Source organism: Mycobacterium vicinigordonae (assembly GCF_013466425.1).
Lineage (GTDB): Bacteria > Actinomycetota > Actinomycetes > Mycobacteriales > Mycobacteriaceae > Mycobacterium > Mycobacterium vicinigordonae.
Map to the genome: position 1 here is coordinate 1783981 of NZ_CP059165.1, position 113188 is coordinate 1897168.

Genomic DNA, 113188 nt, shown 5'->3' on the forward strand with positions numbered 1-113188 from the left:
CGCGAGGTTGCTGGGAGTGACGCTGCCGTATTGGCCGAGCTGCTCGGTGGCCAGCCCACGGCGTAAAGCTATTGGCGCTGAACGGCCCATTGCTGCTGCGCGCCTTGGCCAATGGTGTTGAACCGCTACGTTTCGACCGCTTGGTCGATTGCTGCGGGGCTGCGCCGTTCAGTAATCGTACTCGGCCAGCGGCGTCTCGGGTTTGTGTTCGGGTCCGTTTACGGTCATGGCGGCCGGCACCATCTCGCTGGTCACCAGTCCGTGGTGGCCGGTGAGTTCGTCGATTATGTCGAAGCTGCGGGCGATGGCCTGGGGTGTGTCGACGACGATCGTCGTCACCGGCACCTGGCGGGCAAGCTGGAAAAGCTTGTCTCCTTGCGGTTTATGGTTGCCGTAGAAGCCCCAGATGCCACGCAGCACGGTTGCACCGCGAGCCGCCTGAGACTGCATCAGTTGCTGGACGATGGCGCGGTGGATCGGCTGGGTTTCGTCGTGGCCCACCGCCGCGGTGTGCACCATGAGCTTTTGCCACAGCGTGCGGCCCTGGCTGTCGGTCGGCGGCAATTCCTGTGGGCGGGATAGTAATTCACCGTCTCGCTTGCACAGTCGCACCCGCTCGATGGTCAGCAACGGTTCGGCCAACACCGTGGCCAGTTCGGTTGCCGCGGCCGATACCTGGGTGGGTGACCCGACTGCGATGATCATCTGCGGCACATTGACGTTACGGCCGAAGAACTTCGCCCGTCGGCGTTGGCCGTGTGCGGTTCCGTCAACACCGAGAAGCACCGTGGCGCCGGCGAATCCATGCTGGTGCAGAAGTTCGCAAATGGCGTAGTGGGCGTAGGCTCCCAGGACGCGCACCTGCCGGCCGACGTAGATGGTCAGCTTGGCGGCATCGTCGCTGTCGATAGTGCTGAGCGCGTCGGTGCCGCTGTCTTTGGTGACCAGGTGCGCGCGCTCCAGTGTCACCATCCCGCGGCCGGTCATTGCCGTCACATCGTTGACCACCGCGCGGATCTTCGACTCGATGTCGACGGCGGCGATCGTGACCGGCGGATCCTCGGACAGGCTCAGCGAGCTGTCGCTGCGCAGGTCACCTTTGGGACCGAAACTTGCGATACCGCGCAGCATCACGCTGGTGGCGATGTCGTGGGAGCCGAACAGATCCAGCATGCCGTCGGCCAGGAATCGCTGGGGTTCGGCGACGACCCGCTGGCGCTCGCCGAAGTAGGCGGTCAGTTTGAGGCTCTGCTCGCTCATATCAGCCCCGCAATCCGCTGGCCCAGAACGACCGCGGCCAAACCGAGGACCACGCTGACCGCGAGATTGGCGAACGCTGGGAGCAATTGGCGTTCTTCGCTCAGCCGCTGGGTTTCCAGCATCCAGGTGGAAAAGGTGGTGTAGGCGCCGACGAATGCGGTACCGGCCAGCAGCGCCATGTCTTTGGGTAGGGCCAGGTCCCCGAGGAAGCCCAGCAGCGCGGCACCAGTGATGTTGACGGTCAGCGTGCCGTACGGAAAGGGGCGGGCCATGCGGTGGGCGACCGTGCGATCCACCAGGAATCGCAATACCGACCCGAGACCACCGATGAGCATGACGCCGAGCCATACCAGGAGCGTCGTCATCGGATCCGCGCCCGGCGTACCAGTGCGGTGGCCAAGTACACCGACAGCAGACCGAGCGCGATGCTGACCACCGTGTAGGTGGCGGCCAGCATGTAGTGGCCGTGCTCGATCATCGTCACCGTCTCGACCTGCATCGTTGAGAAGGTGGTCAGTCCGCCGCAGAATCCGGTGCCGAGCAGTGGGCGTCGGTAACTGGACAGTGGTAGTCGTTCCAGGAGGCGGGTGGTGAAGTAACCCACCAGGAACGCGCCCACGATGTTGACCACAAATGTCGGCCACGGCCATCGCGCCGGGTCAGGAACGGCAAGGGTGGCTAGCCCCGCCCGGGCCAGCGACCCCAAGGCTCCACCGGCGAAGATCGCGGTCAGCTCCCGATAGTCGTGGCGTGCCACTGGCTGTTTCCCTTCGGTATGCGGAGTGTGCGCATATGCAGCCTATGGCGGGATATGGACCATGGGCAGAATTGGTAGGCATGGCCCACCCGCGCGCCGGTCAGCCGGCACAACCCGAAGACCTCGTCGACCTGCCGCACCTGGTGACGGCGTATTACTCGGTGACGCCCGATCCCGACGACGTCGCTCAGCAGGTGGTATTCGGCACGTCGGGGCACCGCGGTTCGGCGCTCAACGGCGCGTTCAACGAGGCTCACATCCTGGCCATTACGCAGGCGATCGTCGAGTATCGCACCGCGCAGGGGACAACGGGGCCGTTGTTCATCGGCCGCGACACCCACGGACTCTCCGAGCCCGCCTGGGTGTCGGCGCTGGAGGTACTGGCCGGCAACGATCTGCTGGTGATGGTTGATTCGCGTGACCGGTACACCCCGACGCCCGCGGTGAGCCATGCCATCTTGACGTACAACCGCGGCCGAACTGAGGCGTTGGCCGACGGAATTGTGGTCACACCATCGCACAATCCGCCATCGGACGGAGGATTCAAATACAACCCACCCAACGGCGGTCCGGCAGACTCCGCGGCAACCGGTAAGATTGCCAAGCGCGCCAACGAGATTCTGCGCGACGGCTTGTCGGCGGTGCGTCGGGTTCCGTTGGCTCGGGCGTTGGGTGCGGCGCAGCGGCACGACTATCTGGGTTTGTATGTCGACGACCTGCCGAACGTGGTCGACATCGACGCAGTGCGTTCGGCGGGGGTGCGGATCGGCGCCGATCCGTTGGGTGGGGCAAGCGTCGATTACTGGGGCGAGATCGCTTCCCGGCACCGGCTGGACTTGACGGTGGTCAATCCGCTGGTGGATGCGACCTGGCGGTTCATGACCCTGGATCACGACGGCAAGATCCGGATGGACTGCAGCTCGCCCGATGCGATGGCGTCATTGATTGCCAACCGTGATCGCTATCAGATCGCCACCGGCAACGACGCCGACTCCGACCGGCACGGCATCGTTACCCCGGATGGGGGACTGCTGAACCCGAATCACTATCTGGCTGTGGCGATCGATTACCTGTTTGCGCATCGGCCCGCATGGCCTGCGGACCTCGGGGTGGGCAAGACGGCGGTGAGTTCGTCGATCATCGACAAGGTGGTAGCCGGTCTGCGGAAGCCCTTGGTGGAGGTGCCGGTCGGGTTCAAGTGGTTCGTTGACGGATTGGCCAGTGGCACAATAGGTTTCGGTGGCGAGGAGTCGGCGGGGGCGTCGTTCCTGCGCCGGGATGGGTCGGTGTGGACGACGGATAAGGACGGCATCATCCTCGCTTTGCTGGCTTCGGAGATTCTGGCGGTGACCGGTGTGAGTCCGTCGCAGCGGTATGCGGAGTTGACTTCGTCGTACGGCGCGCCGGTGTACGCGCGAGTGGATGCGCCCGCCTCGCGCGAGCAGAAGGCGCGGTTGTCCCGGTTGTCGGCCGAGGAGATTTCTGCGACCGAGCTGGCGGGGGAGCCGATTCTGGCGAAGCTGACGAAGGCGCCGGGTAACGGAGCTGCACTGGGTGGACTGAAGGTGACCACCAAGAATGCGTGGTTCGCGGCGCGGCCGTCGGGCACCGAGGATGTCTACAAGATCTACGCCGAGTCGTTTCTGGGACCCGCGCACCTGGCTGAGGTGCAGGAGGTGGCCCGGCAGGTGGTCAACCAGGCCATCGGGTAAACCTAGGTTAGCCCACGGGGCCGTTATTGTTTCCTGAAAGCGATCGCTCTGGCCAGCGGTTTTGAACGCGTGTGGCCGGTGGTGTAGCTTCGATGAGCACGACTTCTCGGGGCTATGGCGCAGCTGGTAGCGCACCACACTGGCAGTGTGGGGGTCAGGGGTTCGAGTCCCCTTAGCTCCACCGGAAAAACCCGCTCTGACCTGCATCGGAGCGGGTTTAGTCGTTAGCTGAGCGGGTGCGGCACGAGGCCGAATGTCCTAACTCTGTCCTACCGCTGCCGAGAACACCGCCGACGCGGCGGTCAGCCGGTCGTCGGTCACGCGCCCGTAGACCGCCTGAGTCATGCGCTCGGTGTGGCCGTGCCAGGCGGCGACGACATCGGCGGCGATACCCGCCGCGCGCATCCGCGAGATGTTCGAGTGCCGTAGCTTCCCGAGGGTGATCGCCTTGAGTCCTGCCGCCTCGCGCTGCGTGGTGAACTCGCGGCTGTAATCGCGCACGGGCAGCGGTGTGCCATCGGCCCGCGAGAGCAGCAGATCGGCGACGGCCAACGGTCGGCCCACGGCCAGCCGCTCGCGCAGATGAGTCGCGCGCATGGCCTTGAGCATCGCCAGCTCGCGCGGTGGCACCGGCAGGTCGCGAGCGCTGCGGTCGGTCTTGGTCGGCACGATGTGGTCGCGTCCGTTGACGTCGACTCGCGCCTGACGGACACGCAGCGCACCTGTTTCGAGGTCGACGTCCGACCAGCGCAGCCCGCCGACCTCCTCGCGGCGCAGCCCGAGCAGGGTCAGGGCGAAGCACCCGCCGAGACGGTGGGCGGCGACGTGATCGAGGAACGCGCTCATCTGCGTCGGTGTCCAAATGTCATCTGCGGCGGTGGCGGTGATCGCCTTCTGCTCAGGTGATTCGAGGTCAGCCGAGGGGTCATAGGTCAGCCAGCGCATTTTGCGTGCGTGCGCCATCACCGATTTGAGTCGGACTATCGCGCGGCGCTTGGTGGCCGGCGCGAGTGGCTTTCTGCCCTTGCCGGTCAGGGATGCGGACCAGTCGGCGAAAGTGGCGGGGGTGAGCTTCTGGACCGGGACCGCGCCGAAGGCGCGACGTGCGTAGGCCAGCGATTCACGGTCGGCACGAACGGTATTCGGGCCGATTGAGGGGTCGGCCGCGCGCAGCTTGAGCCAATGGTCGGCAACCTCGTCGAACGTGCGCGTCGACTTCGGCGCCCACGTCGCCGTGCTCCACTGCTGGCGCTGCTCGGTGACCCAATCTTGAGCGGGTTTCTTGGTCTTGAACACCTTCGTTGGACGGACCTGCCGCCCCGTAACCGGGTCGGTACCGAGTGTCGGGCGTGCTCTGTAACCAATCACTTTGCCGTTGCGCTTGATTGGCTTGATCGAGCTGTCAGTGCGTTCGGCACGCTTCTGTGGCTGTGTCTCGTCGGTGCTCATCAGTTGTTCTCCTCGGTTGTGGTGTCGCGTTGGCGTGGCGGTGGTCGACGGGACAGCTCGATACCGTCGAGAAAGTCGAATGCCTTGGCCTTGGCGATGAGCCGGTCAAGGGTGGCGGTGCTGATGTTCATCTGCTGGGCCACCGTGCGACGAACGGGCTCGCCGTTCATGATTGCGGCTTCGATTCGCCAGCTGACCTCGTAAAGTCGCGGGTCCGCGTTCTCTGGCCGGCTGTCGTTCTCTTCGTAGTCGCCAGGCAGAGCAAAGGCGCCTCCGCCGCGCTCGATCCACTGGGCCGCACTGTGAGCCAGCCGGCGTACGGGAACCGACCGCACGGCCGCGGAGTCGACCACCTGGCCCTTGTCGGCGATCACGGTCAGTTCGGCAAGCCGCGGTTCTGACCCTCTACTGACGGCAACCTTCACGACATAGCGGTACGGGTGGCCGTGCAGCCGAATCGCGACGCGATCGTCACGATTAGGTGCGGCGAAGGGTCCGGTGCGGCCCTTTTCGCGAGGGTCGGCAAAGCCCACCGATACGACGTCACCGTGTTGTGGCTCCACGTGATCCGGTTCCTTCCGGGAATGTTGGGTTCTATCCCTGCGTGCCCGTGGGGCGGGCGCTCCGTTTCTGCTAGCGCGCTTCAGCGGTGAGATCGCGCAACAGCGCAGCGGTGATAACTCGGACCCGCCGCGGGCCCACGGACAGTGTCGACAGTCGTCCGTCGCGGGCCATTTGATACGCGAATGCCCTTGAGAGGCCAAGGTATTGAGAGGCACGCTCGACGCTGATCGTTGCGGGCTCATTTCGTAATTCGTCCACGGTGAACCGTGTCTGTGTCGTTGCGCCAGTTGTCATGCATCTGAGAATGGCATATTGCGTGATGAATGTCTACACAGTACATTCATCATCACTTGGCAACTCAACGGGAAGGACACCTAATGACCACCGCGGAAGCCATCGAAGTGAGGAGGCGAGCCAATGAGCGCCCCCGCCGCTAAGGTCGCAAAGTGCTGCAGGTGCCGCAAACGCTATCGCGGTCAGGGCGATTGGAACGCCGACTTCATCGCCGGGCTCATGGTCGGAATCATCTGCCCGGGGTGCCAAACCGCAGCGGAACACCTTGGCGCTGCGGTCAACGAAGCGACCGTTGACTACTCCGGCAACACCGAGGTCCATCTAACCGATGACGAAGGCTTAAACAAGATCATTGACGGTCTGATCGGCACTAATCGCACTCCGCCGGTCCTGCGAGAGCAGGCCTCGCGGTTGGAGAAGGCGTTGCCCAACGACGAAACAGCACGGGCCATGGTCCAGTTGATGTGAGCAATCGCAGCCGATATGGACGACGGCGCCGAGTAACACACCCGCACAACATATTTCAATTGCGACATTGTCCACGCCCAAGTACTTCATCCCCCTGTCGACGACGACGAACTACGTGCCGCCGCAATGGCCGCCACCCTCGATCCGGTGCCGTTTGGGCCATGAGCGCACCGCCCCAGACCGGCGACGACCCGCCCCGTAATGCCTCTGGGGGCGGGTCGTCGTGCGCCGAGCAGCCAGTGTTTGCACCCGTTTTTTATACGGTTCCGCACACCCCGAATGACCCCTAAGTGAGGACGCGACCAACATGCCTGACGCTCCCTACGTCGTTGATCCGCCGGCCGCCGGGCGGCGACTCGGCGTCAACGTCGACACACTCAAACGCTGGCGGCGCCTTGGCATTGGGCCGACGTACATCCGGATCGCGCACAATCGCGTGCGCTATCGCGTGGCCGATCTGGATGCCTGGTTAGATGCCCGCGCCGTAATACCGGAATCACCAGCGGCACAGTCGGTCTGACCCAAAAAGGATGCACCGCGCCGGGAGATTGGCCTCTTCCTCGGCGCGGTGCGACTACCCCAAACATCCCCTTGTCGAAAGGATGACGTGAGCAAGACTACCGACCAACCGGGCACCGGCGCAGTTTCACCAGAGGCCGCCACGGGTGCCACCCCACTTTGTCGACGTGCCCACCCACGCAGTAGCCCGATTTGGGCAAGGTGGGAGGCGGTGAACCCTTCCGCACCCGCCCCCGGTTGTCAAGTAATGTGAACGCATTGTGAAGGTGACATCGGTCACCGTCGAAATTCATTGCAGCACAACGACTTTCGCGCGCGGCTCGCGACCGAATCTCGTTGTGTAGCACCGTGTTTCGACGTCATCACCGCAGGTCAGCGACCACGTTGCACCCGCCGTCGCCACAATGTGAACATGGCCCCGACCATGAGCCGCCAAGACAGCCGCGCCAGGACCGAGGAAGCCTGGCGGCTGCGGGCGACCGGGCGCACCTGGTCAGAGATCGCGGCCGAACTCGGGTACGGATCACCCTCAGCCGCCTACATGGCGGTGACTCGGTTGACCAAGCGCACCCCGGCCGCCGCGCCCGAAGCTGTTCGGCGTTCGGCATCCGAGGGGCTGCGCATCATGCGGGCCGTGCTGTACGAGCAGTTCGCCGACGCCAAGGTCCGCAACGACAACGACGACCTGACCCTGTTGGCCAAGGAACTTCGCAACAACATCGTCGAAGACGCCAAGCTGCACGGTGCTCACTCGCCGGTCAAGGTACAGACCGAGGTCCACGTGTCTCAGTCCGCCGTCGCGATCCTGGACCGCGCAGAGTCCGAGCTATTGGCCCTCGCGCAACGGCAACCCCGCAAATCGGCCAGCAACATCATTGAAGCGGAGGTGGTTCCCGCGCCATGAGCACAGACGCAACACCGGCCGACGACGTGATCAAGGCAGCGATGTCGATTGCCAAGGATGCGGCCGAAGGCCGGCTTGATCCCGCCGACCTGGACGCCGAATTGGCCGAGCAGTGTCGCCAGCTCGTCGGCCAGGTGGTCGGCGAGGGAGATCCGCTATTCGCCCTGCAATGCCAGATCGCACGCGGCGTGCTCGCAGTCGGCGGCATCCCTGCCGACGAACTCGGCGAGTTTCTTGCCCTGGCTCGCCGACGAAAGGGACGCGCGTGACACTCCCGACTAGCACAACTGATGAACAGCTCGACGAGGCGATCCTGGTCGCATTACGCGAGTTTCCCGGCGAGACAGCGCCCTGGTCGATCCTCCGCGAGAAGCTGCCTGCGGCGTCCAACTGGCGCAATATGGCGGCGTTGGTTGGGTTGCACACTGCCGGCCAGGTCCACGCGATCAAGATTGGCGGGTCCACCTGGATCGCCTTGTCGATTGTCATGGCCGCGTGAGACCCCTGGTGGGCACTCGATGCCTGTCGGCTCGACGACAGCAACGACGCCCAGCCAGCCCGGCCGAGCTGGCCGAGCGGACCATTCCGGGCTATCGGCGAACGCCCGCGGTCGAAATGATCAGTGACGCCCTGGCCGACGCGATCACTCAGCCCGATCGCCGCACCATCATCACGTGTCCCCCGCGGGAATCGAAATCGACCACGGTCGCCGTGATCGGCACGCTGTTCGCGTTGTCCCGCAACCCCGATGAGCGGGTGATACTGGCCTCGTACGCCGATTCTTTGGCTTGGGAGCATTCGCGCACCACGCGCGCGCTCGTCGAGGAGCACTCGGACCTGTTGGGTTTCCGGCTCTCCGCAGACAAGACGAGCGCGGCCCGCTGGGCGGTCGACGGCCGTCGCGGTGGCCTTCTGGCGGTCGGCATTACCTCCGGTGTGACGGGTTTCGGCGCGGGGTTATTGCTTATTGACGATGCCACCAAAAACGCGGCCGAAGCCGACAGCGAAGCCAGCCGTGCTCGCGTACTCGCGGAATTTCGAGCCACGCTGATGACGCGTGTTCACCCTGGCGGCAGCGTGGTCATCATCGGGACCCGCTGGCACGAAAGAGATCTGATCGGTTCGCTACTCCGGGAGGAACCGGAGCGGTGGACCCATGTCAACATCCCGGCCGTGGCCGAAGGTGGGATACCCGACGCGCTGGATCGGCCGCCCGGCGTGGCGATGACCTCGGCGCTGGGCCGTACCCGTGAGCAGTTCGACGACTTGCGTAGCTCGGTCGGCGAGCGCGCCTGGTACGCCCTGTTTGAGGGCGTGCCGAGCAGTCCCGAGGGCGGCCTGATCAAACGGGAATGGCTCGACGACTGGCGCCTACCGGCAGCGCCGCCGAATCCGGTGAGAACGGTCGTGGCGGTGGACCCGGCCGACAGCGGCGAGCGAGACGCGGCCGGTGTCGTTGCGGCCTCGCTAACCGCAGACGGCCAGGTCGCACTGATTGCAGACGTATCTGCCCATATGACGAGCGATGAATGGGCCAGGGCTGCGGTCGATTTGGCGGTAAGCGTGGGAGCGGTGGAGATCGCGGTAGAAGCCTTCGCCGCTGGGACCACCTATACGCGCGTGGTTCGCGAAGCACTCGCGCGCACCGACGTGGGCCGGTTCATCAAGGTCAGCGCCTGGCCGCCCAAAGGCCGGCCCCGCGGCGGCAACGCGGAATCACGCGCTGCGCCGCTGCTTCAGGCACTCGAAACCGGGAGATGCCGCCTGGCCGGCCATTTCCCCGAACTCGAAACCGCTGCAGTCCAATGGCAAGGCGGTGCCCAACACTGCCCAGACCAGGTATCCGCGTTGGTCATCGCCCACGACCGCCTGGCGCCCGTGGCCGGCCACCGTATTGAGTTCTCACCGCTGGACCTCACGCGCCGGATAACTGACCGGCCCGGCCCTAACGAACTTGCGAAGCTCGGCCAGCTCGGCCGCACGGTCGGCCAGCCGCAGGTGAGCGCACCTGCGCACCTGACCAGGAGCCTGCGCCACGGTGGCCGCAGCGGGTATGACCGGTTGCGCGGTCTGTTGCGCGGAGCCACAGGCCGCACCTGATCAGGCCATCTCAGCGCGCACACGCTCGGCGTCCTGGCCTTCGAGCACGCGCTTGATGGTGGCAGCTTCCCACTTGCCACCGCGTGCACTGGGCACACCTTCGGCAGTCAGCTCGGCCGCGATCGCGCGCAGTGATGCACCGGCTGCCTTGGCCTGCACGATGCGCACCACGACCTCACGCGGCAGTGTCGACGGCCGGCCAAGCCGAACACCTTGAGCCTTACGCACGGCAAGCGCGGCCTTGGTGCGGTCACTGATCAGCGCACGTTCCAGCTCGGCCACCGAGCCCATGATCTGAGTCTGGAACCGGCCAGCGGCAGTGCTGGTGTCGATGGTGCTATCGACGGCGACCACCGCACCATCAGCACGCTCAACCCGGTCGATCACATCGAGCAACGTACGCAGCCCGCGAGCAACGCGGTCTGTCTTGGCGACCATGAGCACCGCGGCTTTGCCATCCTCAATGGCCGCGATCGCTGCGGACAAACGGGCCGCTGCTCGACTCGCTTGGACCCGCTGATTCCGGTATCCGCGTGCCATCCCACGATGGTCCACCCACGACGCGCCGCCTCGGCTTCGATGGCTGCGCGCTGCGCTTCGAGTCCGGCACCCGAGGCTGCCTGCTCGTCAGTCGAAACCCGGACGTAGGCGATGACGCGGCCAGCGGCAGCAAAGGTGTTAACGAATCGACCGTTTTGTTTACACATACCCTGAGTAAAGCCGTCCGGTATCGGGAGATCCAAGCGAAAAGGGTTGCAGGCCAACCACTCCCGTACTCAACAAATTTTCAGCATTTTGAATTTCAGATTTTCCACTTTGGTCGGTACAGGCAAACTCATGCGGACATGCCGGGCTGCCCTGCACCCTTGCAACCTACGGTGGCCCGCATGATCGATCCGGCCTCTTTGTCACCCGTCCGCTGGCAGGCGCGCCACGCCGCCCTCAAGGCGCACGGTGTGCCCGACACGGACCCGCGAATTCGTGAATGCCACGCTGCGTTGGCGTGGTGGCGGTGCCGAAGGGTCATCGATACCGAGCGTGAACAGCTCGCGCCCGAACACATCCCCGCCCTGGCCGACATGCTGCGCCACGCACACCAGGCGGTGTCGGCATGATCGCCGCGAAGTCCTACATCCGGCCGCGACCGCAGCCCTCGGCCCCGGTGCCCGAGCCGGTCTACAGCCAAGCCGAGCAGCGTCAGCGCCGTCGCCAGTGGTTGCCCGTCCGGTACGGCGGTGCGTTCCGGCTCGACGACGAGATCGCCGCGATTGTGCACCCACTGGCCGCGCAAGTCGCACAGCTCCCCCGGCCGCTGGCAGTGCGACAGCGCATCGAACAGATCAGCGGGGCTACGCACGAAGTGGTCAACACGGTGGTCGAGTTGCTCGCGGAATGGTCCAGCCACGCCGACCAGGGCGCCCGCAAGCGCATTGAGCGGCACGTTCGGCAGCTGGCCGCGAATCCCGAGGCGCCCGCGATCAGCGACGAGCAGATTCTTGCGGGTAGCTGGGCGGTGGTACTGGTCGACTACACCGTGCCCCTGGCCGCCGATCTGGCCCGACTGTTGGACCGCACCGCACCGCGAGGGCAGTCCACCCGGCGCCCCTCGGCGTCCGAAACCCTCGAAGATGCCTTGCGACTGGTCGACACGGCCGCATCCGACCTGGCGCGCATGATCCCGAAAGTCGATCGCTACCAACATCTTCCGAGCATCGAGGAGTTCAACGCCGCCACCCGAGCCCGCCAGGACCGCGAACGCACGCAACGCGCCCTCTCCAAGCTCAGGACCAACACCACCTCCACGACGGGAGCCACCGCACCATGACCGCAGACACAGCCCTACTGCCAATCCAATTCGAGGTACCGCTACTCCCGGAACCCCCGCACGGCCTCTATCAGGTCGTCACCTGGGCGCAGGACGGTACCGAGCCGCTGCGCTGTCTGGGCTCAGGCATTGAGATGCGGCCGTTCAACTTCCCCGGCGACAGTGGTTTCGGCCAGTGGAACGCGCCGTGGTGCGCCTCGATTGACGACCTGACGAACGACGACCTCAAGACCGGCGAGCGCCCCGATATCGACGACCTCGAAGCCTTCGAGGCAATGACTGTCTACGGGTTCGATCACAACTACTGCGGCGACCTGTCCGCGGCCGAACTGCAAGACGTGCGCGACCGCGCCGCACGCAACCTGGCCCGCCTCGAACAGCGAGCGGTGGAAACGAGTGTCGCCGCACGGCTGCTCGACGACGCCGGCACCGCCTTGACGGCCAACGACATCGTTGAGGCACTCGGCGCACTCGAGGCGCACCTGGCCAAGACGCAGACCCTCGGCGTGATCCATGCCAGCGCGCAGTGGGCCAGCCCGGCCATCAGTCGCCAGGTGCTCACCGCGGACGGCAGTGGGACATTCCGCACCGCCCTGGGTCACCAGGTGGTGTTCGGCGGTGGGTACGTCGACACGCTCGGTTCGACGCTGGTCGCGAGCTCGCCGGTGTTCGGGTGGCGCGGGCCGGTGTCGCCCTACGAGGCCATCACGCCCACCACGAATCAGTTCGTCGCGCTGGCCGAGCGCAGCGTCTTGGTCGGCTACGAATCCGCCATCGCGGCCGTCGAAATCACCTAGGAGACAGGGAAACACAGAAATGCCAAACACCAAGGCGCTCAAAGCGATTCCGGGAGTCAGCGTTCTCGTCAGGAACGGGTTTGCCACTATCAGCGCGCCTGACTCGCACGCGCGAGGCCAGGTGCTGAACCGCTTGCTCGAACGCACACCGGCCCCGCTCATCGAAAAGCTCACCCGCTCCGGGCCGCATCCGCTGTATCGGGTGCCCGAGGACAGCGCCCGCGAGGCACGGCTCATCACCAAGGCCAACACTGTGGACGTGCTGCCCGATCGCGTCGATTCACGCTTCGCCGACGACTTCGCCCGCACCGTCGATCCCGCGCTCAAAGGTCCGCGACCGGCACAGCCCCGGCCGGCACCATGACCGCAACCACCGCACGCGGCACAGAGACAGCGTCGATGTCGACGCCGGGGCAATGTTGGGATTGCAGCGGTCCCTGTCTCGCGTATTCGGGCTCTGTACATGGTTGGCGTTGTCGCTCGTGTCTGACCGCCTACGTCGAAGCCGGTCTCGTGGCCGGTGAGAAAGCCGAGGGCAAGGAACGCGCCAAACGGCTGGCCAAGTACCGCAAAGCCGCGCAGTTCATGGAACGTCAGCGAACGGAGTAGGTGGCCGGTTGGGGGCGGTGGATCTGGCTTCGGGCCGCGGCGCCCCCGACCGGCCGCAACGGCGAGCACGAGAGGACAAACACCCCTACTGGAACGCTGCTGGACCGCGGTCGAGGCGGTGGCGGGTCAGCTATTCGTGGACGGCCGGGTGGACCACGTTGACGTCTGCACGGCCCTTGGGCTGCCCGACCAGGGTGGCCCCGGCAGCTTCGAGCTGGCGTGTTTGAGGTCGAAGCTGCGGACTGTGCCTTGCTAAGACCGAACGCTTAATGTCGCTGGCGCGGGTTCCGGGTCGAGCGCTGCCCCGTCGAGAACAGAGGTACAACGTCGCCGGTGGGTCCTCGCTTCGCTGCTCGATTTGGTATCCAGAGTTCGAGTAGCTCCGGAGCGATACCGAAATCGTGTGAGGCAGCCATGTACGGTGCGTCACCATACTTCGAAGAAAGCAAGCGCCAGAGCAAGATCGGATGCTCTACGCCGACTTCGACAGGCTCATTTTTTCGCCATCCCCGGGAAGACACTTGGATCATCAGCGATCTATGACGGTCGGTCGAGATCAGTCGCAAGTCGCGACCGCGTTGAATCAGTGCCTGAATCGCGATGCCCCATCGCGCCTTGATACGTGCATAACCGTTGAGGCTCAGAGATTCCGAAATGTCGCGCTTAGCAACGTGTCGCGGGTATAAAAGTGCGCCGGCAAATCGGTGTGCTTCCTTCTCTCGAGTGCGCTCGTCATCGACCGTTCGGGCGAAATGCAATTTCAAATGACCGAGTTCGTGTGCAACAGTAAAGCGTTGACGATCACCGGCGGTGCTGGGAGCGAACATAACCAACGCTGATTCCGACCTAGCGCGGGACATCCCGGAATGTCCGTCAAACGCCGGGTGGTCCATACCTAGACGCACCAGCGGCGCGACAGCGATCCCCGACCGTTCGACCGCTCGCATCACGTGCTTTACGGGTTGATCCTGCGATATCCCCAACTCGTCACGAACCTCGACAGCGATCTCCTCAATGTCTGCTCCATCAATATGGCCCGTGACTGGCTTCAGCTCCGTACGCTTTCCGCTCCACTCCTCCATGAGCAAATTCGTAATGCGCTGCAGCTCTTCGAAATAGCGCAGAGCCGACTTAGTGGATTTCACTCCCGCGCTTGACATCTTCCTGAAATGCACTGCGGCCGGATCAACACGCACCGCGGGGAAATCGAAGAATGTCAACGGTACGCGCACGCCCGCACACACCGCGTTCACCATCGCTGGCGTTAGCTCCCTGTCACCTTTCTCGACAGCTGAAATCGTTGATTGCGGAACATCGGCCGCCTGCGCAAGTTCGTTTTGAGTGAGCTGCAAGAGCTCGCGAAGATCAGTCAATCGGGCACCGCGGTTAAGCGCTGCCGCCACTGCTGTCCTCCTGCTCGTCGATGTCGACCGTCTCGTCCAACGCTTCGTCCAGAACCTCGAACCGCAGCTTCTCGAAATCGGTCCGCAACCGAGGTAAATCCACCGACAAGTCGATAGGCACTCCACGCAGTGACGTACCAGTTCCGATCGGGCGAACCATCCGCAGCGACACACCCTCGTCGCACTCGTCCCACAACACCAACAAATTGTGCGAGACGTTTTTCGGCTCACCCCAGAGGCCCAACTGGGCACAGGGACGGTTGAGGTAGTACGCGCGTCGCTGGCGATTAGAACCGGCGCAGGGAACACCGCCGGGCGTCGGCGCTTCACGCAAAATCCGCAGGCCCAAGTCGCCGTCTGAGTGCGCCAAGTGAATCGCCCCGTTCTGGCGGTGATACTTCTTGTCGATTCGCCAGTGGTCGACCGGGTGTCCCGCCAGGTAGTCAAAGGCCTCGCTACGGAAGAGCGCGGTGCGGAGCCACTGCTTATCCTTGCCGGCAGCAATGCCCAGACCTTCAACACGGCGGCGAGCATGACCGAAAGCGTCGTGCATCGGTTCGACCAGCGGCGCGATGCGCTGAACAAGGTGATCAATGTTTGTCACGGCTGAATATTATCGCAAATCCGCGATAATATCGCATCCAATGCAACATTAATGTGGGGCGTGTCGGGAGACCCGCGCCCCCAATTTGTCGGCCTTGGTCGCACGAGGTCGACTGCGAGGGCAGAGGCGGCCGTGGGGTGGGTCATCGCTTCGGAACGGCACGTAAGTCTCCGGAGACGCTTCCGCTCTTGCCGCATCTAGGCTGTGCGAGGGAGGTTGCTCGTCGTCATGTATCGCATTTGGGAATCGGGTTTCGCCGCCGTCTCTCCGCCCGGGCCGTCTGAACTCAACCCAGCAGATTGGATCGCGTGGCACTTCACACACTTGGGCAACGTCTCCTCCATCGCGGGGCGAGCCGCGCTAGTTTGCCACTCGATGGGCTTCCCACATGTGGATATCGCTGACCACGGGATTAAGAACGACCGACTGAGCCGCCGAATTGATCTCCCACACCCCTACCCGGAATCGGTTGTAGGCGACCACGTACCGTTCTACCTCGCTCCCCGATCGCCGATGCTTTACCGTATCGCGAACGAGCGCCACGATCAGAAGTCACTCGTCTACTTCGGTGTTCGCTTAGGCGACCTAATCCCTGAGGTCACGTGGTGTGTTAGCGACGGCAACGCCAGGTCGGAATTCACCGAGTTCTGCGCATCACTCGACCGCGTTGGATCGTTTGTCGACTTCAGTACGTTGAAGCTCAAGTACTGGAAAAGCGCCGAAGACTCTGACCGGACGCGTCGACGGCAGGCCGAACTACTAGTTCACGGCCGCCTGCCGGTCTCGCTCGTTCGGTACGTGGTTTGTAAAGCCGACGAGACATTGGCCGCCGCCAGGCAGGCTCTGGGTGTTGTCGGTGGCATGATGCAGTATCAGGTCGAACCAAGGAACTACTTCATGGAGATTCCAGATGATCGTTGAGACCTCGGGTGATCTCCTCACGGCCGACGTGGATGCGATCGTCAACACCGTCAACTGCGTCGGAGTGATGGGCAAGGGGATCGCCCTCCAAGTGAAACGTCGTTATCCAGCAGTTTTCGACGCGTACGCCCGTGAGTGCAAACGTGGCAATGTCCAGATCGGCAGGATGTTGCCAGTGCCGACCAACGAGCTGACTGGACCCGCGTGGGTCATTAACTTTCCTACCAAGACCCATTGGCGCGCTCCGTCAAGGCTCAGTTACATCTCTGAGGGGTTGTTCGACCTGCTGCGCGTGGTGAAGGAGCTCGATCTGCACGCAATCGCCGTTCCGCCACTCGGAGCGGGCAACGGGGGATTGGACTGGGCAGACGTAGCGCCGATGATTCGGGAAGCTTTTGAACAGCTTGAGGGTGTCACGGTATATCTCTTCGCGCCTACGCGCACGCGTCAGCAAATCGTGTCGTCAGGCCGGATAAAGATGACACGAGGACGCGCTACTGTTCTCGCCCTCATGGATCAGTACGCCGAAGCGCGTGCCGAAGTCGAGCCGTTGTCGGGCAAAGGCCTCTCGCACTTGGAGATCCAGAAGTTGCTCTATTTCGCCGACTGCGTTGATCCATCTCTCAAACTTGCCTATTCGCAGGGTAGATACGGGCCATACAGCGATCGAGCGCGCCACTTGGTGCTGGACATGGAGGGTAACTTTGTCTCCGGATTTGGTGACGGTGCGGATAGAGTCCTGGACTTGAGGCCAATTGTTCCCACGGAACGTGGGCGATCAGAGTTAGTGCACCTTCTCGAATCTGCCCCGGATGCGGTGACCCACTTGGTTGACCGGGTTATGAGCATCGTCCATGGTTACGAGGAGCCGTACGGCCTTGAGCTGTTGGCCAGCACCCACTGGGTTGTTACGCACGAACAAGCCGGATGCCCCCGAAAAGCGGCCGAAGCGGTTCGGAACTGGACAGAGCGCAAGGGACGAATCTTCACCGATCGTCATGTTGAGCGTGCATTTCGACAGCTAGAGGCAGCGGGCGTCATCCCGGCGGTGAGCTAATTCCCCTCGTCTCGGCTCAGAGACGTACGAGCTGACGGGACCACCTTTCGAATTCCGGCTGGTTGGGCACTCGGTGCCGATCCCGAAGCCAACGACCTACGAACACCCGTTCGGCGTGTCCTAACCGTGTCCTATAACTCTCGGTCACAGGCAAACACGCCCTAGACGCATCAGTACGAAATTAGCGAGTCGAAGTGCGCAGATCGCCACGCAATAGACATCAGGCCACGGACCAGCACACCTGGTTTCACACTGGCAGTGTGGGGGTGTGAATGGCCATGAGAAGGTCCCCATCTGTGGCCAGTAGGAAGTCCCCACTGGTGGCCAGGTAGAAGTCCCCGCTCCTTTGCGGGCTCGTCGTGTCTTTTCCGGGAGCTGAGGGCCTGGGCGGTGACGGTGATAGCGCCAACTGTCACCTGATCACCGCCCAGGGAGCTCTATTGAAGTCTGCAAGGGAGCGTATGAACATCATTTCGGCGTATCACCAGGTCGGGTCGTATCGCGGCGCGGCCGAGCTGTGCGGCACCACCCACAAGACGGTCAAACGGGTCGTTGAGCGGGCTCAGACCGGCGGGCCGCCGCCTCGGGAGCCGCGGCCCCGCAACGTCGATCCGTTCACCGAACTGGTGGCTGAGCGGGTCGACAAGTCCAAGGGCAAGATGTCGGCCAAGCGGATGCTGGCGATCGCCCGTGCCGCCGGATATCAAGGCTCGGCACGGAACTTCCGCCGGTTGGTGGCCGAGCAGAAAGTGTTGTGGCGCAAACAGAATAGACATCAGCGCCGCCCGGCGGTGTGGTCACCAGGTGAGTATCTGGTGATGGACTGGGCCCAGGCCGCGCCCGGATTGATGGTGTTTTGCGCGGTCCTGGCGTATTCGCGGTGGCGGTTCGTGCGCTTCGCTGCTGATGAGAAGGCATCGACCACGCTGGCGATGATCGTGGCAGCCCTCGAGGCGATCGGTGGGGTTCCGGCCAAGATCCTGGCCGACCGGATGGGCTGCCTCAAAGGCGGTGTGGTCGCCAATGTCGTTGTGCCCACGCCAGATTACGTGCGATTCGCCTCGCATTATGGGTTTGTTCCGGACTTCTGCCATGGTGCGGATCCGCAGTCGAAGGGCATCGTGGAGAACCTGTGTGGTTATGCCCAGGACGACCTTGCGGTTCCATTGCTGACCGAAGCCGCGATCACCGGTGAGCAGGTTGACCTGCGTGCTCTCAACGCCCACGCCCAAGCCTGGTGCGCCGAGGTCAACGCTGCGGTGCATTCGGAGATCTGCGCTGTGCCCAACGATCGATTGGTCGATGAACGCACCGTCCTTACGGCGCTGCCGTCGCTGCGGCCGACGATCGGTTCGGGGGCGCTGCGCCGTAAGGTCGACACTCTGTCGTGCATCCGCTATGGCTCGGCCCGCTACTCGGTGCCCCAGCGGCTCGTGGGTGCCACTGTCGCCGTGGTCGTCGATCACGGCGCCCTGATTCTGCTCGAACCGGCCACCGGGGCTATCGTGGCCGAACATGAGTTGGTGGGCCCGGGTGAGACCTCGATCCTCGATGAGCATTACGACGGTCCCCGCCGGGCGCCCTCACGCGGTCCACGCCCGAAAACCTCAGCGGAGGAACAGTTCTGCGCTCTAGGCGCCGAAGCGGAGCAATTCCTGGTCGGTGCTGCTGCCATCGGTAACACCCGACTGAAGTCCGAACTCGACACCCTGATCGGGTTGGGCGCCGCTCATGGCGAGCAGGCGTTGATCGACGCGCTGCGCCGGGCGGTGGCGTTTCGACGGTTCCGCGCCGCCGACGTGCGCTCGATCCTGGCCGCCGGCACCGGCACCCCACAACCCCGTCCGGCCGGCGACGCTCTGGTCTTAGACCTCCCCACCGCCGAGACCCGGTCCTTGGAGGCCTACAAGATCAGCACCACCGACGGGACGGCATCATGACCGCCACCGGCACCGGCACCGTCAAACCAGCCGCACCGGCGTCGGTGGCGCCACTGGCTGCTGACCTCGACGCCGCGCTGCGGCGGCTGAAGTTGGCCACGGTGCGCCGCAACGCCGCCGAAGTGCTGCAGGTGGCCAAGACCCAACGCTGGACCCCCGAGGAGCTCCTGCGAACGTTGGTCGCCGCCGAGATCGCCGCCCGCGACGCCTCCAACACCGCCAACCGCCTCAAGGCCGCAGCGTTTCCCGTCACCAAGACCCTCGACGGGTTCGACGTGTCGGGGTCCTCGGTCACCCAAGCCACGTTCGACTACCTGTCAAGCCTGGAATGGATTCGGGCGCAACAGAATCTGGCAGTCATCGGTCCGCCGGGCACAGGCAAGAGCCACCTGCTCATCACCTGCGGAAACGCCGCCGTGCACGCCGGATTCAAAGTCCGCTACTTCACCGCCGCCGACCTCATCGAGGTGCTCTACCGCGGTCTGGCCGACAACACCGTCGGCAAGATCATCGACACACTGCTACGCGCAGACCTCGTCATCTTGGATGAGATCGGCTTCGCCCCACTCGACGACACCGGAACCCAACTGCTGTTCCGGCTCGTCGCGGCCGGCTACGAGCGCCGCTCGTTGGCCATCGCCTCACACTGGCCCTTCGAACAATGGGGCCGCTTCCTGCCCGAACACACCACCGCGGCCAGCATCCTCGACCGGCTCCTGCACCACGCAAGAAAGGGGCCGCCAAGAGTTAGCCAATCACCCGCAACGGGGCGGGGACTCTTCCTGGCCAAAAACGGGGACTTCCAGATGGCCATTGACAGGGGGTCAGGGGTTCGAGTCCCCTTAGCTCCACCGTTGTGGGCGCTTCGGATCTTGCCTGGGTGTGGTGTTCATCGCACGACGATGGATGGGACGACGCCGCCGCTGGGTTTGCCGGCTTAGACCAGTGCTCGGATGCGGTAGTTGTTTACGTTGGTGATCCCTAGCCGAAGCGTTTAACCAGCCTATTTGGGTGGGTGGGTCCGTTGCTGAGGCCCGACATCATCGTGCGGGCGGTGTGGGGTGTAGATGTTGCCGTAGTACCCGTCTAGGCGTTCTGTGACGCCGCAGGCGCGACATCGGAAGCGGCGCGACCTGCCTCGCCGTGCATTGTCGCCCACTTCACGCGCCGGGCCGACAGTAGGAGTTCTTCGCCGCGCTGCGATGGTCTGCAGCTGTCCAGCCGGCGCCCGGGCAGGCGTGCGGTGAAACCCGTTCTTCCGACCGGCCTTGGGCATCAGCAATACGGTGTGTCCAAGATCCACAAATCGTTCAAGGGAGCCTGGCAGGGCCGGGACCTGGAGAAGACATCGCACCCTGGATGCGCAATTAGCCCTGACCCGATAGCGAGAACCAACGTTTCGCTGGCGCGGGCCTGCGATGGGAATTGGATGCTATCCGAGGCGTGCTGGCTTCGCCGCTGAACCGCGGGCCGGACATCCAAGTTACTCACTCGAAGACTATGACGCCGCGAATGTTGTTGCCCGCGCGAAGGTCTCGCATCGCCTCGTTTATGTCGTCGAGCTTGTATTTCTGCGTGACCAGCTCGTCGAGCTTGATCTGGCCCGCCTCATACATCGACAGAAGTTTTGGCATCGCCTCGCGCGGGTTCATCTCGCCATAGAGCACGCCTTTGAAGGTCTTGCATGAGCTGACGAAATCAGTGAGAACCATCGGCACCATCAGGTCGGTAATTTTAGGCATCCCGGTCATAACGCACGTTCCGCCCTTGCGGAGCAACATCATTCCCATCAGGACCATGTCTGTGGGTACGACGCCAGGGGTGAGAATGACCCTGTCGGCCATCACGCCCCAGGTGATCTCCTTGACCAGCTCGAGGGCGGCGCCGATGTCGGCAGCGGTGTGGGTAGCGCCAAACATAGGTGCGACCTCACGTTTGAACTCGTTGGGGTCGACGGCCACGATTTGCTTGGCGCCAGCCACCTTCGCGCCCTGGACGGCGTTCATGCCTATCCCTCCGACACCGACAACGACGACGGTGTCGCCGGCTTCGGTGCCGGCAGCGACCGATCCCGATCCGAATCCCGTTGTCACACCGCAGGACACCAGCGACGCCGCCTCCAGGGGTATCCAGTCATGGACTTTGACCAGCGACCTCTCGGCGGCCACGACGTACTCGGAGAAGGTGCCGACCTGCATCATCGCCATGAGATCTTCGCCGTCTAGATGACGGCGTCGGGTGCCGTCGGTGGTCATGGCCTTGTCGTAGATGTCGGCACCGATGTCGCATAGGTAGGTGTGGCCGGTGGCGCACCACCGGCAGCTACCGCAGGCAGGCAGAAACGAGATTGCCACGTGGTCCCCGGGTTCGAGGGTCCTTACGTTGGGGCCGACTGCCTCGACTACTCCGGAGCCTTCGTGACCACCCAACATGGGGAACCATTCCGGCACCGGACGGCCGGCGGCCCGCATCATCTCTTCCATCTCTGAGTTGGGCACGCTGTCGCCGGTGTAGAAGTGTTCGTCGGAGTGACAGACCCCCGCGTAGGCCATCTTGACGAGAACTTCGCCGGCGTGCGGCGGATCGAGCTCTACCTCGGTGACTTCCCAGTCGATACCGACACCGCGCAACACTGCTGCTTTGGACTTCATTGTTGCTTCTTTCGTTGGGGGAGTTGGCTCAGGATGCCGGGCAGCCGAGGGTCCTTCTCCGGCCCGCGACGGACTTGGCGGGCTCGCGGGCGTTCGCGAAGACCACGGCTGAAAGGCCGCGAATCGACCGGTTGGCGATCCGCACGGCGTCGTCGTAGCCGTCGAATCCGACAACTAGCATTAGGGACCCGAGATCGGAACGCGTGGGTTCGCATTCGGCCTCCAACGCCGCCGACAATTGGCGCCGTTCGCTGGTGCGCATCGCCATTGCCGGAGCGGTCGGTGTTGTCACGGTCACTCCGCGCGGTGGCGATCGCCAGCATTGCATCGTTCGCCGGATCGACGTTGTGGAACGGGCGTCCGGTCGCGGACGCTACGAGTTTGCCGTCGATGAGCATTCGCGATTCGTGGTTCACCATTGCCGGCGTTCCTTCACTGCGTCCGAGGCACGCGGCGCCAATGTGAGATAGGGAATAAAACTGCTACTACCACAGCGGATGACGGCGTTGACGATTTCGGTCAGATGCTCGACATCAATCAGACCGCCAAGCATGTATTTGTTCTCCATCCAGTACCGGATGGCCTTATCCAGCACGCCGGGATCCCAGCTCTTGTTGAACTCGGTCTGCGCGTCACCGCGGCCTCCGAGGCTGTCTCCTACCGCGAGCCGAGTGAACCCGATCTCCGGGTGTTCAACGCGCCAGGCCTCGACGAGTTTGTCCAACGCGCTCTTGGTTACCGCATAGGCACCGAGCATCGGCCATGGCGTCGTGTAGGACGCACTAAGGGAGGACAGATAGACGGCCGAGCCCGCGGCCTCGGCCAGGTGAGGTGCGGCGGCCGCGGTGATGAGCGACGCCCCGGTGACGTTCGTGGCGAACAACTGTGCCCATTGTTCCGCGCTGACTTCGCGCAGAGGGGCTAGCACCCCCATTCCGGTGGTGTACACCAGGGCGTCTAAACCGCCGAGTGAGCCGACAACCTCAGAGAGCGCGTGCTGGCAACTGTCGGCGTCGGTCACATCACAGGCGATGGCCACCGCGCCATTGCCGGCTTCTTTGGCCGCGACGACCAACCTGTCGTAGCGACGCGCCAGCAGCGCGACGTGTGCGCCTCGTTGGGCGAGCCCAGTACCGATACATCGGCCGAGGCCCGAGGAGGAGCCAACGAGCGCGACCCGCATTGATCGTTGTCCTTCTATGACGCTGTCAGACATTGTCAGACATCGAGTTTCGCGCTGCCGGAACCGACAGTCGCCCCCGCGACGCTGCGGTCAAACAATTGGGTGGTTCTCCCACGGATGATCGCCGGCGCTCACCAGAATCAGGTAGTCGGGGGCGCATACTTCTCCTTGATGCGAGGTTGAGAGTGAGGCTATCAGCTGAGAAAAGGGACGTATTCGCTGGATGGAAATATGCATTTACGACTCGGCAATATGGTTCGGGGGTTCCAGTTTCGGTGCCAGCATCATCGTTCATCTCGTCATGGCCGGCGGCCCCGGTGGAGACGCTACACCACCGGAAGGTTGATATGCGATATCTGTAAATCAGCATTTCCTGTTGTGGGGATGTCCGACGGACACCGAGAACCTTGACAAACTATGTTGCGCACGCCGGTTTGCCTACGCTCGACGCTAGACATCAATCAGATGGTCCAGGTAGCGCTTTCGCGAATGTTTCGGGTTCTGGTCGCTAACACCTACATCATGTAGGTTAGCAACCGACAGGCTGTAGGTTGAGGACGGCACGGGAGGTGACGCATGGCGGAGCCGACGGTTACCGACGACATCGATCAGCGCATTCGTGAGGCCCAGGCAAAGTTCAATGCCGGAATGGGCGCCGACGGCGACGCGACGCCCTACCCGCTACTACACGAGCTCCGCGCGAAGGCACCCGTCCACCCCGGTTGGCCTGAGATGGGCATTCCCGAGGACGGGCCCAACGGGACAAAGACTTTCACCGCGTACTCATTCGATGCGGTTAAGGCCGTGTTCACCGACAACATCACGTTCAGCACGCGGATCTACGAGGACATGGTGCGCCCGCTGCAGGGACCGACGATCCTCGAGATGCAGGAACCAGAGCACGCGACCTACCGCAGGTTGCACGAATTCGCTTTCGCAAGGTCATCGATGAAGCGCTGGGACAGCGAACTCGTCGGGCCCCTCGTCGATCGCACGATAGCGAAGTTCCGCGAGAACAACTGCGCCGATTTGGTCGATGCGGTGTTCATGCCCATTCCCGTGCGGATCATCGCAGCCCTGCTCGGTCTGCCGGAGTCCGATATCGGGCAGTTCCATCGACTGGCCATCGACTTGCTGGGCTTTAGAGCCGACATGGAAACAGCGTTGAGAGCGTCGGCGGAAATGAAGGAGTACTTCGTCGGCGTGCTTGCCGGCCGACGCAAGTCGCCGAAGGACGACATGGTGACCATTCTGTCGCAGGCCGAGATCGACGGCGTCAAAATGTCAGACGAGCAGATCTACGGCTTCATGCGCAACCTGCTACCAGCCGGAGCGGAGACCACCTCACGGTCGACTGCGAGCCTCGCGATGGGTCTGTTGACTCACACCGATCAACTCGATGCGGTGCGCGCGGACCGGGGCCTGTTGCCACAGGCGATCGAGGAGGGGATTCGATGGGAGACACCGTTGCTGAACTTCATTCGGGAGGTGAGTGCCGACACCGAGTTCTTCGGTTTGGAAATCCCGAAGGGTTCGACGATGATGGTGAACCTTGGCAGCGCGAACCACGACGAGACCCGCTGGAATGATGCCGAATCCTTCGATATCTTCCGGGACCGCAAGCCGCACATAGGTTTCGGGCACGGTGCGCACGTCTGCCTTGGCATGCACCTGGCACGGCTGGAGAGCACCAAGATCTTTAATGCGCTTTTCGACCAACTGCCAGGATTGCGGTTGAACCCCGACGCGCCGCCGCCGTATGTGAGTGGCACGCTGTTCCGTTCGCCGCCACGCCTCGACGTGGTGTGGGATTAAGGCGGTCGTCGGACGTGACTCGCGTGATCCAGTGGGCGACCGGAGTGACCGGAATGATGTCGTTGCGGCACGTCCTGAGTCGGCCTGACTTGGAACTGGTCGGCGTGCGCGTGTATGACCCCGCGAAGGCCGGACTAGACGCGGGCACCCTGTGCGGCCGGCCCGAGTCGGGGGTGCGGACGTCGGCCGATCGCGAAGACCTCGTCGGCACCGACGCCGACGTGGTGCTCTACATGGGCAAAGTCGAGACCGACACTCCCGGCTGTTTCGCGGATGTCTGTGACCTGCTCGCCTCGGGTAAGAACGTGGTAGCCACCGGTAGCCGCTTCATCCATCCCCGGTCGTTGCACGTGTCGCTCGCGGATGGGATCGAAAAGGCCTGCCGTGTCGGTGGTTCGTCGTTCCTCGGTCTCGGTCTGTATCCCGGCTTCATCGGCGAGTCGTTGGCACCGATCTTGTCCCGGCTCACCGAGCGGGCGGACCGCATCAGCGTGCGTGAGGTGTTGAATTACTCGACCTATGCCAGCCACGACCTGATCTTCAACGCGATGGGCTTCGGTCACGAACCCGATGACACGACCCCTCTGCTGACCAACACCGACTACGCGGCGAGCGCGTGGATCGGCAGCGCGACGGTGCTCGCGCAGGCACTCGGCCTCCAGATTCAGGCCGTTGAGGGGTTTCGTGAGGTCGCAACGACGCCGAAGGCGCTCACCGTGGCTGCCGGAAATATTCCGGCGGGGACCGTGGGGGCGATGCGCTTCGGTGTCGAAGTCGACTGCGGTGAAACCGCGCTGGCCGTCGAACATCTAACCCGGATGGCGGACGACCTGGCCCCCCAGTGGCCCGCCGAGATCGGCTACGCGGTGACCTTCGAGGGCAAGCCTAACCTCAGCTTCCATCTGGTGATCGGCTCCCACGACGAGGATCACGCCGCGCAGGGCTGCCTGGCTACGGCCATGCATGCCATCAACGCCATCCCGACGGTGATGGCCGCCGCACCGGGCCTCTACGACCTGTCAAAGATCGCTCCGTTCGTCGCGCACTGGACCGAGCGTGGCGCCGTGCCAGCCACGTAGTCTCCTGCGGTCACCTCCTTATTTGTCTCCCTGTCTCGATCAGATGAAGTCTGATCCGCCGTCGACGTTGACGGTGGCTCCCGTCACGTAGCTGTTGCGCTGCGACACGAGATAGGTTGTGGCGGAGGCGATCTCCTCAGGTAGTCCAGCACGACCTATGTCGCAGGGATGGCCATAGGTCTTTTCGACCCACGTCATCACGTCCGTGGGATCCGACGAATCCAGCCCGTCTGCGGCTAGCACATCGCGCAAGACCTCAGTGAAGCTGGCCGTCACGATGGTGCCGGGGCAGACGCAGTTCACCAGGATGCCTTCGGCCCCCAGGCTCTTGGACAGGTTCTTGGTCAGACTCGACAGCGCCGACTTGGCCGCCGTATAGGCGACCAGCCGAGCGCTCTGCCGTTGGATCGAATGCGCCGAGAGCGTGACGATGCGAGCCCAGTCGGCCGATCGCAACAACGGCAGGGCAGCCCGGACCGAGCGCACGGCGGACAGCGTGCCAAGATCGAATGCGGCGTGCCAGTCGTCGTCTGTGAGCTCATCGAACGCGCCAGCGCTCGGACCGATGGTGTGCACCAGCACATTCAGGCTGTTCCAGGAATCGGCGACCGATGCGAACGCCGCCGAGATGGACTCAGCGTCGGCCATATCAACCCTGACCGCCAGCACCTCGGGGGCGCCTGCACGGCGGACACGCTCAGCGGCGATGTCCAGCGCAACTCGACCACGCGCCATGATCGCCACCGAGGCCCCCTCGGCCCCAAGGCTTTCGGCGATCGCGAGCCCCATTCCCTTGCTGCCGCCGGTCACGACAGCCGTGGCGCCCGTCAAGCCAAGTTCCATTGTTTCGTCCTTCCCCGAGGAGCCCTAGGGGCTCTTAATGATTCGTGGCGCCAAATGCACGATCTCGCTCACGACCGTGGGGTTCGCGCGTGAAACCGCGATCAGGGAGAGCATCGCGTTAGCCACATCCTCGACCGCGGACATCTCAGCTGGAATCTGACCCGCCTGCGCCCAGGCCCGGTACAGATCGGCCAGCAGATCGCGGTCGGCGCCGCGTAGGATCTCGGTGTCCCCGGTTGGGCCGACGCTCACCCGGATCAGGGCGAGTTCAGGGTGCTCCGCCCGCCAGGAGCGCAGGATCTCGTCGAGCGCGGCCTTGCTCGCGTGGTAGGCGGCCACGCCGGCGCGCGGGCGACCGACGTCGTGGCTTGAGGCGACGACAACCGTGGCGTTTTCGGCAAGGTGGGGCAGGACCATCCGCAGCACGTGAGTGACACCGACGGCGTTGACAGCATAAGCATGCAGCCAGGTCGCCACATCTGTGTCTTCGATCAGCGCGAAGGGCACTACAGCACTGGTGAATACCACCGCATCGAGACTGCCGAACCTGGCAGCGACGTCGCCGACCACTGTTTGGACGGCGCGCGGATTCGACACATCGAGTTCGTACGCCGAACCGCTTAACCGATCGGCCAGTTCGGACAAGACGTCCAACCGGCGTGCAGCAAGTGCTACCTGGGCCCCTCTGGAGTGGGCGGCAAGGGCCAACGCATGCCCGATTCCGGATGAAGCTCCAACGATCAGTATCCGCGTCCCCGCGAGGTTGGAGTGCCGGTCTGTCATAACCCGTTTCCTTCGCGCCAGAGTTGGGCTGATTCTCACACGCGAGAATTGGTATTCTCACCCAGGGGCCGTTCAGATTGCCCGTCCACCCAGTAGGAGCCGCGTGATCGATCGTTTCGAGTGCCCCAATTTTCAGGCGCCGGGTGGCGCCTGTGCCTGTCCGGGGTGCCTGCATCGAACGGGGCAGGGCCGCAGCATTCGCCTACCTGGGTGGCGTCGGTCATCGCACTCCATGTCGATCCGCCGTTCGCGGTGCAAGGCGAGGTGCGCACTGCCGGCTTGTCCGAACCCGCTTGCGAGCGGACCCCGTATCCGAACGTCAACCTGTACGGGCAATCCAGTCACATTGAGGAATCGGGCAAGCCGATCCCTTCTGCAAGAAAACCGAAGGGAGCGTTGATGAGTGATCAGTCCACCGCCCGCTATCGCGTCGTCCACATTGGGACCGGTCTCACGGGCCGAGAAGCGCTGCGGGCCACGATTCTTGACCCCGCGTTGGAGCTCGTCGGTGTGAAAGTCTCCACGCCTGGCAAGATCGGGACCGATGCCGGCCGGCTATGCGGTTTGACGGATGTCGGCGTGACGGCAACGGGGGAGATCGCGGAAATCGTTGCGCTGAAACCCGACTGCGTGTCTTACTGTGCGACTGCGGTCCGTCGGGAGGACGACGCGGTCGCGGACATTGCCGCGTTGCTTGCATCGGGTATTAATGTCGTGACGATTTCGACTATCCCTCTGGTGTATCCGCCCGCTGCACCACCCCGCTGGCGTACCGCGCTCGATCAAGCTACCCGCGAGGGCAAATCAACGTTTTATGCCACCGGTAGCGAACCCGGCTTCATCAGCCTCAACGTGCCCACCGCACTGCTTTCCGGCGCGGGCCGAGTGGATTCGTACCGGATGGATGAATACGCGCTCGACCTGGACAGGTCGTATCCAATATGGGATGTACTGCACGAGTCAATGGGTTTCGGCAAGCCCAACGGCCACGTGCCCGCCCGGATAGCCTCGGGCAAGGTGAACCATGACTGGGAGACGGTCGTGCGCTATCTGGCGGGTGTACTTGGCATCGAGCTCGACCGCGTGGAGTTGGACTGGGAGACTCTGCTCGCTCCAGCCGACCTTTCAACCGCTATCGGCGTGGTGCCGTTGGGAACGATCTGCGGTCACCGCTGGCAGCTGTCGGGCATAGTCGACGACCGGAAGATAGTGGCGGTCCAATATTTTGCGACGGTGAGTTCGACGCCGTGGCCCGAGCGTTGGCCGAAGCCCTCACGCGAAGGACAGGGCGGGATGGTATTCCGCATTGCGGGCGACCCCGGCATGACCCTGGAGCTCTACCTGGAGCAGTCCGAGGACAGTCGGGTCAATCCCGGGATCACGGCCACCGCGATGGCCGCGGTGAACGCCATTCCTCGCGTGGTGGACGCGGCACCCGGCGTCATCGAATTGCCGCTGGCCGGACCCGAGATCGTCAGCCGACTTTCACGAGCCACACCGTGACCATCTTCGCCTTGCTGCACGGTGGGATGCATTTCGGTTCCTGCTGGGACGCGGTTGCGGCGGAACTCGTGGCGAAAGGTCACCGCGTGGTCGCTCCAGATCTTCCTGTCGACGACGACTCGGCTGGTGCCGTGCAGTGGGCACGGGTGGCGATCGACGCGATCGAGCGAGCCGGGGCGAGCTCTGAACGCCAAGACCGCCCCGGCGACATTGTGGTGGTGGCGCATTCGATTGCGGGTCTTTGCGCGCCCGTGATCGCTACGCTTCGCCCAGTGCGCCAGCTGGCGTTTGTCGGCGGCCTGCTGCCGGTTCCCGGTCAGTCGTTCGTCCACCACCTCTCCGCCAACCCCGATGCGATTTCATTCCCGGAGCCGCAAGAGCACGGAGCTGGGCCGTTCGGGCTCACTTGGGATTCGGTGCGGGACGGCTTCTACCACGACTGCCCGGAAGCGCTGGCGCGTCGGGCTTTTGACGGGTTGCGCCACCAATCGTTCACCGTGTTCACCGAACGCTGCCCGATCGATCGATGGCCCGATGCACCGTCGACCTACGTGCTGCTGCGCGACGACCGCGCAGTGGGGCAGTCTTGGGCTCGGCGCAATGCGGTCGAGCGAATCGGAGCGTCGATCGTCGAGTTGGACGGTGGACATTCGCCGTTCTTCTCGCGTCCGGCAGAGCTAGCCGCCATCCTGCTACGCCTGGGCGACCCCGACGTCAACGGATACGGCTGAGGCGCGCGCCGGTCTGGTTCTGCGACGGCGTTGTTGATCACCCCACAGAGGGCATTGTTATCCTATGTGCCAGGGCGCGTTAACAATCCGCTGATTTGCCGCGACAGCTCTGACTTCTTCACCTTGCCGCTCGCGGTGAACGGGAGTTCCTGCTTCCCGGTGACCCAGATGAACTTCGGCACCTTATAGGTAGACAACCGTTCGCGCAGTTGAGCCCGCAAGGATTCGCCATCGAGCGTCGATGCACTGCGGGGTACCACTGCGGCGGCGACGACCGTTCCGTCGTGACCACTTTCGGCGCCGACCACATAGGCCTCTAGTACCCCATCACAGGCAGCCAGTGCCGCCTCAACTTCGCTGGGGGTGACGTTGGTTCCGCCGCTCGTCTTGATGAGGTCGCCCAACCGCCCGGTGAACCTGATCCAGCCGTCTTCATACCCGACGCCACAGTCACCGGTCCGGTAGTAGCCGTCGGTGGTGAAGACCTCCTCGCGTTCACGCTTGTGCAGGCGTTGCATCAGCGAGTAGCCACGAACCCAGACTTCGCCCGCAGTGCCGACCGGCACCGGTTGGCTCGTATCGGGGTCCGCGATGACATGTTGCAGCCCTTCGATGGAGACACCGCCTGTTTCGGACCGTTCCGGCGGTTGTGGAACGTAGGGGTCGACGCCGATGTGGTTGCCGCACAGTTCCGTCATCCCCAAGGCGTTGGGGCCCTTGGGCCGGCGCTCGGGCGGCACCATTGCAGGCATGCTGGTGCGCTGCACCGAACTGAGGTCACGTGCGGTGAACTCAGGATGTTCGGCCAATGTCTTGCCTTGCTGCGGCCAGCCCAGCGTGATCGTTGCGCGGTGGCGCTCGATGAGCTCCAGGGCTTCGGCGGCGTCGAAAGCGGGCTGGGTGACTAGGGTCGCGCCGTGGTGGATCACCGCGTGCAACCCGGTGATCAGCCCACCCACCCAAAAGAATGGCATGGATGTGAACATCACGGTGTCGTGAGTGACCCCGTAGCTGAACGTGAGGTTGTAGGTATGGCGCACCAGCGTGCCCTGGGTATGCACGGGGCCTTTCGGATCGCCGGTGCTGCCAGAGGTGTAGATGATCATCACTTCGTCGGCCGCCGTTACGCAGGATTCCACCTCGACGAGGAAGGCGGCGTCATCGGCCGAAACCGCGCTTTCGGGGTCTAGCGTTGTCGCCCAGGCACGATCGGATGGCCCCGATATCGCAACGGTTCGCAGGAATGGCGCTTCCCGTACTGCGATGCGGCTTGAATCGTGTTGATCCGCCAAGCTGGGCAACGCCTCCTGAAGGCGCGCCAGGAAGTTGTGATTGCGGAACCGCGACCACGTCAATATGGCTCGCAGGTCGGCATGGCGGACAGTCCAAGCCAGTTCGGACCCCTTGTAGAAGGTGTTTAGTGGGACAGCGACTGCGCCGATGCGGGTGGCGGCGAACCAGGCCAGCGCCCAGTCGATGCTGTTGGGCATCAAGATTCCGACGTGATCGCCCTTACCGATGCCGATAGCCAGCAGCTCAGTCGCCAGAGCCGCCGAGCGACGATCAAGGTCGATGTAGGTCAGTTCCTGGTCGTCGGCGACAAGAAACGGCTTGTCCCCATACAACGCAGAGGACGACCTCACCAAGGTGGGAATCGTTGGCGAAATCTCCGGAAAGGGCATAACACGCACGATAGTAGTATTTCCGAAAAGCGAGAACAATTGTTCTCGATGGCCTCCGAGGGCCTACCCTGTCGCCAGGGCGGACAAGTGACCGGCTTGGCCGGGTTGGAGTCGAGTCCTGGGGATGGTGGAGATCCGGCGTTGCCCGAGCGCCTTTCGGCTCGCCCCTAGCGGTTTACAAATCAATCCGAAACTGCCATTCTCGCAGAAGGCAAATAGGCGTTTTCGTCGTTGCTGACCTGTGGGTGCGTTCGCACCGTGGATACCAAGATCAAGGGAGAACGTCATTTCTGTCGACAATGTGCTCAGCGGTGTCCGCGTGCTAGAGGTCGCCGCATGGACCTTCGTGCCCTCGGCGGGTGCGGTGTTGGCTGAATGGGGAGCCGAGGTCATCAAGGTCGAGCCGCGGGAAGGTGGTGACCCGCAGCGGGGCCTGGTCACGATGGGCATAGTGGAATCCGGTGGTGGCACGGTCAACTACATGATCGAGATACCGAATCGCGGCAAGAAGTCGATCGGGGTCGACTTGAGCACTGCCGGCGGCCAGGAAGTGATCCGCAAACTCGCTGCGACGTGCGACGTGTTCCTCACCAGCTATCTGCCAAGTCGCCGCAAGAAGATGGGCATTGACGTCGATGACATCAGGGCCGCGAACCCCAACATCGTCTACGTACGCGGGTCGGGCCATGGACCAAAGGGGCCCGATTCGGACAAACCGGGTTATGACGGCGTCTCATACTGGGCGCGTGGAGGCATCGCCGCCATGCTCACCGAGGACGCTGATGAGCTGGTTCGCTCGCGACCTGCGTTCGGGGATCTGCTCGGAGGCATGACGATCGCGGGCGGGATCGCAGCCGCCTTGTATCGGAAAGTCACCACCGGCCAGGGCTCGGTGGTCGACGTGTCCCTGCTCGGCCTGGCGGCCTGGAACCTCAGTCCCGACGTCGCCGTGAGCCAAATCCACGGCGGCACTGCGATTCCAAAGTACAGCCACGCCGACGCCCCAAACCCGTTGGTTGGTACCTACCGCACCAAGGACGACCGGTATGTCCAATTGATGATGCTGCAACTGGACAAGTTCTACCCGGAGGCGATGCGTGCCATCGGCCTACCCGAATTGGTCGGCGACGGTCGATTCGCCGATCCGGCTGCGCGGTTCGCCAACCGCGCAGAGCTCATCTCGCTAATGGACGGCGTGTTTGCCCAACGCACGCTTGCCCAATGGCGCGCACAATTGGCAGGTATCTCTGGCGCCTGGGGCGTGGTGCAGACACCGGGCGAGCTGTGCCAGGACCCGGCGGTGACCGCGAACGGCTACGTCGCGAACACGACGACAATGAATGGCGCACCGTATGCGTTGCCCACCAATCCCGTTCAGTTCGACGAGCAGGCGGTTGTACCCCCGGGGGCGCCGGAACACGGTCAGCATACCGAGGAAGTACTGATGGATGCTGGCTTTGATTGGGACACCATCATGGGCTATAAGGAAACTGGCGCAGTCCTATGAATTCGACTGCACCACAAAATATTTCCAGTGATCCTGTCGAATTCGACCCTTTCTCGGAGGACTTCTTCAACGGAGCCTTCGACACTTACCGGATCCTGCGCGAGAAGGCTCCGCTCTATTACAGCGGGAAGTGGGATTTCTGGGCTCTGACCCGCTACGAAGACGTGGCGCCCGCCACCAAGGACCACGAGACTTTTTCGTCGGCCAAGGGCGCCACCTTGGACATGGTGCAAGCGCATGACGACGCTATCCCGGTGCCCAAGGTAATCATCTCGATGGACCCGCCCGAGCACCAGAAGATGCGCAGGCTGGTGAGCAACGTGTTCACGCCGCGCGCCATTGCTGCGTTGGAACACATGGTGCGTGAAAAGGTCTACGAGCGCGTCGATGCGCTCAACCCAGCCTCTTTCGACGTGGTGGCCGACTTCTCGGCACTGTTTCCGAACGAGGTCATCACGACCATGCTGGGCGTGCCGAAACAGGACCGTGATCAGATTCGAGTCTGGCTCGATTTGCTGCTCGAGCGCCATCCCGGTGAGATCGCAACTACCCCAGAAGGTTTCCAGGCGTCGGTAAACACCGGTCTCTACTACTACGACCTGGTTAGACAGCGCCGCGCCAAACCCCGTGACGACATGATCAGCCGGCTCATCGAAACCGAGATCGAACGCGACGGAAAGGTAGAGAAGCTCACCGACGTGGATATCACCGGCTTCGCGACCATGCTCGGGGGTGCGGGCGCCGAGACCGTGACCAAGCTCGTCGGCAACGCCATGGTCGCCTTCGCCGACTTTCCGGACGAGTGGCAAAAGCTGCGTGAGGACCGCAGCAAGGTTCCCGCTGCGATCGAAGAGTTACTGCGGTATGAGGCGCCATCGCAATACCAGATCCGCACGGCCACACGCGATGTGCGCTATCACGGCAGGACGATCCCGGAAGGCAGCGCTGTCCTGCTCGTCACCGGCTCGGCGACTCGCGATGAGCGGATGTTTCCGGATCCCGATCGAGTGGACATCGACCGGGAACGCAAGATGGGCTTCAATCTGGCATTTGGATACGGCGTACACAGCTGCCTAGGGGCGGCGCTGGCGAGGATGGAGAGTCGCATCGCGCTCGAGGCTCTGCTCGATCTCATCCCCGATTATGAAGTCGATCGCAGCGGGCTGCGGCGGGTAGCCATGTCCAACGTCTGCGGGTGGTCTAACGTGCCCGTGCTCAGGAAGGCGACGACGTGACATCGGATAGAGTGGCTCGGCACCACAGGGTCGCCCATGCAAAGTGGGAGACTTACGCGACGGCTCCGGAGACGAAGAAAATCAGCTACGGCGACGAGTGGATCTACGCGCCAGACGCGGTGATGATGTGCCCCCTCTTCAACGATGGTGCGGACAGCCCGATGGCCGACCTCGCCTCTCAAGAGGTGCTGGCGGCTATGCAAGACTTTGCGCCGGACGGTGACATGCTCACTTGCGAGTTCCGCATGTGGTGGAAGCACATGCCCGACTTTCGGATCATCACGCCGTTTGATTGCAGGGCCGCCGATTGGGGGTTCGCGGTTCGCGATACCTATGCGGGCACGCTGGCTGACGGGACGATGCTCGAGCTCCACGAATGGGATTATGTCTGGACCAACGAGCAGGGCCATATAACCCGTTGGGACTGGTTCGTCGATTCGCGGGAGTGGTACCAATTCCTCGATCTCATTGGCCTCGACGGCAATAGCCTGACGTACGAGGGCTATACCCTCAACTTCTTGCGTGAAGGCAGCATTGCGGGCTGATCGGCGTCGACATGAATCCACTGATGGGTCTCCGGTGGCCTCGGCGAACAGACCGATTTACCGATTGACCGTCAGCCACGGGATGTAGGCGCCTGGGTCACGCCGGGACCTTGAGGCGCAGCTGCTCAATCGCGTTGCCGCCCATGATCTTTACCTTCGCGGCTTCCGAGACGCCGTCGAGCCGATCGATGAAGCTCAACGGGTCGCCCATGCCTTCCGGGTGTGGGAAATCTGAGCCGAACATCACGTGGTCCTCGCCCATGATATCGATGATTCCCTTGACGTCGTCTTCGAGGAACGGGTGGATGTAGATGTTGCGCTTGAACACCTCGACAGGGTGTTCGTCAAATTCCTTGGGCATAATCTTGTAGGCAGTGTTGAGCTGCTCGAGCAGGTTGCGCACCCAGCCGCTGCCGTTTTCGACGCAGAAGATCTTTAAATCCGGAAATCGTGACAGCGCGCCGTGGCAGATCATCGCGGCCAGGGTGTCCTCGATCGCGCGATGGCCCATCACGACCTCGCGGAGTGCGCTGGGCTTGAAGGACAGGTACTCGTCGCCGCCCTCCCATTCCATGAGGTGCTTCTGGTAACCGCTGTCCGAGGCGTGCATGGTAACTGGCATGCCCGCCTTGACGACCTCTTCCCAGAACGGGTCGAACTCGGGCAGCCCCATTGACCGCGAACCACCGAAGCGGCTGGGAACTGGTGCAGGTCTCACGAGAAATGTCTTCATGCCACGCTCGAGTCCCCAGTGGAACTCCCTGATGGCTTCGTCTACTAACGGTAGGCAGATGACCGGGGTCGCGAAGATCCTGTCGTGATAGTTGAACTTCCAGTGCTCGTGCATCCACTCGTTGAGTGCGTGGATGATGGCGTGGGTGAGGACGACGTCGTCGGTGGTGCGTTCCTCGATGAGGCTGGCGAGGGTCGGGTACATCACGCATTGGTCGATGCCTAGCTCGTCCATCAGCTCGAGACGGGGTGCTGGCTCCTGATATGCCGGGATGACATCCATTGCCTCACCGATGAACTCGCGGAAGTTGAGGCCTTCGGGATTTTTGCCGAGGAAGTAGTCCTCGGCGCTGCCCGGTCTGGCGACACGCGCGAACGTCGGGTTGGGGATCATGTGGCTGATGTGGTCCTTGACGACGAGTTTGGGTCGGCCATTAACCTCGACATAGCCGACCTTTCCGCGGTGCTGCTTCGGCAAGTACTTGGTCAATGCGTCTTTCGTTTCGTACATGTGGTTGTCGATATCGAAAACCGGGTACGGCAAGGACCGGGAAGGCACGGGACTTTCCTCCTGAGCAGCGAATATGATCATTTACGCTTTCTGAGAACGAAGTTATCACCTTCGCGGTACAACATCTAGGTCGGGGTCACGGTGCGCGAAGCTCGTTCCAGGCACCAACCACTGCATCCGTGGTTGTCAGGGTAGTGAGTAGTGCCAGCGTGTTGTCGATTATGGACTCGGCGTACTCCCGCGGATACCCGCTCACCGCGTCGCGCGGCAACACGAACTGATAGCTGCGATTCACCGCGTCCATCACGAAGTTCTGAATTGCGATGTTGACCGAAACGCCAACCCCGACAATTGTTTTGATGCCCATGTTGCGCAGCACCGAGTCAAGGTCCGTGCCCGTCATCGGCCCCACGCCATGTGTCCTGGTAAGCACCAGGTCGCTAGGTACCGGACCGAATTCGGGCAGAACCGATGCACCGGGGCTGCCGGGAGTCAGGTCGGCGGCGAATGATTTCCCCGCCATGAACAGCCGGGCATTGGTGTTAGACCCACGGTTGTCGGGGCGCTTCTCCATGAGGCAGTGGACGACGGCCACGCCGGATGACCTAGCGGCATCGAGCAGTCGGGCGATGTTGGGAATGGCTTCTCGGCGCGCCTCTTCGGCCAGGAATGGCAGGCCGGCCTGGTGTCCAATCACGCCGCCTTGGCACTCCTGGGTCACCAAGGCGGTGGTCGCGGGATCGAGCAGGTCATGCAGGCTGGGTTGTGGCATGAGAATACACGTTATCGTGTGCTGCTAAGAGTGTTCGATTCAGTGGACGTCTCGATGCAAACGTGGCCATACCTGCATTGCGAACGCGGCGTCAGCTGACTCGTGTCCGGCCCCGCGTGAGCAGTCTAAGTGCGCAGCGGAGGCTCAGGACGAAGTAAAGGTCGCCCGATAGCCGTCCGAGGCGTCAGGCGACGATGAATTCCTTGGCGAAGGCGCGGGAATGTTCGATTACTTCGGCGCGGTCGGCGCCCGGCGGCACAAACGTGAGCCAAGTGACCCCCGCGGCCCCGAGTCTCGCAATCGTCGCATGACGTTCGTCGGCCGATTTGTTGTCATCTAATAGGTTTCCGGCGGAGAAGCAGATGTCCAGCGGCGCCGTCCGGCCGATCTCTGCCGCATATTGCTTGGCCCAGTCGATGGCGACCTCCAACTCGTCGACCGTCGAAATCTCCGCGGTCCGCGACGCCGCGGCATATCCGAACGTGTTGAATGGAGCCCAACCCTGCGCACGAGATACCGCCCGCCGGATAGCAGGCTTGCTATTGCCACCCACCCAGACCTTTAGTGGGGTCGTAGGCAGCGGGCGGAACCGAACACCGCGCCCAGCGAACGACGTTCCTTCGTAGGCGATGTCAGCGCCGGTCAACACCTTCTCCAAAACATCCAATGCCTCGTCGAGCAACGCGCCACGACTGTCGAAATCGATTCCTAGTGCCTTGAATTCGGGCTTCAGATAGCCAGCGGCGGTGCCCAGGATGAGGCGCCCGTTGGAAAGGGTGGCGAGACTTTGAATCGACTTGGCGCCCAGAAACGGGTTGCGGTAGGCGGCAATGTAGACATTGGTGAGTAGCTTGACTTCTGTGGTTGCGGCAGCGGCGAACGCCAGCGCAACGAACGGGTCTAGGGCGTGGTGCCCCCCGTGGTCGAGCCATTTCGCGTCGGGCGCCGGATGGTCGGTGACGTGGACCGCGGCGAACCCGCTTGCCTCGGCCGTTTTCGCGATCTCGGCGATAGCTTCCGCGGTTACGAATTCCTCGACCGCCTCGACGCGGTGCGTGGGCAGTTCGAGGGAGAAGGAAACGGTCACGGAAGTCCTTTCAGGGGAAGACGAGTGTGGCCAGGCGCTGGGCGTGGTAGTCGGGATCGCCAAAGATCAGTTGGGTTGCCTTGGCGCGCCGGACGAACAAGTGCGCATCGTGTTCCCAGGTGAAGCCGATGCCACCGTGGATGCGCATGTTGTCGAGCGCGATCTGTAAGAAGGCATCTGAGCAGACCATTTTCGCTACTGATGCGGCGGTCGACAGTTCATCTGTGCCGGCCACGTCGGCCGCGTGCGAGGCGGCCGAACGTGATCCTTCCAAATGGACCAGCATGTCCGCACACCGGTGTTTGATCGCTTGGAAGCTGCCGATCGGCCGGCCGAACTGGATTCGAGCCTTCGCGTAGTCGACGGCCATGTCGAGGCAGCGCTGGGCGGCGCCAACCTGCTCGGCCGCCAGCGCGATGATGGCGTGATCCGATGTTCGTGCCAAGAAGCTCGCGGCGCCGCCGTCCATGCCGATCAATGTGGCCGCAGCGCCGTCGAACTCCACGCTGGCGACTTTCCGCGTGCGGTCGAGCACGGCCAGCGGTGTGCGACGGACTCCCGGTGAGCCGGCCGGTACCGCGAGCAGTGAAATGCCGGCAGCGGTGCGGGCGGCGGCCAGGATGACGTCCGCCGTGGCGCCATCGATCACGAGCGGCGCTACACCGAAGACCCGGTGCGCGGACCCGTCAGGGTCGGCCCGCAATGTGACCGTTGCGGGATTCCAAGCGTCGAGCTGCCCGTTGAGGATCAGCGTTGCGGTGGTAGAGCCGTCGACGAACCCCGGAAGGAACCGCTCGGCGGCTGTTTCGTCGCCGCTGGCGAGGATGGCCCGCGTCGCCAGCGCCACGGTGGCGAAGAATGGGGAACACAGCAGCGCGCGTCCCATTTCCTCGAACACCACCGCCAATTCGGGCAACCCCGCGCCCGCACCGCCCCACCGCTCGGGCACGCCAATGCCATGCAGACCCAACTCGGTGGCCATCTGGCGCCAGGACGAATCGTCGTACCCGGCGTCCGTCATCATCAGCTTGCGAACTATCTCGCTCGGCGAAGTCGCCGCAAGGTAGTCGCGAACGACCCCACGGAGTTCGTCGACCTCAGTCATCAGTCCGCCGAACACGTTGTCCGTCAGTGGCTTTGATGGAGATGGACCTTCCGCTATGCGTCTGAGGCCACCCCGGGCATGACGTCTTCGGGCGGCCCGGATAGCCACCGTTAATACAGGATAGTATGTTTCTTGAAAGTAGAGAATAATCATTCTCGCCTGAAGGAGCGACGTGGTGACGAAACTCGACTACGGCATCTTTGACTGCGACACCCACTGCTACGAGACGCGGGACGCATTCACCCGTTATCTGCCGGAGAAGTTTCGGGACCGGGCCATCACCACGGTGCGCGGGGCCGACGGTGTCGAGGTGATTCTCGCGGGACACCGCGTCGCCACTTTCAATAGCGAAGGTGGGCTGGGGCTGGACGTGGCTTACCGGCCGGGTTCGCTCAAGGAGATGCTCAGGCAAATGGGATCGGGCAACCCCGAGGAGTCCTACGAGCCGCAACCCATGCAAGCGGAATTCATCGAGCGCGCCGCGCGCCTGGCCGTCATGGCGGGCCAGAACGTCGAACGCATGGTCATCTATCCCAGTGGCATGGCTCTGGCAGCCGAACACTATGTCGACGACACGGCGGCGCTCTATGCCAATTTGCGCTCGTTCAATCGCTGGTTTGACGAGGAGTGGGGTTTCAACCATAACGACAAGATTTTTGCAACAGCACTGCTGTCGTTGCGCGACTTGGATTCTGCAGTCACGGAGACGGAGGCGATCATCGCTCAAGGGGCAAAGTTTGTGCTGCTGCCAACCGGTCCCGCATACGGTCGCTCACCCGGCGACCCGTACTTCGACCCTGTCTACGCGCGTTTGCAAGAGGCGGGTTGCATCCTGGTGTTCCATATCATGCCGTTTTGGTACTTCGACGCCATTTCGCCTGCCTGGGGACAAAACGCCGACCCTGCCTCCTGGCACATGTCGGCGTGGCAGTGGATGAATGTCTACGGGCAGCGGCCGATTGAGGAGACGTTGTCCGCGCTCATCTTCGACAACCTCTTCGGTCGCTTCCCGGGTCTGAACGTTCTTGTCGCCGAGCACGGGGCGGAATGGGTGCCGTTCTTCACCAGACACATGGACAAGAGTCGGGGGATGGGCCGCAACGGTCCTTGGATCGGCGGGAAGCTGACAGAGCGGCCGTCGACGATCTTCCGCCGCCACGTCCGTGTGGTGCCGTACCCGGAGGATGACATTCCGGCGATCGTCGCGAGTATGGGTTACGACGACTGCCTGGTGATGGGTTCGGACTACCCGCACGCCGAAGGCATGGCCGAGCCGGCGGACTTTGTGAAGCTGCTGGATCCCTTGGATGACGCGAGTAAGCGGCGGATCATGCGTGACAACGCCGAACAGCTGCTTTTCCGGAGCTGATGGCGGGATGGCCGGCGAGAACTCACCTGATGTCGACCTCGATCTGCTCAGGGTGTCGGCCCGGGAGTTTCTTGCTGAACGGGAGGAGACGGGCTCCGTCGAGGATCTCGCGGCGATGGATTGGACTGGGCTGCTCGTTGACGAGGATCTGGGTGGTGCCGGATGGCGTCCGGTCGAGACATGTGTCCTGGCCGAGGAGCTCGGGCGAGCGCGGGACGCGTCGGCGTGGTTGGGAACCACGGTGGCCGCGGCCGCCCTTGCCTCGGCCCGTGACGACGTCCGGAAAGACTGGCTAGCCGATCTGCTTGCCGGCACAGCGACAGCGGGTCTCGCGGTGGAATCCGACTGTGCCCGGGTGATCCTCGGCGATTCAGTCGACATCGTTGTCCTTCTAGGTTGCAGCGGGATTCAGTTGTTCCGCGACCTGGACTCGGCGCGGCCCTATCCGGACGGCGACCTGCTGGACGTCACAAGACCGGTGTGGCGCGTTGATCTGGCGAGCATCTCGGGTGTCTCGATCGGCTCGTCCGACCGCGCGGAAAAGCTGCTAGCCGTGGCTCGGCTGCTGGTTTCTGCCGACTCCGTCGGCGCCGTATCCATGACCCTGGAACGGCTCACGGCCTACCTCAGAAAGCGGGTGGCTTTCGGGGTGCCTATCGCAAGTTTCCAGGCAATCCAGCACCGGCTGGTCGATCTGTTGGTTTTCGAGGTGAAAGCGCGCGCCGTGATCATGAGGGCGGCTCGCGCAATCGTCGCCGGCGACAAAAGGGCTACTGCACTTACAGCCGCGGCGCACGCGTTCGTAGCAGCGAAAGCCACGGCAGCAGTGGACGAGTGCATGCAACTGTCCGGCGGTATCGGATTCACCTGGGAGTATCCGCTGCACTACGAACTGCGTCGGGTCTATACCAACGCCCAGCTGTTGGGAACCGCGCGATCAAGTCGAGGGTTGCTGGCGGAGGTGTCGGGTTGGTGAACGCCGTCCGACTTCGGCCCGCGCGGGGGCAGCTGACCGACTTCAGAAACCGGGTTCGGGCGCACATCGCGGAACACGCACCGCCGCTGGAAGCGCGCGAAGGGCACCGCGCGCCGGAGACCACTGAACAGGAAGTCTTGCTGCGCAAGTGGTTTGCCAGCCTGTACGACGCCGGCCTGGTCGGGGCGGACTGGCCAGTCGAGTACGGCGGCCGCAGCGACCACCATCCACTGCACGACCGGATCGTTAGCGAGGAGATCCTGCGCGCCCGAGCACCGCGGCCCGTCGACCAAGTCAACCTGGCCGCACACGTCTTGTTACACTTCGGTTCCGAGCAACAAAAGCAAGCGCTGCTGCCACCGATCCGTCGAAGCGAGCACATCTGGTGCCAACTGCTCAGCGAACCCGACGCTGGTAGCGATATTGCGGGGGTGCGCAGCCGTGGGACCCAACAAGAGGGCGGTGCCTGGGTTATCGACGGGCAGAAGACTTGGATTACCGACGCGCACTGGGCTGACATGGGGCTTGCTCTGATCCGCACCGACCCGGCGTCATCGCGCCATGACGGCCTATCGGTATTCGTCATCCCGCTTTCGGCGGACGGTGTCGAGATCCGGCCCATTCGGACTATTGGCGATGCGGTTGAGGTCAACGAGGTCTTCCTGGACGCTGTCACGCTGTCTCCGGAGAGTCTGGTCGGGGAAGCGGGCCAGGGCTGGTCGATCATCATGGCCGGGCTCGACTTCGAGCGATTCGGCATAGGTGCCAATGTGATATTGCTGGAATTGCTGCTCGAGGATTTGGTGACCCTGGCCCGCGCCGGCCGGATCGACGGAACGGTTGCCGTCGACCACGACGATGTCCGCCAGAGCGTTGCGGAGCTGGCTGTGGAAGTTGAAGTGGCCAAGGCATTTATCGACGATCACGTGGAGCGGATGATTTCCGGTGCCGATCAGATCGGCGATGGGTCGATTGCCAAGCTGAGTTTTTCCGAGACTTACCATAGAGTTTCGGCATACGGCACCGACTTGGCTGCTGCCGTCATCATCGGCAGCGAGGATTCCGCGGTGCGGGAGGCCAAAGAACGATTGCGTGAAAGTTGGCTGTGGTCGCGCGCCTACACCATATCGGGTGGCAGCTCGGAGATGATGCGCAACATTCTCGCCAAGCGACGGCTGCGCCTGCCGAGCCGATGACAGCACCGCACCCCCCTCGGACCTACTGGTCTCTCGTAGAGTCCGCAGCCCAAACACGCCCCGACTCGGTAGTACTCAGCGACGACTACGGGCGGAACCTGACTTGCGCGCAACTGCGTCAGTCCGCGCTTACTTGCGCGGCAGCACTGGCTGAGCGGGGAATCGGCGCCGGCTCCACGGTCTCCTGGCAACTGCCGACCAGGCTGGAGACGATGGTCGTCATGGTGGCGCTGACGCGCTTGGGCGCGGTGCAAAACCCGGTGTTGCCGATCTGGAGAGAGAGTGAACTGCGCTTTGTTACAGCACAACTCGCGACCGAATTCCTGATCGTGCCGGGTATGTGGCGCAACTTCGACCACTCGGCGCTTGCGCACCGGCTCGCGAATCAGCGGCCGATGTCGGTCATTGTGATCGACCACTCCACTCCGATTGCCGACGAACTTCAACTGCCGGCTGGCGATCCTGTGAGGCTGCCGGCACCACCGAGCGCCGGCGAGGACCCGCGCTGGATTTACTACTCGTCAGGCACCACGGCCGCGCCGAAAGGAGCGCGACACTGCGACCGTTCGGTGATTGCAGGCTCGGCCGGTGTCGTCGGGATCGTGGGTGCGTCGAGCAACGACGTCAACCCGATCGCGTTTCCTGTCTCGCACATCGGGGGGGCCGCGATGCTCGCCGCGGCCCTACTCACTGGCATGAGGCTGGTGCTGTTCGACACCTTCGATCCCGCTGAGACCCCCTTCGCCATCGCCGCACACCGTCCCACGCTGTTGGGTAGTGCCACTCCATTCTTCGTCGCCTTCCTGGCGGCACAGCGCAAACATGGTCAGCAACCCCTCTACCCTGATCTGCGGGGCTGCGTCGGAGGTGGTGCGCCCATCACCGCCGAGCTCGGGCGACAACTGCGCGAGACATTTTCGGTCAACGGCGCTGCCAATTCCTGGGGCTTGACCGAGTTTCCGGTAGCGACATCCCAGACGCCTGAAGCTTCTCCCGAACTTGCCGACCGAACCGTCGGACCACCGGTGACAGGGGTGTCTGTCCGAGTCGTCGACGAGGCGGGACGCGAGGTGGGTGTCGGTGTGGAGGGGGAGCTTCGGCTCAAGGGACCGCAGTGCTTCCTCGGCTATGTCGATGCGTCGCTGGATGCCGACGCCTTCGACGTGGATGGCTGGTTTCGCACCGGTGACTGCGGGCTGGTCGAGTCCAATGGGCACGTGATCGTCACCGGACGCATCAAGGACGCCATCATCCGAAATGCGGAGAACATCTCCGCACTGGAGATCGAGGGTGTGTTGGCCACCCACCCCGCCGTCGCTGATGTCGCGGTCATCGGCGTGCCGGATCCCCTTACCGGGGAACGTGTTTGTGCCGTCGTGGTTGCGCGTCCGGCCGCGGCAGTGACATTGCCGTCGGTGCTCGAACACTGTCAAGCTCAAGGGCTGAGTAAACACAAGATTCCGGAGCGACTCGAAGTCGTGGATGCGCTGCCGCGCAACCTCACTGGCAAGGTCCTCAAGACTGAACTACGAGCCCGGTTTGGGACAGTGAACACCTAACGCAATTAACGCATTGTGCGAATCACTATTCGCAGGCCAACAGTTACTGTAATCGCTGACCTACGCAAGATTGACGTGCAACCGGTGGCGTCGAGCCCATTCGCCGGTTCACTCGGGTGCCGAGGCCGTAACGTCACGCAAGCGGTCAATCATTGTCAATGGCACGCTATTGGCATCGTTTCTACGACAGGAGCGGGCTAGGAATGCGGGGCGGGAATTGCTTTGGCCTGCCGCGCGATTCGCGCATCGTGGATCTTGACCAGTTGGCGAAAGCCGATTCGGTCGTAGCGCGGATGAGGCTGGATTCCCCAGTCGTCTCGTGCGGTGTGCTGTCCTGCCGCCTCGGGAGCACCGCCAAACGGCGGGCCGCCGATCGGGTAGGGCTGCCTGCACTCAAGGGTGTCGTTAGAGTACCGGACTTTGAGGAGCTCGCTGCAGATCTCGGTTAGGGACAGCGTGGGCCATCCATACCACACGGCAATTGCCGGTACCGTGAGGGAACCCTCGATAACTAGACCGAAGAGGCAGATGAACAGTCCTCGCTTGAGCCACTTGTGCATTCGCGCCCAGGCTGGGGCAGTGCCAAGAGGCAGTGACTCGGTTGTTTCGCCGGCATCAACCGTTGACTCGGACACGGTGATCCTTCCTGGGTCTGCTAGTCGGAAAAGATTTCGCGGTTGACGGTGTGCAAGTACGGGATCGACAAGAAAGGTGTGATGTAGAAGACGTTGTAGGCCCACCAGGCGATTACCGGGAGTCCCACCGCCGCATACCGGACGTCGGCATACAACGTCATGTTGAAGATGTAGCCGGTCCACACCACTACGCCGAACCAGCAAGTGACGATCATCCACTGGTGCCCCCAGCGTTTCATTTGCAGGAAGCCGATTGCTGCGGCCATGCGCATGGGAAACGCGATCAGCACGCAAACGAGCACCCAAGCCTTCTCGCCTGGAGCGGATGCACCGCCGATCCAGAGTTCGTTGTAGTGCCAGAAATATCCGGCGTCCATTAGGTTGCCCCACGCTGTGAATACGGTGCGCGTTATCAGCGCGTGGTTCGCGAACAGGTCGAGCGCCCAGCCAATGCTGTTCAGGGCGGCGTCCAAGATGATGACATAGCCGATCAGCGTGACCATCAGCGGTCGGACTGACAAGCCCGCGCGTTGCGCGTTGCGCAACAGATACAAGCCGCGCAGGAACAAGGGTAGTCCAATGGCCCCCAGCACTAGAGTGCCCATCAGACCTGTCCCAGCGATTAGCCAGCGATCGGCTTTCCACTGCGCCATCCGGCTCTGATCTTCGTGTTCGTCCAAACGCGATGCCGCGGAGGATGATTTACCGCTCCGGCGGTTCGTCGCGACGGAGGGCAGTCGCATCGGCCTACCAATCCCTGGTCAGCAGCATCGAGAGTTGGATGAGAAACATCGTCAGCAGCAGGCCGTATATCCAGACCTGGAACACGATGAGCGCGCGTCTACGCCGGCGGTCCTGTTCGTCCATGACACGGTGTCCTCAATTTCTCGATATCGGTAGGGCCTCGGAGTGCGGCAGTCGTTATGTGATTCGCGCAGAACGACTGTGGGTGAAGTGCGCGAGCTTGGACGGCGCGCGCCAACCGCAGGCGTGCCATGGGAGGCTCTTGTGCGAGCTGTCCCGATGGGGGTATCGCGCATTCCTCATTCAGAAGGTTCCGATGTTCGACAGCATCCAGTAGAAAAATGCGACCAAACCGCACATCACACCCCAGGTCACGGCCAGCCGAATCAATTCCTGCAGCACGTCGGCACGATAACACTAATTATCGGAAAATGAGAACTATGATTATCGCGATGGCGATCAAGCATCCGCCAAAGCGGCCAGTTCGCGTTTAACCACCTTGCCGACGTCGTTGCGCGGCAACTGCTCAACGAACACCACACGGACAGGCACGCGATAGGGTGTCAGGCGCTCGCGGCACCACGCGATCAATCCGTCCTCGGATGGCCCGCTGTCGGTGCACGCTACAAAGGCCCATGGGACTTCGCCCAGGCGTTCGTCGGGAATGCCGACAACCGCCGCCTCGCGGACGCCGTCGGCGCTGAGCAGGACGTCTTCGACCGTTCCCGGGAAGACCTTGAGCCCGCCGCGGTTGATCATGTCCGACACCCGGCCGTCGAGCCACAGGAAGCCGTCGTCGTCGAACCATCCGAGGTCGCCAGTATGAAACCAGCCGTCATCGGTTAGCCGGTCTAGAAAGGCCGGATCGACCTTGCGTGCGGCGGTAGTCGGCGTGCGAACGACCACCTCGTCGTCGGCGATGGCGACGTCGATGCCGGGGAGGGGACGTCCGACTGATCCGAGTTTGGCTTCACCCCATTCCCGGGCATCGGCGGCTGACCAGCCCACCACCTCGCCGCCGAGTTCGGTCTGACCATAGGAGTTCAGCACAATTACCCCAAACTTTTCCCGGAAGCGGAATGCGTGAACGGGAGACAGGGGAGCGGTGATCGACCGCACGATCTTAAGCGGAGTCAGGTCCGTGACCGCGTCGTCGTGCAGGACCATGGTTAGCGCCGCGGGCGGCAGCACGGTGGAGCGCAGTTGGTGCCGGTCGACCAGTGCGGCGAAGTCGGTCGGGGAAAAGTGATCCATCAGCACGACACCTGAGCCCGCCCGGAACGCGAACAGGACCTGGTAGATGCCTGCCCACAAGGACAGTGACAGCGGCACCAAATTCGGCATCGGCAATCGTTTCGGTCTGTCGCTGGCGGGATTCGAGCCGCGAAGCTTGTCCAGCAACCGGTCGATCAGATCAAGCACCGTGGTGTGCCGAAGCGGCACTGGCTTGGGTGGGCCGGTGGTACCGGACGTGAACTGCAGCAGCGCGACATCCTCGTCGTAGGCGGCGTCGTAACGCCGCGCGTCGGGGTCGTGTGCCGCCAAAGTAGCCGTTGTCCACCGCAGACTGTCGCCGGTTATCACCGGCAGGCCGAACGACGAGAACCGTTCTGCAAGTGCGGGAGTAGTGACAATAGCTACCGGTTGTAGAATCCCGATCTGGCTCACGAGTTCGGCATCGGCGGCCCTGGGATTCAGGGGTGTGTACACGCCGGCAGCGCGCCAGGTACCGAACAGCCCGGCGACAGTCGTTGCGTCGTTGGGCAGCATTGCCGCGACGACTTGTCCGGTCGCGACTCCACTCTCGGCGAGCAGCATGCCCAGTTGGTTAGCACTGGCCACAAGTTCGTCGCGCGACACCTCAGCGCATAGCATGTGTACCGCAATGTCGGGCAGGCCATGCAGCAGACCCGCGAGGCTCACGGTTTGGGCTCCAGCGGGGCCCAGTTCGGAGTCCGCTTGTCGGCGAAGGCAAGCGGGCCCTCGTTCTGATCCGGATGGCCCCACATCGACGTCAGGTGCTTGGCGCCTTCGCGGCACGCATCGGTCAGGCCATATTCGAGTGCGCCCCACAGCGCTCGCTTGGTAGCGCGCATCGCCGCAGGAGAGTTCCTGGCGATCTTCTCGGCGAGCTGCTGAGCGACCTCGCGCAGTTTCTCGGGTGGGTCGACAACTTGGCTGATCATGCCGAGTTCGTATGCCCGCTGGGCGCTGAGCCGCTCATGACTGCCCACCAGTGCCATTCGCATTACCGCCTCGGCAGGCATCTTGCGCATAAGCGCGATCGTCTCCAGAGCGCTGACCTGACCGATCGACACGTGCGGATCGACAAAGCTGGCATCCGACGATGCGATGACGACATCAGCGTCGGCCACCCAGTGCAATCCGCCGCCAGCGCAGACCCCGTTTACCGCGGTGATGACGGGCTTGTCCACGTCGCAGTGCCACGCGGTCAGCTTCAGGTCCAGCGTGCGCATCGTCTCCTGGAATTGCAGTACGGTCTCGCCATCGAGTTCCGCCACATCCGCGCCTACCTGAAAGGCCCGTCCGTTCCCCGTGTGCACAATCACCCGCACGTCGGGGTCAGCGTTCAATTCCGACCAGGCTCTGGGAAATTCGTCGCGCATAATGACGTCGTAGGCATTCAGGTGGTCCGGTCGGTCATTGATGATCCACCCGACCGGTCCGCGCCGCTCGACGAGCAGCCGCTGATACGTCACGAAACCTCCACTGAAATTGGCGGTTGCCATTGCGGCGTGCGCTTCTGGCGCCATGCGCGCGCGCCCTCGCTGTGATCGGGGTGATTGCGCAGTCGCCATATTTCCTCGGCGGCATCGTTGCGCGCCTGTGTCAATCCGACTTCCAGTGAATGCCACAGCGCCTGCTTGGTGGCGCGCATCGCGGTCGGTGAGTTCGCTGCTATCGCGCCCGCAAGCCGGTCGGCTGCTGCGCGCAGCTGGTCGGCCGGAACCACCTGAGACAGAATTCCCAACTCATACGCGCGACGCGCCGATATCCTTTCGCCCTTGCCGCTCAATGCCATTCGGGTAATGGCTTCCATGGGTGACTTGCGCAGTAGGGTGATTGCCTCGTATGCGACGGCTTGGCCTACCGACACATGCGGGTCGACGAACGACGCCTCTTCGGCCGCGATCACGATGTCGGCGTCGGCTACCAGGTGCAATCCACCGCCCGCGCAAACCCCGTTTACCGCCGCGATCACCGGCTTCCCTACCTCGCAATGCCACGACGAAATCTTCAACTCCGCGTCCCGGGTCCGCCGAGAATGCCGGCGCATCGCCTCCTTGTCGCGTGCCACTTGCACCACATCCATTCCGGTGCAGAACGCCCTCCCATTGGCGGTATTGACGATCACGCGAACGCTTGGATCGGTGTCGAGATCGGCCCAGGCGGATTCGAGTTCGTCGAGCATCAACGAGTCAAACGCGTTGCCCGCGTCCGGCCGGTTCAGAATGAGCCAGCCGATGCCGTTGGACTTTTCTACTGCCAGGCGTTGATAGCTGCTCACGAGCGTGGAATGTCCTTCCAGGGCTTGCCTTTCCACGGGTCGGGTTCCTTGGGTAAGCCGAGCACACGCTCGCCAAGAATGTTTTTGTTGATGTCGGTGGTGCCGCCCTCGGTGCCGTTGGCGAGGCTGCGCATCATGCCCTGCACATCGCGGGGCATGGCGTCCGGGTCGTCGGCCGCGGGCCAGGCGATCGCGTCCGTTCCGAGCAGATCCACCATGAGGTCCTGGATTTGTTGGTTCAGCGTGGCCTGGTGGACCTTGCCGATCGACGATGCGGCTCCCGGAGACTGGCCGGCTGACAGCGCCGCGCGCACACGGGCGTTCGTCCAGCCGCGAATCTGCTCTTGCGCCCACAGGCGCATCACCTTGTTGCGGACTACGGGGTCGGCCCACTTCCCGGTTTCTCGCGCCAGTGAGATCAGCCGGCCGGCGCCCGAGCCGCCAAGCCGTGCCATGCCCCCCGACCCGGACCCCGATACCATCTGCCGCTCACTGGACAGAGTCGACGCGCTGACGCGCCATCCGTTATTGACGTCCCCCACGCGGTGGGCATCGGGGACCCGCGCGCAGTCGAGGAACACCTCGTTGAACTCTGCCTCACCGGTGATCTGACGCAGTGGCCGCACCTCGACTCCGGGTTGATGCATGTCAAGCAGGAAATAGGTAATGCCCTTGTGTTTGGGCGCGGCAGGATCGGTACGCGCCAGCAGGATCGCGAAGTCTGCCTCATCGGCCCAGGTGGTCCAGACCTTCTGCCCTGAAATCACCCACGAATCGCCGTCCCGCACCGCACGAGTGGCCAGCGATGCAAGATCCGAGCCCGCGCCGGGTTCGCTGAATAACTGACACCACTTCTCCTCGTTGCGCACGATCGGCGGCAGAAAGCGCAGTCGCTGTTCCTCGGTGCCGTGGCTGAACAGTGCCGCGGCAGCGTTGTTCAGCCCCAACGGATTCAGCCGGGATAGCCGCAACGGACTCAGTACCGCATCAATTGCGCGGGCGACTTCGTTACCGACGCCGAGCCCGCCGTAGTCTCGTGCCCACGTCGGTGCAACTAGACCCGACGCAGCAAAAGCCGGATACCACCGTCGATAATCAGCAGGACTGCGCACCGCCCGCAATTCGCTGGGGCTCTGCGCAGCGGCTGTTCGCCAGGAGATAGGAACCACTGCCTCGACCCAGCGCTCGACAGCTTCGACGGCCTCGCTGGCGCTAGAGGATTCGGAAATGGGCAGCGCTGTCATGGTCTTTCTCAACGTCCCTGGAATTTTGCGTCACGCTTGTCACGAAATGCTGCCAGACCTTCTTTGAAATCATCACTGCGGCTGGATAGTTCGAGTGCTAGTGCTTCGTTTTGCAGGTGCCGGTCAAGATCCAGTCCGTTGCCGGTCTGCAACAACCACTTGGTGAGCCCCAGCGATACCGTGGGTGCTTCGCTGAGCCGCGTGATGAGTTGCCCTGCGACCGAAGTCAAGTCCTCGGACGCACAGCAGCCGTGGATGATGCCCCAATCAGCGGCGGTGGCTCCGGTTATCTCGTCTCCGAGCAACAGCAGCTGTCTGGCACGGACCAATCCGATGAGTCGCGGCAGTAACCAGGTAGCTCCGCTGTCCGGCGTGAAGCCACGGGCCATGAAGGGTTCCCAGAACCGGGTGTCGTCGGCGGCGACGCAGAAGTCCGATGCGATGGCGATGTGGAAGCCCAGGCCCGCCGCCCAGCCTCGGACCACGGCAACGATCGGCAACTGCGTTTCGAGCATCAACGGGATGAGTCGGTTGGCTTTGTTCGGTAGCCGACGCTGTGTGCTGCCTACCCTCGGCTTGCGTTCCGAGCGGGTGTTATTGGCGATCAAGTCGGATCCGGCGCAGAAGTCCGGTCCTTCGGCGTCGATAGCGATGACTCGCACCGACTCGTCGGTGCCCGAAGCCACCAGATGAGCGATCATCGCGTCAAGCACTACGTCGTTGATCGCGTTCCGACGGTCCGCACGATCCAACGTCAGGCGCAGCACGGGTCCCCGCTGTTCAGCCCGAAGCCCGGGTACGCCGTCGTAGCTCATGGCCCGGTGAACTGTTCCGATACGGCGGTGAGTAGATCGGTGAGATTGCTCGCCCCACCTGGCGGGTCGGGTAGCCGCACGGGACCCCGTTGGCGGCTGGGCAGCAGAATCGTGGCGTGCCCGGGCGCCGTGATCTCGCCGCGGTGGTTGGTCGCCGACAGTTCCAAGTCGACTGCGGGTCGGTCCGCTTCGGCGAAGTACTTACGCACGACCTTTCCGGAGATGGTGTGCAAGTCGCCAACATAGTTGAACAGTCGGAACTCGCAGTCGAGCTTCCATAACCAGCCGTCGTCACCCATCCAGTCCGTGCACAGGTGGATGAGCCACGTTTCGCGCATGCGGCCGTAGTCGAAGGTGGTCGGGTTTCCTGCGTTGCGGGCCGCGGCCGGTTCCCAGTGCACGCGTTGCTGCACATCCGGGACGCCCTGTTCATTGGGTGTGTAGAAACGGGGAATGCGCTGCCTGTTGCGCCACGCCAGCCGCAGAGGCCGTACGCCGTACATCCCGGTCCCCATGCCGACGTGCCAACAGACGATGTCGGTAACGGTCAATGGACCTTTGGTCAACGGGCCAACGTCGTCGCCCTCGCCGACGTCCTCCCACCAGCGCGGCTCAGCGCCGCGCGGCGCCTCCTGGGCGTATCTCTGGTCGATTTCTGCGATCTCATCTGGCGTCCATGACTTGGCCTCGACCGTCTCATATTTCTTGCGACCGCGCGCCTTGCTGCGCTCGGTGCGGATCATGTTCCGGTACTGGCCGCCCAGGATGACGCCTTCGTCGTCACGAAACACCTGAGCGGACCATTCGTGGATCGCGCGGCCGGCGAACTCGCTGCTCTTGTCCAGTGCCGCTACCAAGGCGTTGCGCCGAAAGACTCGATGGTTGGCACGCAGTGGCGCCCACCACTCGCGCGCCGACGAGGCGTAGAAGGCATGGACGCCGCGCAACGGGTCGCCCTTGGTCAGCGCGCGATCATCGTCGGAGAGCGTGGTCACCTCGTCCTCGCCGATCAATGTATCTCCGCCAACGAGAGCGGGCGGTGCGATCGCCTCTCCCCATACGGATTTGGATGCGTACTCGGGGTCGGCCCACAGCGGGTTGGCGTCGCCGTAGCTTTCGGCTACGTGGCGAAAGCAGTCTTCGTTCGGGCGAAAGTAGTGCGGCGGTTGAGTATGCGGGACAGCGATCCCGATAGTGGCGCGGAGGCGGGCCAGTCCTTCGTCGGTAATCTGGCCGGTCTCGGACATGGAAATTAAGATACCCGAAAAGCGGAAACGACGTTAACGCAGGGATGAGCAGATGACCGAAGAGGCACCCGGCATTGTTGTGACTGTCGGTAATGACGGAATTCAGCGGATCACGATTGACCGCCCTCGCGTAGGAAACTCGTTGTCCCCCTTGGCGCGTGACATGCTCATCGCCGCCTTCACCCAGGCCAACGATGACCCCGCAGTGCGTGCCGTGCTGTTGGGGGCGACGGGCGATCGACACTTCTGTGCGGGAGCTGGGCTTGCACCGCCGCAGTCGCCCACCGACGCACCGCCGAAACCCCGAACCGGCAAACGGCCCGGTGACATCGCTCGCATGCTGCAGCAGGGCTGGCAGCGCTTGGTTGCATCGATACTGGATTGCGACAAACCGGTAGTCGCCTCGGTCAAAGGCACTGCTGCTGGCGCTGGCGCCAGCCTGGTGCTCGCGTGCGATCTGGTCGTCATGTCCGCGGACGCAAGGCTTGTCCAGGCATTTGTGCATCGCGGGATCCTGCCGGATTCCGGTGCAATTCATCTCCTGACGCGCATGGTCGGGCTACGTAGAGCCACCGAACTGCTGATGCTCGGCGAACCTGTCGATGCTGCGACGTGTGAGCGCCTCGGACTCGTCAACCGGGTGGTTGCGCCGGGGGACGCTGATGACACTGCGGAAGAGATCGCCGGACGCCTTGCGGCCGGCCCGACCGTAATGTTGGCGTTGACCAAACGGTTGTTGTCGGTGTCGTCGGAGTCCGGGCGCGATCGCGCGTTCGAGCAGGAGGCGTGGGCGCAGGAGGTGGTGTCACGAACCGCTGATATGCAGGAGGGTTTGCGGTCGTTTGCCGAACGGCGCACGCCGAGGTTCCAGGGGTTTTAGGCTCATGCCTGCGGTGGGCCGCCGCGGATGATGAAGGCCGAGCTGTCGTCGATTCGGTCGATGGAGGTGGCCACCGTTTCTGCGGTTAGAGCGGCATCCTCGATGCCCTTGGTGACGCCGATGAATACTCGCGAGACTTTCCCACCGCCAACCGAGTAGATATGCGCGGTGCGGTTGCAGCTGCGGTGGGACAGGTAGATCACTACCGGGGTGACCAGTTCGGGGTCCATCGCTTTGCCGGCTTCGCCCATGATGCCTTCGGTCATCCGCGTTCGGGCGATGGGTGCGATGGCGTTGACCGCGATACCGTTACGCTGCCCCTCGATCGCCAGTACATGCATCATCCCAACCATGCCCATCTTCGCCGCGCCGTAGTTCGCCTGGCCAAAATTGCCGAAAAGCCCAGTCCCAGAAGTTGTCTGGACTATGCGCCCGTAGTTCTGTTCCCGCATAAGCGGCCACACCGCGCGGGTGACATTGAAGGTGCCAGCGAGGTGGACCGTGATTACCGCGTCAACCTGCTCTGCCGTCATGTTCTTGAATGCGGCATCGCGCAGGATCCCCGCATTGTTGACCAGGATGTCCACTCGCCCGAAGGCGTCCATTGCGGCGGCAACGATTGACGCGCCGCCCGCGTCGGTGGCGACCGAGTCGCCGTTGGCGATCGCGATACCGCCGGCGGCGACGATCTCGTCGACCACGCTTTGTGCCGCAGATTTCGAGGTGCCGCTGCCGTCTAGCGCGCTGCCTAGGTCGTTGACCACTACGCGGGCACCGCGGCGTGCGAGCTCCAGCGCGTGGCAGCGGCCGAGCCCGCGTCCCGCGCCTGTGACGATGGCTACCTGATCTTCGAAAGTCATTGGACTCATGGGTGAGAGGTTACATTTACTAATGAAGAGAACGGACGTTTGCATCGGAGGAACCCATGGGTGGCCCCACTGGCGTGCTGGGACATGCGCCACAGCGGACCAAGGCGTTGCGACACCGGTATCGTTCCGCAGGCTTCTGGTCGGCGGAACCGGTCGATGTCGTGCGTTCGGCGGCTGCGCGTCACCCCGACCGCGTTGCATTGCTGGACAGGCGCGGCGAGATCACCTACGTCGTCTTGGATGAAAGCGTTGACGCAGCGTGCCGCGCGATGATCGCCGCCGGCGTCACGGTGTCGACGCCGGTGGTAGTGGTGGTGGGCAACGACGTGGACTCGGTGGTAGCCGTTCATGCCGCCTTGCGCGTCGGTGCGGTGGTCCTACTAGTGCCGCGCAGTGCGGGCGCGACCCAGGTCGGCGACATCCTGTCGCGCACCGCAGCGGCCCATGGGATGGCGCCCAACTGGCCTGCTGTATCGGGGCCTGGACTCTCGAGCCGATGCATATGGATCAATCCACGCCATTCTGGCGATGGCGGTGCCGTCGAAGGATCCCAGCGACCCGCCGATGAGCCCTGCCTCGTGCTCTACACCTCCGGGACCACGTCCAAACCCAAAGGCGTCGTTCATTCCCAGAGCACGTTGATCAAGTCCTCGTCCAACTACATCGCCGCGGCGGGCCTAAGCGAGAGGGACCGCATCTTTCTCATCAGCCCGTTGGCCTCGGTCACCGGTGTGCTTCAGGCGGTCTTCATCGCTCCTATGCTTTCTGCGCCGGTGGTCCTCGAAGATCGCTGGGACCCGGCGGCGACGTGCGATCTGCTGGTCTCATCCCGAGCCACCTGGTATGGCGGCCCGGACCGCCTACTGGATCGGATTCTCGACGAAGCGGTGGCACGGCGTATGCAAATCCCGCTGCACGCAGTGTATCTCGGTGGGACCATGTTGGACCGGCACATCCTCAGGCGTATCGAGAACGAGTTCGGCGTCATCGTCATGCGCGCCTATGGGTCTTCAGAGGTGCCGGTGAGCACTTCGGCGCTACGTCACGAGGCCGCAGATGTGCGTCATGCCGATGACGGAGTTCCGCTCGACGACGTCGAAGTGCGGGTCGGTTCTGCGGGTGAGCCGACCGAGTGCTGCATTCGCGGGCCGCACGCATTTCTGGGCTACAGCGACCAATCCGACGACATCGCTGCCTTCGACGGAGACTGGATCCGCACCGGCGACATGGCCGACTTGACGGGTGGTCGGGTACGGATCATCGGCCGCATCAAAGAGATCGTGATTCGCAACGGTATGAAGATTGCGGTAGCCGAAGTGGAGGAGGCCATCGCACGAATCGACGGAGTTCGTGAATGCGCGGCCTATCCCGCCGCTGACGCGACGACGGGGGAGCGGCTTGCGATCGCCGTGGTCCTCGAAAAGGGCGTCGAGATGTCGCTTTCTGATGTGGCTGATGCGTTGGTGTTGTCGGGTCTGCCGAAATACAAGCTGCCCGAGGAGTTGGTTATCTGGAAGGAACCGCTGCCGGTCAATGCCAACGGCAAGGTCGAGCGCAACAAACTGGACGCGCGGTCCGTTGGAAAGCCGCGTGTGCTGGCCGATCGGCTGGTCGCCGCTAGCCTTGATCGGCAGGCCGAAAGACCGGCACAATGAAACCGTCTTCCTCGCCACGAAATACGATCTCCAGCTCCAGATCGGCGTCCAGTTCGTCGACCGAGCAGTCCTCGAGAACCGTCATCAGGCGCGGGCCTTCGGCCAGATCGACCATCGCCAGTACGTAAGGTGTTTGCGCGTCGAACGGTGCAGCGTTCTGGTGGACCACGCTCCACGTGTACAGACGTGCGCGTCCCGAGGCTGGGGTTAGCCCGACGTCTTCGCTCCAACAGTATGGGCAAAACGGCCGGACATACAATGAATTTTGCCCACATGAGCCGCAGGCATTGACCAACAGACGGCCGTCTTGCACTGCCGCCCACCAGGATTCACTGTCGGTGTCGCAGTTGGGGCGGTGCTGGCCTGTCGGGATCTCCATCACTGCCTGCCCAGGATCAGCGTTGCGCTATGGGTGAAGAAGCCGCCCATCGCGTGAACGCACGCCAGCCGAGCCTTGTCGACCTGTCGCGGCCCGCACTCGCCGCGGAGCTGTCGGACCGCCTCGACCATAAGGAACATGCCGCGCATGCCCGGGTGGCAGCTGGCCAGCCCGCCTCCATCGGTATTTGTGGGTAACGCGCCGCCCGGACGCAACACCCCCGATGCGATAAACGGCCCGCCCTCACCCTTGCCGCAGAATCCCAGATCCTCGACCGTCAGTAGCACTGTCGAGGTAAACGAATCATAGAGTTGACAGACGTCGATATCGGCCGGGCGCACTCCCGCGTCCGCGAAGGCGGCCGGACCGGACCGGGCCGCCGGTGAAGTGGTGAAATCCTTCCACTCACTCATGCTGACGTGCGATGTCGCGTCGGCGGACCCGAGCAACCAAATTGGTTCCTTGGCGCAATCCCGGGAAACTCGTTCGCTGGCCAGGACGATCGCGCCGCCACCATCGGTACGCAAGCAGACATGTCTGGAGGTGAACGGGTCGGCCAGCATCGGCGCCGCGGCCACGTCCTCAACCGTGATCCGGTCACGATCAAAAGCGTTCTGGTTCATCGCTGCCCACTCATGAGCAGCTACGGCGACCTCGGCAAGCTGCTCGACTGTGGTGCCGTACTCGAGCATGTGCCGCCGGGCGACCATCGCATACTTGGCGATCAAAGTTGGGCCAAACGGAACCTCGTACTGGAGAACGCCGCCCGTTCCCATCGCGACCGCGGAAGGGCGGACCCGGCGCTTGACGTCGGAGCGGGCGGTCGATCCATACGTCAGCAGAGCGACATCGAGCTCTCCCGCGCTAATGGCCGTCGCGGCGTGCCGTGCCATGACCTCCCACGACGACCCGCCGACGTTGGTCGCGTCCACCCATTTCGGACGCAGGCCCAGATACTCGCTGACCTCGACCGGCGGCAGCAGCGCGCCATGCCCGCCGAATCCCTCGATGTCGGCCTTGGTCAGACCCGCATCGGCAACCGCACGGCGTGCGGCCTGTCCCATCAATGCCATCGCAGTTTTATCCGGCACCCGTCCGCAATCCGAGACCGCCGCACCCACGATGGCGACCTGTTTTGATGGCATAAGTAATGGTTATCACATCGAAAACGTCGTTAGCGAATAGATGGAACGCTGGTTCTCATTCGGCTACCGTGGGCATGTGCAGGGATCTCTTCGGGACGCACTCAGAGGTGAGGGCCTGGTGCTGTGCCTGGCCTTGCTCAACTCGCGGACACCTGATGTCCCGGCTCTAGCGGCGGCATGTGGCTACGACGCCGTCTACGTTGACCTCGAACACACCTCGACATCGCTGGAAACGGCGGCAATGTTGTGCGCGAGCGCCATCGGCGCGGGTATCGCCGGGCTGGTGCGGGTGCCGTCGCACGATCCCAGCGTGATTGCCCGGGTTTTGGACAACGGTGCCGTAGGAATCATTGTCCCCCATGTTGATTCAAAGGACGAGGCGCAGGCGGTAGTGGATGCGGCTCGGTTTCCACCCATCGGGCATCGGTCGATTTCCGGGCCGAACATGGTGAGCGGTTATCACCCCAGACCGGCGACCGAGCTGACCGAGGTGCTAGAGCGACGCACCATTGTCACGGTAATGATCGAAACACCCCAAGCAGTCGAGGCGTGCGACTCCATCGCGGCGGTGGACGGCATCGACATGATTCTCCTCGGGCCGAGCGATCTGACCGCAGAGATGGGCATCCACGGACAGTATGAGAATCAGCATTTCCACCGTGCAGTAGAATCTGTCGCAGCGGCTTGTCGTGAGCACGGCGTGGCGCTGGGCGTGGCGGGGATCAAATCCCTTGACCTGCTGAATCGCTTCGTAGGCTTAGGTCTGCGATTCATCTCGGCGGGTACCGACGTCGGCATGATGACGGAGGCGGCCACGGCTCGTGCGCGGGCCTTGCGTGCGCTCGAGACATAGTGCTCGAGGCATCAACAGGGCCGCGCAACGACAACAGGAGGACCGATGCCTACTGCGATCTACACCGACCAGGTCATCGACCCGATGGCATGGACCGGCGCCGACTTCACCAGCAAGGAGGACTTTGCCTTCGACCTGTCGACCCGCAATGTTGCTGCGCTGGAATCAATCCTGGCCAAGACCGCGAAAAAGGAGCGGGATGATATTTCTCCAGAGGACGCTCGGCACCCGGATCTAGACGGCGATCTGGCTCGGCTCTACTCCGACTTGATGTTCGGGAAGGGGCTGGCCTGCGTTCGTGGGTTTCCCGTCGAACAACACTCAATCGAGGATCTCGAACGCATTTACTGGGCGTTCTGCACACACCTCGGCTATCTGGTGTCGAACAACTCATTCGGGCACCGGATGGTGCGGGTTCAAGAGGAAATCCTGCCCGGGGGCATTCAACCCGCGCGCGGCACCAAATCCCGCGCCGAGTTGGCCATGCACAACGACGCCGCCGACATCCTGTCCCTGCTGTGCGTGTATCCGGCGGCGAAGGGCGGCGAGAGCCAATTCGCAAGTGGCCCCGCCGCGCACAATCGGATCCTGGCCGAGCGTCCAGACCTGCTCGGAGTTCTCTACCAAGGGTTTCCACACCACAGGCGCAGTGAGCAGCCCGATGACCAGCCCGACGTCACGCCCTACGACGTGCCCGTTTTCTCCCAGATCGACGGCCGAATCTGCATCAACTTCACCTACAGCAGCATCCTGCCCGCCATGCACACGCTGGGCCGCGAGTTCACCCCCGAGCAGGAGGAGGCAATCGGGCTGCTGCGCAATATCCTGGTGCAGCAGCAGGTGGAATTCCGCCTCGAATCAGGGGAAGCCGCGGTAGCCAACAACTTTGCAATGTGCCATTCGCGATCGGACTTCGTCAGCAGCAACGACCCCAAGAAGGCGCGCTGTTTCCTGCGGGCTTGGATGGAGGTGCCGCTAAAGGACCGCCGGCTTCCCATCGGTCGCGAGTACTTTCACATGGAAAACAAGGACCTGCGGCTCGGCTACGACGTCGTCGAGGGCCGCGACGGCGCGATTGCGCGCAACGATTACAAGAACGTCAACGCCGAACTCGCGGACATGTTCAAGGCGGCGCAAGCCAAACCTAGAGTCACCAACACGTGAGCACCCGTCCGCGACTGGTCTACGAGCGCTGGACCGATCCCGTGGCCGGCGACATCCTCGACGTCGGCGATGTCTGTGACATCGAAGTTGTCAAATTGGATCTGTCCGCCGCCGACGAGAAGACTTGGGCAGCACTGGAAGCCGCTCACGGATATCAGGTTGCGACCCGAACCGATGTGGCCGGATACGACGGCGGCGCGCAATGGCTGGCCGGGTCTGCCCTCATAGGGCGCTGTCAGCGATTGCTCGCGGTGTGCTCGGCTGGTGCCGGCTACGACGTCATCGATGTGGATGCGTGTACGCGGGCCGGAATCGCGGTGTGCAACAACTCTGGCCCTGGCGCGGAGGCGGTCGCGGAGCACGCACTTGGCTTTATGCTCGACCTTGCCAAGAGGATCTCCGCCGCAGACCGGGCATTACGTGCCGGGACGCTGGGTGATCGGTTGGGTTTGCGGGGGAGCCAGCTGCTCGGCAAGACGCTCGGCGTCATCGGACTGGGGGCCATTGGAAGTCGCCTCGTTGAGCTGTGCGCTCCGTTCGGCATGGAAGTACTGGTCTTCGATCCCTATCTTGACGAAGTCAGCGCCGAGGCCCGTGGCGTGCAATTGGTGACACTTGGCGAGCTCGTCGAGCGTTCGGACTTCGTCCAGGTGACTTGTCCGCTGACTGACGAAACCGAAGGGCTCATTGGTAGAGGCCAGTTCCGGGCGATGAAGCCGACTGCCTTTTTTATCACTACCGCGCGTGGACGTGTGCACGACGAGGCGGCATTGCTCGATGCACTTGTCAGCGGAACCATCGCGGGCGCGGGCATCGATGTGTTCCATGAGGAGCCGCCCCGGCAGGATAATCCATTGCTAGGCCTGGAAAATGTGGTTGCGACTCCACATACCGCCGGTGTTACCGCGGAGGCCGCGCGTGATATCGCTGTCGCCACCGCCACGCAGTGGCAGACGATCTTCGGCGGAGGGATGCCACCGCGTCTGCTGAATCCAGATGTATGGCCCCGCTACTGCGAAAGATTCACCAACACCTTCGGGTTTCGTCCCAGCGCTATCACCGTTTACCAGAAGGGAAGCCGGTGACGGATTACGACACGATCGAAGTAGAAGTCAAGGGTCACACCGCATGTGTGAGGCTGAACCGACCGCAGGTTCTCAATGCGATTAACGACGAGATGATTGCCGAACTGGCCGTGGCGTACGCAGAAATTGAATACTCACAAGATATCTGGACGGTCATCATCACCGGTGCCGGCCGGGCACTGTGTGTCGGAGCTGACGTCAATAAGGCCGCGGAGCACGACATGGAGAACGCCGCCGGCATCGACAATCAGGGCGATCCCATCCTCAGCTCCCTTCGGCAGTGGGACGCACCCCAGGAGGCCACCCCACCGTGGCTGCAGATGACCAAGCCAATCATCTGTGCGGTCAACGGTATCGCTTGCGGGGCAGGGATGGACCTAGTGACCACCGCAGACATCACGATCGCGTCCGAGCGAGCAACATTGATGGACCCGCACGTCAGCATCGGAGTTACGTCCGGGCGCGAGGGCGTCAGGTTGGCTCGGCTCCTTCCGCTGCCTGTGGCGATGCGGCTGATCTTGATGGGAAAACACGAAACCCTCGACGCGCAGCGCGCCTACGACCTGGGGCTTTTCACCGAAGTGGTCGCCCACGACACGCTCATGGACCGAGCGTGGGAGATCGCTGAGATTGTGAATTCCAATGCGCCGCTGGCGGTTCGGGGATCCCGCATGGCAGTCCGGAAGGGGCTGACGTTGCCCATCTACGAGGCGGAATTGCTGGCTGAGAACTACCGCATGAAAGTCGCCCTGACGAAGGATGCTATCGAGGGGCCGCGGGCCTTCCTGGAAAAGCGTAAGCCGGAGTGGAAGGCGCTCTGACCCCGGCGCGGCTCGCTGGCTAGACGAGGCCGAAGAATCGTTTCGCGTTGGTGGACAACACCTTGCGCTTGGTCTCTTCATCCAAGCCCTCCGTTGCCTGGTTGGCGACTTCGAGGCTTTTGGGCCAGTTCGTGTCGTTGTGCGGATAGTCCGTCTCGAACATGAGCTGGTCCGGCCCGACCAGGTCGAGGATGCGGAAGGCCACCGGGTCGCCGAACGTAGAGAAGTAAACCCGGCCATGCACCTGGCTGCTCGGCGGCTCAGTCAGCAGCGGATGAATCCCGCCCCACGCGCGGCGGTCCTGCCAAACCTCGTCGACCCGCTGCAGGTAATAGGGAATCCAACCCGCCTGGGCCTCGGCGAATGCAATCTTGAGCTTGGGAAACTGAATGAGCTTGGCGGAGAACAGCCAGTCGACTAAGGCAATAGTGCAGTTGACCGCCATCAGCGCGCTGGTCACGACGTGCGGTGAGTCGGGGGAGGACTTCGTAAGAGAAGAACTCGAGCCGATGTGCAGCATTATGCCCACCTGGTTCTGTTCGCAGGCCGCAAAGAACGGATCCCAGTAGCCACTGTGGATTGACGGAAGATCCAGGCGAGAGGGTAGTTCCGAGAAGCACACTGCGCGCATGCCCTTGGCCGCGACGCGCTCGACCTCCTTGGCGGCAAGTTCGACATCCCACAACGGGATGATGCCGAGCGGGATCAGCCGGCCGTTCGAGCTGCCACCCCACTCATCGATCTGGAAGTCGTTATAGGCCTGCACGCAGAGCATCGCGAGTTCTTTGTCTTTGCCGTACAAGAAGCGCTGTCCGCAAAAGCGGACGAGGGTGTTGGGAAAACAAGCTGAGGCCTCGATGCCGGCGATATCCATGTCGGCGAGCCGGTCAGCGGGACGGAAACAACCGGGCCGCATCTCGTCATAGGTGATCGGGTCGGTAGTGAGCTCGTCGAGCTCATATCCGGCGGCCGCGCTGATGAGAGGGATGGGAATGATGGCGTCCTCGTAGTGCCAGATGTCCGCGTCACGACCCTCCCTATCCTCGATGAACGCGACGTCGGAAGTGACCGTCGGATCCATCCGGCCGCGGGTGCGAACGATCCGCGGTCCCGTGTCTCGATAACGCTCGGGCAGCCGACTGGTCCACAGATCGGCAGGCTCCACCAGGTGGTCATCCGGCGAGACGATCAGGATGTCTGCACTCAAAGCGGTACTCCTTCGGAGGTGTATTCGGTTTCGCCTGCAGTACATGGCTCGAAACGAGAATGACCGTTTCCAGGCTACCGCATTGGTGCGATTCGACACGTCGCGGGGATCGATGATTGCTGACGGAAAGCAGCACTTGCGCAGCGTGACAATCAACATATACGTGTAGGTAGATCGCCCATTTCTGCCCGGTGAGGCGTATTGTTCGCGCATTATGGGTACAAAAGTGCCTGCCGATCCCGACTTCGCAACCGGCTTGGAGACCGTCGATACCGAGGATGGGTTGCCCGGTACGTGGCAGCAGCGCACTATCGACCGGCGCCTGAGCGCAGCGAGAGCCCGGGCCCTGGCCCGCAGTTCGCGGTTTCTAGCTAGCGCGCTGGAGTTGGTGGAGGAGTAGGGTAAGGCTGACTTCACGAGCCAGGCGCTGATCGACAGGTCGAAAGTCAGTTCACCGAAAGCATCCGGCAAGAGGTGGCCAGCGCAGAGGGTCCGATGGAACAGCTTGAAGCATTTTGCCGAGGCGTGCTGTCTCGCGCAGAGTCGTCGGAAGCTGTCGGCGGACGGGTCATGACAATCTGTAACCTGAGCCTGGCGATCGAGCGACCGGCCGATTTCGCCAAGGTGTGGGAACCACACCTTATGCCGCTGACGAAGATCATCACCTCGTGCACCCAGGCCGGGATGGTGCGCACGAACCTAACCCCGGCCCAGCTGACCACTGCACTGAATACCACGCTCACCGCGCTGGCACAGATCGGGTTTTTTCATCTGGGCGGCAAGGGATCCACGCTGACTGAGGACCAGCTGTGGTCGTGGTGCAAACAGGCCGTCTCGCCGCCCGTTGCCGACATCGGGAAGTCGATGGACTCCCGGCCTGCCCGCAAGGCAGCACCCCGCGCAACTTCGACTCGCCGGGTCACGAAGCTAACGGGGTAGCCCGAGCCCACGCTGCGCGATGATGGTGCGCTGCACCTCACTGGTGCCCGCGTAGATCGTGGTGCCCAACGAGAACCGCAATGAGTGCTCGAAGCGGCCATGCTCGGGCGCGGTCGGTTCGAGGTAGCTCCGCAGACCTTGCGCGCCAACGAGTTCCACCATGTCCTGACTGGCGCGCTCCAGGGCCTCGGTGCTGAATACTTTGGACATGGGTCCTTCCGCGATTGGTGTATCGCCTTGCTCGAGCATCCAGACGCACCGCCGCTGCAGAAGCATCGACACCTCTGTCTCCATCGCGACCCGTGCGAGCCGGCGACGTACGTCAGTCCTCTGTATGGGGAGCGGACCATTGTCCGACAGCGTTGTCGTCGCCCAGTGCTCGGCATGGTGTAGCAGCCGGATCAGGTGCGGCCCCCAACCCGAGGCGTGTTCGTCCTGCAGGGAGAGTCCGAGCACTTGCCAGCCGCCGTCGACTTCGCCGATCCGCCATTCATCGCCGATGCGGACGTCACTGTAGAAGGTGATGTTGGTGCGCTCCCCGGACAGCGTCCACACCGCTTGTGCTTCAAAGCCTTCGGAGTCACAAGGCACGAGGAACATTGTCAGCCCTTGGTGTTTCGGCTTATCAGGATTCGTGCGCGCAAGTAGGAACACAAAGTCTGCGATGTGGCCGTTAGTGGTGAACATCTTGGAGCCGTTGATCAACCAATCTGCGTTCTGTCCGCAGCCAACCCGGACGGCTCTGGTGGCAGCCGCCGCGACATCCGACCCGCACTCTGGTTCGGTAAAGCCGAGGGCAATGGTGATATCGCCGTTCAGTGCGCCCGCTAGGATCCGATCCTTCAATGTCGGTGTGCCGATTTCGCGGATGATCGACGCCACCATCCTGGTCGTCTCGGATAGGTACATCGGTGCGTCAAAGCGCATGAGTTCTTCTTTGAGTACCTGGTGGTCCCAGGCACTGCGGCTCTGTCCGCCGAGTTCGAAGGGCCAGGTGGGAGCGAAGTAGCCCTTTTCGACCAGGCCTCTGGCGAATTCGTGGTCGTGTGCGACCCCGCTGCGATAGATGCGTTCCTCGAATTCCGGAGTCACGACGGACCGTAGGTGGGCACGGACGGCGTCGCGGTAAGCCTCGGTGTCAGGGTGGAGCCGAAAGTGCATGTCTACGCGCCAATCTGTAATCACACCCGCTGGGCCGGTGCGGCGATAATGCTAATCTCAAATCTGAGAGTAACCATATCCGCATGTGACGGGACTGACTATCGTGGATCTTAGCCTTACGGACGAGCAGCGACAGTTGGTGGATTCCTTCACCGCTTTGTTGGCGCGTGAGTCGACCTCCGAGCGTGTTCGGGCGGCTGAGCCGTCGGGTTTCGATCTGAAGTTGTGGAAAGCATTGCAAGACGTCGGGACGGTGGAGATGGCGGTCGCCGAGACCTTCGGCGGCTGGGGGGCATCGGAACTCGAGCTTGCCCTGGTCGCTGAACAGTTTGGCCGTGTGACCGCCTCCGCTCCCGTCATCGAGGCACAGGTCGCGGTGCGATTACTAGCGGAGTCCGGTGTGGCGGGTGCGGAACTGTTGAAGGCGGTCCTCGCCGGCGACCAATTGGTGACGTTTGCGCCACGCGCCGGGTGCGGTAGGCGGCTGGAGTTGGTCCCCGCCGGTGCGGTAGCAGACCACGTGATCGCCCTTGCGGAGCGGCGGTTGTTAGCGGTGCCGATCGGGGCGAACCGGACTTCGGTAGCAAACCTCGCCTCGTTACCGTTGGCGGATATCGAGATTGGGAATGACTCCATCGTTCTTGCCGACGGTGTGCGGGCGGACGCTCTGTTCTCCGGCGCGGTGGACCTGTGGCTTGTGCTGATCGCCGCCGCGTTGTCGGGCGCAGCCTGCAAGGCCGTCGAGCTCGGGGTCGACTACGCCAAACAGCGCCGCGCCTTCGGGGCCCCCATCGGCTCTTTCCAGGCTGTATCCCATCCGCTGGCCGATAGCGCAACAGCCGTCGACGGCGCACGGCTGCTCGGGCTGAAGGCGGCGTGCGCATATGTCGATGAGCCTGAACGTGTTCGCGAACTAGCCGCGATGGCCTTCACTTTCGCCTACGAGACTGCGCGCGATGCCACCCGACGCAGCCTGCACATCCACGGTGGATACGGATTCGGCATGGAAGGCGACATCCAGCTGTACTACCGGCGGGTGCGCGGCTGGGCAATGGTTTTCGGCGAACCTGCCGCCGCGTTGGACCGGGTGGCCGATGCGCGTTATGGTCCAGTGAATTGGTAGTCCCCGCGCAACCCTGGACATCGGACCGAACCTGGTCTTTCACGGCAAGGACAACCGAGGGTGCGGTCCGCCAGCCCCCTGTTCCTCGCCCGCGGTAGGCAGCTTGTCCTCGCGAATCTGCGCCCAGTGGGAGTGATTCAGTTGGTGTAGACCGTGTGTCGTCTCGATGGGATTGACGATGCTGGCACGATCGTCTTGTGCTTCGCCGCTTTGTGTTGCGAGATCAGGTCCCCGACATCCTGCGCGATGTGATCCTGGACGTTCAATGGGATGCGAGCATGTTGCATGCTCTGTCTGGTTTGACTGAGGTCAAGATATCCGTCAATGAGCTTGCGTGGCACCTGGGTTTGCCGTTCTGGTCGGATAACGGAGTGCCGTTTCAGGTGTGCCCGCGCGATGTGCGTGCGGACCCGGATCGCTATCACGACCAGTGGGCGCGGACCTTGGCCAGCGATTTGAGTTTTCCGTTACATGCCCGAGTGGATGAGGGGGGCAGGGTCGTCATCTTGGACGGAGTCCACCGGCTGCTGAAAGCCACGGTGTTTGACGAAGAGCTGATGAACGTTCGGTTGGTCAGCGACGAGGACCTCTACGCAATCTGCGCGAGATAGGTATCGGCCGCTGGCGTGAGTCTCGGGGACGACGTCTCTGGTGGCTCGACGACTGCGGCCCCTGCAGAGCGCCACACTTGTCGCAATCGGCAGTGCGATTGTCGTTTGCTGATGGATTGCTTCGATTGGGAGCGACAGCTGTCTGCCCGGGTGTTCGCCCGCTCAGCGGTGTAGGTTCCACTGCCCGAAGTCCTCGGCGAGAACGTCGTTGACATCGACTTCGTATCCCCCGACTTTCGGGCCTGGACTCGACGCCGTACTAACCACACGTTGGTAGAGAACCGCGGCGGGGTCGATCCGGCCACCGGACCAGGCCTTGGTCTGCCAGGCCCACCGGTGGCCGGGGGTCCGCGAGTTGCCGATTACACCGTCGGCGGCTGCCCATTGGCACACATTGATGCCGCCGTAGACGCCGGTGCGCGGCACTCCCAGGACCGAATTGATTCCGCGAAACCACTTTACTGCCACAGTGTTCCAAGTGTCGCGGCTGATGTCCTCGTCAATGGTGAAGAAGATCGGGGCACCCTGAGCGCCACCTGCCGCGGTGTGCAGCTTCCAGGCGGTGCGGGCATCGTCGACGCCGCCGGCAAACCCACGCTTGAAGTCCGACGGTGCTGTCCCGCCGGGCTTGCCGTATTGGTAGTTGCTGACGATCATCAGCCCGGCCGCGTTCAGCTGCTCGGCGTACGGCCGCGTTATCGGCTTGGCGCCGAAGGACGAGCCTGGTCGCGAGAGCGAGACGTAGCTGACGACACCGGAATAGCCAGCTGCCCGAATGTGCTCCGCTGAAATTTGGTGCATGGCGAAGTCGATGAGTTTGGGAGCGGCTGCGGCCGCCGCAGGGAAGGCGGCTTTTGCCGATGCCGCGTATAAACCCGGCAGCGCAGACATAGCGAGGGCGCAACGCAATACGTCACGTCGGGGAATAGGTTGAGAACGCCTGCGGCACAAATTCACCGGCACATCCTGCATCGCGCGATGTTAACAATGTGACTGCTGTTACTGAGGTTTCGTGCATTAATCGATATCAAATCGCTCCGCGCGTTGTAACCGGACAGGCTCTGTGGCTACTGGCACGTCTGCTCGCCTGCCCCGGCGTTCGACTTGGTGCCTGACCGTGTAGCGAAGTTTGCCAACGATTGCGCGGGGCGCCTCAAGTCGGCCGAACCGGCCGTGGGCTGTGCATGTCGGCGGGAGATGAATCGCTGCGCCGTCGGCAGACGAAAAAGATTGGCGCCGAGGTTGTGCGCACGGCGATTTTAATGGTTAATTAAAGGTTAACGGCACATGAATACCCGGTGCGACCGGGAGTGTCCGAATCATTACCTGAAGCCCGTCAAGGGGCCTAAGCAGAACGGAGCCCTTGACATGTTTTCCCGCATCACTGTTTCCGCCGGATCCTTCATTTCCGCCATCCTGGTGCTGATCGGCACCGCAACGATGCAAAGCGGCAGCGCGTCAGCCGACCCGAGTCAGGACGATCAGTTCTTGGCACTGCTGAGTCAAAACGGCGTCGCCGCACTCTCGGGTGTGCCAAGTTTGATCGCCACCGCGCACCAAATCTGCAGCAACCTTGGTTCTGGTATGTCGGCGGGCGCTTTGGTGGACGAGCTGGTGGACAACGCGAATGTAGTAACCCCTGGTGCCGACCAAGGCCGGCTCGTGCGCACCGAGACCCGATTCTTAGCTGCCGCAGTGCAGGCCTATTGCCCCAACGAGCAGGGGAGGTTGGCGTTCGCCAATCCCGCAGGATGGAACAAACCGGGACAGCGGGTGGCGCTAGCTTCGCTGATCAAAGAGAGCAACCCGGATATCCCGACTCCACCAGCACCGGGACCAGACGTTCAGAATGTGATACCACCGCAGGCAGTGGCCCCGCACTCGCCAACAAAGGTGGCGCCCCCCGTTGTTGGTCCGCCGCCGGGCGGCGGCGGAGGAGGAGGCGGTAACGGTGGTGGTTCGGGTGGGATCGCGCCGATGCCGCCAATGGAACCCGGCATTATCGCGCTAGCGCCATGACCGCCCTTTGATCATTCGCGCAGTCGCTGCTGACAATCGCCTTCCGCGCAAGCGGCTTCAGACCACTGATGGCGCGGCAACAACTGCGTTCATGAATCGACCGCAGTTCGGGCGATCGCTTCTCGCATACCGCGGGTGGCCAATTCGTCGGCGAGTTCGTTGTCGGCGATACCAGCATGCCCCTTCACCCAGAACCACTCGACGCGGTGGCGTGCGCAGGCAGCTTGGAGGCGCTGCCAGAGGTCGACATTCTTCACCGGTTGCTTTGCTGCGGTCAGCCAGCCGTTGCGCTCCCAGCCGAGAACCCACTTGGTGATGCCGCTGCGTACGTAGGTGCTGTCGGTATAAAGGTGCACTGTGACCGGGCGGGTCAGAGCCTCCAGCGCCATGATCGGCGCCATCAGCTCCATCCGGTTGTTGCTGGTCCGGTCTGACTCGCCGCCGAACATCTCGCGGACGTGCTGCCGCTGGCGTAGCACCGCACCCCAGCCGCCCGGCCCGGGATTTGGTCTGCACCCACCGTCAGTGTGGATCACCACAATGTCGCCGTTCATAAACTCAGTCCGCGCTTGCTTCACGCCGTAGCCGCACACCAGTCGCCAAACGCCCGAACCGGATGCAGTCGAAGACGGGTCCGCGATCCTGGGTGACGGCCATGCGCCGAGGATAAACACTCCGCTGCCCGTTCGGTGCCACGACTCGCGAGGGATGTCTTACTCGCTCGGCGATGACTTTTGACAACCAGCGCCGAACAAGAAACGGTCGGCGATCGCATGCTCGTTGCGGATCGACATCTCTTGTGCGGTGTTGAGCCACAGCCCATCGAATCCTGCCGAGTGCATGCCGGCGTGGATCGCACCGATGTTCTTCAGGTCTTGCGTGGGCAACTCGCCCCAGCCGTCGTGATCCTGCCAGCGCTGGAAAACCTGCCACGATGTGTCGGGCACGTCCCCCGGCGCAAAGTGCTCCAGCGAGAACATCTCGAAGGTGCAGCGATTAGGATCCTCGGCGTCGGGCAGCATCCGATAACCCAGCAGACAGGACTTTTCCACGAGGATCACCATGGTGGGAAATACGTGCCAGTCACCGTTTCCGCCAAAGTACTGCTCCATCGACATACGCGGAAAGGCAACACCTTCAGCGAGCGCAAGCTCTTCGCACATCTGGTGATAGCGCAGGAATGGCGGGACATCGCTGGGTTCTAGAGTGGCCAATTGCTGAGCGGCGCGATAGTCACGTTCGGTTACCAGTGAGCCGACCTCGAGGTACTGGTACTGCATCGAGTTGGCGAATACCTCCGGGCGGGCTGCCAATTCCTGACGGCCCTTGTCGCGGTCGGCGTGCTCGGGGCGCTGCGTGTAAACGAACCGCGAATGATTTTTGTAGGTAATGGTCGGAGTATAGGGGGCATAGACGTATTCCTGGGGCGGCGCTGGCGCCGCCGACGGCCGTGGCCCCTCCGCCGAGCGCATGGTCTGCGGATGCGTACCCGGTGTGTGGTAGCCCTCGATGAAAGCGTCGATCACCGTCTTCCAGTTAGCCGGCAGGTAAGTTCGTTTGCGCCAGCGAAAACGCATGTCCTGCAATCGGAATGGCGCTAGAGCCGTGGGTAGCGGGTCCAGCCACTCCAGTAGATCTGGCGGGTTCGCGGCCATGCTGATGAATACCCAGCCGCCCCACGTGCCGGTGGCGACGGATCGCAACCCCCACTCTGCACGAGGCCGGGCCGCGAATTCCTCCCGGCACGGAACGAACGATGACCTGCCGTCCAGCCCGTAACGCCAGCCATGGAATTCACACCGGAACTCGTTGTCCGACAGCGGCCCGGCGCCACGGACTAGCTTCATGCCGCGGTGGGCGCAGGTGTTGTGGAAGGCCTTTATAGCGCCGTCCTTTTGACGCACCACCACAATGGATTGCCGACCGATGGTGTATTCGTAATAGCAACCAGCAGTGGGAATTTCTTCTTCACGACAGGCGGGTTGCCAGACCTGCGTGAACAACCGGTCCAGCTCCAGCTCCAGGAATTCCGGGTCGATATAGCGGCTCTTGGGCACGAATGTCTCCCCGCAGGCGAACCGCGCGGGAACTCGGTCGGTGGCAACCTCGGTCATGGATACCCCTCGCCTCCGCTCAGCTGGCGGGTGGTTTGTCGAATATGTTCGGATATAGGACCGCTTCTTTGAATGATGTCTCGATCTCGGCGAATGCGGTCGGGATGTCCCATACTCCGGTGGCCGACACGATCTCGCGTTCGACGACGGGGTTGGACATCAGGCTGATGCGACCGTTGCCGGCGAAAATGACTCGCCGATTCAGCCAGTCAGAGCGGGTGCTGGCCAGGTACACCACCGGGGGTACGCAATTCTTGGGTGACAGACGGACATTACTTTCCGAATAATCCATGCTGCCCCCGCCTTTGATGCCCTGCGTCATCCGGGTGCCGGCGATCGGTGCGATCGCGTTGGACCGGACCCCGTAGCTGCGTAGGGCGTTGGCGCACGAGAAGGTCAGCCCGACAATGCCCATCTTGGCCGCTGCGTAGTTGGGCTGGCTGGGAGCGCCCTGCAGGCCCGACATCGACGAGAAGTTGATCAACCGGTATTGGCCACCGCGATTCTCCCGCCACCAGGCTGCGGCGTGACGGGTGATGTTGAATGTGCCTTTGAGATGCACGGAGATGACTGCATCCCAGTCGGATTCACTCATCTTGAACACCATGCCGTCGCGCAGGATCCCGGCGGCGTTCACCACGACGTCCAAGCCACCCAGCGTTTCGGCAGCTCGATCGATGAGTTCGCCGCACGCAGAGAAGTCGGTGATGTCGGTGGAGTCGGCGAAAGCCTTGCCACCCCCTGCCGTGATCGCTGCGGCGATGCTTTCGGCGGGGCCGCTGTCGTGCCCAGTCCCGTCGACGCTCACCCCGGCGTCAGACACCAGGACCGTCGCGCCTTCGGCCGCCAGGCCTTCGGCGACCGCCGCACCGATCCCGCGCCCGGCGCCGGTCACCAGCGCGGTACGTCCGTCAAGCACACCCATCGTCGTCCAGCTCCTTGGCAGCAGGGGCATTTTGCATCAGCATACAAAACAGAAACACACTATTTGTACAATTGTTGACAACGTATCCGCTAGTCGAAACCCCACTCTTGGTAGCGGCGCTCCAGCTCGGCCATTGCTTCCTTCGCGCCGCGTTCGCCGCGCTCCTTCATGAAGTTGAACTCGTCGTCGCGCCAGGTCAGGTTGCTGAACACTGTGTGCCCCATCGGCACCCAGTCGCCGAACTGTGCTATTCCGACGGCGTGCCAGAACGTGATCAGCGCGTGTTTGCCCACCATCAGGCCGTCGGCCGAGTGGTGAGCAATGGCGCGGGCATAACGCATGGCCTCGTCACGCAATGAGTCAACAGGCACCACCGAGGCTGCGACGCCCCAGGCGCGCAGCTCGGACGCGGGGACTTTGCGCCCGGTGATCATGGCCTCGTAGCCACGATTCGGGCCGAGCTTGAGCAGTGCCAGCGGCATGGCCGTGGAGAATCCGGCGAAGCCGATCCGTGCTTGGGGTCGAGCGAGGTACATGTCGTCGGCGACAACCAAGATGTCGGCGGCCAGCGCGAGATTCATGCCCGCACCTAGAGTGGCGCCCTGGCAGGCGGCAATTACCGTCTTCGGAAACTCTAGCCAGTTCGTCAGGTGTCGATGCAGGCGTCGCGCGTTACCCATCCGCGCCGTCTGAGGAAGGCGTTTGCCCTTCTTCAGCCCGGCCTGTTCGACCGGCAGCCGGCGCACATCGTCACCGCTACAGAAGTCTTTTCCCTCGGCCAGCAGGACCACGACTTTGATGTCGTCGTCCTCCTCGGCGAGGTTCAGCCGGTCCTTGAACAAGGCATGCATTTCCGGAGAGAGGATGGCGTTGCGCCGGTCCGGCCGGTTGATCACGATCTGCGCGATGTGCGGTTCGACGACCTCATAGCGCACCCAATCCGGGTTGACCTCGAACGCGCCGTCCACTGGGGCGTCGGTGCTCATAGCGCCCTCCTTCGCACATGGCAGTACACAAGAACACTAGTCGATCAATTGTCACACTGATACCGTCGTTGGATGCCAGCAATGAGCGTCAGTAAGCGACTTGAGTCGTCGGCGGCAAGCGTTTGGGCCGTGCTGGCCGACTTCGGCAGCGTCGAATGGATCCCGGGTCTGAAAGAGGTCCAGGTCGAGGGCCGCGGGCCGGGTATGTGCCGGCGCATCAAAGGCAGTGGCGACACGCCGATCGTCGAAACGCTTCTTTGGATCAAGCCCGAGGCACGGACATTGGCCTACGAGATCACCGACAATCCCTTGCCGGTGAGCCGATTCGTCGCGGTGGCCTCGGTGTCGGAGTCTGGTATCGGTGACCCGTCAGGTGGATCGACGGTGGTCTGGGAGATCGATTACGAACCCGACGGCGACGATGCCGTCGCGCGAGAGGCGATCGAGGCTGTCTACGGCATGATGGCCGACTGGATCGACGATTACACGAGGCTACAGTCCAAGCGATAGTACACTTAGACAACATTTGTTACTTAGTCTAAGATGTGTTGGGTGATTGACCCTCTCGATCTCGTGCTGATCAGCGTCGACGATCACACCGTCGAGCCACCGGACATGTTCACCGGACGGGTGCCCAGCCGGTTCGCCGACGAGGCGCCACGCGTCGTCGAGGACAGCAATGGCGTGTGCTTTTGGGTGTACGACGGATTGCAGCTACCGAATATCGGACTCAATGCCGTGGCGGGTAGGCCAAACGACGAGTGGGGTTTCGAGCCGTCAAGCTTCGCCGATATGCGGACTGGGTGCTACGACGTCGACGCTCGTGTCGACGATATGAACGCGTCGGGTGTGCTTGCCTCGCTGTGCTTTCCGTCATTCCCGACGATCTCGGGCGCGCTGTTCACCTACCACGGTGACCGCGAGACCTCCGCAGTGATGGTTCGCGCATACAATGACTGGCATATCGAAGACTGGTGGGGACGCCACCCGGATCGGTTCATCCCGATGGGCATCCTGCCACTTTGGGATCCGAAACTGGCCGCCGCTGAGGTGCACCGCCTCGCCGGGTTGGGTTGCCGCGCGATCACGGCGCCGCAGCACATCGGCAACTACGGTCAGCCACCCTGGCAAGATCCGCACTGGGATCCCATGTGGGAGGCGATCTGCGCGGAGAACACGGTAGTCAATATCCACATCGGTACCGGCGGTGGGTTTCCTGTTCCGTCCGATCAAACGACCTACCTTGCCTATAACTCGATGCTGCCGCTTGATACGCAGCGGTTCACAGCTGACCTGTTGTTCTCGCCGATCCTGCATAAGTTCCCAACCATCAAATTCTCGCTGTCCGAGGGCGGTATCGGGTGGATTCCGTTTCTGCTCGAGCGATTCGAGGACATCTATTCCCGCCAGCGGGCCTGGACCGGAGACGACTTGGGTGAGGGCTTGAGCCCCACCGACGTCTACCGCCGCAACTTCATGTCGTGCTTCATTCGCGACCGGGTCGGGATCGAGATGCGCGAGCGCATAGGCGTGGAAACTATCTGCTGGGAAATGGACTACCCGCACTCTGACAGCAGTTGGCCCGACGCGCCCGAGCAGCTGGCGGCCCAACTTGAGGGATGTACTTTCGACGAGATCGAAGCCATCACTTGGAAAAACGCCGCTCGCGTTTTCGGCTACACCGGCGTCGACCGCCTGGGTAGATCGAACTGTACAGTCTCCGCGCTGCGGAACAAGATTGTCGACTGGGACCTGTCGGCGCCCAAGGTCGAGGCTGGGCGTGCGCCGAAAGCTGGCGTCAGTGCCATCACCTACGGGGACATGAAGGTGCGGATGGCCGCGATCTTGCAAGGTGGAGCGTGACGGAGCTAGACCACGGTGTCGTGCTAGACGATGCCGATCGTCGCTTTCGCGACGAGGTTCGCTCGTTTCTGGCGACCGCATTGACACCGGACGTCCGCGATTCCGGAATCGACGAAACCGACCGGCTGGATCGAATGCGACTATGGCAGTGTCGACTCCACGATGCGGGATTGGCAGCCATATCCTGGCCGGTACGCTACGGTGGCCGAGCCGCCACCCCGGTTCAGCAGTTGGTGTTCAGTGCAGAGATGGCCGCGGCTCGCGCGCCCGAACCGATCAATCGCAGTGCCATCAACCAGCTGGGGCCCACCATCATCCAGTGGGGCACTGACGAGCAGCGCAGCCGGTACCTACCCGGAATTCTTTCTGGAGAACAGGTCTGGTGTCAGGGTTTCAGCGAGCCGGAGGCCGGCAGCGATCTCGCCGCTCTCAAGACGAGAGCCGACCGTGACGGTGACGAGCTGGTGATCACCGGGCAGAAGATTTGGACCTCTAAAGCCCAATACGCTGACTGGATCTACATCTTGGCCCGCACCGATCCCGCTGCCAGTCGACATGCTGGGATCAGTTACCTCCTTGTGCCACTGAACACTTCCGGCATCCAGGTGCGCCCGACCAGGCAAATCACCGGTGCCTCCGAATTCAACGAGGTGTTTTTCGACGCGGTTCGTGTTCCGCTCGAAAATGTGCTCGGTCCATTGCACGGCGGATGGAAGGTCGCCAAATCGACCCTGGGCTACGAACGGGTCGGCCAGAGCCGTACCCATCGCATCGAACGTCGGCTCGCAATTCTGGTGAGGATGGCTCGTGCAGAAAACGCGCTGTGCGACGATGGATTGGCCGATAGCTACGTCGCCGACCGGATTGTAGGTTTCGCTGCACGTGTGGAAGCGCTGCGGCAGATCTCCGCCCAAGCCACCGCCGCGGGCGTCCGCGGTGTCAGCCCGGGGCCCGAGGCGTCAGTGGCAAAATTGCTGACTTCTGAAGTCGACCAAGAGATGGCCGATTTCGGGCTGGAGCTGGCGGGGGCCAGCGGTACATTGGAGCGCGGCTCCGCGGGCGCGGCCAAGAGCGGCAATGTAGCGCAGAGCTACCTGCTGATGCGGGCCGCGACCTTTGGCGCCGGAACATCGGAGATCCAGCGCAATGTGATCGGCGAGAAGTTGCTGGGATTGCCCCGTGACCCCTGATTCTTTGTCCTCGTTGGATGAGATCGCCGACCACACAGCTGAATTGGCACAACTGCGCGATTCGGTCGACGATATCCTGCAAGGCGCCTGGTCAGTGGAGAAATTCCGGGTTCTGCTGGATGGGCCAGGGCCGGCGTTCGACCCGCGCCTGTGGCGCACCGTCGCGGAGCTGGGCTGGCCCGATGTCCTGGTCAGCGACGCCGCGGGTGGGGGAGGAGGCGGTCTGCGGGAGCTATGCGTGCTCGCCGAGGCGGCCGGCGCCGTCGCTGCACCCATCCCGCTGCCGGCGGCGGCCGCCGCCGGATGGTGCGCCGACCGATCCACCGATGGCATAAGTCTTTTGCTGCCGGGACGAGCTGAACTGGACTCTGACGGGGTCTCGGGGCTCTGGCCAGTCGCGGCGTACGGCGCAGTCGCCACCGCCTTGCTCGTCTGCGGGGGGCGCGGCGACCAAACGGTGCTGGGCACAGTCGACCCGATGGGTGCCGGAGTGATCCGTGAACCGGTGAGGCCGCTGGACCATAGTCCAGCAGCTCGAATTTCATTGCAGAACAGCCCGATCGAGGTCATGGAACGCGGTGAGCGCGCCGCACGTCGCCACCACCAAGCGACACTGCGTGCTCGGGTGGCCCAGATTGCCGAGCTGGTGGGCATCGCGTCGGCAGCCAACGAGACCGCGACCGCCTATGCCAAGCTGCGCACTGCGTTTGGACGCCCGATCGGCAGCTTCCAGGCTGTCAAGCACCGGCTCGTCGACCAGCGTTGCGCGATCGAAGTCGGAAGGGCACTGGTTAATCGGGCGGCCGACGCGATCCAGCAAGATCAGGACGACGCCGACGCTCTGGCAGCGCTCGCCGCCTTCTGGGCGATGGAGGCGTTGCGCTCGGTACCCGAAGGCGCCATGCAAGTCTTCGGGGGCATTGCCTACACCTGGGAGCACCACGCGCATGTCCACCTGCGCCGGGCGGCCACCATCGCCGCCGGGGTAGGGGCGCGCGCGCACCACCGCGAGGTGGTCGCCGCGTGGCTCAGCGCCCGGCATGCTTCGGACGACAATGGGGGTCGTGCAGAGTGAATACCGAAGTACGCCCGGCCTTCCTCGGTGGCATCCGCGTCCTGCAGCTTGGCGACGGAATAGCCGGCTCGGCTGCAGCTGCGCTGCTTGCCAGCCTGGGCGCTCTGGTCGCCAAGGTCTCCACCGTGCGGAAGGCGGAACGGACCGGACCGCTCATCAATACCGCCGCGGGATCTCTTGCTGCCGTTGACATTACCCTCGATAGAGAGAAGCGGATCGCCGCCGCCGACTCCGATTTGACCAAGCTGATCGGTGAACACGACATCGTTATCCTCGACTACGGCCGCGCCGTCACCCTGCCACAGTGCGAAGGTGTGGTCGTGGTGAGTGTCAGCCCGTTCGGTTTGGATGGACCGCGGGCGGCGCAGTCCGGCGGAGAAATCGTCGCACAGGCAACCGGTGGACTGCTCTCGACCATCGAGGGGTCAGGCGGCGTCCCGGTACCGGTGCCTGGGTACGTCGCACTGAAGGCGGCGGGTGCCGTCACCGCGCTGGCTGCCCTTCATGGATTGGATCGGCGAAACAGCACAAATACGGCTGTTTACGTTGATGTTTCGGTGCAGGAGGCCGTTGCGTCCACGGCGGTGCTGCCCGAGTGCGCGCACCTGCTGTATGGGTGCCCCGGCCGGGCAGGCAGCGGGCGCTATCTTGCGCCATCAGGCCTGTTCAATTGTCGCGACGGGCTGGTTCGCATCACCGCAGTGGAAAATCATCAGTGGCGAGGTCTGCTGGTAGCGCTGGATGATCCGGCATGGGCAGCAGGTCTGGACGAACGCCCCGCGCGTATCGAGCATGCGGATCTGATCAACCGGCATGTCGCCGACTGGGCGGCAACGCGCGAAAAAGCTTCCTGTGCAAAGATTCTGCAGGCAAACGGTGTCCCGTCGACCCCGGTCAACACGCCCGAAGAGATCCTCACCTCATCGCAGTTCGTGTTCCGCGGTGCAGTGACGGCCGCGCAGATTGCCGGCGTCGACGTTTCGGTGCTCGGCCCGCCATGGTTGACGCACCCGGGCGGACCAAGCACCCGGCACCGAACTGGCCGCCTCAGTGAATTGCGGATCGTGGAGCTCACCCACGTGCTGGCCGGGCCGATCATCGGGGCACTGCTCGGGGCAATGGGGGCAGGTGTACTACGTCTGGAGGATCCGGATCGCTTGGACATCTACCGGCGTACCGGGCCCTTCGCAGCAGGCAAACCCGGTGTAGAGCGTGGTGCCTACTTCTCGGTGGCCAATCATTCGAAGGAGAGCCTGCTTATCGAGCCAAGTCGTGCGGTGCAAGACGTGGCCGCCGCGATGGCCGACTGTGACGTCGTCATCGAGAATATCGGCGCGTCACGACTGGGCCGGCTGGGCTTGGACCCAGACGCTGTCGCTGCATCCGGGCGCCTCGCGGTGCGTGTGTCCGGCTTCGGTTCGGCGGGTCCGTTGGCGGGATATCGGGTGTATGCCAACAATGTTCAGTCCTACGGAGGGCTTGCCGGGCTGACCGTCGACGCGGCCGGTTCACCCGCAAGGCTAAGCACCGTCATAGCCGACCCGTTGTCGTCAATGGTGGCGGCCGTGGTCATAGCCGCGTGGGCGCTCGGACCCGCCCGCGACACCGGAGCGGTGGTCGATCTATCCATGGCGGAGGTTGTTGCCTCGACGGTGGCCGAATTCGTCACCGCGGCCTCGGTCGAGGTACCACTGGTAGCCGACGGTGCCGCGCATCGCGGTGTCTACCGTGCCGCCGACGAACGCTGGGTCGCTGTCGAACTCGCGCAATCAACCGCACTGAAAGCGGACGAGTTAGCGGCAGTGGTTGCAGCCGGAGCTGCGGAGGAGGTAGCCGTCGAGTTGAACGCGCTGGGCGCGCAGGCCGCTGTGGTGCAACGTGCCGAGGACTTGATCGCCGACCCGCATCTGGCGGCACGCGGATTCTTCCCCGAAATCACCCACCCGGATCCCGAAATTGCGACTGCCCGCCTGGTCGGGCTGCCGTGGCGATTCGCCGGTCTTGGGCCCGTGCCGCTGGCGGCGCCCCCGGCCCTTGGCAGTGCAAACGCTCGTCAGGAAAGGATGATCAGTGCCCGCTAAACAAAGTGCCGATTGCACAGCGACGGTGTGGGCGTCGACCTTCGTGCCGTCGAAGTCGCCGATCATCGATTATGGTCAAGACGGCTATAGCGTCGCGTGGGTTGACACATCCGACGGGCGACTGCAGGTATTGGTATCCGGGCCGCGCCCGGCGCCGGGAAGCGTGGGCCTGCTGCGTACCCAAACGCTCGGTGAGGCGGAAGTCGTTCTCTTCCAGGCAGACCCGGCATGACCGGCGTCTGGGTCGCCGGAATCGGGCTCACTTCATTCGGCAGACACGGTGACACCGCGCTTGCAGAGCTGGGGGCGACTGCCGCGCGCCGGGCGCTCGACGACGCAGGTCTGGATTATGACGCGGTCGGTGAGGTATTCGCGTCATCTTCCATGGCGCCACCCCAAAGCGCGCTGAAGGTAGCGCATCGCCTGGGACGGACCGGGATTCCGGTGACTGCTGTCGAGAGCGCATCGGCGGGAGGCATGGTTGCGCTACGGCATGCTGTCTGGGCGGTTGCATCCGGCCGCTGTCGTACCGCGCTGGCCATCGGCTACGAGAAGACCACCGCGCTGGAGCCCGGCGGGGTGGTGCCGGCAGCGGTCGGCTTCTGGGACAGATTCCCGCCGCAATTGCACTACGCCATTGAGGCCAACAGGTGGCTGCACGATGCGCAGTGCGGACCCGAGGTCATTGCCGCGGTCGCGGCCAAATCGTACAACCAGGCACGGCTGAACCCCCTTGCCGCGAGGCGCACTGACGAAGAGGTGACCGTCGAGCAGGTGATGTCGGCGCGAATGGTCGCCGAGCCGCTCACCAAAATGATGTGCCACACATCGGTCGACGGGGGTGCGGCTATCGTGGTTACCGCCGACCCCGGGCCACGTTTGGTCCCGATCAACTCGATCGAGCAGACCAGTTGGCCTGCGGACCCGACCTGGCCGGTGCTGGGCCCGTGTGTAGGGCCGCCGTCGCAGATCTCTTTGACCGCCCAACGCGCTTTCGATGCCGCGCGGGTTGTCGCGGCCGACGTCGGCGTTGTCTCACTACACGACATGTGCGCCAGCGAGGAAATCACGGCGTTGATCGCCCTGGGCCTCGCCGACGTCAAAGAGGCAGCGGAACTGGCGACCTCCGGTGCTCTGGAAACGAAAGGCCGGCTGCCGACCAACACCGACGGCGGCTGCCTGGCGCGCGGGCACGCGTTTGGAGCCACTGGCCTGGCTCAGGTTGCCGAAGTCGTCAGCCAGCTTCGGGGAGAAGCGGATTCGCGTCAGGTCGCCGATCCGCGCGTCGGACTGGCGCAGGCGATGGGCGGCGGCGGCTCCTGCGTGGTCAGCGTGCTGGGCCGCTGATCGCGAAGGTCCACCGCAGCATGCAAGCCTTCGCTGACCATCGCTGGTGTCGTCGAGCGAACACTTGACCGCATCGTGCGCAACGACATTGGTTCGGTGATCTGAGTCTGGTCCGCCGGTGTCCTCAGCCGATTGCGCCGGCGTCCTTCAGTGCGGCGATGCGGTCCCAGTCGCCGCCGAGCTCGAGGACGAGCATCTCGGTGTGTTCGGCGAATTGTGGTGCCGGGTCAAGCCTTAAATGGGTTTCATCGAAGAGCACCGGACTTGCTACCAAGTCGTAGGTTTCGCCGTCCTGCGCCACCGGCACAATGCCGCCATTGGCTCGTACCTGCGGATCAGTCGCTACCTCAGCGGTGTTCAGCACCGGTGCCCACTGGCCGTCGAAATCGGCGAGCGCGGTGCGCCAATATCCAAGAGGCTGAGCCGCAATCGCTTCGCGCAATACCGCTGCGGCGGCAGCGCCGTTCTTGGCGAGCAACTCCGGGCTGGCGAATCGCTCGTCGGCGGCAAGGTGCGGAACTCCCACCCGGGCGCAGAATTCAGCGAAGTATCGGAAGGCCTGCAGCATGGACAATCCCAGGTACCGGTTATCGCTGGTGCAATAGAAGCCGGTGAGTGGGTTATGTGGTACCACATTGGCTCCAGAAGGATTGGCAATCCATGGCTGACCACTGATCAGTGCGGCGTTGACCGCCACGCCCATCGCCCACACCCCAACGCCGAGCAACGAGATATCCACCGTGCGTGCCACGCCGGTCCGTTCGCGCTCAAACAGTGCCGCGGCGATCCCGCCGGCAATGGTCATGCCGCCGATCGAATCTCCGTAAGCCGGACCTGGCTGGGCCACAACGCCATTGAGATCCGACGGGGTGGTGCTGGCAGCGCCGGCAGCGCGGCTCCAAAATCCGGTCATGTCATAGCCACCATTGCCGCTGTCCGCGCCCATGGGACCGTAAGCGCTACCTCGGGCGTAAACGATGTTTGGGTTGACGGCGCGAAGATGCTCAACATCGATCTTGAGCTTCGCACGGGCATCGGGCAAGAAGTTGGTGAGGAACACGTCACTGGTTCGCGCGATATCCATCAGCAGCTCGTGTCCCTCGGGAACCGAGATATCCAGTGCGATAGACCGTTTACCCCGGTTGGCATGTTCCATCACCGGATTGCGCGGGCCTTCGATCGCGATATTGCCCAGCTGGCGCAGGCCGCGTTGGGAATCGCCGGTGCGAGGATGCTCGATCTTCAGCACGTCTGCGCCCCAGTCGGCAAGCACGGCGCCCGCTGCGGGCACGAACGTCCACTGGGCGACCTCGAGTACCCGCACTCCTGACATCGGTCCGGTCATGCTGTTTACTCAGCGGTATTCCAGCGTGACCGGCAGCCGATCATGGGTGTGGACCAACGCCGAGAGGCGCTGCACCCGCTCACCGGTGACCTTAATCCCCTTGACGCGCTTGAACATTTCCTCCAATAGTAGACGTGCTTCGCGCCTGGCCAGGGCGGCTCCCATGCAGAAATGTTCGCCTACCCCGAAGCCCAGGTGCCCGGCCGCGTCTTGCCGGGTGATGTCGAACTGCTCGGCGTCGGGCCCCCAATGGTGCTGGTCGCGGTTGGCTGAGGCGTAGGCGAGCAGTACGCCGTCACCTTCTTTGACGGTGACTCCGCTCAACTCGACGTCGTGAGCCGCTTGGCGGGCCATGCTCATCACCGGCGTCCAGTAGCGCAACACTTCCTCGACCGCATTGCCTGCCAGCGTGGGGTCGCCGAAAAGCTTGTCGGCCTGGTCGGGATGCGTATCGAGGCAGTCGGCCATGCCAGCGATTAGGCTCTGCGTCGTCTCGCTGCCCGCGGCCAGCAGTGTAAGCGCGTAGATCATTATCTGCGCATCGTTGAAAGGCTGGCCGTCTATCCGGACCGTGGACAGCATGGTCAGCAGGTCGTCCCGGGGCTTGTCCTTGCGTTCAGCGACCAGACTCAGCAGGTACGGGCCGATCTGGTCGAAGATCAGCGTCATGTCATCGTCGGTGGCCAATCCGCTGCCCACATTGGCGATGGTGGTTGCCCAAGCGGCCACTTTGGACCAGTCTGCTTCGGGAACGCCGAGCAGATAAGCGAATACGTAAACCGGGATCGGTTCGGCGATTCGCTCGATCCAGTCGAATTCGCCGTCGGGCAGGCCATCCAGCGCGTCGTTGACGACCTGGCGTACCCGAGCTTCCATTTTCGCCACGGCGGCAGGCGTGAACCGAACGCCGATCGCCTTTCGATGCGCGCGGTGCTCCGGAGGATCCATGAACATGATGCCGCGGGTCTGATATCCCTGCGGGTCACGTCCTTCCCTGTGCGCGATCAGATCCATCATGATGCCAATGCGTTCGGACTTGAACCTCTCGGGACGCGCCGAGATGCCCTTGATGTCGTCGTATCTGGTGATGACCCAGAACTTGCCTTCTTCGTACCAGTGCACCGGATCGTGGTCGCGCAACTGTGCGAACATTGCGTTTGGGTCGCCGAGGTAAAAGGCCGGGTCGTCGAACCGGGCCGTCACGGTCATCGCCATAGGCCTAAACAATAGAACATCCACTGTTAATCTGCGAGGGCACGTTGCTCGGAACCGAGCGCCATCAAGTTGTCAGCAAAACAGAATGTGTCTTATTGTTGCATGATGTCCCTCGCTCTGGCTCATCTCCGCGTTTGCGACTTGGGCGGGCAACTGGCCGGGGCGGGTGCAACGAAAATACTTGCAGCGTTCGGTGCCGAAGTCATCCGCGTCGAAGACCCGGCCAGCAACGGATTGTGGGATGCATTGCGCGGCGTGGGCCCCTACGTTGACGGGCGCCGCGGGGTAAACCTGGGGGCGGGTTTCAACAACCACAATGTCGGCAAATTCGGTGTGACCATCAATCTGCGACTGGAAGCCGGCAAGCAACTGCTGCGCGAGCTAGTCGCAGTGTCGGACATCGTATGTGAGAACTTTGCGGCCGGAGTGCTGGCCAAGATGGGATTCGGCTACGAGGAATTGTGCCGCGTCAAGCCAGACATCATCTACGTCTCCAATTGCGGATTCGGCCACACCGGCCCGTACCGAAATTTCAAGACCTGGGGCCCGATCGTGCAGGCGCTCAGTGGTTTGACGTTTACTGCGGGCCTTCCTGACACCGAACCCGCCGGCTGGGGATTCTCTTACATGGACCACATCGCCGCCTACTACATGACGACCGCGATTCTGGCGGCGGTGCACCACCGAGAGTGCACGGGTGAGGGTCAGCACATCGACTTGGCCTCGGTGCCGGGCGGCATCGCTATGTTGCCTACCGAAGTGCTCGACTGGACCGTCAACAACCGACGGGGGCGCCCGCACGGCAACCAAGCCGACTTCTCAGAGATGGCGCCGCACGGGATATACCCCTGTGTCGGTGAGGACAGGTGGATTGCCATAGCCTGTCGCGACGACCGAGAGGTCGCGCTGCTATCCAAGGTGTTGGACGAACCCGAGCTGGTGTCCGATCGGTTCTCGGCCTTGGGGCAGCGGCTAGCAGCCTGCGACGAACTCGACGCGCTCGTCGGCGCATGCACCCGGAAATGTGAAGCCGACTCGTTGGCAGTTGAGCTCGCTGCCGCCGGGGTCCCGGTCAGCGTGGTGAAGTCGCCTCGCGAACGTATCGAAGAAGACCCAGACGTTGCGGCATGGGATCTGTTCCCGAAGGTCACGCACCCCGAGATCGGCGCGGTTCGTGTCGAAGGGCTTCCACTGCGAATGTCAGCCACGCCGTGGAGCATTGGGCGTGCTGCGCCATGTTTGGGGGAACACAATCACGACGTGCTGGGTGGGCTGCTGGGGCGCACCGACGAGGAGTTGGACGAATTGACGAAGCAGGGTGTGATCTGAACGCGTTAGCCGGACTGCAAATCGTCGAGATCAACGACCAGTTCACCGCCATCGGCGGCAGAGTTCTGGCCGAACTCGGCGCTGACGTCGTGGTCGTCGAACCCCCTGGCGGATCGCCGGATCGGCTGCGCCCTCCCTTCGCAGACGACAATCCAAGCCCCAACACCAGCTTGCGCTGGTGGAGCGGCAACGTTGGAAAACGTTCGGTCACAGTCGATCTTGACACCCCGCGAGGAGTTGCGGCGTTGCGCCGCCTGATTGCGGGTGCTGACATCGTGATCTCCGGTACGGCCCTCGTGGCGGAAGGCGTGCTGGCGTACCAGGATCTGGCCGCGGTGCATCCCGCGCTGATCTGGTTATCCGTCAGCCCATTTGGCCTCGACAGCGTGCGTGGCGACCACCCGGTGACCGACCTCACCATGCTCGCTGGTGGCGGCCCGGTCTGGAACTGCGGATACGACGACCATTCGCTACCGCCGATCCGTGGGGCAGGGGATCAATCAGCTAACATCGCCGGGCTGTACTGCGCGATTGGTGCGCTGGTAGCGCTGGCCCACCGCGACCAGACCGGTCAGGGCCAACTCGTCGATGTCAGTGTGAACGCGGCGTGTAACGTCAGCTCCGAACAAGTGACCTATCACTGGCTGGTGAACAACGAAACGTGTGTTCGTCAGACCAGCCGGCACGCTTACTTCACCCCTAGTCTGAAGACTCAGGTGCAATGCGCTGACGGCGCATACGCCACCACCGGAGTGCTGCCGCGCAAACCCCGCGAGTACACCGAATTGCTCTGCTGGCTCACCGATCTCGGACTGCGCGACGAGCTGCCCGAGGCGGTCTTCTTGGAGATGGCCGCCGCTCGCGACGCGCTGGTTGACCTCGCGTTGATCGGTGTTGACGACGAAACCACCGCCATCCTGACCGCGGCCCGCGAAGCAATCAGCTTGATCGCCTCCAGGTTGCCGGCCAAAGAATACTTCCTGCAGAGTCAGCGCCGCGGGTTTGCAGCCGGCGCGGTGCTGTCCCCAGACGAGGCCATTGAGGACGAACATGTCGCGGCGCGTGGCTTCCGGGTTCAGGTGAGCCATCCGGAGCTTGGCAGGACATTCACCTATCCCGGAACGCCGTATCTTTTCAACACGGCACCGTCGGCTGCGCCACCACGTCCACCGCTGCCCGGTGAGCACAACTACCTATTAGATGAATGACCGGCGGCCACCGTCTCACCCATATCGGGCTATGCGTCCGCGATCTGAGCCGATCGGTTGAATTTTACTGTGGCGCAATGGGATTTGACGAAGTGGGTCGCATGCGGGTCGATGGGGGCGCTACGGCGCAGCTACTCGATGTGCCTGACCTGGTACTTGACTTGGTGTACCTGCATCGCGACGGAATTCGGCTGGAGCTGCTCAGTTACCCGTCACCCGGGGTATCCGGAGATGGACTGCCGCGGGAGATGAATGCACTCGGTTTCACCCATCTATCGTTTCGTGTGGATGACCCCGACGAAATGGTCGGGCAGATCGAACGTGCGGGCGGCCGGGCATGGCCCGAGCGCACGGTGAAGTTCGATGGTGGCAACCGCGGCCTGATGGTCACCGATCCCGACGGCAACTGGCTTGAGCTGATCGAACGCAGACCCAAATAGGCAACTAGGCACTCACCGTATAACTGTTTAGTGCGATGATAGAGTCATACGGTGGCAGTGACCGCGGAGTTGACCTACTCACCGTTCTCCAAGGCGGTGTTTGACGATCCGTACCCGGTGTACCGCCGTCTGCGCAACGAAGCTCCTGTGTACCGCGACCCGGATGACCGGTGGTGGGTGCTGTCGAGGTTTGACGACGTCGCACAGGCATTGCGGGACTGGGAGACCTTCTCATCCAAGCGCGGCCCCGCACCTGAAAACCCGGATAACGACGGGCGCAAGTATTCAGTCATCTCGATGGATCCACCTCGCCACGACCGCATCCGTGGAGTCCTGAAAGGCTTCTTCACACCAAGAGCCGTGGCGGCGATGGAGTCCGCGCTGCAGACGGTGGTGAATACACACTTGGGTCGCCTTCGCGCCGGGACAACCATAGACGCAATGGAGGCTTTCGCTTTCGCAGTCCCAACCGATGTGATTGGTGACCTGCTCGGCGTCCCGCCGGGGGACCGTGAGCAACTCCGCGTTTGGTGGGAAGCCTTCCTCACTCGTGAGGAGGGCGAAGTCTCGATGCCGGCCAAGGCTATCGAAGCCAACCGCATGATCAGCCAGTACATCGGCGATCTGATCGAGCGGCGCCGTACCGACCCAGGCGACGACCTCATCAGCATTGTGCTGCAAGCCACTTTCGACGATCCAGAAGCCGGCGGTGAGCGCTCTCTGACCGCGCACGAGGTGTTGATGTTCTGCAACCTCCTGTCGGCCGCGGGATCGGAGACCACACAGAAGCTCATCTCCAACGGCCTGGTCGCCTTGGCTGAGCACCCGGAGCAGTGGCAGCGAATCATCAAGGACCGCAGTGTTATTCCGGTCGCTGTGAACGAGGCGTTGCGCTACGACACGCCGAGCCATTGGGTGGCTCGCACGCTGACGCGGCCTATCGAACGCCACGGTGTCAATATGAACGCTGGTGACTGGGTTCTGCTGCTACTCGGCAGCGCCAACCGGGATGAACGGCGTTACACCGACCCGGACCGATTCATCATTGGGAGACCACGCGGCACCGAAGTGTATTTCGGGTGGGGAATACACATCTGCCTAGGGCAGTGGCTGGCCAGACGGGAGGCACAGTTGGTGTTTGACTATGTAGCTGAGAAGTTCCCGAATTACGCGATCGGAGCGCGCGAACGTGTGCTTACCGCGACGGTGCGCGGTTACACGAGCGTGGAGATGACGTTGCGCTGACCATGGACATCGCCTTCAGCGACGAGCAGCAATTGTTGCAGGACACCGTTGCACGGATGGGTGCGGACCTGGCTGTCACTGGACCGGAAACCATTGCCACGGGCTCAAGGCTCGACGCGCAATGGCAGCAGGTGGTGGAACTCGGTGTGCCGATGCTGCGTTCACCCGGCCTGTGCGGTCTTGAAGCTAGCGGCGTGGAGACTGCGATCGTCATCGAGCAACTGGCGCGCATACTGAGCGCCGCACCTGTTTTCGGCCAGGGGGTGCTGGCCGCGGAATTGTTGGAGGCCGCCGGTGCGGTCAAGGAGCAGGAGCTGGTGGCGGCGGGGAGCCTGCGAGCGGCACCAGTGCTGGACACTGACTTAGGCGGCCTCGCAGGCGTGGACCAACCTGGGGTGGCCTTCGACGCGGCGGGCGCCACTCACGCGCTGCTGATGGTTCAGGAGAGCGGGCAACGCAGGCTGGCGTGTGCTCCACTACATCGTGCTGCCGATGCGGCGGCCTTAGACCTGACCCGAGTGTTTCGCTACATGCCGGCAGATTCGGCCCTTTCGTCGTCGATAGTCGGATTTCCGATCGACGACGAGAGGTGGCGGCGAGTCGAGTCGCTGGCCATGACCGCCGCGGCCGCCGATCTGGTCGGCGTCATGCAGGGCGCTCTCGATGACGCGGTGCGTTACGCGGCCGAGCGCACTCAGTTTTCCGTGAAGATTGGTTCTTTTCAGGCGATTCAACACATGCTTGCCGATGCCCTCGTCCGAGTCGAGGGCGCTCGCAGTTGCCTGTGGTACGCCGCGTGGGCCATCGACCACCTGCCGGTCGACGAGGCGCGGCTAGCCGCGATGACCGCGAAGGCGTATGCGTCCGCAGCAGGCCGCGATGTGGTCGAAACCAGTGTCCAGGTATTCGGCGGCATCGCGATCACCTGGGAGCATGTCTCGCACCTGCGATTGCGCCGGACCCTGCTCAACCGGCGATTGTTCGGCGATGAGTCGGTGCATTACGAGGGGATCGCAGCCATGCGGCTGGCGAACCGGGACATGGTGTAACAGTGGACTTTAACGACAGTCAATCCGAGGCTCAGTTCCGAGCCGAACTGCGAAGCTGGCTTGCCGAGCACGCCGCCGACGCCGCCATCCCGGAGGATCCTGCTGCCCGCGCGGACGCTCAGAATGCTTGGCACAAAACCCTCTACGAAGCCGGCTACATCGGTCTGTCCTTCCCGGTCGAGTGCGGCGGGCACGGCAGGGCACCGATCTACGAGGCCATCCTCAACGATGAACTCGGTCGAGCCGGCGCGCCACCCATCGAGGGCGTGGGGCACCTCAGCAATGCGCTGCGCTTGTTCGGTACCGATAGGCAACGCGATGAGTTGCTTCCTGGGCTGTTGTCCGGACAGGTGCGTTGGTGCCAGGGATTCTCCGAGCCTGAGGCCGGCTCCGACCTCGCCGGACTCAAGACCCGCGCCGAACTTGTCGACGTCGGCGGTCACCGAGTGTTCCGGGTAAATGGCCGCAAGATCTGGACGAGTTTCGGGGCGGTTGCCGATTGGTGTTTCTTGCTGTGTCGCACCGAAAGTGACGCACCTAAGCATGCGGGGATCTCGGTGCTACTGGTGCCGATGTCTACGCCTGGAATCGAAGTACGCCCGATCGTCAACGCCGCGCGCAATCGCGAGTTCACCGAGATCACCTTCGACGACGTGGATGTCGCCGACACTAATCTGCTCGGTGAAGCTGGGCAGGGGTGGTCGATCGCAAACCAGCTGCTCGCCTACGAGCGTGGGCCCAGCGACATCAACTGGATCAGTCGGCTTTCGACCCAGCTGCGCAACCTCGAGGACGACGTGCGGACCGGCCGGCTCCACGACTCGCCCACGTCGCGGGCTCGGCTTGGTCAGGCCTACGTTGAGCTGCGCGCCCTACAAGTCAAGGTGCAACGCTCCCTGACTGATCGGCAGCGAGGCAAACTGCCCGGGCCGGAGGGCTCTGTCGACAAGCTCCTCATGGCCCGAGCCGATCAATTCTTCGGGCACACCATGATGGACCTGCGGGCCAGCGACCCGCTGCTCACGGAAAGTCTCGAGTGGGACATTTACGTGTGGTCCCGTGCCGCCGGCATCTATGGAGGAACCGCGCAGATACAGCGCAACATCGTCGCACAGCGGGTGTTGGGGTTGCCGCGCTACTAGCCCCTCGGGCCGTGTGACTCAACCCTGCGTGCCTTCGGTGAGGTGCCTGACCGCCTCGCGCAGCCCGTTGAGCCGCCGTTCGATCAGTTCTCGGTGTTCGCCGACCGGAGCGTCGGGCTTTTGCAGACTGGCATTGACTTCTGCGATCTCGGCAGTGAGGCGTTGGGCCGCCTCGCTCCTCGTCAGCAAATCCTGGTCAGCCCAGTCATCGTGTGGAATTCGTTCGCGGGGATCCATCGGTCAACTCCTTGGCGCCGCGCCCGCTGATCCCGCCACCGACGTCAGCTACAATGGTCAATTAATCAGGATATGTTCAACTGTACTGTACTCGCGCCATCGGCGTGGAGAGTTGAGGACCGCCATGCCTTTGCAGCCATCAATGAAGCTTTTGTCCGTGGACGATCACCTCATCGAACCACCTCATGTCTGGATTGATCGGCTGCCCAAGAAATACATCGAGCAGGGGCCCCGCATCGTGGATTTTCCGCGCGACGGCGCTCCGCCTATGCAGCAGTGGGTCTACGAAGGTCGCACTTACGCGAATATCGGACTCAACGCGGTCGCCGGTAAATCACCAGAAGAGTTCGGCGTCGACCCGATTCGGTACGCGGACATGATCCCGGGCTGCTACGACCCCAAAGCCCGCCTGGCCGACATGGACATCGACGGCGTGCACGCAATGCTGTGCTTTCCTTCCTTTCCACGATTCTGCGGAACGGTATTCCTCGAAGGAGTGGATAAGGAGCTGGCGTTGCTGGGAGTCCAGGCGTGGAACGACTTTTCGCTTGACGAATGGTGCGCGACAGATCCGGCGCGGTTTATCCCGATGGCGATCACTCCCCTGTGGGACCCATCGCTGATCGTGGCAGAGATCGAACGAGTGGCGGCCAAAGGCGCGCGCGCCATCGGCCTGCCAGATAATCCCACCAACCTTAAGCTGCCCAGTTATCACACCGTGTACTGGGAACCGGTCTGGTCAGCTCTCGAGGAGACCAACCTTACGGCGGTGATGCACTTCGGAAGCGGAGGCTTTCCGCCGCAGACCGCACCGGAGGCGCCATTCGCGGTGATGATCACCCTGATGGGCACCACATCGATGGCAGCAGCTACGGAACTCATCTTCTCCCCGGTGTTCCACAAGCATCCAAATCTGAAGGTGGCGTTCTCGGAAGGGGGGGTCGGATGGATGCCCTATCTTATGGAGCGGGCCGACTACGTCTGGCGCAAACACAGGTATTACCAGAACATCCATCCCACCATAGCTCCGTCGGAATTGTTCCGGCGCAACATATCCGGATGCTTTATCGAGGACGAGGTAGGCGTGGCCAACCGTGGGGCGATTGGCATCGACAACATAACCTGGGAGTGCGACTATCCGCATTCGGATTCGTTTTGGCCCAAGAGTCGGGCGAGGGCCGAACAGATGCTGGCTCAGGTGCCCGACGAGGAAGCGGCCAAGATCGTCGAATTGAACGCTCGACGCTGGTATGCCTTTCCAGAAGCAGGTTTCAAGTCCAGCACCGCGGATTCCGGATGGCGTCCTAACGACGGCAATCCATCCGAGTACGACTACGACGAGATCATGGCGGGCCACGGTGGCATCGGCTTCGACACCTTCCTCGAAAAGCTTGAGAAGCAGCAGGCGCAGAAGGCCGGGGATTCGAGCTAACGCCCCTGCCTTGGCCTTTCGAATATTCCGGCAGCGACCAGCCAGTCGTCAACCACCATCAGCCGTCCGGTCGAGGCGAGCGTCATGACTAGGCTTTGTCCGTCGGCGCTGACCGCGACGTTGGTCGTCATGGGGTCGTCGGCAAGAATCGTGCCCAACAACTCCCCGGTCGGTGAGAACACCGTGACGCCTCCAGTTCCGAGCGTTGCAACCAGGATCCGACCGTTCCGGTCGGTCGAAACACCGTCGGCGCCACCGATATTCATCGCGCCACCGCTGGGCACGGTTGCCAGCCCGCGCGCCCGGCATATAACGCCGGGTCCTTCCAGTTCGAACTCCCAGATTCGGCGCGTGCGGGTCTCGGCGACATACAGGCGCGATCCGTCGGGCGACAACGCAAGGCCGTTGGGCATCTCCAAGGGGTAGACGATCTCTCGCAATCCGCTGTCGACCGTGCCGTACAGCAACCCGGTCATGGTGCGTTCGCGTCCGCGGGTGGTTCCGCCGTCGGTCATGTAGAAACCGCCGTACTCATCGACACAGATGTCGCTGGGTCGTACCAGCTGACGTGTTGTGCCCGAACGGGTGCGAAATTCGGTAGTCAACAGGTCGACCGTGCCGTCGCGCTCCACGATCTGCAGGCCCGGAGTGAGTGGGTCTGCCGCAGCACCTATGGGTCGGAAAACCTCGACACTTCCGACGAAGTCGTATGGCCAGGGTGCCAGGCCGAACCGGGACCCGCCGTTTTGGCAGACCGCCAGTCGGCCGTCCGGTAGCTGGGCGACGCCATTGGGGCCACCGCCGGGACTGGCGACGGTTTCGGTGGTTCCGTCAGGACGGACTCTGGTGATTCGGCCGGCTGCCATTTCCGAGACTAGGACGGAACCGTCCTCCAGGACGATCGGGCTCTCTGGGAATGCCAGCCCCTCGACAACGTAACGTCCCACCATCATTGGCCGGAGTGCGTTTGGGTCCACCAGGAGGCGAACTCGGGATCGGCCAGCGGTACGTCTCCGACGCCGATCTGCCGTTGCGGCCAGTCGGCGGCTTGCTGCGTCAGCGGTGACGCGATTCGGGCGAACCCATAGTGCAGGCGATGACGTCGGTGTAGAAAGCACCACCTGCCCTGGTGCCGCTGGTAGCGGTCTTCGTACTTGATTACCTGCTCGACGAATCCTTCGGCGCGGGTCTGCGCGAAGCATTGGGCCCAAACCTGTCCGTGCGCCTGGGCTTCGTCGTCGAGTTCGATCAGATGATTGGCAACCAGAATCACCGCGAAGACACTCGCTTCCAGCCCCTGCGACATCAGTTGGCGCAAACCGGCGGGTCCGTCGCCGTAGTCGCCGAAACGTGCTTGCGGAACGTACAAATCGGCCATTGCATCGACATCCCGGGCTTCGATCGCCGCTGCGTAGCGGTAGGGCAGTTGCCTAATCTCTTCTCGTGCCAGCAGGTTGGCGATCGTGGTGCTCTGACTTGCCGTATCCGACTGCGTCACGGCTCAACCTCCCGGTTGGTGATGACCCGCTCTCGAGTGGACCTCTCGACCACGGGCCCGGCCCTCTACAACCATACACATCATGTACTACTGTTAACCTTGGTTGCGCGGGTGGCGTCAACCGCGAGGAGGGTCAGATGCAACGTCTGAGCGGCAAGGTCGCCGTTGTCACCGGTGCCGGGCGCGGTCAGGGCCGCAGCCACGCGGTTCACCTCGCTGACGAGGGGGCCGACATCATCGCGCTAGACATCTGCGCGGAGATCGAGACCAACCATTATCCGCTGGCATCGCGCGACGATCTCGACGAAACGGTAGCACTGGTGGAGAAGTCCGGCAGGCGAGTAATTTCCGCGGTTGTCGACGTGCGTGATCGCGTCTCGCTGAAAAAGGCGATCGACGACGCGGTAGCCGAGCTAGGTGGCCTGCACGTGGTGGTCGCCAACGCCGGCATCTGCCCACTAGGCAATGAGGTTCCCGCTCGTGGGTTCATCGATGCCTTCGACGTCGACTTCGTCGGCGTGGTCAACACCGTCGGTGTCAGTTTCGATCACTTGCGGGCCGGTGCTTCCATAATCGTCACGGGCTCCATCGCGGGTTTGGTTCCGCAGAAGGACCTGGCAACCGGCGGCGGGCCACAGGGCCCGGGTGGTGCCGGTTACGGCTTGGCCAAAAAAATGCTCAGGGAATACACGAAGGGACTGGCGTTGACGCTGGCGCCCGAGCAGATCCGGATCAACACTGTGCACCCGAGCAACGTCAACACCGGTATGCTGCACAACCTTCCGATGTACCGGACATTTCGACCGGACCTACCCGCCCCGACCCGAGAGGATGCCGAGATCGTGTTCCCATTGCTGCAGGCGATGCCTGTGCCGTGGATCGAACCCGAGGACGTTTCCCATCTGGTGGTGTTTTTGGCATCCGACGAATCCCGTTACGTCACTGGGCAACAGTTGTTCGTCGATGCCGGCGCGGGGTTGAAACTTGGGCTGTGAGAACAGCTTAGCGGCCCTTGAATTCAGGCTCCCGCTTTTCGCCAAATGCGGTGATGCCCTCGGCTACGTCCTCGGTCCCAGCCACTTGCTCGACGAGCAACGCCTCGGTACGGAAGGCTGTGTCGCGGTTGACGTCCAGGGCTTCATTAAGCATCGCCTTGGCTGCCGCGAGCGCACGCGTCGGACCTTGTGCTAAGCGACGTGCCCAGTCGCCAGCTTCGTTAAGTAGCTCGCCGGCCGGAACTACTTTGTTGATCAAACCGATGCGGTGCGCGTCAGCCGCCGACAACTCCTCGCCAAAGAGCAGTAACTGCTTGGCGATGTTGAAGGGCACCTTTCGGGCTAGCAGATAGGCCGCGCCGCCGTCGGGCGCCAGCCCGCGGCGCACGAAAAGCTTAATTAACGAGGCGCTTTCGGCGGCCACGATGAGGTCGCACGCCAACACCATGCTGGCGCCGACTCCAGCCGCGACACCGTTGAGCGCACATAGCACCGGCTTTTCACAGTCGAGTAGCGCCGACACCACCGCCTGGGACCCGCTCCGCAGGATTCGTGCCGCGTCGCCAGCGACCCGATCTTTCCTGGGCTGCATTCCAGGGTCGCGAAGATTCGGTCCAGTACAAAAGTGTCGATCGCCGGCAGCGGTCAAGATCACCGCCCTGACTTCGGGATCGTGCGAAGCGCGTTGCAAGTGCTCGATCAGGGCTTGTTGCATGGCCCGGGTCACCGAATTGCCTACATCGGGTCGATCCAAAATTAGCCAGCGCACCGCATCGTCGGTACGGACCACCACATCCGGGGTGGTCATAGCTGTATCGGCATACTCGCCGGACCGCGCACCGAATTAGTATGCACGTAAAGCACGGCCTCTTCGTCCACCTCCCAGGTAGGGAACCGGGATAGGGTCTCCTCGAGCGCGATCCGTGCTTCCAGGCGGGCTAGTGCTGCGCCGAGGCAGAAGTGCGATCCGTGACCGAAGCTGACGTGACGGATTCCCTTTCGCTCGACGTCGAAGATGTCTGGATCCTCGTATTGGCGTTCGTCGCGTCCCGCGGAGCCGGTTAACAGTGCCACGCGCGATCCGCCCGGGATGGGCTGGTCGTGATAAATCACGTCGCGGGTCGTATACCTGCCTTGCACCGGTGAGGGGGCGTCATAACGGAGTAGCTCCTCGACGGCGCCGCTGATCAGCTGCGGGTTGGCAACGAGCTTGGCCCGCTGGTGAGGATTGCGTGCCAACGTCAGTGCCGCCCAGCCCAGCAACCGGGCCACGGTCTCGTTGCCAGCGACATTGATCAACGCGACGAACATCAGCAGTTCTGTGTCGTCGAGGCGACGAGTCTCTTTGCCTGCCTGGACCAGATCGGTATTCATCAGGTTGCCGACTATGTCGTCAGTGGCCGTAATCCGACGTTGTTGAATCTGTTCGGCGTAGTAGCCAAGCAATTTGGCGTTGGCGTCTTGACCGTCATCGCTGAGTTCCGTCGTGCCCTCCTCGCGATGTAGCTGCGCGTCCGACCATTCCCTCAGGTTGTCGTGATCCTCTTCGGGAAAGCCGAGCAGCGAACTGATCACCATCACAGGGAATTTCATTGAGAAGTCGCGCACGTAGTCGAAGCCGTCAGCGCCGACAAACCTGTCCAGGTAGGTGCGGCACAGGGTCCGCACCCGGTCCTCGAGCGTGGCGACTTGGGTGCGGAAGAAGGTACGGTTGACCATCTTGCGCAGCGCCGTGTGATCCGGCGGGTCCATCATGATCATGGGTCGCGGCGACGGCCATGGGTCTGCGCCGATGGCGTCCAAGGTGATCCCGTGTTCCGACGAGAATGTGGTGGTGTCCAATGATGCCTCCACCACGTCGGCAAACCGGCTCAACGCGTAGAAGTCGTGCTGCTCGTTGTAATAAACGGGCGCCTCGTCGCGCAACCGCTTCCAGACCTCGTACGGTTCCTTATGCAGGGCGCGGTCGAACGGGTCCCAACGCAAGTCCATCGTCGTCATCACTCACCGGGCCTTTCGTTGTAGAACACTATTACATTCACTGTATAGTTGCACTACCGTGTGCTGGTTGGTCCGTAACGTCTGAGGAGGCAGTAGTTGGAAACTCGGGAACTTGAGCACGTCGTTTATGAGAAGGACGGCCCTATCGCCCGGATTATCCTGAACAACCCCGCATCAGCGAATGCTCAGACGGCCCAGATGGTCCACAGCGTCAACGAAGCGCTCGACGATGCTCAGTACGACTATGACATCAAGGTGGTCATCCTCAAGGCCAACGGCAAGGGATTTTGCTCGGGCCACATTCCCACCGGCGACTACCCGGAGTTCCGGGCGGAATTGGAGGCCTCGGGGAAGGTGTGGCGGTCCGCCGCGCAGCTATTCCTCTGGCCGGTGCTCAAGTTGTGGGAATTCCCCAAGCCGTTGATCGCCCAGGTACACGGGTATGCGATCGGTGGCGGTACGACGTGGGCGCTGATCCCCGAGATCACCGTGTGCTCCGAGGACACCTGGTTTCAGATGCCGTTGGTACCGGGATTCGGTTTACCGGGTTCGGAAACGATGTTTGAGCCCTGGGTGTTCATGAACTACAAGCGCGCCGCCGAATACCTTTACACCGCTCAACGTCTGACAGCTGCTGAAGCGCTCGAGTTCGGGTTGGTCAACCGGGTGGTAGCGGCCGACCAGTTGGAAGCTACCGTCGAGGAACTGGCAACCAAGATTGCCAAGGCCCCACTGATCACGCTGCAGGCGACCAAAGCCGGCATCGTCCGAGCGTGGGAAACCATGGGCTTTCGCACCCACCAGCAAGCCAGCAATGATCTGCAGGCGGTAGTGACCGGCAGTCAAGAGTTCCAGCAGTATGTGGCGGAGTTGATGAAGAAGAGCGCCAAACCCAGTGAGCGCGCCTGAAAATGCCGCTCACCCCGATTATCCGATTCGGTGACGATACCAACACCGAATTGCTTCGTGGGTCAGTGCGGGATTGGTTGGCCGAGAATCTTCCCGCCGAGTTCCGGCGCACCGCGGCCAATCCCGACTATCTGCCGCGTGACGGTCATGAGCGTGCTGTGGCGTTCTGCAAGCAGTTGCATGCGCAGGGATGGTTTGTGCCGCACTGGCCTGCCCGCTACGAGGGCGGCGGCCTCGGTGTCGTGGAACAGGTGGTCATCCGAGAGGAACTCGCCTACGCCGGTGCGCCGCTGGTGAACACAAACGGAGTCAACATGCTAGCTCCGGTGTTGTTCAAGTTCGGCACAGCCGAGCAGCAAGAACAACACCTACCGCCCATCGCACGCTCAGAACGGATGTGGGCTCAAGGCTATTCCGAGCCCGAAGCTGGCTCGGACCTGGCCGCGTTGCGCATGACCGCCAAGCGCGACGGTGACCACTACGTCCTCGATGGCCAGAAAACCTGGACTAGCAACGGGGTGCTTGCCGACTGGATATTTGTGCTGGCTCGTACTTCGCCGGTGGCGGGTAAAAGGCAAGCCGGAATTTCGTTCTTTCTCGTTGAGCTCGACACCCCGGGTATCACTCGTCGGCCGATCCGATCTATGACGGGCTATCCGACCTTCGCTGAGGAATTTTTCGACGGGGTCCGGGTCCCCGCAGCGAATCTCGTTGGGGGAGAGGGTGACGGTTGGCGGGTCGGAAAGGCGCTGCTGGACGCGGAGCGTTCAAATATCACCCGCGCGGCGCAGGCGCAACGCTACCTCGACGAGCTGATCGACTGGTGTCACGGCCAGCGCGGCACGGCGCACGACCCGCTCGCGGAGCCGACCAATCGGATCGCATTGGCCCGCGCTGTCGAACGCGTCGAGGTGGGCCGTGCCCTGTCCTATCGGGTGGCGCACCTACAAGCGGCCGGCGCTCTGGATCCTGCGCTGCCGTCGCTGTCGAAGCTCTATCACTCCGAGCTGACAGCCGAATTGCGTACGCTGGGGGCCCAGATTCTAGGTCCCGCAGGCGAACTCATGCCAGATGATCCCGAAGCAGTGCTCGATGGGCACTTCTCGGAAGGACTGCTCTTGTCTTTGCTGCATTCAATTGGCGGCGGTACCAGTGAGATTCAGCGAGACCTGATCTCCACCGTCGGTTTGGGAATGCCGCGCTGAACCCTCAGGAGAACTCCGCACGCCCCGCAGCCGCGGCTGATCGGTGCTGTGCTACCGTCGCCATCGCCAACTCGAGCGGATGGAAAGTGGCGAGTTGCGCACTCTCGGCGGCATTGATCAACCGCTTTGTCATTTCCACTGCACCAGGTTCCGCTTGCGCTACTTCTTCGGCGACGGCCCGTGCCCGATCCACAGCGCAGCCGGGTGTCACTACCTCGGTCACCAAACCCAGCCGCTCGGCCTCGGTCGCGGATAGCCGCGAACCGCGCAACAACAATGACGAGGCCCGAAGGCGGCCGAGCTGTTGTGTCAGCCGCCATGCCAGCCCGCCGTCCGGCACGACACCCCGGGCCACAAATGGAGCGGCAAAGAAAACGTCGGCGGCGCACACCACCAAGTCGCAGGACAACGCTAGGCTCCACCCCAAGCCGACGGCGGCGCCCTCAACCGCTGCGATCGTCGGCACCGAAAGGGATCTGAGCTCCTCCATCACTCGTTGAGCGTGCTCGACGCGTCCGGCCGGTGCCAGTGGGCCACTCCCGTGCGCGGGGCCTGACTTCAAATCACCACCGGCGCAGAAGAATCCATCCGCACCGGAAAGAACCACGCCGCTGACACGACTAGCGACGACATCGCCGAGCGTCGCCGAAAGTTCGGTCCACGATTCGTAGCACAACGCGTTGCGCTGATGTGGCCGGTTCAGTACGACAACTGCGATACCGTCACGGTCGTCGCGACGTATCAACGGCGAGGTCGTGTCGTGTGCCATGGCGCCGCTACTACCGGTCTAGGAACTTGTCGATCGCGGCCCGATGCTCCGGCGTAGTGAAACACTCTGTCTCAGCGGAGATCCCGTATTCGAGAATGCCGATCAGCGCACGATGCGCGTGCAGGTTCAATGTTCGTTTGGTGTCTTGCACCGCCCGCGGGGGAAGTGCGGCGAGTCGATGGGCAAGCGCAAGGCCCTCGTCTTTGATGTGGGCATGTGGCACCACCCGATTGGCCAGACCGAGCTCGACAGCCTTATCCGCCTTGATGCGTTCGCCGAGCAGCAGGTATTCCTTAGCTTTGAGCAGACTCATCAGCAATGGCCACAACACCGACCCGCCGTCGCCTGCGACCAGTCCGCTGGCCACGTGTGTGTCGGCGAAGAACGACCGGTCGGACATCAGCACGATGTCGCAGAGAACTGCGATGCTGCAGCCGAATCCGACTGCCGGTCCGTTGACAGCTGCTACTACCGGCAGGGGAAAGTCGATCATGTCGCGCACAATGCGGCGGGCGTCCCGCATCCCCGCACGGCGCGTCACGGGATTGTTGACGTGCGTTTCCAGCCACTCGACGAGATTTCCGCCAGCCGAGAAGTAGTCACCGGTGCCGGTGATCAGGACTGCGCGCGCGTCTGGGTCCTCGGCCAGTGCGTCCCATAGGCGGGTGAATGCCGTGTGCATGCGGTTGTTGACAGCGTTAGCATTTTCGGGATTGTTCAGCGTCACGATTCGGACGGGACCATCTGCGGCAACCAGGATCTCGTCGCAGCCGGTCAGTTCCGAGGTGCCTTCGTAGAACCCATTCATCGATGTAGATGATAGAACAAATAGTGTCTATTTGTCACATAGGCGGGTGCACGCCGGCGATGATGACGAGCGTTGGTGGCATATGTCATTGACTTGCCAGTTCCCCTATAGTCCATTACTCACGTTCGTCTGCCGGCAGCCATGCGGGACGACGAGTCTGGACGAAAGCATCGCGGTCGTGGCATACCTGCCACTGCGGAGATCGCTTCTGCAGGAACGCCGTAAAGGCTTCAATCTGCTCGGATGTGCCGATGGAGGACCAATATCCGGTGACGTCCACAGGCGGCAATGCGCGAGCCATCTCGCGTTTCACCGCGGCGCGCGCGGCCGGTCCCGTTTTCCTCACGCGCTCTAGTAGCGCGTCGACTTCGTCCTGTAAGCGGTGGTGCGCCACCACCTTGCCGACGAGTCCCAGTCGTTCCGCATCAGCCGCTGTGATCCAATCATTGCCGTAGATAAGATGATTCGCTCGCAACGTACCCATTCGCTGCGGCAGACGGGCGGCAACGAATGCTTCATAGACACCGCGGGTCAAGTCCGGAACGCGGAAGCGCGCACGCTCGGACGCCACTACCAGATCCGCGAACAGTGTCATCACCAAACCGCCGCCGAGCGCGATGCCGTTAACCGCGCAGACAACGAGCTTGGGTATCTTGCCCAAGGTTTCGAACGGGGTGCCGTCGTAAGACTCGGTGAACGCATCCCAGCGCCGGTCCGGGTTTCCGAGGGCGTTCATGTCTCCGCCGGCGCAGAATGCGTCCCCGGCCCCGGTGATCACTAGGAAGTTCAGCTCGGGTTCGTCGGCGACGATCATCGCAGCGCGTTTGATGCCGTGATACCCGTCGGCGGTGACGGAGTTCTTCTTCTCGGGCCGCTGGATGGTAACTGTGAACGTGTCGCCCTGGATTCGTCCGAGCAATTCGGGGGCGCCTAGATCGACGTCGAGAGAATCCGGTAGTGAGGTCACTGGCCCTCGATCACCGCAAGAAGCTCGCCCACGGGATATGTGTTGCCTGCTTCAACCTTCCAAGCAACGACTCCCGTGGCGGGGGCTTCGATATCCATCTCGACCTTGTCGGTGGCGATTTGATACAGCGGGTCGCCCTCCATTACCCGGGAACCGTCGGCTACGTGAAATTCGGTCAACTCCGCCTCGGTGATCGCGTCGCCCGGTTTCGGCATCCGTATCTCGATCACATCATTCTCCTGACTGCGTCGACGATTCGCGCCGCGTCCGGGCGGCAGGCTGCCTCCAAGGTGGCCGCTCGCGGCACGGGAGTGTAGGAGCCCGCGACGCGCTCAATGGGACTCGTAAGCACGCCGAATAGCTCTGTACCGACCGCAGCCGCGATTTCGGCTCCTGGCCCGCAGAATCCCACCGATTCATGCGCCACGATGAGACGCCGGGTTTTGCGCGCCGAATCCACGACAGTAGTCAGATCCAGCGGTACCAACGTGCGCAGATCCACCACCTCAACCGAAATGCCTTCGGTGTCAAGCTGAGTGGCAGCGTCCAGCGCGGCATGCACGGTACTTCCGTAGCTGCAGATTGTGACGTCGGTACCAGACCGTTTGATGTCGGCCTGCCCGAGTGGGATCACGTAATCGGCGGTGGGTACCGGTCCTTTGCCGCCACCGTAGAACAGCTTCATTGACTCGATGAACAAGCATGGGTCGTCCTCTGTCAGGCACGCATTGAGCAAACCGACCGCGTCGGCAGCGGTACTGGGCCAGACCACCTTGATACCGGGCGTGTGCATCGCCCAGGCCTCGAAGGCTTGCGAGTGCTGCGGTCCTGCGGCAGTGCCGACCATGGCGCGAATGACCATGGGCGCACCCTGCCGGCCGCCGGACATGTAGCGGATCTTCGCCGCATGGTTCGCGATCTGGTCCATCGCCACACCAAGGAAGTCGACGAACATCAATTCGGCCACTGGCCGCATCCCGGCCAACGAAGCACCCAGGGCCGCGCCGATGATCGAAGATTCGGCGATGGGAGTGTCGCGGACTCGCTGGGCACCGTACTTGGTGGAAAGTCCCGCGGTGATCTTGAACATTCCGCCAGCCGGATCAGCGATGTCCTCGCCAAGAAGAATAACAGAGTCGTTCGCGGCCATGGCACGGTCGAGGGTGCGGTGAATTGCCTGCACCAGACCAAGGTTCTCGATTTCACCGCTGGGTATCTCGGCGCGCTCGGCCACTGGGGCCGCTAGTTCAATGCCATTGGCAGCAAACACATCTCGGGTGAGTTCGTCCACCGGAGGCGGCTCCGCATCGCGGGCTGCGGTGAACGCAGCATCTATCTCCGCGATCAGCGCGGAGTCGACGCGGTCGAGTTCGGCTTCGGTTGCCAGGCCGTCGTCGACGAGTCGGCGCCGATAGCTGTCAAACGGTGGGTTCGCCCGCTTGGCGGCAAGTTCGTCGGGGTTGGCGTAGGGCATCTGGTCACCGAAGTAGTGGCCCTGCAACCGGCAGCCGACAGCTTCGACGAAGGAGGGGCCACCGCCGGATCGGGCGAGCTCCGCGGCGGTCGCCACGGCGTTGTACACGGCCTCCGGATCGGTGCCGTCGACACTCGTGCCGGGCATTCCGTAGCCCGCGGCGCGGTCGGCCAGACATTCGGTACGCGTGTAGCCAGCGACGGGGGTGCATTCGGCCCACGCGTTGTTCTGGCAGAAGAACACCACCGGCAGCTGCCACAGTGCTGCCATGTTCATCGCCTCGTGCACGTAACCGATGCTGGTTGCCCCGTCCCCGAAGCTCACCAACACCACCCGATCGTGACCCGTGATCGCCGCTGCCAGTGCAATCCCATTCGCGATAAGTGGTCCCGCGCCGACGATGCCGGTAGTCCATGCGATGCCGTGCTCCGGGTCGCTGATGCCCATGGCGCCGGCCTTGCCCTTAGACAGGCCGGTGCCCCGGCCGAGAATCTCTGCGAAGTACTTCGGTAGGTCGATGCCTTTGGCCACCACGTCGCCAAGGCCGCGATAGGTCGTCACGAGTTGATCGCCCGCGGACAGCGCGAGTGCGGCTCCCGCCGACATCGCCTCCTGCCCGTCGACCGGCCAATAGCTCATGGCGATCTCGCCGGAGGACAGGCCTTTGCGGACGCGTCGATCGCTGTGCTGCACCTTGCTCATGAGCCGGTACAGCTCGAGGGCGTGATCGCTGCTCAGTTTCGTTGGCCCAACGTCTGCCTGCGTGGCCATCAGCTGCTCCTTCGCATATGCGTTCCGACGAGTATACAATAGGACGAAATGTGTCTAATCGTGCTGCGCGGATGGGGACTGGGTACTGCATGGATATCTGTTCGTCGGTGGCGAAGGCCGCGCTTGATGCTGTGGCACGCAGGTATGCGGCCGCGATCGATCGTCGCGACCGCGTTGCGCTGCTTGACGTGTTTACTCCCCACGCGACGATGCGTGTGGAACGACCGGGGCGCCCATCCGGCGCCATGACAGGCCACCGCGAGTTGGTGCGAATCATCGATATGGTCTCGCGGTTTCCGCGCACCGTCCATCTGATCGCCCAAGGGCTCTACATCGTCGACGGTGACTCCGCGGTGGGTGAAGTATATTGCACCGCAAATCACTTCACCGCTGACGAGGTGGGGATCGGTCGCAATCACGTCATGTATATCCGCTACCTGGATCGCTATTCGGCGAGCGGGGGGCGTTGGCGTATCGCCCACCGCACGCTCGTAGTCGATGCGACCGAAGATCGCCCGGTCGCCATCGTCGAACCAGACGAGTAATGGCGGATCAGTCAGGCCAGCGCGACCGTTGCCTCACCGGGTGTGGTGCTCTGACCGTCCTGACTGACCACGTCGACCTTGAGATGCACCAGCTGCGAACCGTTGACGATCTCCTTCCCAGTGATCTCGCCGATGCAACTCAATTGATCACCCTTTTGGTTCATCGCGCGATATTTGACGGTCAGAGAACGGATTTCGCCGCCATCTCCAATCCACGCGCGCAGCATGTTGACCAAGTAGGCCAGCCGTAGGTTACCCATTCCGAATGCACCCGATTGATTACCCGCGGCGCGGCCGGCTTCGTCATCCATGTGGATCGGGATGAATTCGTCGTTGACTGCCGCGTAGCGGTTCCACTCCGCGAAATGTGTGGTGCGTACGAAGGACGGAATGAAATCGCCGATTTGAATTGCCTCGAAGTCAACGGGTTTCGTCATTTCGGCTCCTCAGAGGGCGATCCCGAGAACTTTGGTATCGAGGTACTCTGCGATCCCTGCCCGCGCCCCCTCGCGGCCGAGCCCGCTTTCCTTGATACCCCCGAACGGTACCGCCGCCGAGGTCGGATTGATGTCATTGATGCCGATCATGCCAAAGTCCAGCGCCTCGGCTACCCGGATCGCACGAGCGAGGTCGCGCGTGTAGATATATCCCGCCAGACCATAAGTCGTGGCATTGGCCATCGCAATCGCCTCGTCTTCGTCGTCGAAAACCAACACCGGCGCGATTGGGCCGAAGGTTTCCTCTGAGCAGATCAACATCTCGGCGGTAACGTCGGCGAGGATCGTCGGCGCGAAGAATGCCCCATTGTCAAACGTGGTCCCCGTCAAACGCGATCCACCGATTAGCAATTTGGCGCCCTTATCCACCGCGTCGCCGACCTGCCGCTGCATCTTTTTCAGCGCGACATCGTCGATCAGCGGACCGACCGTGGTGCCCTTCACCAGACCGTCTCCGGGCACGAGTTTCACCACGCGCGCCCGCAGGGTGGCAAGGAACGGTTCGACGATCGAACGGTGCACGATGAATCTGTTGGGGCATATGCAGGCCTGCCCGGTGTTGAGGAACTTGACCAACGCTGCACCCTTGGCGGCGTGTTCGGGATTGGCGTCCTCGAAAACAAGGAAGGGCGCGTGACCACCCAGTTCCATCGAAACCCGTTTCATCGCGCCACCGGCACGGGCCGCGATCATCTTGCCGATCTCGGTGGACCCGGTGAAGCTGATCTTGCGTACTGAGGCTTCGGCGAGGATCTCATCGGCCACGGGCTCGGGGTCCGAGCACGTCACTAAGTTGACGACTCCGGCCGGTACCCCGGCGTCCGCGAACACCCGGAACGTCTCGACGGCGCACAGCGGAGTCTGCTCAGCTGGTTTGAGCACCGATGTGCACCCGGCCGCTAATGCCGGAGCCACCTTGCGGGTGATCATCGAGATCGGATAATTCCACGGAGTGATCGCCGCGCAAACGCCGACAGGCTGTTGCAACACGATAAAGCGTTGATCGGTCCGGGCCGATGGAATGACCTCTCCGTAAACGCGTTTAGCCTCCTCGGCAAACCACAGCAAGAAATCGGCCGCGTACCCGACCTCGGTTCGGGCCATGCGAAGCGGCTTGCCCTGCTCCTTGGTCATGAGGGTGGCGAGACTGTCCTGGCGTTGCAGCATCATTCGGTGGGCGGCGAGGAGAATCTCGCTGCGTTCGTAGGCGGTACGGGTGCGCCAAGCCGAAAGCGCGGCCGTGGCCGCGTCGATAGCGCGGCGGGCGTCGGCACGGCCGCCGTCAGGTACGGTGCCCAACAGGGCGCCGGTAGCCGGGTTGGTGCTAGCGAAGGTCTTGCCCGAGGACGCGGCCTGCCACTCACCATTGATGTACATCAATTCCCCGCCCACTTAATACCGGATGACTGTGTCGATGCGCGTCCGTACCAATTCGTTGCGCTGATTACGCAGTTCACGCTCTAGCTGGATATAGAGCATCTGGCCCATTCGGCCCTCGCGTTCGGACGCATCTTTGACTCGCCAACGTCCCGTGATCACGTCGCCCGGGCGCATGGGCTGTCCGAATTCGAGCCGCACACCGCCGTTGAGCATCCGTTGACCCGGGTCACCGGGCTCAGGTAAGGCGTATTGGGACGGCCCGGTTTCCAGCGGTTTCACTGGCCATGCGAAAGGGTTGAAGTCATCCGGAGCGATGATCCCGCCCCAACGAGTCGCGCGCGCGTACTCTTCGTCCCAGTACAGCCGGGGCGGCTCGTCTGGCCAATATGTGGCTATCGCCCAGCGTCGGATATCCGAACGATCGATGGGAAACGACGGTGCACCCTGGTCATTCCAGATGCCAATGGCCGCCGCCAGCCGATCGGTGATCATGCTCACGAGTTCGACCCCAGCACAATTCCGGACATGAGTGAGACAATATAACAATACATGTTCCGTTGATGCGGAGGACTGGTACCTGCATTGTCAGTTAGACAACAGATGTCATACTGACCTGTCATCGCGGACATCGTTGAGACTAGGGGCGACGTCATGATCGCAGTCGGCAAGCAATGGCATGTGAACCATATCGTCGACGACTACCGTGTTGTCGCCGACTGGTATCGCGACGTGTTCGGCGCGGTTGACGTGTTCACGGACGAGTGGCTCGAAGCCGAGAAGCGTTGGGCATCAATGGTCACCATTGCCGATCTCGCGGTCGACGTCATGGAACCGACACCCGAGGCGGCACATCTTCCACTCGGGAAGTTTCTGGCACGGTTTGGCAGGCACTTTCATGCCGCCGCCTATTTCGTGGACTGCCCGCCGACCGAGATCTTCGACACCCTGACCGCGCAGGGCGTGCGATGCTTCGGCCTGGCCGGTGCCGGTCGTGAGATCATGGTCGACCAGCCGATGAGCCCGGTCTTCACTCATCCGAGGGACACTGCGGGCCAACTCGAATTCATGCCGTGCTCCCAGTCCAGACCGGGTCCGCTCGGCGTGCCGGGACGCTGGGAAGACCCAAGGTTCCACGAGGGTTGGTCCACCGATCCGTGGCGGAAGCATCCACTCGCAATTGTCGGATGGCGTGTCGGAGTGGTGGTCAGTGACCTGGATCGCGCCACCGACATCTACCGAGCACTTGGGGCCGGTGTCGTCGCGAAGGACGAGACCCCGCTCGCCGAGCGTCGACAACTCAGCCTCGGCGCCAACACGACCGTCGAATTGATCAGGCCAAGTTCTGCCGACTCCGTGGCTGGACGTGACCTCATCGCGAATGGCGAAATCATGCACTGCTGCGTCTTTGAGACCAGTGACCTCGCTGCAGCAGAGGCACATCTGGTCAGTCGCAGCGTCGGCATTGCCGAGCGGGATCGAGATCGATTGGTCACCGATCCAACGACCTGCTACGGCGCAGTGTTCGAATTCGTTGCTACCGAGCAGGTTTAATGATGACAGCATCTCTGAACGCCGCGCTACGCCCCCTGTGCCACGTTAGGTACGAGCTTGCCGAGCCCATTGCGGTCTCCACCGGGCCTGCCGGGAGTCGGACAATTGGCGAGATCACTAGCGCGCGCTACGAAGGTGAGCGTCTGCGCGCTTCCCTCAAGGGTCGCGCCGCAGCTGATTGGGCGTTCGTCGAGCCGTCCGGTCGCGTGTTGGTCGATGCCCGTCTCACGCTCAGAACCGACGACGATGCAATCATTTTGGTGACCTACACCGGACGTATGAACGCGGCGACGGCCGGGGTTTACTCGGCCATGTATTTCGAGACCGGTGACGAGCGATACGAATGGTTGACCAGAATTCTCGGCGTGGCCAAGGGCTCATTTGCAGGCGAGAGTCTGCAATACGACGTCTACGAAGTGGTCTGAAGTCGCATCGGCGCGGGCAGCAACATGCTGCGTACCGCCTCCTCGCCATCGAAAACCATTCCGGTGGGCATGATTTCGTAACAAGGATAAGTGAAGGTAGCCATCGCTGCGGCGATGTCTCGGTCGTTCTCGTCGGTGATATGGCGCAGTACCAGTTCTTCGCGAATCCGGCGCTAGGTGGCGTCGAGATTCATTGCGACTCGGAATGGGGTTGGAACACAGCGAGATTACGGCCATCGTCGAGCGTAACCCACGCGACTTTCACCCGATCGCCGACCGCGGGCACCGGGCCAAAGACGTTCGACATCATCCGCGCGCCCTCGTCCAGATCCACCAGCACCACCGAATAAGGAACCTTGTCGGCCAGGGCGGGAAAGGCGGGCCGGTGGTGCACGCTGACCGCGTACACGACACCGTTTCCGCTCAACGTCTCCCAATGCAATGCAGTCGCACCACAATGAGGGCAGATACAACGCGGATACCACACCAGGTGATTGCAGGACTCGCAACGCTGCATGCTCAGTTCGCGGCGCCGGGTGGCGTCCCAGAACGGAGCGGATACGGGGCTGGGCTCCGGGACAGGAGCACTGTCGGTCATAGCGTTGCCTCCGTTCCCAGGATCAGCGTCGACGTCGCCGACAGCACTCCGCCGGTGCCGTGCGCCACTGCAGTTTGCGCGCCTGGCACCTGACGCTCGCCGCAATCACCGCGCAGCTGGCGCGCGGCCTCAACAAGCAGGAAGGCGCCAAAGGCACCGGGATGGGTATACGCCAGGCCCCCGCCCGAGGTCTGGCCGGGCAGGGCGCCGCCGGGCCCCAGGACGCCGCTACCGGCGAAGGGACCACCTTCTCCCTTGGCGCAGAAGCCGAGATCTTCGAGCGCGAGCAGAACCGTGATGGTGAACGAATCGTACAGTTCGACTACGTCGACGTCGCCGGGTGTCAGTCCTGCTGCCCTGAATGCCGCGGGTCCCGACAACGCACCTGGGGTAGCGGTGAGATCCGGCATCTGCGAGATCATCGCGTGGGATGCCGCCGAGGCCGCACCCAGTACTAACACCGGCGGTTGGGGTAGATCGCGGGCGCGCTCGGTGCTGGTCAGTACTATCGCCGCGGCACCGTCGGTGACCAGACAACACTCCAACTTGTGGATGGGCTCGGCGATGAACCCGGAATTGAGGACTTGGTCAACCGTGATCGGATCCCGCAGGTGCGCCCGGGGATTCAGCTCCGCCCAGCGCCTGGTATCGACTGCGATCTGAGCCAGTTGCTCGGCGGTCGTTCCGTATGCGGCCATATGCCGATTGGCTGCCAGCGCGTAAGCGCTGATCGGCAGCATCACCCCGTACGGTGTTTCCCACTCCAACCGCTCGGGTGTGGCGAACACTCCGAGGCCCTTCTCACCGCGCTTGCGCGCGGCTCGCGGGGTTGAGGCGTAGACGATCACCACTGTCTCGGCCACCCCCGCCGCGATGGCCGCGGCGCCATGCTCGACGTAGAGCCCGTAACTGGCGCCCCCGACCTGCGTGGCGTCAGTGAATCGCGGTGCTATACCCAGGTATTCGGCCAACTCGATGGAATGCATCAAGGCACCCCCGGTACACGAGCACAATCCGTCGACATCACTGAGCGACAAGCCGGCGTCGACCAGCGCCGCCGTGATCACCCGTGCTTCGAGTTCGCGCAGTGGCACGTCTATCACCCCGGTCGGCGAAACCTCCTCGGCCACACCGACGATGGCGACCTCACCTCGGACATCGCTTGTCAACTCGCCACCTCTTCGAAAAGTTCGCGTATTCCTGGCTGGCTCACCTTCAACGAAGGCGTGCGGGGCAGTTCGTCGACCACGATCAGCCGGGCCGGGACTTGATAGCGGCTGACTCGATCGCGTAAGTAGTCCAGCAGTTGCTCGGGCGTCACCTGGCCGCCGGGTGCTAATTCGACCGCGGCAACTGGTATCTGGCCCAGCCGCTCGTCGGGCAACCCGGTGACGCCTGCGTCACGTACCGCCGGGTGGGTACGCAGGGTCTTGACGATGTCGGCCGGAGTCACCTTGAACCCCCCGCGAATGATGACATCGTCGGTGCGGCCGTCGATGAAGACGAATCCGTCTAAGTCGACACGCCCCAGATCGGTTGTGGGGACCCATTCAGCGCCGGCGGTGCGTACTTCGATACAGCCCTGCTGCCCCGCAGGCACTTCGGTGCCGTCGTCTATTGAGATGACGCGGATCTCGCGGCCTTCCTGAGGACGTCCCACGCTGCCACGTTTGGTGGTGCCCCACTCCCGGTGCAGAGCGAGATTCCATCCTGCGACACCACCCGCGAATTCGGTGGCGCCGTACGACGGTAGAACGGCTACGCCGTAGCGCTCCTCGAACGCAATCTGCACCTCCACCGGCAGGGGGGCGGTCCCGGATGTCACCACTTCAACGCTGGAGAACACTTCGGCGGGCACGTCGGCATCGATGATCATCGCCAATGCCGATGGCACCAAGCTGATCGCCCGGGGCCGGTGTCGTGCCACGAGGTCAACGAAATCCGGTACCCGAAAGCGCTCGAGCAGCGCGATCTTGCGGCCTTCACAGATGTTTAGCAAGGTGCGGAACAGCCCAGACATATGTACCAGCGGCGACGAAACGATCGCAACCCCCGACCGAAGTTTCAGCTGGGGTTGTGCATGCGAGCTGTAGTGCGCGCCCGCCGCCGCAACCGTGTGCTCGAAAGATCGGTACGTCAGCGGTATTCGCTTGGGGGGACCGGTGGTGCCGCTGGTCAACATCTCGACGGCAACGGGATCACCATGCGTCACCGCGCGAAACGGGCCGGGACCCAGCCGGTCTAAGCCGGCGGCGGTTCGGCAGCTGGCTGGGTCAATGTCGACCTGCAACCCGACAGCACTCCCAGCGGCGTCGGCGATTCCGGGACGTCGCCAGTCCGTAGGCAGCGCAACGACCGCAGGCACCCGTAGGCTGGCGATGTCGGCGGCCAAACCGGTGTCACCATGTGATGGATTGACCGTCACGACGCAATCGCCGGCGAGCAGTACCCCGAGCAGCGCCGCGACCATCGCAGGATGGTTGCGTAGCACCAGGCCAACCGGCGCCCCCTCGGTCAAACCGACTGCTGCCAGCTGATTCTGGACTCCGACAGCGATGTCGGCCAGTGCCCGCCAATCAGTCCAGCTGCCCCGGTACTCAATGGCGGGAGCTGACGGGTCGAGTGCCAGAACCGTGCGTACGCGGTCGGCCAGCGGCTGGCTCAAACCGCGGTGGCCGCGAGCTCGGTGGCGGCCGGGATCACCTCTCGGGCGAACAGCTTCATCGACTCATAGACCTTGTTTCGGTCCATCGCGCCGCCGCGGGACATACGTAGCATGATGTTGCGCCAACCCATGTCGATCACAGTTCTCATCTTCGTGATGATGCGATCCGGGTCGCCCATGAGCGTGAGGTGCGAGTTAAGCACTTGCTCGTAGCTCTGCTTATCGTGCTTGTCGAACCAGTCCGAGTAAGCCTTGTAGTCGGCGGGTATCTCCCCACCCCGCTCGAAGGGGCTGGAGTACTTTCGGTGCGTCTGGATCGACAGTTCGACGCTGTCCCGTGGATAACTGCGGGCGAATCCGTCGTCCTTGTCGCAGAACGCATTCAGCAGTGCCCACACGTTGCCGGTGGCGGCATCGAGGCCCTTCTTCGACTGTACGTCTAGGTAAATATCAAGCGCCCCTTGCAGATCGGGATCGACTTGATAGGGGTTACCGATAATCGCGCCGAAGCTCTTGTCGGCCAGCCACTCGAAGCTTGACGGGGTTTTCATGACGGTTCCCCACACCGGGACGGGTTGTTGTAGCGGTCGCGGATAGATCGTGACGTCTTCGATCTGATGGTACTTCCCGTGGTAGGTGACGTTTTCCTCGCTGAGCAGTCTGTTGACGATCTCGACGCACTCCTGGTAGCGGCCGGTCGCCTGGTCCATCGAGACGCCGAAGCCCTTGAACTCGTGCGATTGGTAGCCGCGCCCAAAGCCCGCGTCGAACCGCCCGTTGGAAAGGACGTCGACGAGCGCGATCCGTTCGGCGAGTTGGATCGGGCTGTGAAACGGTGCCACCATGCATGCGGTACCGATGCGGATGCGCTCGGTCTGGGTGGCGATGGCCGTTGCGATCTGCGGCAGGTCGGCGAGCATGCCATACGGGGAGAAGTGATGTTCGGCCAGCCAGACTTCGTCGTATCCGAGTTCCTCGGCCCAGCTCGCTTCTTGCAGCACGTTGCGCAGCACTTCCCGGTCGCTGAGGTGGTTGGGTTTGTCGCCGAGGATGAATACGCCGAACTTCATGAAATTCCTCCTATCTCCCACTCTGCCCGGGTGGGTGGACCCGAAAGAAGAAGTAGTTGCAGTCGCTGCCACTATATTGCACGATGTAACAAGTGCCGTCAATCCGTTCAGTTGGGAGGTGTTGGTGGTTCTCACCGAGTCGGTGGTCGGAACGGCATTGAGCCCGAAGACCTTTCGCTGGAATCAGACCGACGTGATCCTGTACGCATTGGGCGTCGGGGCCCGTCCGCCTGCCGAACTGCCGTTGCTCAACGAACTGGCTGGACCCGCGGTCCTGCCCACCTTCGCGTTGATCGCCAACTGGTGGGCCGTCAAGGACCTGCGGAGTGTGCTCGACCTCGGCGCATACCCGATCGTTCACTCGGCGCAGTCGCTGGAGCTGTACCGGCCCATTGGGCCCACGGGGGAACTCTCAGTGCAGGCGCGGGTGTCGGCGTTGTGGGACACGGGCAAGCATGCGGCCGTCGAGTTGACCGGACAAGGTACCGATGCCGACGGCACCGCGTTCGTCACACGTTCGCAGACCGTGGTTCTCGGGGCGGGCGGGTTCGGCGGCGAGCGCCGCCCGAGCGCTGAACCGGATCCTGAAGATGCGCCGGATTCGTGGTACGACGACGTGGTTCGGCCGGAGCAGGCCGCCATTTACCGGTTGTCGGGAGACCGCAATCAGCTGCACATCGACCCCGCGGCCGCCCGGAAGTTCGGCTTCGACGACGTGTTTCTGCATGGGCTGTGCACCCTAGGTTTCGCCGCGCGGGCCCTGATCAACGAGATCGGCGGCGCGAATCCGCAACGGCTGACATCCTTGAGCTGTCGATTCGCGAAACCGGTGCGTCTGGGCGCGCCATTGCGCACCGAGATGTGGCGAAGCGGGCAAGACGTGCGTTTCCGGACGCTGCAAGGCGATGTAGTGGCGCTGAGCTCGGGCAGCGCCACGTTGGCAGGAGGCTGACTGTGGATCAACGTCGAGCCCGGGGCCTGCGCAATCGGCAGGCGCTGATTCGCGCAGCGATCAACCTATTTGCCACGCACGGGTACGAGACGGTCACGATCGAACAGATCTCGTCCGCCGCCGGCGTGGCGCCACGAACGTTCTTTCACCACTTTGCCGCTAAGGACGACATTCTGTTCGACGGGTATGCCGAACGGCTGGAGGAGGCCACTCGACGGTTCCGAGCCGCCGCTTCCCAACCGTCGAACAGTCTTTGGGACGCTCTCGCTGACGCATCGGCGGCGGTGGCGCAAGCGATTGCCGAAGCGCCGGAGATCTTCCTCGTCCGTGCCCGGATGTATCACCGCATGCCGGCACTTCGCGCCACGATGCTGCGCATCAACGAAGACTGGATCGATCAGCTCACCGGAGAAGTTGCTCGCTGGTTGAACAGCGACGCCCGTGCCGACCTGCGGCCCCGGCTGGCCGCGACACTGATCAACAGCGCCAACCGCGCCTCGATCGAGGTGTGGGTGGCAGACGGAGGCAAGGCAGACCTCTGTCAGTTGATGGCCGAATCGGTCGAATTGGTGCGGCCATCCGTTGCCGCAATCGAACGCACTGCGAGCGGTAATGGAGATCAGCGTGTTGGATGATTCACGGCCGCTGGCGATCGTCACCGGGGGAGCGCGGGGAATCGGTGCGGCTATCGTCGCTGAGCTGATCGCCACCGGTCATCGCGTCGCGGCACTCGACGTCAACGCGAAAGCCATTGCCCGCGCCGAAGATTCGGACGAAGCTCGGGCTGGCTTATTGCTCCCGATGGAGTTGTCTGTCAATGACCGCGCTGCGGTGCAGGACGCGCTCGCGGAGCTGTCCGAGCGGCACGGACCCGTACGGGTCCTGATCAACAATGCCGGAATGACTTTGCCCGCGACCTTTTTGGACCAAACAGACGAGGACTGGGACCGCATCGTCGACGTCAACCTCAAGGGCACATTCGTCGTGGCTCAGGTTGCGGCGAGGCAGATGGTAGCCGAGGGCCGTGGAGTGATCGTCAACGTCAGTTCGGTCTCGGCGCACGGCGTCCGCACCGGCCCGCCCGCCTATGCCGCCGCAAAAGCGGGCGTGGAAGGACTGAGCCGGCTAATGGCCGTGCAACTGGGGCCACTGGGGGTGCGGGTAAATACCGTCGTTGTCGGCACTACCGCCACGCCGTGGCTGCTGTCGCGTAAGAGCGATGATGAGCTGGTGCAGATGCGCGAGACTACGGCGACGGGACAGATCGGCGATCCCGGTGATGTCGCGGCCGTTGTCGCGTTCTTGTGTTCGCCTGGTGCTAAACACCTGACCGGCCAGTTGATTTCGGTGTCGGGCGGGCAATGGATGCCGTGAAGCTCGTAGACGGTACAATTGAACAGTTGATGCTGTAGTGTCTAGTTCGTTCCGGTCTGATGCCAGGGGATGTCGTGGATTTCAAGAGGATTCTGTTCGACGTCAGCCAGTATGTCGCGACCATTACGCTCAACCGTCCCGAGCGGCTCAACGCCACAGATGACTTGACTCGGACAGAACTGGGTCTGGCGTGGGAACGAGTCCGCGACGATCCGGGTATCCGGGTTGCCATCATCACCGGTGCGGGCGACCGAGCATTTTCCGCGGGACAGGACGTCCGGGCGACCGCCGAAGGTGGCATCCGGAACAAGATTCCCGGCTCGCGCCTGCACCACAACG

116 protein-coding genes, 1 tRNA gene and 3 pseudogenes (2 of these 120 running past the window's edge) are annotated in these 113188 nt (G+C 62.9%); 62 read left to right on the forward strand and 58 right to left on the reverse strand.

Annotation, left to right across the window (positions count from 1 at the left end):
* Positions 1-66: the end of a DUF488 domain-containing protein gene (locus tag H0P51_RS08010; RefSeq protein WP_180917423.1), read on the forward strand. Its footprint begins 291 nt before the window's first position; 66 of the gene's 357 nt are visible here — the last part of the coding sequence; its start codon lies off the left edge, out of view; the stop codon is at positions 64-66.
* A gap of 102 nt (positions 67-168) precedes the next feature.
* On the opposite strand, the gene H0P51_RS08015 is transcribed toward H0P51_RS08010, so the two are convergent.
* Genes H0P51_RS08015 through crcB (H0P51_RS08025) form a run of 3 tightly spaced genes read right to left on the reverse strand, consistent with a single transcriptional unit; the run spans position 169 to position 2017 of the window.
* A complete protein-coding gene (locus H0P51_RS08015; RefSeq protein ID WP_180917424.1) occupies positions 169-1260 on the reverse strand; it encodes a DUF190 domain-containing protein in 1092 nt (363 codons plus the stop codon).
* A complete protein-coding gene (gene crcB, locus H0P51_RS08020; protein WP_180917425.1) occupies positions 1257-1625 on the reverse strand; it encodes a fluoride efflux transporter CrcB in 369 nt (122 codons plus the stop codon). The genes H0P51_RS08015 and crcB (H0P51_RS08020) overlap by 4 nt, the downstream gene beginning before the upstream one ends.
* The gene (gene crcB, locus H0P51_RS08025) at positions 1622-2017 is read right to left on the reverse strand and encodes a fluoride efflux transporter CrcB (RefSeq protein WP_180917426.1); all 396 of its coding nucleotides are present in this window, start codon (positions 2015-2017) and stop codon (positions 1622-1624) included. Before crcB (H0P51_RS08025) ends, crcB (H0P51_RS08020) begins: the two co-directional genes overlap by 4 nt.
* An 80-nt stretch (positions 2018-2097) precedes the next feature.
* On the opposite strand from crcB (H0P51_RS08025), the gene pgm reads away from it, so the two are divergent.
* Complete coding sequence (gene pgm, locus H0P51_RS08030) at positions 2098-3729, forward strand: phosphoglucomutase (alpha-D-glucose-1,6-bisphosphate-dependent) (protein WP_180917427.1); 1632 nt, start codon at positions 2098-2100, stop codon at positions 3727-3729.
* A gap of 108 nt (positions 3730-3837) precedes the next feature.
* Positions 3838-3910 (forward strand) — tRNA-Ala (locus H0P51_RS08035).
* Positions 3911-3987: 77 nt separating this feature from the next.
* On the opposite strand, the gene H0P51_RS08040 is transcribed toward H0P51_RS08035, so the two are convergent.
* The 3 genes from H0P51_RS08040 to H0P51_RS28860 form a co-directional block, all read right to left on the reverse strand.
* The gene (locus tag H0P51_RS08040) at positions 3988-5178 is read right to left on the reverse strand and encodes a tyrosine-type recombinase/integrase (RefSeq protein WP_180917428.1); all 1191 of its coding nucleotides are present in this window, start codon (positions 5176-5178) and stop codon (positions 3988-3990) included.
* Positions 5178-5741: a hypothetical protein gene (locus H0P51_RS08045; RefSeq protein WP_180917429.1), complete on the reverse strand. Its 564-nt coding sequence runs from the start codon at positions 5739-5741 to the stop codon at positions 5178-5180. The genes H0P51_RS08040 and H0P51_RS08045 overlap by 1 nt, the downstream gene beginning before the upstream one ends.
* Before the next feature lie 70 nt (positions 5742-5811).
* Positions 5812-6036: an excisionase family DNA-binding protein gene (locus tag H0P51_RS28860; RefSeq protein ID WP_180917430.1), complete on the reverse strand. Its 225-nt coding sequence runs from the start codon at positions 6034-6036 to the stop codon at positions 5812-5814.
* A 123-nt stretch (positions 6037-6159) separates the two neighbouring features.
* Between H0P51_RS28860 and H0P51_RS08055 the strand changes: the two genes are divergently transcribed.
* From H0P51_RS08055 to H0P51_RS08080, 6 genes are all read left to right on the forward strand, one after another.
* A complete protein-coding gene (locus H0P51_RS08055) occupies positions 6160-6504 on the forward strand; it encodes a hypothetical protein (protein ID WP_180917431.1) in 345 nt (114 codons plus the stop codon).
* A 307-nt stretch (positions 6505-6811) separates the two neighbouring features.
* On the forward strand, positions 6812-7024 hold the full coding sequence (locus tag H0P51_RS08060; RefSeq protein WP_180917432.1) for a helix-turn-helix transcriptional regulator: 213 nt from the start codon (positions 6812-6814) through the stop codon (positions 7022-7024).
* A gap of 411 nt (positions 7025-7435) precedes the next feature.
* On the forward strand, positions 7436-7927 hold the full coding sequence (locus H0P51_RS08065; RefSeq protein ID WP_180917433.1) for a hypothetical protein: 492 nt from the start codon (positions 7436-7438) through the stop codon (positions 7925-7927).
* Positions 7924-8196, forward strand: coding sequence for a flagellar hook-length control protein (locus tag H0P51_RS08070; protein WP_180917434.1), 273 nt, complete (start codon positions 7924-7926; stop codon positions 8194-8196). The genes H0P51_RS08065 and H0P51_RS08070 overlap by 4 nt, the downstream gene beginning before the upstream one ends.
* Positions 8193-8426, forward strand: coding sequence for a hypothetical protein (locus H0P51_RS08075; protein ID WP_180917435.1), 234 nt, complete (start codon positions 8193-8195; stop codon positions 8424-8426). Before H0P51_RS08070 ends, H0P51_RS08075 begins: the two co-directional genes overlap by 4 nt.
* On the forward strand, positions 8423-10027 hold the full coding sequence (locus H0P51_RS08080; protein ID WP_246398467.1) for a terminase large subunit domain-containing protein: 1605 nt from the start codon (positions 8423-8425) through the stop codon (positions 10025-10027). The genes H0P51_RS08075 and H0P51_RS08080 overlap by 4 nt, the downstream gene beginning before the upstream one ends.
* Here H0P51_RS08080 and H0P51_RS29310 read toward each other — a convergent pair whose 3' ends face one another.
* Positions 10028-10318 (reverse strand): recombinase family protein, encoded by a 291-nt coding sequence (locus H0P51_RS29310; RefSeq protein WP_484549467.1) that lies wholly within the window; start codon positions 10316-10318, stop codon positions 10028-10030. It abuts the gene before it with no gap.
* Positions 10295-10734, reverse strand: a pseudogene (locus H0P51_RS28390) (recombinase family protein); the annotation flags it as partial. The pseudogene H0P51_RS28390 and the gene H0P51_RS29310, both read right to left, overlap by 24 nt.
* Before the next feature lie 180 nt (positions 10735-10914).
* Between H0P51_RS28390 and H0P51_RS08090 the strand changes: the two are divergent.
* From H0P51_RS08090 to H0P51_RS08105, 4 genes are read left to right on the forward strand one after another with little or no spacing between them, the layout of a single operon-like run.
* A complete protein-coding gene (locus H0P51_RS08090) occupies positions 10915-11142 on the forward strand; it encodes a hypothetical protein (RefSeq protein ID WP_180917436.1) in 228 nt (75 codons plus the stop codon).
* Positions 11139-11852: a hypothetical protein gene (locus H0P51_RS08095; RefSeq protein ID WP_180917437.1), complete on the forward strand. Its 714-nt coding sequence runs from the start codon at positions 11139-11141 to the stop codon at positions 11850-11852. Before H0P51_RS08090 ends, H0P51_RS08095 begins: the two co-directional genes overlap by 4 nt.
* Positions 11849-12649: a hypothetical protein gene (locus tag H0P51_RS08100; RefSeq protein ID WP_180917438.1), complete on the forward strand. Its 801-nt coding sequence runs from the start codon at positions 11849-11851 to the stop codon at positions 12647-12649. Before H0P51_RS08095 ends, H0P51_RS08100 begins: the two co-directional genes overlap by 4 nt.
* A 19-nt stretch (positions 12650-12668) precedes the next feature.
* Positions 12669-13013: a hypothetical protein gene (locus H0P51_RS08105; RefSeq protein ID WP_180917439.1), complete on the forward strand. Its 345-nt coding sequence runs from the start codon at positions 12669-12671 to the stop codon at positions 13011-13013.
* Between the two features lie 511 nt (positions 13014-13524).
* Here the strand turns inward: H0P51_RS08105 and H0P51_RS08110 are convergent.
* Together H0P51_RS08110 and H0P51_RS08115 are read right to left on the reverse strand one after the other, a co-directional pair.
* The gene (locus H0P51_RS08110; RefSeq protein WP_180917440.1) at positions 13525-14661 is read right to left on the reverse strand and encodes an XRE family transcriptional regulator; all 1137 of its coding nucleotides are present in this window, start codon (positions 14659-14661) and stop codon (positions 13525-13527) included.
* Positions 14645-15265: a hypothetical protein gene (locus H0P51_RS08115; RefSeq protein WP_246398473.1), complete on the reverse strand. Its 621-nt coding sequence runs from the start codon at positions 15263-15265 to the stop codon at positions 14645-14647. Before H0P51_RS08115 ends, H0P51_RS08110 begins: the two co-directional genes overlap by 17 nt.
* Positions 15266-15493: 228 nt before the next feature.
* Between H0P51_RS08115 and H0P51_RS08120 the strand changes: the two genes are divergently transcribed.
* The 4 genes from H0P51_RS08120 (at position 15494) to istB (ending at position 20124) form a co-directional block, all read left to right on the forward strand.
* Entirely contained in the window at positions 15494-16186 is a 693-nt protein-coding gene (locus H0P51_RS08120; RefSeq protein ID WP_246398752.1) for a DUF4433 domain-containing protein, read from the forward strand.
* Positions 16176-17243 (forward strand): type II toxin-antitoxin system antitoxin DNA ADP-ribosyl glycohydrolase DarG, encoded by a 1068-nt coding sequence (gene darG / locus H0P51_RS08125; protein ID WP_180917442.1) that lies wholly within the window; start codon positions 16176-16178, stop codon positions 17241-17243. The genes H0P51_RS08120 and darG overlap by 11 nt, the downstream gene beginning before the upstream one ends.
* A gap of 440 nt (positions 17244-17683) precedes the next feature.
* A complete protein-coding gene (istA, locus tag H0P51_RS08130) occupies positions 17684-19183 on the forward strand; it encodes an IS21 family transposase (protein ID WP_180917443.1) in 1500 nt (499 codons plus the stop codon).
* Positions 19180-20124, forward strand: a complete 945-nt coding sequence (istB, locus tag H0P51_RS08135) for an IS21-like element helper ATPase IstB (RefSeq protein WP_425488973.1) — start codon at positions 19180-19182, stop codon at positions 20122-20124. The genes istA and istB overlap by 4 nt, the downstream gene beginning before the upstream one ends.
* A 546-nt stretch (positions 20125-20670) precedes the next feature.
* Here the strand turns inward: istB and H0P51_RS08140 are convergent.
* From H0P51_RS08140 to H0P51_RS08150, 3 genes are all read right to left on the reverse strand, one after another.
* Positions 20671-21834 carry an NDMA-dependent alcohol dehydrogenase gene (locus H0P51_RS08140; protein ID WP_180917444.1) on the reverse strand — a complete coding sequence of 388 codons (1164 nt, stop codon included), beginning with the start codon at positions 21832-21834 and terminating at the stop codon, positions 20671-20673.
* A gap of 28 nt (positions 21835-21862) precedes the next feature.
* Positions 21863-22126: a hypothetical protein gene (locus H0P51_RS08145; protein WP_180917445.1), complete on the reverse strand. Its 264-nt coding sequence runs from the start codon at positions 22124-22126 to the stop codon at positions 21863-21865.
* Positions 22127-22246: 120 nt separating this feature from the next.
* Positions 22247-23017 (reverse strand): SDR family oxidoreductase, encoded by a 771-nt coding sequence (locus H0P51_RS08150; protein WP_246398475.1) that lies wholly within the window; start codon positions 23015-23017, stop codon positions 22247-22249.
* A 576-nt stretch (positions 23018-23593) separates the two neighbouring features.
* Between H0P51_RS08150 and H0P51_RS08155 the strand changes: the two genes are divergently transcribed.
* Both H0P51_RS08155 and H0P51_RS08160 read left to right on the forward strand, forming a co-directional pair.
* Positions 23594-24832 carry a cytochrome P450 gene (locus tag H0P51_RS08155; protein WP_180917447.1) on the forward strand — a complete coding sequence of 413 codons (1239 nt, stop codon included), beginning with the start codon at positions 23594-23596 and terminating at the stop codon, positions 24830-24832.
* A 23-nt stretch (positions 24833-24855) separates the two neighbouring features.
* The gene (locus H0P51_RS08160) at positions 24856-25911 is read left to right on the forward strand and encodes an NAD(P)H-dependent amine dehydrogenase family protein (protein ID WP_343061797.1); all 1056 of its coding nucleotides are present in this window, start codon (positions 24856-24858) and stop codon (positions 25909-25911) included.
* A gap of 39 nt (positions 25912-25950) precedes the next feature.
* On the opposite strand, the gene H0P51_RS08165 is transcribed toward H0P51_RS08160, so the two are convergent.
* Positions 25951-26754 carry an SDR family NAD(P)-dependent oxidoreductase gene (locus H0P51_RS08165; RefSeq protein ID WP_180917448.1) on the reverse strand — a complete coding sequence of 268 codons (804 nt, stop codon included), beginning with the start codon at positions 26752-26754 and terminating at the stop codon, positions 25951-25953.
* Positions 26755-26778: 24 nt separating this feature from the next.
* The gene (locus tag H0P51_RS08170; protein ID WP_180917449.1) at positions 26779-27537 is read right to left on the reverse strand and encodes an SDR family oxidoreductase; all 759 of its coding nucleotides are present in this window, start codon (positions 27535-27537) and stop codon (positions 26779-26781) included.
* 579 nt (positions 27538-28116) lie between these two features.
* Between H0P51_RS08170 and H0P51_RS08175 the strand changes: the two genes are divergently transcribed.
* Entirely contained in the window at positions 28117-29040 is a 924-nt protein-coding gene (locus tag H0P51_RS08175) for a dihydrodipicolinate reductase (RefSeq protein WP_180918821.1), read from the forward strand.
* The gene (locus tag H0P51_RS08180) at positions 29037-29771 is read left to right on the forward strand and encodes an alpha/beta fold hydrolase (protein WP_180917450.1); all 735 of its coding nucleotides are present in this window, start codon (positions 29037-29039) and stop codon (positions 29769-29771) included. Before H0P51_RS08175 ends, H0P51_RS08180 begins: the two co-directional genes overlap by 4 nt.
* A 62-nt stretch (positions 29772-29833) precedes the next feature.
* Here H0P51_RS08180 and H0P51_RS08185 read toward each other — a convergent pair whose 3' ends face one another.
* Positions 29834-31453 (reverse strand): class I adenylate-forming enzyme family protein, encoded by a 1620-nt coding sequence (locus H0P51_RS08185; protein WP_180917451.1) that lies wholly within the window; start codon positions 31451-31453, stop codon positions 29834-29836.
* A 262-nt stretch (positions 31454-31715) separates the two neighbouring features.
* On the opposite strand from H0P51_RS08185, the gene H0P51_RS08190 reads away from it, so the two are divergent.
* From H0P51_RS08190 to H0P51_RS08200, 3 genes are read left to right on the forward strand one after another with little or no spacing between them, the layout of a single operon-like run.
* Positions 31716-32960, forward strand: coding sequence for a CaiB/BaiF CoA transferase family protein (locus tag H0P51_RS08190; protein ID WP_180918822.1), 1245 nt, complete (start codon positions 31716-31718; stop codon positions 32958-32960).
* Entirely contained in the window at positions 32957-34195 is a 1239-nt protein-coding gene (locus tag H0P51_RS08195; protein WP_180917452.1) for a cytochrome P450, read from the forward strand. The genes H0P51_RS08190 and H0P51_RS08195 overlap by 4 nt, the downstream gene beginning before the upstream one ends.
* Positions 34192-34740 carry a hypothetical protein gene (locus H0P51_RS08200; protein WP_180917453.1) on the forward strand — a complete coding sequence of 183 codons (549 nt, stop codon included), beginning with the start codon at positions 34192-34194 and terminating at the stop codon, positions 34738-34740. Before H0P51_RS08195 ends, H0P51_RS08200 begins: the two co-directional genes overlap by 4 nt.
* Before the next feature lie 97 nt (positions 34741-34837).
* On the opposite strand, the gene H0P51_RS08205 is transcribed toward H0P51_RS08200, so the two are convergent.
* From H0P51_RS08205 to H0P51_RS08220, 4 genes are all read right to left on the reverse strand, one after another.
* A complete protein-coding gene (locus tag H0P51_RS08205; protein WP_180917454.1) occupies positions 34838-36031 on the reverse strand; it encodes an amidohydrolase family protein in 1194 nt (397 codons plus the stop codon).
* Between the two features lie 88 nt (positions 36032-36119).
* Positions 36120-36755: a cysteine hydrolase family protein gene (locus H0P51_RS08210; protein WP_180917455.1), complete on the reverse strand. Its 636-nt coding sequence runs from the start codon at positions 36753-36755 to the stop codon at positions 36120-36122.
* A 184-nt stretch (positions 36756-36939) separates the two neighbouring features.
* The gene (locus H0P51_RS08215; protein ID WP_180917456.1) at positions 36940-37842 is read right to left on the reverse strand and encodes a TIGR03619 family F420-dependent LLM class oxidoreductase; all 903 of its coding nucleotides are present in this window, start codon (positions 37840-37842) and stop codon (positions 36940-36942) included.
* Positions 37843-37852: 10 nt separating this feature from the next.
* Positions 37853-38947: an acyl-CoA dehydrogenase family protein gene (locus tag H0P51_RS08220; protein ID WP_180917457.1), complete on the reverse strand. Its 1095-nt coding sequence runs from the start codon at positions 38945-38947 to the stop codon at positions 37853-37855.
* 172 nt (positions 38948-39119) lie between these two features.
* Here H0P51_RS08220 and H0P51_RS08225 point away from each other — a divergent pair, with 172 nt between their 5' ends.
* From H0P51_RS08225 to H0P51_RS08240, 4 genes are read left to right on the forward strand one after another with little or no spacing between them, the layout of a single operon-like run.
* Positions 39120-40316 (forward strand): amidohydrolase family protein, encoded by a 1197-nt coding sequence (locus H0P51_RS08225; RefSeq protein WP_180917458.1) that lies wholly within the window; start codon positions 39120-39122, stop codon positions 40314-40316.
* Between the two features lie 7 nt (positions 40317-40323).
* Complete coding sequence (locus tag H0P51_RS08230) at positions 40324-41292, forward strand: acyl-CoA dehydrogenase family protein (RefSeq protein ID WP_180918823.1); 969 nt, start codon at positions 40324-40326, stop codon at positions 41290-41292.
* Positions 41289-42488, forward strand: coding sequence for an acyl-CoA dehydrogenase family protein (locus tag H0P51_RS08235; RefSeq protein WP_180917459.1), 1200 nt, complete (start codon positions 41289-41291; stop codon positions 42486-42488). Before H0P51_RS08230 ends, H0P51_RS08235 begins: the two co-directional genes overlap by 4 nt.
* Complete coding sequence (locus H0P51_RS08240; protein WP_180917460.1) at positions 42485-44047, forward strand: class I adenylate-forming enzyme family protein; 1563 nt, start codon at positions 42485-42487, stop codon at positions 44045-44047. Before H0P51_RS08235 ends, H0P51_RS08240 begins: the two co-directional genes overlap by 4 nt.
* Positions 44048-44244: 197 nt before the next feature.
* Here H0P51_RS08240 and H0P51_RS08245 read toward each other — a convergent pair whose 3' ends face one another.
* The 8 genes from H0P51_RS08245 to H0P51_RS08280 form a co-directional block, all read right to left on the reverse strand.
* Positions 44245-44607: a hypothetical protein gene (locus tag H0P51_RS08245; RefSeq protein WP_180917461.1), complete on the reverse strand. Its 363-nt coding sequence runs from the start codon at positions 44605-44607 to the stop codon at positions 44245-44247.
* 95 nt (positions 44608-44702) lie between these two features.
* Positions 44703-45362: a hypothetical protein gene (locus H0P51_RS08250; RefSeq protein WP_180917462.1), complete on the reverse strand. Its 660-nt coding sequence runs from the start codon at positions 45360-45362 to the stop codon at positions 44703-44705.
* 523 nt (positions 45363-45885) lie between these two features.
* Complete coding sequence (locus H0P51_RS08255; RefSeq protein ID WP_180917463.1) at positions 45886-47349, reverse strand: class I adenylate-forming enzyme family protein; 1464 nt, start codon at positions 47347-47349, stop codon at positions 45886-45888.
* Positions 47346-48146 carry an enoyl-CoA hydratase/isomerase family protein gene (locus H0P51_RS08260; RefSeq protein WP_180917464.1) on the reverse strand — a complete coding sequence of 267 codons (801 nt, stop codon included), beginning with the start codon at positions 48144-48146 and terminating at the stop codon, positions 47346-47348. The genes H0P51_RS08255 and H0P51_RS08260 overlap by 4 nt, the downstream gene beginning before the upstream one ends.
* Positions 48143-48955, reverse strand: coding sequence for an enoyl-CoA hydratase/isomerase family protein (locus tag H0P51_RS08265; protein ID WP_180917465.1), 813 nt, complete (start codon positions 48953-48955; stop codon positions 48143-48145). The genes H0P51_RS08260 and H0P51_RS08265 overlap by 4 nt, the downstream gene beginning before the upstream one ends.
* Complete coding sequence (locus H0P51_RS08270) at positions 48952-50199, reverse strand: acyl-CoA dehydrogenase family protein (RefSeq protein WP_180917466.1); 1248 nt, start codon at positions 50197-50199, stop codon at positions 48952-48954. Before H0P51_RS08270 ends, H0P51_RS08265 begins: the two co-directional genes overlap by 4 nt.
* Positions 50200-50207: 8 nt before the next feature.
* Positions 50208-51014, reverse strand: a complete 807-nt coding sequence (locus tag H0P51_RS08275) for an enoyl-CoA hydratase/isomerase family protein (protein WP_180917467.1) — start codon at positions 51012-51014, stop codon at positions 50208-50210.
* A complete protein-coding gene (locus H0P51_RS08280; protein WP_180917468.1) occupies positions 51011-52261 on the reverse strand; it encodes a hotdog family protein in 1251 nt (416 codons plus the stop codon). Before H0P51_RS08280 ends, H0P51_RS08275 begins: the two co-directional genes overlap by 4 nt.
* A 52-nt stretch (positions 52262-52313) precedes the next feature.
* Between H0P51_RS08280 and H0P51_RS08285 the strand changes: the two genes are divergently transcribed.
* Positions 52314-53141, forward strand: a complete 828-nt coding sequence (locus H0P51_RS08285) for an enoyl-CoA hydratase/isomerase family protein (RefSeq protein ID WP_180917469.1) — start codon at positions 52314-52316, stop codon at positions 53139-53141.
* Between the two features lie 2 nt (positions 53142-53143).
* Here the strand turns inward: H0P51_RS08285 and H0P51_RS08290 are convergent, their stop codons facing one another.
* Complete coding sequence (locus H0P51_RS08290) at positions 53144-54010, reverse strand: SDR family NAD(P)-dependent oxidoreductase (protein WP_180917470.1); 867 nt, start codon at positions 54008-54010, stop codon at positions 53144-53146.
* Positions 54011-54117: 107 nt separating this feature from the next.
* Between H0P51_RS08290 and H0P51_RS08295 the strand changes: the two genes are divergently transcribed.
* Complete coding sequence (locus H0P51_RS08295; protein ID WP_180918824.1) at positions 54118-55665, forward strand: class I adenylate-forming enzyme family protein; 1548 nt, start codon at positions 54118-54120, stop codon at positions 55663-55665.
* Here H0P51_RS08295 and H0P51_RS29200 read toward each other — a convergent pair.
* From H0P51_RS29200 to H0P51_RS08305, 3 genes and pseudogenes are all read right to left on the reverse strand, one after another.
* Positions 55628-55834 carry a Zn-ribbon domain-containing OB-fold protein gene (locus H0P51_RS29200; RefSeq protein WP_246398754.1) on the reverse strand — a complete coding sequence of 69 codons (207 nt, stop codon included), beginning with the start codon at positions 55832-55834 and terminating at the stop codon, positions 55628-55630. The genes H0P51_RS08295 and H0P51_RS29200 overlap by 38 nt on opposite strands.
* Before the next feature lie 96 nt (positions 55835-55930).
* Positions 55931-56044, reverse strand: a pseudogene (locus H0P51_RS29205) (Zn-ribbon domain-containing OB-fold protein); the annotation flags it as partial.
* A complete protein-coding gene (locus H0P51_RS08305; protein ID WP_180917472.1) occupies positions 56044-57189 on the reverse strand; it encodes an acetyl-CoA acetyltransferase in 1146 nt (381 codons plus the stop codon). The gene H0P51_RS08305 and the pseudogene H0P51_RS29205, both read right to left, overlap by 1 nt.
* Before the next feature lie 40 nt (positions 57190-57229).
* Here H0P51_RS08305 and H0P51_RS08310 point away from each other — a divergent pair, with 40 nt between their 5' ends.
* The 4 genes from H0P51_RS08310 to H0P51_RS08325 are packed head-to-tail and all read left to right on the forward strand — an operon-like array spanning position 57230 to position 61112.
* Positions 57230-58042: an HpcH/HpaI aldolase family protein gene (locus H0P51_RS08310; protein WP_180917473.1), complete on the forward strand. Its 813-nt coding sequence runs from the start codon at positions 57230-57232 to the stop codon at positions 58040-58042.
* Between the two features lie 45 nt (positions 58043-58087).
* Positions 58088-59206: a TauD/TfdA family dioxygenase gene (locus tag H0P51_RS08315; RefSeq protein ID WP_180917474.1), complete on the forward strand. Its 1119-nt coding sequence runs from the start codon at positions 58088-58090 to the stop codon at positions 59204-59206.
* Entirely contained in the window at positions 59203-60291 is a 1089-nt protein-coding gene (locus tag H0P51_RS08320; protein ID WP_180917475.1) for a hydroxyacid dehydrogenase, read from the forward strand. Before H0P51_RS08315 ends, H0P51_RS08320 begins: the two co-directional genes overlap by 4 nt.
* The gene (locus H0P51_RS08325) at positions 60288-61112 is read left to right on the forward strand and encodes an enoyl-CoA hydratase/isomerase family protein (RefSeq protein WP_180917476.1); all 825 of its coding nucleotides are present in this window, start codon (positions 60288-60290) and stop codon (positions 61110-61112) included. Before H0P51_RS08320 ends, H0P51_RS08325 begins: the two co-directional genes overlap by 4 nt.
* A gap of 19 nt (positions 61113-61131) precedes the next feature.
* On the opposite strand, the gene H0P51_RS08330 is transcribed toward H0P51_RS08325, so the two are convergent.
* Positions 61132-62319 carry an amidohydrolase family protein gene (locus H0P51_RS08330; protein WP_180918825.1) on the reverse strand — a complete coding sequence of 396 codons (1188 nt, stop codon included), beginning with the start codon at positions 62317-62319 and terminating at the stop codon, positions 61132-61134.
* 214 nt (positions 62320-62533) lie between these two features.
* Here H0P51_RS08330 and H0P51_RS29085 point away from each other — a divergent pair.
* Positions 62534-63258, forward strand: a pseudogene (locus tag H0P51_RS29085) (TetR/AcrR family transcriptional regulator).
* Here H0P51_RS29085 and H0P51_RS08340 read toward each other — a convergent pair.
* Positions 63247-64419 carry an acyl-CoA dehydrogenase family protein gene (locus tag H0P51_RS08340; RefSeq protein WP_180917477.1) on the reverse strand — a complete coding sequence of 391 codons (1173 nt, stop codon included), beginning with the start codon at positions 64417-64419 and terminating at the stop codon, positions 63247-63249. The pseudogene H0P51_RS29085 and the gene H0P51_RS08340 overlap by 12 nt on opposite strands.
* 103 nt (positions 64420-64522) lie before the next feature.
* On the opposite strand from H0P51_RS08340, the gene H0P51_RS08345 reads away from it, so the two are divergent.
* Both H0P51_RS08345 and H0P51_RS08350 read left to right on the forward strand, forming a co-directional pair.
* Entirely contained in the window at positions 64523-65542 is a 1020-nt protein-coding gene (locus H0P51_RS08345) for an acyl-CoA dehydrogenase family protein (RefSeq protein WP_180918826.1), read from the forward strand.
* Between the two features lie 197 nt (positions 65543-65739).
* Entirely contained in the window at positions 65740-66153 is a 414-nt protein-coding gene (locus H0P51_RS08350; RefSeq protein ID WP_180917478.1) for a hypothetical protein, read from the forward strand.
* Between the two features lie 162 nt (positions 66154-66315).
* Here H0P51_RS08350 and H0P51_RS08355 read toward each other — a convergent pair whose 3' ends face one another.
* Complete coding sequence (locus tag H0P51_RS08355; RefSeq protein ID WP_180917479.1) at positions 66316-67125, reverse strand: DUF1906 domain-containing protein; 810 nt, start codon at positions 67123-67125, stop codon at positions 66316-66318.
* 396 nt (positions 67126-67521) lie between these two features.
* Between H0P51_RS08355 and H0P51_RS08360 the strand changes: the two genes are divergently transcribed.
* Positions 67522-68172, forward strand: coding sequence for a DUF732 domain-containing protein (locus tag H0P51_RS08360; protein ID WP_180917480.1), 651 nt, complete (start codon positions 67522-67524; stop codon positions 68170-68172).
* Positions 68173-68261: 89 nt separating this feature from the next.
* Here the strand turns inward: H0P51_RS08360 and rnhA are convergent, their stop codons facing one another.
* The 4 genes from rnhA to H0P51_RS08380 all read right to left on the reverse strand — a co-directional run bounded on the left by rnhA (position 68262) and on the right by H0P51_RS08380 (position 72197).
* Entirely contained in the window at positions 68262-68726 is a 465-nt protein-coding gene (gene rnhA, locus H0P51_RS08365) for a ribonuclease HI (protein ID WP_180917481.1), read from the reverse strand.
* Positions 68727-68885: 159 nt separating this feature from the next.
* The gene (locus H0P51_RS08370; RefSeq protein ID WP_246398490.1) at positions 68886-70229 is read right to left on the reverse strand and encodes an aromatic ring-hydroxylating oxygenase subunit alpha; all 1344 of its coding nucleotides are present in this window, start codon (positions 70227-70229) and stop codon (positions 68886-68888) included.
* 76 nt (positions 70230-70305) lie between these two features.
* Entirely contained in the window at positions 70306-71241 is a 936-nt protein-coding gene (locus H0P51_RS08375; protein ID WP_246398492.1) for an SDR family NAD(P)-dependent oxidoreductase, read from the reverse strand.
* Positions 71242-71300: 59 nt separating this feature from the next.
* Positions 71301-72197: an enoyl-CoA hydratase/isomerase family protein gene (locus tag H0P51_RS08380; RefSeq protein WP_180917483.1), complete on the reverse strand. Its 897-nt coding sequence runs from the start codon at positions 72195-72197 to the stop codon at positions 71301-71303.
* An 81-nt stretch (positions 72198-72278) separates the two neighbouring features.
* Here H0P51_RS08380 and H0P51_RS08385 point away from each other — a divergent pair, with 81 nt between their 5' ends.
* From H0P51_RS08385 to H0P51_RS08415, 7 genes are read left to right on the forward strand one after another with little or no spacing between them, the layout of a single operon-like run.
* Entirely contained in the window at positions 72279-72707 is a 429-nt protein-coding gene (locus tag H0P51_RS08385) for an SRPBCC family protein (protein WP_180917484.1), read from the forward strand.
* A gap of 33 nt (positions 72708-72740) precedes the next feature.
* Positions 72741-74060: an amidohydrolase family protein gene (locus H0P51_RS08390; RefSeq protein WP_180917485.1), complete on the forward strand. Its 1320-nt coding sequence runs from the start codon at positions 72741-72743 to the stop codon at positions 74058-74060.
* Positions 74057-75250: an acyl-CoA dehydrogenase family protein gene (locus H0P51_RS08395; RefSeq protein WP_180917486.1), complete on the forward strand. Its 1194-nt coding sequence runs from the start codon at positions 74057-74059 to the stop codon at positions 75248-75250. Before H0P51_RS08390 ends, H0P51_RS08395 begins: the two co-directional genes overlap by 4 nt.
* Positions 75240-76325 (forward strand): acyl-CoA dehydrogenase family protein, encoded by a 1086-nt coding sequence (locus tag H0P51_RS08400; RefSeq protein WP_180917487.1) that lies wholly within the window; start codon positions 75240-75242, stop codon positions 76323-76325. The genes H0P51_RS08395 and H0P51_RS08400 overlap by 11 nt, the downstream gene beginning before the upstream one ends.
* Positions 76322-78406: a CoA transferase gene (locus H0P51_RS08405; RefSeq protein WP_246398494.1), complete on the forward strand. Its 2085-nt coding sequence runs from the start codon at positions 76322-76324 to the stop codon at positions 78404-78406. The genes H0P51_RS08400 and H0P51_RS08405 overlap by 4 nt, the downstream gene beginning before the upstream one ends.
* Positions 78396-78638, forward strand: a complete 243-nt coding sequence (locus H0P51_RS08410; RefSeq protein WP_180917488.1) for a hypothetical protein — start codon at positions 78396-78398, stop codon at positions 78636-78638. The genes H0P51_RS08405 and H0P51_RS08410 overlap by 11 nt, the downstream gene beginning before the upstream one ends.
* Complete coding sequence (locus tag H0P51_RS08415; RefSeq protein ID WP_180917489.1) at positions 78635-79753, forward strand: thiolase family protein; 1119 nt, start codon at positions 78635-78637, stop codon at positions 79751-79753. The genes H0P51_RS08410 and H0P51_RS08415 overlap by 4 nt, the downstream gene beginning before the upstream one ends.
* Positions 79754-79877: 124 nt before the next feature.
* Here H0P51_RS08415 and H0P51_RS08420 read toward each other — a convergent pair whose 3' ends face one another.
* Positions 79878-81098 (reverse strand): CaiB/BaiF CoA transferase family protein, encoded by a 1221-nt coding sequence (locus H0P51_RS08420; RefSeq protein ID WP_180917490.1) that lies wholly within the window; start codon positions 81096-81098, stop codon positions 79878-79880.
* A 9-nt stretch (positions 81099-81107) separates the two neighbouring features.
* Complete coding sequence (locus H0P51_RS08425) at positions 81108-82313, reverse strand: cytochrome P450 (protein ID WP_180917491.1); 1206 nt, start codon at positions 82311-82313, stop codon at positions 81108-81110.
* 105 nt (positions 82314-82418) lie between these two features.
* Here H0P51_RS08425 and H0P51_RS08430 point away from each other — a divergent pair, with 105 nt between their 5' ends.
* Genes H0P51_RS08430 through H0P51_RS08455 form a run of 6 tightly spaced genes read left to right on the forward strand, consistent with a single transcriptional unit; the run spans position 82419 to position 88726 of the window.
* Positions 82419-83642: a CaiB/BaiF CoA transferase family protein gene (locus H0P51_RS08430; RefSeq protein ID WP_180917492.1), complete on the forward strand. Its 1224-nt coding sequence runs from the start codon at positions 82419-82421 to the stop codon at positions 83640-83642.
* Positions 83549-84850 carry a CoA transferase gene (locus tag H0P51_RS08435; RefSeq protein WP_180917493.1) on the forward strand — a complete coding sequence of 434 codons (1302 nt, stop codon included), beginning with the start codon at positions 83549-83551 and terminating at the stop codon, positions 84848-84850. The genes H0P51_RS08430 and H0P51_RS08435 overlap by 94 nt, the downstream gene beginning before the upstream one ends.
* A complete protein-coding gene (locus H0P51_RS08440; RefSeq protein ID WP_180917494.1) occupies positions 84847-85290 on the forward strand; it encodes a VOC family protein in 444 nt (147 codons plus the stop codon). Before H0P51_RS08435 ends, H0P51_RS08440 begins: the two co-directional genes overlap by 4 nt.
* Before the next feature lie 51 nt (positions 85291-85341).
* Entirely contained in the window at positions 85342-86535 is a 1194-nt protein-coding gene (locus tag H0P51_RS08445; protein WP_180917495.1) for a cytochrome P450, read from the forward strand.
* 2 nt (positions 86536-86537) lie between these two features.
* Positions 86538-87584 (forward strand): acyl-CoA dehydrogenase family protein, encoded by a 1047-nt coding sequence (locus H0P51_RS08450; protein WP_180917496.1) that lies wholly within the window; start codon positions 86538-86540, stop codon positions 87582-87584.
* Between the two features lie 2 nt (positions 87585-87586).
* Positions 87587-88726 (forward strand): acyl-CoA dehydrogenase family protein, encoded by a 1140-nt coding sequence (locus H0P51_RS08455; protein ID WP_180917497.1) that lies wholly within the window; start codon positions 87587-87589, stop codon positions 88724-88726.
* Positions 88727-88744: 18 nt separating this feature from the next.
* On the opposite strand, the gene H0P51_RS08460 is transcribed toward H0P51_RS08455, so the two are convergent.
* On the reverse strand, positions 88745-88963 hold the full coding sequence (locus H0P51_RS08460; protein ID WP_180917498.1) for a hypothetical protein: 219 nt from the start codon (positions 88961-88963) through the stop codon (positions 88745-88747).
* Between the two features lie 124 nt (positions 88964-89087).
* Here H0P51_RS08460 and H0P51_RS08465 point away from each other — a divergent pair, with 124 nt between their 5' ends.
* Positions 89088-90395: an amidohydrolase family protein gene (locus H0P51_RS08465; protein WP_180917499.1), complete on the forward strand. Its 1308-nt coding sequence runs from the start codon at positions 89088-89090 to the stop codon at positions 90393-90395.
* Here the strand turns inward: H0P51_RS08465 and H0P51_RS08470 are convergent.
* Both H0P51_RS08470 and H0P51_RS08475 read right to left on the reverse strand, forming a co-directional pair.
* Complete coding sequence (locus H0P51_RS08470; protein WP_246398496.1) at positions 90392-91261, reverse strand: SMP-30/gluconolactonase/LRE family protein; 870 nt, start codon at positions 91259-91261, stop codon at positions 90392-90394. The two genes, H0P51_RS08465 and H0P51_RS08470, sit on opposite strands and share 4 nt — an antisense overlap.
* A gap of 83 nt (positions 91262-91344) precedes the next feature.
* Positions 91345-91893: a nuclear transport factor 2 family protein gene (locus tag H0P51_RS08475; RefSeq protein ID WP_246398498.1), complete on the reverse strand. Its 549-nt coding sequence runs from the start codon at positions 91891-91893 to the stop codon at positions 91345-91347.
* A 137-nt stretch (positions 91894-92030) separates the two neighbouring features.
* Here H0P51_RS08475 and H0P51_RS08480 point away from each other — a divergent pair, with 137 nt between their 5' ends.
* Positions 92031-92888 carry a mycofactocin-coupled SDR family oxidoreductase gene (locus H0P51_RS08480; protein ID WP_180917500.1) on the forward strand — a complete coding sequence of 286 codons (858 nt, stop codon included), beginning with the start codon at positions 92031-92033 and terminating at the stop codon, positions 92886-92888.
* Positions 92889-92895: 7 nt separating this feature from the next.
* On the opposite strand, the gene H0P51_RS08485 is transcribed toward H0P51_RS08480, so the two are convergent.
* Positions 92896-93696 (reverse strand): enoyl-CoA hydratase/isomerase family protein, encoded by an 801-nt coding sequence (locus tag H0P51_RS08485; RefSeq protein ID WP_180917501.1) that lies wholly within the window; start codon positions 93694-93696, stop codon positions 92896-92898.
* Positions 93693-94889, reverse strand: coding sequence for a cytochrome P450 (locus H0P51_RS08490; protein ID WP_180917502.1), 1197 nt, complete (start codon positions 94887-94889; stop codon positions 93693-93695). The genes H0P51_RS08485 and H0P51_RS08490 overlap by 4 nt, the downstream gene beginning before the upstream one ends.
* A 96-nt stretch (positions 94890-94985) precedes the next feature.
* Here H0P51_RS08490 and H0P51_RS08495 point away from each other — a divergent pair, with 96 nt between their 5' ends.
* Entirely contained in the window at positions 94986-95798 is an 813-nt protein-coding gene (locus H0P51_RS08495) for an enoyl-CoA hydratase/isomerase family protein (RefSeq protein WP_180917503.1), read from the forward strand.
* Positions 95799-95800: 2 nt separating this feature from the next.
* On the forward strand, positions 95801-97003 hold the full coding sequence (locus H0P51_RS08500) for an acyl-CoA dehydrogenase family protein (RefSeq protein ID WP_180917504.1): 1203 nt from the start codon (positions 95801-95803) through the stop codon (positions 97001-97003).
* A 4-nt stretch (positions 97004-97007) separates the two neighbouring features.
* On the opposite strand, the gene H0P51_RS08505 is transcribed toward H0P51_RS08500, so the two are convergent.
* The 5 genes from H0P51_RS08505 to H0P51_RS08525 all read right to left on the reverse strand — a co-directional run bounded on the left by H0P51_RS08505 (position 97008) and on the right by H0P51_RS08525 (position 101792).
* Entirely contained in the window at positions 97008-97772 is a 765-nt protein-coding gene (locus H0P51_RS08505; RefSeq protein WP_180917505.1) for an enoyl-CoA hydratase/isomerase family protein, read from the reverse strand.
* A gap of 10 nt (positions 97773-97782) precedes the next feature.
* Entirely contained in the window at positions 97783-98580 is a 798-nt protein-coding gene (locus tag H0P51_RS08510) for an enoyl-CoA hydratase/isomerase family protein (RefSeq protein ID WP_180917506.1), read from the reverse strand.
* A 115-nt stretch (positions 98581-98695) separates the two neighbouring features.
* A complete protein-coding gene (locus H0P51_RS08515) occupies positions 98696-99547 on the reverse strand; it encodes an enoyl-CoA hydratase/isomerase family protein (RefSeq protein WP_180917507.1) in 852 nt (283 codons plus the stop codon).
* A complete protein-coding gene (locus H0P51_RS08520; protein WP_180917508.1) occupies positions 99544-99777 on the reverse strand; it encodes a biotin/lipoyl-containing protein in 234 nt (77 codons plus the stop codon). The genes H0P51_RS08515 and H0P51_RS08520 overlap by 4 nt, the downstream gene beginning before the upstream one ends.
* Complete coding sequence (locus H0P51_RS08525) at positions 99774-101792, reverse strand: alpha-ketoacid dehydrogenase subunit alpha/beta (RefSeq protein WP_180917509.1); 2019 nt, start codon at positions 101790-101792, stop codon at positions 99774-99776. The genes H0P51_RS08520 and H0P51_RS08525 overlap by 4 nt, the downstream gene beginning before the upstream one ends.
* A 50-nt stretch (positions 101793-101842) precedes the next feature.
* Here H0P51_RS08525 and H0P51_RS08530 point away from each other — a divergent pair, with 50 nt between their 5' ends.
* Positions 101843-102337, forward strand: a complete 495-nt coding sequence (locus H0P51_RS08530) for a nuclear transport factor 2 family protein (RefSeq protein WP_246398500.1) — start codon at positions 101843-101845, stop codon at positions 102335-102337.
* Between the two features lie 11 nt (positions 102338-102348).
* Here H0P51_RS08530 and H0P51_RS08535 read toward each other — a convergent pair whose 3' ends face one another.
* The 3 genes from H0P51_RS08535 to H0P51_RS08545 are packed head-to-tail and all read right to left on the reverse strand — an operon-like array spanning position 102349 to position 104706.
* Complete coding sequence (locus H0P51_RS08535; protein WP_180917510.1) at positions 102349-102774, reverse strand: MaoC/PaaZ C-terminal domain-containing protein; 426 nt, start codon at positions 102772-102774, stop codon at positions 102349-102351.
* Positions 102775-102783: 9 nt separating this feature from the next.
* Positions 102784-104211, reverse strand: coding sequence for an NAD-dependent succinate-semialdehyde dehydrogenase (locus tag H0P51_RS08540; protein WP_180917511.1), 1428 nt, complete (start codon positions 104209-104211; stop codon positions 102784-102786).
* A gap of 15 nt (positions 104212-104226) precedes the next feature.
* Positions 104227-104706, reverse strand: a complete 480-nt coding sequence (locus H0P51_RS08545; RefSeq protein ID WP_180918832.1) for an FAS1-like dehydratase domain-containing protein — start codon at positions 104704-104706, stop codon at positions 104227-104229.
* A 159-nt stretch (positions 104707-104865) separates the two neighbouring features.
* Here H0P51_RS08545 and H0P51_RS08550 point away from each other — a divergent pair, with 159 nt between their 5' ends.
* Both H0P51_RS08550 and H0P51_RS08555 read left to right on the forward strand, forming a co-directional pair.
* Positions 104866-105765, forward strand: coding sequence for a VOC family protein (locus H0P51_RS08550; protein ID WP_180917512.1), 900 nt, complete (start codon positions 104866-104868; stop codon positions 105763-105765).
* 2 nt (positions 105766-105767) lie between these two features.
* A complete protein-coding gene (locus H0P51_RS08555; protein ID WP_180917513.1) occupies positions 105768-106190 on the forward strand; it encodes a DUF3237 domain-containing protein in 423 nt (140 codons plus the stop codon).
* 190 nt (positions 106191-106380) lie between these two features.
* Here H0P51_RS08555 and H0P51_RS08560 read toward each other — a convergent pair whose 3' ends face one another.
* From H0P51_RS08560 to H0P51_RS08575, 4 genes are read right to left on the reverse strand one after another with little or no spacing between them, the layout of a single operon-like run.
* Complete coding sequence (locus H0P51_RS08560) at positions 106381-106788, reverse strand: Zn-ribbon domain-containing OB-fold protein (RefSeq protein WP_180917514.1); 408 nt, start codon at positions 106786-106788, stop codon at positions 106381-106383.
* Entirely contained in the window at positions 106785-107957 is a 1173-nt protein-coding gene (locus H0P51_RS08565; RefSeq protein ID WP_180917515.1) for an acetyl-CoA acetyltransferase, read from the reverse strand. The genes H0P51_RS08560 and H0P51_RS08565 overlap by 4 nt, the downstream gene beginning before the upstream one ends.
* Complete coding sequence (locus H0P51_RS08570) at positions 107954-109453, reverse strand: class I adenylate-forming enzyme family protein (RefSeq protein WP_213016734.1); 1500 nt, start codon at positions 109451-109453, stop codon at positions 107954-107956. Before H0P51_RS08570 ends, H0P51_RS08565 begins: the two co-directional genes overlap by 4 nt.
* Positions 109450-110523: an LLM class flavin-dependent oxidoreductase gene (locus tag H0P51_RS08575; protein ID WP_180917516.1), complete on the reverse strand. Its 1074-nt coding sequence runs from the start codon at positions 110521-110523 to the stop codon at positions 109450-109452. Before H0P51_RS08575 ends, H0P51_RS08570 begins: the two co-directional genes overlap by 4 nt.
* 124 nt (positions 110524-110647) lie before the next feature.
* On the opposite strand from H0P51_RS08575, the gene H0P51_RS08580 reads away from it, so the two are divergent.
* The 4 genes from H0P51_RS08580 to H0P51_RS08595 all read left to right on the forward strand — a co-directional run.
* Entirely contained in the window at positions 110648-111475 is an 828-nt protein-coding gene (locus tag H0P51_RS08580; RefSeq protein WP_180917517.1) for a MaoC/PaaZ C-terminal domain-containing protein, read from the forward strand.
* Between the two features lie 2 nt (positions 111476-111477).
* Complete coding sequence (locus H0P51_RS08585; protein ID WP_180917518.1) at positions 111478-112110, forward strand: TetR/AcrR family transcriptional regulator; 633 nt, start codon at positions 111478-111480, stop codon at positions 112108-112110.
* The gene (locus tag H0P51_RS08590) at positions 112100-112849 is read left to right on the forward strand and encodes an SDR family NAD(P)-dependent oxidoreductase (RefSeq protein WP_246398502.1); all 750 of its coding nucleotides are present in this window, start codon (positions 112100-112102) and stop codon (positions 112847-112849) included. The genes H0P51_RS08585 and H0P51_RS08590 overlap by 11 nt, the downstream gene beginning before the upstream one ends.
* A gap of 74 nt (positions 112850-112923) precedes the next feature.
* Positions 112924-113188 carry the 5' portion of an enoyl-CoA hydratase-related protein gene (locus H0P51_RS08595; RefSeq protein WP_180917520.1) on the forward strand. Its footprint extends 503 nt past the window's final position, so the window shows 265 of its 768 coding nt (coding positions 1-265); the start codon lies at positions 112924-112926; its stop codon lies off the right edge, out of view.

Excerpts from the sequence above, each read along its gene's own strand:
- H0P51_RS08015 (WP_180917424.1), bottom strand. The coding sequence starts at position 1,260 with ATGAGCGAGCAGAGCCTCAAACTGACCGCCTACTTCGGCGAGCGCCAG.
- crcB (WP_180917425.1), bottom strand. The coding sequence starts at position 1,625 with ATGACGACGCTCCTGGTATGGCTCGGCGTCATGCTCATCGGTGGTCTC.
- pgm (WP_180917427.1), top strand. The coding sequence starts at position 2,098 with ATGGCCCACCCGCGCGCCGGTCAGCCGGCACAACCCGAAGACCTCGTC.
- H0P51_RS08040 (WP_180917428.1), bottom strand. The coding sequence starts at position 5,178 with ATGAGCACCGACGAGACACAGCCACAGAAGCGTGCCGAACGCACTGAC.
- H0P51_RS28860 (WP_180917430.1), bottom strand. The coding sequence starts at position 6,036 with ATGACAACTGGCGCAACGACACAGACACGGTTCACCGTGGACGAATTA.
- H0P51_RS08055 (WP_180917431.1), top strand. The coding sequence starts at position 6,160 with ATGAGCGCCCCCGCCGCTAAGGTCGCAAAGTGCTGCAGGTGCCGCAAA.
- H0P51_RS08060 (WP_180917432.1), top strand. The coding sequence starts at position 6,812 with ATGCCTGACGCTCCCTACGTCGTTGATCCGCCGGCCGCCGGGCGGCGA.
- H0P51_RS08065 (WP_180917433.1), top strand. The coding sequence starts at position 7,436 with ATGGCCCCGACCATGAGCCGCCAAGACAGCCGCGCCAGGACCGAGGAA.
- H0P51_RS08070 (WP_180917434.1), top strand. The coding sequence starts at position 7,924 with ATGAGCACAGACGCAACACCGGCCGACGACGTGATCAAGGCAGCGATG.
- H0P51_RS29310 (WP_484549467.1), bottom strand. The coding sequence starts at position 10,318 with ATGGGCTCGGTGGCCGAGCTGGAACGTGCGCTGATCAGTGACCGCACC.
- H0P51_RS08090 (WP_180917436.1), top strand. The coding sequence starts at position 10,915 with ATGATCGATCCGGCCTCTTTGTCACCCGTCCGCTGGCAGGCGCGCCAC.
- H0P51_RS08095 (WP_180917437.1), top strand. The coding sequence starts at position 11,139 with ATGATCGCCGCGAAGTCCTACATCCGGCCGCGACCGCAGCCCTCGGCC.
- H0P51_RS08100 (WP_180917438.1), top strand. The coding sequence starts at position 11,849 with ATGACCGCAGACACAGCCCTACTGCCAATCCAATTCGAGGTACCGCTA.
- H0P51_RS08105 (WP_180917439.1), top strand. The coding sequence starts at position 12,669 with ATGCCAAACACCAAGGCGCTCAAAGCGATTCCGGGAGTCAGCGTTCTC.
- H0P51_RS08120 (WP_246398752.1), top strand. The coding sequence starts at position 15,494 with ATGTATCGCATTTGGGAATCGGGTTTCGCCGCCGTCTCTCCGCCCGGG.
- darG (WP_180917442.1), top strand. The coding sequence starts at position 16,176 with ATGATCGTTGAGACCTCGGGTGATCTCCTCACGGCCGACGTGGATGCG.
- istB (WP_425488973.1), top strand. The coding sequence starts at position 19,180 with ATGACCGCCACCGGCACCGGCACCGTCAAACCAGCCGCACCGGCGTCG.
- H0P51_RS08140 (WP_180917444.1), bottom strand. The coding sequence starts at position 21,834 with ATGAAGTCCAAAGCAGCAGTGTTGCGCGGTGTCGGTATCGACTGGGAA.
- H0P51_RS08150 (WP_246398475.1), bottom strand. The coding sequence starts at position 23,017 with ATGCGGGTCGCGCTCGTTGGCTCCTCCTCGGGCCTCGGCCGATGTATC.
- H0P51_RS08155 (WP_180917447.1), top strand. The coding sequence starts at position 23,594 with ATGGCGGAGCCGACGGTTACCGACGACATCGATCAGCGCATTCGTGAG.
- H0P51_RS08165 (WP_180917448.1), bottom strand. The coding sequence starts at position 26,754 with ATGGAACTTGGCTTGACGGGCGCCACGGCTGTCGTGACCGGCGGCAGC.
- H0P51_RS08170 (WP_180917449.1), bottom strand. The coding sequence starts at position 27,537 with ATGACAGACCGGCACTCCAACCTCGCGGGGACGCGGATACTGATCGTT.
- H0P51_RS08185 (WP_180917451.1), bottom strand. The coding sequence starts at position 31,453 with ATGCCCTTTCCGGAGATTTCGCCAACGATTCCCACCTTGGTGAGGTCG.
- H0P51_RS08195 (WP_180917452.1), top strand. The coding sequence starts at position 32,957 with ATGAATTCGACTGCACCACAAAATATTTCCAGTGATCCTGTCGAATTC.
- H0P51_RS08210 (WP_180917455.1), bottom strand. The coding sequence starts at position 36,755 with ATGCCACAACCCAGCCTGCATGACCTGCTCGATCCCGCGACCACCGCC.
- H0P51_RS08220 (WP_180917457.1), bottom strand. The coding sequence starts at position 38,947 with ATGACTGAGGTCGACGAACTCCGTGGGGTCGTTCGCGACTACCTTGCG.
- H0P51_RS08230 (WP_180918823.1), top strand. The coding sequence starts at position 40,324 with ATGGCCGGCGAGAACTCACCTGATGTCGACCTCGATCTGCTCAGGGTG.
- H0P51_RS08240 (WP_180917460.1), top strand. The coding sequence starts at position 42,485 with ATGACAGCACCGCACCCCCCTCGGACCTACTGGTCTCTCGTAGAGTCC.
- H0P51_RS08245 (WP_180917461.1), bottom strand. The coding sequence starts at position 44,607 with ATGCACAAGTGGCTCAAGCGAGGACTGTTCATCTGCCTCTTCGGTCTA.
- H0P51_RS08270 (WP_180917466.1), bottom strand. The coding sequence starts at position 50,199 with ATGACAGCGCTGCCCATTTCCGAATCCTCTAGCGCCAGCGAGGCCGTC.
- H0P51_RS08275 (WP_180917467.1), bottom strand. The coding sequence starts at position 51,014 with ATGAGCTACGACGGCGTACCCGGGCTTCGGGCTGAACAGCGGGGACCC.
- H0P51_RS08280 (WP_180917468.1), bottom strand. The coding sequence starts at position 52,261 with ATGTCCGAGACCGGCCAGATTACCGACGAAGGACTGGCCCGCCTCCGC.
- H0P51_RS08285 (WP_180917469.1), top strand. The coding sequence starts at position 52,314 with ATGACCGAAGAGGCACCCGGCATTGTTGTGACTGTCGGTAATGACGGA.
- H0P51_RS08290 (WP_180917470.1), bottom strand. The coding sequence starts at position 54,010 with ATGAGTCCAATGACTTTCGAAGATCAGGTAGCCATCGTCACAGGCGCG.
- H0P51_RS08305 (WP_180917472.1), bottom strand. The coding sequence starts at position 57,189 with ATGCCATCAAAACAGGTCGCCATCGTGGGTGCGGCGGTCTCGGATTGC.
- H0P51_RS08310 (WP_180917473.1), top strand. The coding sequence starts at position 57,230 with ATGGAACGCTGGTTCTCATTCGGCTACCGTGGGCATGTGCAGGGATCT.
- H0P51_RS08315 (WP_180917474.1), top strand. The coding sequence starts at position 58,088 with ATGCCTACTGCGATCTACACCGACCAGGTCATCGACCCGATGGCATGG.
- H0P51_RS08340 (WP_180917477.1), bottom strand. The coding sequence starts at position 64,419 with ATGCACTTTCGGCTCCACCCTGACACCGAGGCTTACCGCGACGCCGTC.
- H0P51_RS08355 (WP_180917479.1), bottom strand. The coding sequence starts at position 67,125 with ATGCAGGATGTGCCGGTGAATTTGTGCCGCAGGCGTTCTCAACCTATT.
- H0P51_RS08360 (WP_180917480.1), top strand. The coding sequence starts at position 67,522 with ATGTTTTCCCGCATCACTGTTTCCGCCGGATCCTTCATTTCCGCCATC.
- rnhA (WP_180917481.1), bottom strand. The coding sequence starts at position 68,726 with ATGAACGGCGACATTGTGGTGATCCACACTGACGGTGGGTGCAGACCA.
- H0P51_RS08375 (WP_246398492.1), bottom strand. The coding sequence starts at position 71,241 with ATGCCCCTGCTGCCAAGGAGCTGGACGACGATGGGTGTGCTTGACGGA.
- H0P51_RS08380 (WP_180917483.1), bottom strand. The coding sequence starts at position 72,197 with ATGAGCACCGACGCCCCAGTGGACGGCGCGTTCGAGGTCAACCCGGAT.
- H0P51_RS08385 (WP_180917484.1), top strand. The coding sequence starts at position 72,279 with ATGAGCGTCAGTAAGCGACTTGAGTCGTCGGCGGCAAGCGTTTGGGCC.
- H0P51_RS08390 (WP_180917485.1), top strand. The coding sequence starts at position 72,741 with ATGTGTTGGGTGATTGACCCTCTCGATCTCGTGCTGATCAGCGTCGAC.
- H0P51_RS08415 (WP_180917489.1), top strand. The coding sequence starts at position 78,635 with ATGACCGGCGTCTGGGTCGCCGGAATCGGGCTCACTTCATTCGGCAGA.
- H0P51_RS08420 (WP_180917490.1), bottom strand. The coding sequence starts at position 81,098 with ATGACCGGACCGATGTCAGGAGTGCGGGTACTCGAGGTCGCCCAGTGG.
- H0P51_RS08425 (WP_180917491.1), bottom strand. The coding sequence starts at position 82,313 with ATGGCGATGACCGTGACGGCCCGGTTCGACGACCCGGCCTTTTACCTC.
- H0P51_RS08430 (WP_180917492.1), top strand. The coding sequence starts at position 82,419 with ATGTCCCTCGCTCTGGCTCATCTCCGCGTTTGCGACTTGGGCGGGCAA.
- H0P51_RS08435 (WP_180917493.1), top strand. The coding sequence starts at position 83,549 with ATGTTTGGGGGAACACAATCACGACGTGCTGGGTGGGCTGCTGGGGCG.
- H0P51_RS08440 (WP_180917494.1), top strand. The coding sequence starts at position 84,847 with ATGACCGGCGGCCACCGTCTCACCCATATCGGGCTATGCGTCCGCGAT.
- H0P51_RS08450 (WP_180917496.1), top strand. The coding sequence starts at position 86,538 with ATGGACATCGCCTTCAGCGACGAGCAGCAATTGTTGCAGGACACCGTT.
- H0P51_RS08460 (WP_180917498.1), bottom strand. The coding sequence starts at position 88,963 with ATGGATCCCCGCGAACGAATTCCACACGATGACTGGGCTGACCAGGAT.
- H0P51_RS08465 (WP_180917499.1), top strand. The coding sequence starts at position 89,088 with ATGCCTTTGCAGCCATCAATGAAGCTTTTGTCCGTGGACGATCACCTC.
- H0P51_RS08470 (WP_246398496.1), bottom strand. The coding sequence starts at position 91,261 with ATGGCAGCCGGCCGAATCACCAGAGTCCGTCCTGACGGAACCACCGAA.
- H0P51_RS08480 (WP_180917500.1), top strand. The coding sequence starts at position 92,031 with ATGCAACGTCTGAGCGGCAAGGTCGCCGTTGTCACCGGTGCCGGGCGC.
- H0P51_RS08485 (WP_180917501.1), bottom strand. The coding sequence starts at position 93,696 with ATGACCACCCCGGATGTGGTGGTCCGTACCGACGATGCGGTGCGCTGG.
- H0P51_RS08490 (WP_180917502.1), bottom strand. The coding sequence starts at position 94,889 with ATGACGACGATGGACTTGCGTTGGGACCCGTTCGACCGCGCCCTGCAT.
- H0P51_RS08500 (WP_180917504.1), top strand. The coding sequence starts at position 95,801 with ATGCCGCTCACCCCGATTATCCGATTCGGTGACGATACCAACACCGAA.
- H0P51_RS08505 (WP_180917505.1), bottom strand. The coding sequence starts at position 97,772 with ATGGCACACGACACGACCTCGCCGTTGATACGTCGCGACGACCGTGAC.
- H0P51_RS08510 (WP_180917506.1), bottom strand. The coding sequence starts at position 98,580 with ATGAATGGGTTCTACGAAGGCACCTCGGAACTGACCGGCTGCGACGAG.
- H0P51_RS08525 (WP_180917509.1), bottom strand. The coding sequence starts at position 101,792 with ATGGCCACGCAGGCAGACGTTGGGCCAACGAAACTGAGCAGCGATCAC.
- H0P51_RS08535 (WP_180917510.1), bottom strand. The coding sequence starts at position 102,774 with ATGACGAAACCCGTTGACTTCGAGGCAATTCAAATCGGCGATTTCATT.
- H0P51_RS08540 (WP_180917511.1), bottom strand. The coding sequence starts at position 104,211 with ATGTACATCAATGGTGAGTGGCAGGCCGCGTCCTCGGGCAAGACCTTC.
- H0P51_RS08545 (WP_180918832.1), bottom strand. The coding sequence starts at position 104,706 with ATGATCACCGATCGGCTGGCGGCGGCCATTGGCATCTGGAATGACCAG.
- H0P51_RS08550 (WP_180917512.1), top strand. The coding sequence starts at position 104,866 with ATGATCGCAGTCGGCAAGCAATGGCATGTGAACCATATCGTCGACGAC.
- H0P51_RS08555 (WP_180917513.1), top strand. The coding sequence starts at position 105,768 with ATGACAGCATCTCTGAACGCCGCGCTACGCCCCCTGTGCCACGTTAGG.
- H0P51_RS08560 (WP_180917514.1), bottom strand. The coding sequence starts at position 106,788 with ATGACCGACAGTGCTCCTGTCCCGGAGCCCAGCCCCGTATCCGCTCCG.
- H0P51_RS08575 (WP_180917516.1), bottom strand. The coding sequence starts at position 110,523 with ATGAAGTTCGGCGTATTCATCCTCGGCGACAAACCCAACCACCTCAGC.